Below are 85919 nucleotides of genomic sequence, written 5' to 3'. Positions count from 1 at the left end.
TTGGCACGCTGTTGAGTTCTCAAGGAACGGACGCTTCCTTTGTACTCACCCTCGCGGGCTTTCCTCCGGGCTTCCCTTCGGTATTTCGTGTTTCCGACTCTATCAGACTCTTTCGTGTCCGATTCCCCGTCGGAGCGGGGTTCGATTTGCTTTCCAGTTCCTCGCTTTCGCGATTCCCTTTCCGGCGGCTCCGACTTTATCAGAGATTCTCAGTCGGAATTTCCATCCCCTCCCGGTTGGCCCTATCGCGCACATGACTGTGCGGGCTTCCCGTTCAGGTGGAGCCGTAAACGTACTGGAGCGGGGCGCCCCGATGCAAATCGAGGGGCCCCGCTCCACGAACGAGCTGGTCGAGGTCAGACTTCGACGACGACCGGGAGGATCATCGGGCGCCTGCGATAGGTGTCCGAGACCCACTTGCCGACACTGCGGCGGATCAGCTGCTGGAGCTGGTGGGGCTCCACCACGCCGTCCTGGGCCGACTTGTTCAGGGCCTCCTCGACCTTCGGGACGACCGCGTTGAACGCCGAGTCCTCGATGCCGGAGCCGCGGGCGTGGATGTTCGGTCCGCCGACGATCTTGCCGGTGGTGGAGTCGACCACGACGAAGACCGAGATGATGCCCTCGTCCCCGAGGATGCGACGGTCCTTCAGGTGGACCTCGGTGACATCGCCGACCGAGAGGCCGTCGACGTACACATAGCCCGCCTGGACCTTGCCGACGATCCTGGCCTTGCCGTCGACCAGGTCGACGACGACGCCGTCCTCGGCGATGACGATGTGGTCCTTGGGGACACCCGTCAGCGCGCCGAGCTCGGCGTTGGCGCGCAGGTGGCGCCATTCGCCGTGGACCGGCATCAGGTTCTTCGGCCGGCAGATGTTGTAGAAGTACAGGAGCTCGCCGGCCGAGGCGTGGCCGGAGACGTGCACCTTGGCGTTGCCCTTGTGGACGACGTTGGCGCCCCAGCGGGACAGACCGTTGATCACGCGGTAGACCGCGTTCTCGTTGCCCGGGATGAGCGACGACGCCAGGATCACCGTGTCGCCCTGGACGATACGGATCTGGTGGTCGCGGTTGGCCATGCGCGACAGGGCCGCCATCGGTTCGCCCTGGGAGCCCGTGCAGACGAGGACGACCTCGTGGTCCGGCAGGTCGTCGAGGGTCTTGACGTCGACGACCAGGCCGGCCGGGACCCGCAGGTAACCCAGGTCGCGGGCGATGCCCATGTTGCGGACCATCGAGCGGCCGACGAAGGCGACCCGGCGGCCGTACTCGTGGGCGGCGTCGAGGATCTGCTGGATGCGGTGGACGTGGCTCGCGAAGCTGGCCACGATGATCCGCTTCTGGGCGTTCGCGAAGACCGTGCGCAGGACGTTGGAGATGTCCTTCTCCGGCGGGACGAAGCCCGGGACCTCGGCGTTCGTCGAGTCGGACAGCAGGAGGTCGATGCCCTCCTCGCTGAGCCGCGCGAAGGCGTGCAGGTCGGTGAGACGGCCGTCCAGCGGGAGCTGGTCCATCTTGAAGTCGCCGGTGTGGACGGCCATGCCCGCGGGGGTGCGGATGGCGACGGCCAGGGCGTCCGGGATGGAGTGGTTGACGGCGATGAACTCGCAGTCGAACGGGCCCAGGTTCTCCCGGTGCCCCTCGGCCACCTCGAGGGTGTAGGGGCGGATCCGGTGCTCCTGCAGCTTGGCCTCGATGAGGGCGAGCGTCAGCTTGGAGCCGATGAGGGGGATGTCCGGCTTCAGCCGGAGCAGGAACGGGACGCCGCCGATGTGGTCCTCGTGGCCGTGCGTGAGCACGATGCCGTCGATGTCGTCGAGGCGGTCCCGGATGGTGGTGAAGTCCGGCAGGATCAGGTCGACGCCCGGCTGCTCCTCCTCGGGGAAGAGGACGCCGCAGTCGACGATGAGCAGACGGCCGTCGTATTCGAAGACCGTCATGTTCCGGCCGATCTCACCGAGCCCGCCGAGCGGGGTGACGCGAAGGCCTCCCTTGGGCAGCTTCGGCGGGGCGCCGAGTTCAGGATGCGGATGACTCAAAAGACTCTCCTCACCACACGCGCCACGTACCGCCTGGGCACGTGGCGCGCATGACATTCGTGCACTTGCTGTTGTCTGTTGTCGATCTCGTCTTCAGATCGGATATTCAGTTGTGAAGTCTGTGGCTAGAGCTGTACCCCGCCTGCGGCGAGATCGAGCTTGAGCCGGGCGGTTTCTTCGGGCGAAAGCTCGACCATGGGCAGGCGCAGGGGGCCGCCCGGGAGGCCCTGGAGGGCGAGGGCGGCCTTGGTGGTCATGACGCCCTGGGTGCGGAACATGCCCGTGAAGACCGGGAGCAGTCGCTGGTGGATCTCGGTCGCCTTCTGGACGTCACCGGTGAGGTGGGCGTCGAGCAGGGCCCGCAGTTCCGGGGTGACGACATGGCCGACGACCGAGACGAAGCCGCAGGCTCCGACGGAGAGCAGCGGCAGGTTCAGCATGTCGTCGCCGGAGTACCAGGCGAGGCCGCTGCGGGCGATGGCCCAGCTGGCGCGGCCGAGGTCACCCTTGGCGTCCTTGTTGGCGACGATACGCGGGTGGTCGGCGAGGCGCACCAGGGTTTCGGTGTCGATCGGGACGCCGCTGCGGCCGGGGATGTCGTAGAGCATCACCGGGAGGCCGGTGGCGTCGGCGATGGCCGAGAAGTGCCGGAACAGGCCCTCCTGCGGGGGCTTGTTGTAGTACGGCGTGACGGCGAGGAGGCCGTGCGCGCCGGAGCGCTCCGCTGTGCGGGCCAGCTCGATGGAGTGGTGGGTGTCGTTGGTGCCGATGCCGGCGACGACGTGGGCTCGGTCGCCGACTGCCTCCAGGACCGCTCGTACGAGCTGGTCTTTCTCCGCGTCGCTGGTGGTCGGGGACTCTCCGGTGGTGCCGTTGATGATCAGGCCGTCGTTGCCTGCGTCCACCAGATGGGCGGCCAGTCGCTGGGCACCGTCGAGGTCGAGTGCGCCGTCCGCCGTGAAGGGCGTGACCATGGCGGTGAGGACCCGCCCGAAGGGGGTCTGCGGAGTGGAGATCGGAGCCATGGGTAACACGCTACTCGCTGCTCAGGGCCCGGTGCCCCCTCGGGGGGATGTCGAGAAGTGGATCCCGGCACTGCCTGCTCGGGGGTTCAAGCAGTGCCGGGTCCGTTTGATCAGCCTAGATGAACTTCACGAAACGCCGCAATACGGACACTTCGCTCCGCTCCTCCGTACATCTGTGCGCTACGGGGCCATACGACCGTTCTTGTTGAAGGCCGCATGGGTGAGCGGCATGAGCCGCGCCCAGTGCTGCTCCATCTTCTCGCCGACCATCTCGATCTCACGCTGTGGGAAGGACGGGACCTTCGCGAGCTCGTGCTGGGTGCGCAGTCCGAGGAAGTGCATCAGCGAGCGGGCGTTGCAGGTGGCGTACATCGAGGAGAAGAGACCGACCGGCAGGACGGCCCGGGCCACCTCGCGGGCGACGCCGGCGGCCAGCATCTCCCGGTAGGTGTCGTACGCCTGCCGGTAGGAGTCCTCCATGGCGCGGCCGACCAGCTCCTGCTGCGCCTCGGTGCCCTCGACGAAGACGTACTTCCCGGGACGGCCCTCCTGGACCAGCTTGCGGGAGGCGTCGGGGACGTAGAAGACCGGCTCCAGCTCCCTGTAGCGGCCGGACTCCTCGTTGTACGACCAGCCCACCCGGTGCCGCATGAACTCGCGGAAGACGAAGATCGGGGCGCTGATGAAGAAGGTCATCGAGTTGTGCTCGAAGGGGCTGCCGTGCCGGTCCCGCATCAGGAAGTTGATGAGCCCCTTGGAGCGCTCCGGGTCCTTCTGGAGCTCCTCCAGCGACTGCTCGCCGGCGGTGGAGACGCGAGCGGCCCACAGGACGTCGGAGTCGGCGGCGCTGTGCTTCACCAGCTCGACTGTCACGTCACTGCGGAAGCTGGGCTTGAGGTCTTCGGCGGGGGTGTCGCTCACCGGCGGGGTCCTTCCAATTGCGTCGCTCGGGCGCCGCCCACTCTACGGGGAGCCACCGACAGGGCCGTGCCGAGCGAGCCGGTGAGACGTTCTTTGGCCAATTCGGCGAAATGGGGCACCGAATCGTGGGTACGCACGTCTCTACCGGTAGCAGCGTCCAGTCACGAGGATCAAGGAGATTCCCCTCATGTTCAGCCGGCGAGAAGCCGTCCCGTTCGCATTCGTCGCCGAGGCGGACCGCTTCCGCAGTAACGTCACTCCGCCGCCGAGAGAGCGTCTCGGGGCATCGCAGCTCATGGGTCGTACGCTGATCGGGCTGACCGTCGTGGCCGGTCTGGTCGGATCGCTGCTCTTCGGGCTTCCGGCCCTGGAGACCGGCCAGTCCGCCACCCGTCACCAGCAGTCCGAGGCCGCCGAGGGCCGGTGACTCGGACGGACCCCCTGGGTAGCCGGGTGAGGGGCCGCTGGGTAGCCTCACCGGGCACAGTGCAATCGAGCGTGCTTGTGAGTGAGGATCAGTCGTGCCCCTGCCCTTTCTGACGGCCGACCGCGCTTTTGACGCGAACGATGACGTCGCCCTGCCGTTCGACGACCACGACCACTGGCGCCGGCCCTACCGGCCGGGCCCGTGGCGCGTGGGCGCGGCGGCGCTCGTCCTCCTGCTCGCCTCGTTCGTGCTCCTCGCGACGGTCATCATCGCCGCCGCGGGAGCGCTGCCGGCGGCAGGCGCCTGCTTCGGCGTGGCGGCCGTGCTGATCATCGGGGCCCTGCGGATGCTTCGCATCGGGACCTGGGTGAGCGCGCACGGGGTGCGCCGGGTCGGTTTCCTCTCGACCACGACGGTGCCGTGGGGCAGGGCGACGGCCGTACGGACCGTGCAGCAGCCGGTGCGCTGGCTGGGACTGCCCCGCACGGTGCAGGGGCAGGCGCTCGTCGTCGTACGGCAGGGTGGTGAGCAGCTCGCGCTGCTCACCGACCACAACGCGGACTTCCTGTCGAGGCCCGAGGCGTTCGACCGCGCGGCCGACGCGGTCGAGGCGTGGAGCGCCGAGTACGCGCCCGCCGCCCCCACCGCCGTCTGAGCGGCGTCAGGGGCGCTGGGCGCTGAGCGGCCGGTCCTCGTGGAGCGCGATGGCGCGCTGCATCGCCTTGCGGGCGCGGGGGGTGTCGCGGGCGTCCTGGTAGGCGATCGCGAGACGGAACCAGCAGCGCCAGTCGTCCGGTGAGTCCTCGGTCTCGGCCTTCCGCCGGGCGAACACCTCGTCGGCCGAGTCGCGGTCGATGCGGCCGGCGGGAGTGCGGACCAACTCGTCGACGGGCAGGCCGCCTTCGGCCTCCAGCTCGGCGGCGAGCCTGTTGGCCCTGGTGACGAACCGCGTGTTGGCCCAGAGGAACCAGACGCCGATCGCCGGGATCACCAGAGCGGCGGCGCCTATTCCGATGCCGAGCGCGGTGCCCAGCTGAATCAGCGCGACGGCACGGCCGCCGACCAGGACGAAGAAGACGACCAGGACGGCTGCCGTGACGAAGTACGTGATCTTGGCACGCATCAGTGGAGATCCAGGAAGTTTTCCAGGCCGAAGGTGAGGCCCGGGGTGGTGACCACGCGGCGGGCGCCGAGCAGGATGCCCGGCATGAAGCTGCTGTGGTGCAGAGAGTCATGACGGATCGTCAGGGTCTCCCCCTCGCCGCCGAGCAGTACCTCCTGGTGGGCGAGCAGGCCGCGCAGACGGACCGCGTGCACCGGCACTCCGTCGACGTTCGCGCCGCGGGCGCCGTCGAGGGCGGTGGCCGTGGCGTCGGGCTGCGGGGCGCAGCCTGCCTTCGACCGGGCCTCGGCGATCAGCTGTGCGGTGCGGGTGGCCGTCCCGGAGGGGGCGTCGACCTTGTTCGGGTGGTGCAGCTCGACGACCTCGACCGATTCGAAGTAACGGGCGGCCTGGGCCGCGAACTTCATGGTGAGGACGGCGCCGATGGAGAAGTTCGGCGCGATGAGCACACCGGTCCCGGGCGACGCGTCGAGCCAGCTGCCGAGCTGCGCGAGACGGTCCTCGGTCCAGCCGGTGGTGCCGACGACCGCGTGGATGCCGTGGCGCACGCAGAAGTCGAGGTTGCCCATCACCGAGGCGGGCGTGGTCAGCTCGACCGCGACCTGGGCGCCCGTCTCGGCGAGCGTCTCCAGCTTGTCGCCCCGGGACAGCGCCGCGACCAGTTCCATGTCCTCGGCGGCCTCCACGGCTCGTACCGCTTCGGAGCCGATGCGGCCCTTGGCTCCGAGGACCGCCACGCGCAGCTTGCTCATTGCTCTGACTCTCTCTTCAGACTTCAGGAGACGGATTCGTGCAGGCGGGCGGCCTGCTTGTCCTTGAGCGGGCCGATGACCGACAGCGAGGGACGCTGCCCGAGGATGTCGCGGGCGACCTGGCGGACCTCGTCGGGGGTGACCGCCGATATCTGCGCCAGCATGTCGTCGACGGACATCTGCTCGCCCCAGCAGAGCTCGCTCTTGCCGATGCGGTTCATCAGAGCGCCGGTGTCCTCCAGGCCGAGGACCGTGGATCCGGAGAGCTGGCCGATCGCGCGGCCGATCTCCTCGTCCGTGAGCCCGTCCGAGGCGACCTTGCCCAGTTCGTCCCGGCAGATCGCGAGCACGTCGTGGACCTGGTTCGGGCGGCAGCCGGCGTACACGCCGAAGAGGCCGCAGTCGGCGAAGCCGGAGGTGTACGAGTAGACGCTGTAGGCCAGGCCGCGCTTCTCCCGGACCTCCTGGAAGAGGCGGGAGGACATGCCGCCGCCGAGGGCCGTGTTCAGGACGCCCATGGCCCATCGGCGCTCGTCGGTCCGCGGCAGCCCCGGCATACCGAGGACCACATGGGCCTGCTCGGTCTTGCGGCCCAGGTGCTCGACGCGGCCGGCCGTGCGGATGGACCGCAGGCCCTCGCGGGGCGTGACCGGGACGGCGTCCGTACGGGTCAGGGCGCCGGCCTTCTCGAAAGCCCTGCGGACCTGGCGTACGACCGTGGCGTGGTCGACGTTGCCAGCGGCGGCGACGACCAGGTGGGTGGGGTCGTAGTGCTTCTTGTAGAAGCGGGCGATCTGGCCACGGGTCAGCGCGTTGATCGTGTCGACGGTGCCGAGGACCGGGCGGCCGAGGGGCGTGTCGCCGAGCATGGTGTGCGCGAAGAGGTCGTGCACGCAGTCGCCCGGGTCGTCCTCGGTCATGGCGATCTCCTCGAGGATGACGCCGCGCTCGGCGTCGATGTCCTCCTCGAGGATCAGTGAGCCCGTGAGCATGTCGCAGACGACGTCGATCGCCAGGGGCAGATCGGTGTCGAGCACACGGGCGTAGTAGCAGGTGTACTCCTTCGCCGTGAAGGCGTTCATCTCGCCGCCGACCGCGTCGAGGGCGGAGGAGATGTCGAGGGCGCTCCTGCGCTTGGTGCCCTTGAAGAGGAGGTGCTCGAGGTAGTGCGTCGCGCCGTTCAGGGCGGGCGTCTCGTCGCGGGATCCGACGTGGGCCCAGATGCCGAAGGTGGCGGAGCGTACGGAGGGCAGGGTCTCGGTGACGACCCGCAGGCCGCCGGGCAGGGTCGTACGCCGGACCGTGCCGATGCCGTCCTTGCCCTTGAGAAGCGTTTGGGTACGGGCGACGGCCCGCGCCTCCGAGGAGGTGCGGGCCGTCGTCACGGAACTACGGGACGTCACTTGTCGGTGTCGTCCTTGTCGCCCTCGGCGGCGTCCTCGTCCGCGATCACGGGGATCAGGGAGAGCTTGCCGCGGGAGTCGATCTCGGCGATCTCGACCTGGACCGTCGAGCCGACCGCGAGCACGTCCTCGACGTTCTCCACGCGCTTGCCACCGGCGAGCTTGCGGATCTGCGAGATGTGGAGCAGACCGTCCTTGCCGGGCATCAGGGAGACGAAGGCACCGAAGGTGGTGGTCTTGACGACCGTACCCAGGTAGCGCTCGCCGACCTCCGGCATGGTCGGGTTGGCGATGCCGTTGATCGTGGCGCGCGCGGCCTCGGCCTGCGAGCCCTGGGCGGCACCGATGTAGATGGTGCCGTCGTCCTCGATCGTGATGTCGGCGCCGGTGTCCTCCTGGATCTGGTTGATCATCTTGCCCTTGGGGCCGATGACCTCACCGATCTTGTCCACGGGGATCTTGACGGTGATGATCCGCGGGGCGTTGGGGGACATCTCGTCCGGGACGTCGATGGCCTCGTTCATCACATCGAGGATGTGGAGGCGGGCGTCGCGGGCCTGCTTCAGCGCGGCGGCCAGGACCGAGGCGGGGATGCCGTCGAGCTTGGTGTCGAGCTGGAGCGCGGTGACGAAGGTCTTCGTACCGGCGACCTTGAAGTCCATGTCGCCGAAGGCGTCCTCCGCACCGAGGATGTCGGTGAGGGCGACGTAGTGGGTCTTGCCGTCGATCTCCTCGGAGATCAGACCCATGGCGATACCGGCGACGGGGGCCTTGAGCGGCACACCGGCGTTCAGCAGCGACATGGTGGAGGCGCAGACCGAACCCATGGACGTCGAACCGTTGGAGCCGAGGGCCTCGGACACCTGACGGATCGCGTAGGGGAACTCCTCGCGCGTCGGCAGGACCGGCACGATGGCGCGCTCGGCGAGCGCGCCGTGGCCGATCTCGCGGCGCTTCGGCGAACCGACGCGGCCGGTCTCACCGACGGAGTACGGCGGGAAGTTGTAGTTGTGCATGTAGCGCTTGCGGGTCACCGGGGAGAGAGTGTCCAGCTGCTGCTCCATGCGGAGCATGTTGAGGGTGGTGACGCCCAGGATCTGGGTCTCGCCACGCTCGAACAGCGCCGAACCGTGCACGCGCGGGATGGCCTCGACCTCGGCGGCGAGCGTACGGATGTCCGTGACGCCACGGCCGTCGATGCGGACCTTGTCCTTGATGACCCGCTCGCGGACGAGCTTCTTGGTCAGCGCGCGGTACGCGGCGGAGATCTCCTTCTCACGGCCCTCGAAGGCCGGGAGAAGCTTCTCGGCGGCGATCTCCTTGACGCGGTCCAGCTCGGTCTCGCGCTCCTGCTTGCCGGCGATGGTCAGCGCCTGCGAGAGCTCGGACGTCACGGCGGCGGAGAGCGCCTCCAGGACGTCGTCCTGGTATTCGAGGAAGACCGGGAAGTCGCCGGTGGGCTTGGCGGCCTTGGCCGCGAGCTCCGACTGGGCCTTGCAGAGCACCTTGATGAAGGGCTTCGCGGCCTCGAGACCGGCGGCGACGACCTCCTCGGTGGGGGCCTCGGCGCCGTCCTTGACGAGCTGGATGGTCTTCTCGGTGGCCTCGGCCTCGACCATCATGATCGCGACGTCGCCGTCCTCGAGGACGCGACCGGCGACGACCATGTCGAAGACGGCGTCCTCGAGCTCGGTGTGCGTCGGGAACGCGACCCACTGGCCCTTGATCAGCGCGACACGGGTGCCGCCGATCGGACCGGAGAAGGGCAGGCCGGCCAGCTGCGTGGAGCAGGAGGCGGCGTTGATCGCGACCACGTCGTACAGGTGGTCGGGGTTGAGCGCCATGATCGTCTCGACGATCTGGATCTCGTTGCGCAGGCCCTTCTTGAAGGAGGGGCGCAGCGGGCGGTCGATCAGGCGGCAGGTGAGGACGGCGTCCTCGGAGGGCCGGCCCTCACGACGGAAGAAGGAGCCGGGGATCTTTCCGGCTGCGTACATCCGCTCCTCGACGTCCACCGTCAGGGGGAAGAAGTCGAGCTGGTCCTTGGGCTTCTTGGAAGCGGTGGTGGCCGACAGCACCATGGTGTCGTCGTCCAGGTACGCCACGGCGGAGCCGGCGGCCTGCTTGGCCAGGCGGCCCGTCTCGAAGCGGATGGTGCGGGTGCCGAAGGTGCCGTTGTCAATGACGGCCTCGGCGTAGTGGGTCTCGTTCTCCACTAGCGAATTCTCCGTTAACTAGTCTGCGTATCGTCTTTTGTCCCGGAACGCCCGTGTGGCGGGGGACGGGGTGGAGAAGCGCGCCTGGTGTGCGGGCCGGTCTTCGATCGAAGCACCCGGGGTGCCATGCTCCGGGGGCCACTACCGAGGACCGGCGGCGGCGAGGCCGCGCTCTCCTCGTTCGTTATGGCGTTGTGCGACCAGACTACTTAGCAGTCGGTCCATACCGCACGTACAGCAAAGGGAGCGGCCCCCTAAAAGTGGGAACCGCTCCCTTCACGGCGTCTTACTTGGCACCGCCGGCCGCACCACGGCGGATGCCGAGGCGGTCGACCAGCGCACGGAAGCGCTGGATGTCCTTCTTGGCCAGGTACTGCAGCAGGCGGCGACGCTGGCCGACCAGGATCAGCAGACCACGACGGGAGTGGTGGTCGTGCTTGTGCTGCTTGAGGTGCTCGGTCAGGTCCGAGATGCGGCGGGAGAGCATCGCGACCTGGACCTCGGGGGAGCCGGTGTCGCCCTCCTTGGTGCCGAACTCGGCCATGATCTGCTTCTTCGTAGCGGCGTCGAGAGACACTCGGTACTCCTCTTGATGTTCGATGCGCCCGCGAGTGCCCCTGGTCTGTGTCTCAGGGGAGCTTCCGTGACTCGGAGGCGAAGGCGCGATGGGCGCTGCTCCCAGACACTTCCGGGAGCGCGTACACAAACGGCCGTCACCCAGCGTACCAGCCCGTCGCCGGGCCCCTGACCGGGGGCCACCGACCGCTCGGCCGCCCGCTCAGCCGGTGAGGGACCTGGCCTTCTCGAAGACGTCGAGTACGGCGAGGCAGAGCGGGACGAGGGAGAGGAGTACGGCGCCCTCGGCGAGGTCGAGGAGTCGGCCCCAGAAGGGGGAGAGGCCCCTCTTCGGGATGACCAGGCCGATGGCGGTGATCAGCGCGGCGCCGGCGGCGACGGCGGCGGTGAGCCAGATCGTACGGATGTCCAGGCCTCCGCGGTCCCCGTACACGCGCAGGTCCTGGACCGGGCCGGGCGGCGGGTTCAGGCAGAGACCGACGACCAGCAGGGCGAGGGCGGCGAGGCCCGCGACCAGGAGGCAGGCGACCTGTGAGGTGTAGCGGAAGAGCCGGGCACGCAGCAGCGCCGCGAGGCCGGTGGCGAGGGCCAGGAGCTGCGCCCAGGGGTCTGCGCTGAAGCCGAGGACGGCGGCGGAGCCGGCGACGACCGCGGCGCAGCCGCCGGCCAGGCCGAGCAGCAGGTCGTGGCCGCGGCGGGCCTGGGTCGCGATGTGTTCGGCGTCGATCCTGACCGGGACCCGCTCCCCGTGGGGCGTCTCGTGGAGGTCGTCGAGGTCGTCGGTGGCGCCGCGCGGGGCGGCGTAGCCCACAGGGAGCCGGGCGAAGCGGACGGAGAGGCCGGGCAGGAACGCGACCAGGCCGATGGCGAGGGGGGCGCAGACCGCGGCGGCGCCGGTGGCGGACGCTCCGGTGAGGATCGCCGCGAAGGTGGCGAGGGTGCCGACGACGGACAGGAGGCCGGCGGCGACGAAGGGGGCGTCCGCGCCGGGGGTGAGGGCCGCCACGACGGCGGAGGCGACGAGGACGGTCACACATCCGAGGAGGAACTGCAGGCGGCCCGGCCCGGCCCCGGCGCTCGGGCCGATGATCCCCGAGCCGGCGACGAGAAGCAGCGGGAGGGCGCCGAGGCCGAGGGCGACGGCCGTGAGCCGGTCCTCGTACACCCGGGCCCGTACGCCGGCGAAGGCGGTCAGCAGCACACCGGCCGCGCCCGCGACGACGCCCGGCAGGCCGTGCGTGTCGTGGCGGACCGGGTCGGAGAACCAGAGGGCGAAGGCCATCAGGACGAACAGGAGGACGCCGCCGGCCGGGGCGGCGCCACGCAGCAGGTCGTCGCTCCACAGGTGCCGGTCGCGGGTGACGGCGGAGGCGATGGCGTCGGACACGTCGTCGAAGACGGCGGGCGGGAGGGACTGCGCGAAGGGGCGCAGCGAGAGCAGTTCGCCGTCGAGGACCCGCTGGGCGGCGAGGGTGCGGGCGCCGTCGAGCACCGAGCCGTCGCGGCGGACGAGGTGGTAGCCGGTCGGTGTGCCGGGGGGCTGTGTCCGGCCGGTGAGGCGGAGTATCTCGGGGTGGATGTCGGCGACCGGGAGGTCCTCCGGGAGGGCGACGTCGATGCGGCCGTCGGGCGCCACGACCGTGACCCGGCAGAAGCCGGTCCCTGTGGTCGTACTCACGTGTCTGGACCCCCTGATTCGCGGTTGCGCACCGTGCCCGCGCAACCCTACCGGGACGCTGTGTCACCGCCGCGGCATAGGATCGCCGTCGCGGGAGGGGATCCGCGAGCGGGGGCACCAACGGGGGCGCCGGTGCGGAGACTTCCCGTCCGCCGTCCGCCCGTACCGAGGGATTGATGTACCGGTGAGCCAGATCGTCGTCAAACGCCCGCCGAGGTCCCTCCCTCCCGAAGTCCCGGTCGGCGAACTGGTGCTGGCGCCTCCGCCGGAGCTGCCCCGGGGGCAGCGGGAGTCCCTGATGATGCAGCTCCTGCCCATGCTCGGGATGGGTTCGTCGGCGGTCTTCTTCTTCATGCCGGGCACGCATCCGTTCATGCGGATCATGGGCGTTCTGATGCTGGTCTCGACGGTGGCGATGGCCGGCGCCCAACTGGCCGGATTCCTCAGGGGTACGCAGGGGCGCATGGCCGAGCTGCGCCGTGACTACCTCGCGTATCTCGCGCGGACACGGCGCACGGTGCGCCGCACGGCCCGGGCACAGCGAGACGCACAGCTCTATCTGCATCCGTGTCCCGAGCAGTTGTGGGCGGTGGTGGCCGAGGGCTCGCGGGTGTGGGAACGGCGGGCCGGGGACCCGGACTTCGCGCAGGTGCGGATCGGTCTGGGTACCCAGCGGCTGTCCACGCCGCTGATCGCGCCCGACACCGCGCCGGTGGACGAGCTGGAGCCGCTGTGCGCGGGCGCGATGCAGCAGTTCCTCGCGGTGCACGGGTCGCTCGACGGACTGCCGGTGGCGGTCTCGATGCGCGCCTTCCCTCATGTCACCGTCCGCGGCGAGCCGGAGTCGGCGCGGGCCGCGGCGCGGGCGCTGGTCTGCCAGCTGGTCACCCTGCACTCCCCCGACGATCTGGTGGTCGCGGTGGTGGCGGCCGGGGGCGCGCAGCGGCGCTGGGACTGGACGAAGTGGCTGCCGCACACGCAGGTGGCCGGGGAGCTCGACGGGGCCGGTACGAGGCGGCTGTTCGGCGACGACCTCGGGGAGCTGGAGGAGCTGCTGCGCGGACGGCTCGAAGGACGGCCCCGGTTCAGCCGCGACAGTCCGCCGGTGCTCGACCAGCCGCACGTCGTCGTGGTCGTGGACGGGGGTCTTGTCCCGCCGGACGCGCTGTGCGCGACGCCGGAGGGTCTGCGCGGCGTGACGATCGTCGAGGTCGCCCCGGACGCCCCCGCCGAGCCGGTGCGTGGCCTCTCGGTGGTCGTGCGGCCCGGGCGTCTGCGCCTGGACTCCGGCGGCGGCGTCGCGTACGAGGGGGAGCCGGACGGGATCTCGCCGCAGGCGGCCGAGGCGCTGGCCCGGCAGCTGGCCCCGCTGCGGATGGGGGGTGGGGACGACGACGAACCGCTGCTCGCCGATCTCGACTTCACGGACCTGCTGAACCTGGGCGACGCGGCCGCGGTCGACGTGGCCCGCACCTGGCGGCCGCGGTCGGCCGCCGAGCGGCTGCGGGTGCCGATCGGGGTCGGCGAGGACGGACGGCCGGTCATGCTCGACCTCAAGGAGGCCGCGCAGGAGGGCATGGGGCCGCACGGGCTGTGTGTGGGTGCGACCGGTTCCGGCAAGTCGGAGCTGCTGCGCACGCTGGTTCTGGGGCTCGCGGTCACCCACTCGTCGGAGACGCTGAACTTCGTCCTCGCCGATTTCAAGGGCGGGGCCACGTTCGCCGGGATGTCACGGATGCCGCATGTCGCGGCCGTGATCACCAACCTCGCCGACGACCTCACCCTCGTCGACCGCATGGGCGACGCGATCCGGGGCGAGCTGCGGCGCCGGCAGGAGCTGCTGCGCTCGGCGGGCAACTACGCGAACATCCACGGCTACGAGAGGGCCCGGGCGGCCGGGGCGCCGCTGGAGCCGCTCGCCTCGCTCGTCCTCGTCATCGACGAGTTCTCCGAACTCCTCACCGCGAAGCCCGACTTCATCGACATGTTCATCCAGATCGGCCGGATCGGCCGCTCGCTCGGGGTGCATCTGCTGCTGGCCTCGCAGCGCCTGGAGGAGGGCAGGCTGCGGGGGCTGGACACCTATCTCTCGTACCGGATCGGTCTGCGGACGTTCTCGGCGGCCGAGTCGCGGACGGCGATCGGCGTTCCGGACGCCTATCACCTGCCGTCCGTACCGGGTTCCGGCTATCTCACCTTCGGTACGGACGCGATGATCCGCTTCAAGGCGGCGTACGTCTCGGGGGCGTACCGCGCGCGGGAGCCCCGCCCGGCGGCGGGGCAGGTGCCGGTGGAGCGCCGGCCGGCCGTGTTCACCGCGGCGCGCGTGCCGGTGGTGTACGCGGCGCCCGATCCGGCGGCGCCCGCGGCGGCGCACGAGGAGGACGCCGGGGACGAGGCGCTGTCCGACACCGTGCTCGATGTGATCGTGCGGCGGCTCGAGGGGCAGGGTGTGCCCGCGCACCAGGTGTGGCTGCCGCCGCTGGACCGCGCGCCGGCGCTGGACCAGCTGCTGCCGGGGATCGCGCCGAGCGCGGACCGGGGCCTGACCGCCACGGAGTACACCCGACCGGGCGGGCTGACCGTGCCCCTGGGGCTCGTCGACAAGCCGTTCGAGCAGCGCCGGGAGGTGCTGTACCGCGACTTCTCCGGCGCGGCGGGCCACATGCTGGTGGTCGGCGGCCCGCAGTCCGGCAAGTCGACACTGCTGCGGACGCTGATCTCGTCGTTCGCGCTCACCCACACCCCGCGCGAGGTCCAGTTCTACGTGCTGGACTTCGGCGGGGGCAGCATGTCGTCCCTGGCCGGTCTGCCGCATGTCGGCGGGGTCGCCTCCCGGCTCGACCCCGAGCGGGTGCGGCGCACGGTCGCGGAGGTCGCGGGCGTCCTCGACCGGCGCGAGGAGTTCTTCCGGGCCCACGGCATCGACTCCATGACCGCCTACCGGCGCAGGCGGGCCGCGGGCGCGGTGCCGCCGGGTGGGGCGCTCCCCGGCCCGGCGGATGCGGAGGAGGCGTGGGGCGACGTCTTCCTCGTCATCGACGGCTGGGGCGGGTTCAAGGGTGACTACGAGGCGCTGGAGCCGGTCGTCGCCGACATCGCGGCGCGCGGTCTCGGCTACGGCGTCCATGTGGTGCTCACCGCGTCCCGTTACATGGAGGTACGGGCCGCGCTGAAGGACCAGATGCCGGGCCGCCTCGAACTGCGGCTGGGCGATGTCATGGACTCCGAGTTCGACCGGAGGGTCGCGGCGAACGTCCCGCAGGGAATGCCGGGCCGGGGCCAGGTGCCGGAGAAGCTGCATTTCATGGGCGCGCTGCCGCGCGTCGACGGATCGAGCGCCGTGGAGGACCTGTCCGAGGGCACGGCGGCGTTCGTACGCGCGGCGAAGGACGCCTGGGCGGAACCCCCGGCGCCGGCGGTGCGGCTGCTGCCGCGCACCCTGCCGGCGGACCGACTGCCGAAGGGCTTCGAGTTCCCCCGGGACGGCATCGCGATCGGCATCGACGAGACCGGTCTCGAGCCTGTGTTCGTCGACTTCGAGAGCGACCCCTTCCTGCTCGTCTTCGGTGAGGGCGAGTCCGGCAAGACGAACCTGCTGCGGCTGATCGCCAAGCAGATCGCCGAGCGCTACTCCCCCGACGAGGCGAGGCTCGTCGTCGGGGACTACCGCCGCACGCTGCTCGGCTCGCTGCCGGAGAGCCATCTGCTGGAGTACGCGCCGATGGCCGACTCGATGCACACCCACATGGAGGCGCTGGCGGGCGTGTTCGAGCGGCGCAGGCCACCGGCGGACGTGACCGCGCACCAGCTGCGCGAGCGCAGCTGGTGGACGGGCCCGCAGGTCTTCGTCGTGGTGGACGACTACGACCTGGTCGCCACCGCCTCGGGCAATCCCCTGGCACCGCTAACGGAGTACCTCCCGTTCGCCCGCGACACGGGGATCCGCTTCGTCATCGCGCGCACCACGGCGGGCGCCTCCCGCGCGATGTACGAGGGGTTCATGCAGCGCGTGAAGGAGCTGGGCGCCCAGGGTGTGGTGCTCTCCGGCGATCCGAACGAGGGCGAACTCGTCGGGAACGTACGGCCGCGGCCGATGCCCGCGGGGCGCGGCTACTTCGTGTCACGTCGACGGGGGGCGGCGATGGTACAGGTGGGCAGGATGCCCGAGCGGTGAATCGGGCCGTTCCGTGCGCGCGGGGGCGGCCGGAGCCGATAATCGATCCGCGACCACGTTCCACGTTCCACGAAGGGGAAGCGCCTGATGGGCACTCAGCAGGAGAAGGACGAGCTGTATGCGCTCGACATCAGCGGGGTGGAGTGGCAGGGCGCCCCGGGCACCAGCCCCGACGAGGAGCGCGTGGAGATCGCATACCTGCCGGGCGGGGCCGTGGCGATGAGGTCCTCCCTCGACCCCCACACCGTGCTGCGCTACACCGAGGCCGAGTGGCGCGCCTTCGTCCTTGGCGCGAAGGACGGCGAGTTCGACCTGCGGTGAGGTGAGCCACCGGCAGTTGGCCACGGCACGGAAGGGGGCCGCTCCCGCGAGGAGCGGCCCCCTTGCGCTGATCGGCCGGTCCGCGTCAGTACGTCTCGGTGAAGAGGCGGGATGCCTTCAGGTCGGTCGAACGGTAGTTGTCCTTGCCCCGCTCGACGAGCCGGGCGACCTGTTCCAGGCGGTTCTTCATGTCCTCCGCCCGCTTCTTGTACTTGCCCTGGAGGGTCACGTACTCCTGGTGCGCCTCACCGTCCCACGTACCGGTGACGACCTTGAGGGCCGTGTCCATCTCTTCCAGGTCCTTGATGATGTTCTGCGAGACGACCCGCAGACGGTTGGCCATCTCCTGGACGCTCTCGTACCGGACCCTGGTGTGCTGGTCGATGCCGGTCATGTTCGTCTCCTCGCGCTCAGATGCCGTTGAGGGCCGATGTGTGGGCGGCCGCGAAGGCGCCGCGCACCTCGTCGTCGTTGGCGTTGCTGAGGTTCTTAGTCTCGCCGACGGCGTGGAGCAGGACGCCCAGCAGCCGGCGGATCGTGTCGTGGTCCTCGTTGAGGGAGGTCTGGGCCCGTTTGAAGCCCTCCGCGCCGCCGCCGGTCCAGCCCGCGCCGACCGTCGCGAGGATGTCGGCCATCTCGCGGGCCTGCCGGGACACCGCCTCGCCGGTTTCCATGATCTTGTTCTTCGCCTTGACCACGGGGTCGTCGGCGAGTCCGAAACCACCTGCCGGGTTCGTCATGTGGAGCTCCTTGTGCGCGGTGCGGGGATGTGGCCCGCGGTGCGGCGGACCACTGGTACCGACACGTCCAACTGCGCAGCCCTGCTGGGGACATGGGCTCAGCGGGCTCTTTTCCGGCGGCTGTCCCTGAGCACGGTCGCGGTGCCGGCGACCACGGCGAGCAGGACGGCGGCGCTCGCGAGCGCGTAGGTCGCGAGCCGTTGGTCGCGCCCCTGGGCGCTCTCCGTCATGGCCAGCGGGGCCGGTTCGGGCGCGGGCGGCGCGGGGGGCGCCGGGTCGGGGGTGGCGGCGTCCGGGGGGCCGGCGTCCCCGTCGAGGGCGCGCAGGGGGTCGACGACGCCCCAGCCGACGTGGTCGTCACGGCCGTTGACCGAGCGCTCGGCGGTCTGCTCGATCTGGGCGACGACCTGATGGGCCTTCCATCGGGGGTACTTGGCGCGCAGGAGCGCGGCGACCCCGGAGACGTACGGGGCGGAGAAGCTGGTGCCGCTGTCGGCGCACTGGCCGTTGCCGGGGACGGTGGAGACGACGTCCACGCCGGGTGCGGCGACACCGACGAACGCACCGGACTGGGAGAACGCGGCGCGTTCGTTGTTGCGGTCGGACGCGGCGACGGCGAGGACGCCGGGGAAGGCGGCGGGGTAGGTGTTCTTGGACCTGCCGTCCATGCCGTCGTTCCCCGCGGAGGCGACGACCACGACGTCGGCGGCGAGTGCGCGCGCGACGGCCCGGCCGAGGTCCGACCGGGCGGTGAGCGCCTGGGTGGTGTCCTGCGAGATGTTGATGACCCGGGCGCCCTTGGCGACGGCGTGGTCGATGGCGAGGGCCATCAGGTCCGAGGTGCCGTTGTTCTTCCCGCCGTTCTGCCGGATCGGGATGATCGTCGCCTCCGGGGCGAGCCCCACGAACCCGGTACCCGCGCGGGGGCGGGCGGCGATGATCCCGGCGACCTTGGTGCCGTGGCCGACCTCGTCGACCGTGCCGGCGGCCCTGCCGCCCCCCGCTCCGGCGGGGTCTCGGCGGCCGGCGGCTCCCGGGTCCCCGCCGGCCGGGACGAAGTCGGCCCCGGCCGTGGCGTCGACGGCGTTCCTCAGCTGCGGATTGGCGGTGTCGACACCGGTGTCGATGACCGCGACCCGCACCCCCTTCCCCCTGGTCTCCTGCCACAGCTCGTCGAGCAGGACGCGCTGGAGCGGCCAGGGGGTGCCCTCCATCTGCTTCCTCATCGGGAAGGCGCACGCACCGCTGCCGTCGGGGCGAGGCCCCTGGGCGTGGGCGGGCGCCGCCGTCGGCCCGAGGAGGGCGGCCGAGGAGACGATCAGAGCCGCGATGCGGTACGGCATGGCACCTTCCCCCTACGAACCCTGCGGCCGGCGCGCGCTGTTGCTGTCGAGCCGTGGCCCCTTGGACAGGAAGTCCGACCAGGCGAGCGGCACCAGGGCGGGGACGACGTTCTCGTACCCCAGACGGATCTGTGCCTGGCTCGGCTCCGGGCGGCCGTCCCGCTGCTCGCCTCCCCGGTCGCCGGTGCCGGTGCCGGTGCGGGCCGTGTCACTGTCGCCGTTCGCCTGAACGGCGTACCGCAGACCCGTGTCCGTCACCAGGAACAGTGAACCGTCGGGGTTCGTCTGCTCGCCCCGGACCTGGGTGTACAGCAGACCGCTGCCCGGCGTGACATAGGTTCCGGTGCCGCCTGCGGTGATGTCCGCCGGGTAGCCGGTGCCCGCCCAGGTGGAGAGGGTGGTCCGGCCCCGCTGGTCGACGCCGCGCAGCACGCTGCACACCGTGTCCCGGGCGCCGGCGCCGCCGGTGGCGTTGACCTGCCCGACCCGCTCGGCGGGCCAGCGGCGGTCGGCGCCGAAGGCCGCGGGGTCCGGGGTGAAGGAGGCCGCGTCGACGGTGGTCGCCCGGCCGTCCATGTCGAGCGTCTCGGTCTGCGGGGAGTTGATGAGCAGCCAGGCGGTGAAGTCGGAGACCGGCCGCACCTTCCCCGGCAGGACGACGTAGTGCTGGGGGCCGGACCCCGTCTGGGCCTTCAGCACCATGCCCACACGGTCCTCGGTGGGGCTGAGACCGCCGCCGGCACCGGCGTCGGCACCGGCCGTGCCGGGGAGTCGGGGGAAGTCGACGGGGCTGCCGGTGTGCAGGGTGTTCAGCCAGTCGTCGGTGACCTGCTGCGGCTCCCGGTCGAGGCCGACCAGCGCGGTGGTGAGGCCCGGCGTGTCCGCCTGCGTGCCGGGCACGGCGTACTTGGTGCCCCCGGCGTCCACGAGGAAGCGGGCGCCGGTCTGCCCCTTCACATAGAGCACCTGGCCTCCGGTCAACCGCTCCCCCTTGCGGTCGGTGCGTGAGGCGTCGCGGTCGGCGAGGACGAAGGTGGCCTTCTGCACGCTGGACCCCCTGCCTCCGCCGGGCTGTTCGCACACCGCCCAGCGCTTGGCCTTCGCGGCGTCGGCGGCGGTGGGCAGCCGGTCGGGGGCGTACGGGATGCCGAGGACCGGTCCACGCGGCGGGCGGCCGGCGTCCAGTACGGAGTCGTCCACCTGGACCACCTCGAACCGCTGGGGGTCGAGCAGCAACCGGGCCGATGCCAGATTGAGCACCGGGTGGAGAAGCGTCCGGCGGTCCTTGCCCTCGCCGGTGGTGAGGACGACATAGCGGGTGGTTGACTGCCTGCCCACCACCACCTTGGTGCCGGGGGTGTCCCAGCCCTTCGGAGCCACCGGCTTGAGCATTCCCCACGCGCCGAACCCGGCCACGAGGACCGCGGCGGCGATCAGCCCGGGGACGACCGCGCGCAGGGGGCGGGGCGCGCCCTCGTCGGTGCCGGAGGGCGAGGGCCGGAGGAAGGCGGCCACCGTGCGTTTCTTCGCAAAGGTGTACGCGTTGAGCTCGTCCCGCCGTGATGCCATGGGTCCCCCGTCTTCCACCGGCACAGCCTCCGCACGAGGGACCGGGGAGCATGGCACCCGGAGCCCGGCTGTCCGACCGGCCCCCTACTATGCCTGCTGTCCGGGGGTGCCCGTTTGGCGGGTAGGGTGATCCAGCTCCCCAACGCCCCGGCCGTCAGGGGCGATCGGGACGAATGGGGGACTCTCCGGATGGCTTCCGCGACGCAGACACGGCCCGCCGCAGCGGCGCCGGGCACGGCGGGGCACCGGCCGCCGTCCGGGCCGAGTGCGGCTCCGCGCGCGCGGAGCCGCCCCGGACACATCGGGCCGTTCCGATTGCAACAACTCGTACTCGTCGAGATCGCCGCGGCGCTGCTTCTCGTCGCCCGGGTGACCGAGCCGCTGCTGCTGGTTCCGGCGGGGCTGGTCGCGGCGCTGCTCGTCCTCCTGGCCGTGGCGCGGCGGCGCGGGCGTTCGCTGCCCGAGTGGCTCGCCACCGCGATCGCCCTGCGCGCACGGACACGCGCCGCCGCCTCGGCGGCCCTCCCTCCGGGTACGGCAGCCGGCCTCGGGCCCCTGCTCGAATGCGATCCGGCGCTGCGCGCCCACGCGTACACCGACGGCGAGCGCCGCCCGGTCGGGATGATCGGGGACGGCACGTTCCTGACCGCCGTACTGCGGATCGAATCGGACGGCACGGCGCTGCGCCCCGACCGGGAGGCGCGGCCCCTGCCCGTCGCTCTCGTCCATGACGCGCTGGAGGTCGACGGCATCCGGCTGGAGTCGGCGCAGATCGTCCAGCACACCCAGCCCGCGCCCGCGCCGGACCTGGCCGCGCAGTCGCTGATCGCGCGGAACTACCTGCCGTTGCCCGCGGGGACCGGCGCGCCGGCCGTGCGCGTCACCTGGGTCGCGCTGAAGCTCGATCCGGAGCTGTGCCCGGAGGCGGTGGCGGCGCGCGGTGGTGGTACGCGGGGCGCGCGGAAGTGTCTCGTGCGCGCGGCCGACCAGTTGGCGAGCCGGCTCGCCGGCGCCGGTTTCGGCGCGACGGTGCTGACCGAGCAGGAGCTGACCGCGGCGATCACCACGTCCCTGTGCGCCGATCCGCTCGCTGTCGTACGGGCGGGGCGGGAGGGGCCCGCCGGGCGGCGCACCGAGGAGACCGCGCGCACCTGGCGCTGCGACGGCCGGCCGCACACCACGTACTGGATCGGGCGCTGGCCCCGGCTGGGCGCCGGGGGTGTCTCGTTGCCGCAGCTCGTGGCGCGGCTGACCGCGGCTCCCGCACTGGCCACGACCTTCAGCCTGACCCTGGGCGGCGGTGACCGGCGGGAGGCGTCCGTGACCGGTTACGTACGGGTCGCCGCGCGCGGCGGCGAGGAGTTGGTCGCCGCGCGCCATGAACTGGAGCGGATCGCGCGGGAGGCGGGGGCGGGGCTGGTGCGGCTCGACCGCGAGCAACTGCCCGCCCTGCTCGCGACGCTCCCGCTCGGGGGTGCCCGCTGATGCCCCTCCTCCCGGTGCGTACCCGCGCGCTGTCGGCGGGCGGTCGCGGCCTGATCGGACCGCGGCGTGAGCCCCACACGCTTCCCGTGCAGGACCTGGACGCGCTGGCGTTGCCGGTCGGCGACGACGGTGTGGTGATCGGCGTCGACGCGGCGGGGCAGCCCGCCGTCCTCGGCGTCAACCGTCCCACTCCGTACGAGATCACGCTGATCGGCGGCGTGTGGACCGCGCAGGTGCTGGCGCTGAGGGCCGCCGCCACGGGCGCCCGGATCGCCGTGGAGACCGGCCGCGCGCAGGCGTGGACGGCGCTCGCCCGGGCGGTGGGCGCCGATCGGCCGTGCGTCACGCTGCACGACGTCGGTCGCGTGCCGCCGCAGGGCGCCTCGGTCGGGAGTCCGGCGCTCGTGGTCCGGGACTGCGGGATGCGGCCGCCGCGCGGGCGTGTGGTGTCCGCCCCCTGGCAGTCGGTGGTCACGCTGCTCCCCTACCTGAGCCCGGTGGCGCCGCGGCTGATGCGGAAGTCGGGCCTGGTCGGCGTGCAGCGGGTGTCTCCGGACGAGGCCGCGCGGATCGGCCGCATCATGAATCTGCCGCGCGGCGAGACCGAAGCCCTGTCCACGCTCGCCGACGGCGTGACGCTCTGGTGCACTCCGGGCGACCGCCGGTTCGTGATGACCCGGCCGACGGACGCCGAGACCGGATTGTTGGGCAGCGCGCGCCGGATGGACTGAGCGGCCCTCCCGGGAGGAACGCCTCCGACGGACGGACCGATTCCGAACGAGATAGCCCTATTTGACCGTGCGTCTCTGTCATGTTTCCGCACAGAGGCTTCACTTGTCAGTCCCATGCGGAGGGACACGTGACGAACGGGACAGGCGAGGGGACCGGCCGCCCTGACGTACGGCCGCCGTTGACGATTAGGGTGGGAAGAGCGCGGCGAGAACCTGTGAGCAGGATCGCGGCGTCACAAGGGGAGAGCCGGGCGGCTCGGACGACGGAACGGTCGCCCCGCCCACGACGGCACAAGGGTGCTCGACCACACCAGGAGGCAAAGTGAACGGCGATCGGGACGAGATCCGCGAGGGCTGGAACACGCCCGTCGATGATCAGTCCGACGCGGATCCCGCCGAGATGACGGGTGAGTTCACCATCGACTACACCCCGCCGGCCTGGTACACGCAGAACGCGTCGGGGGACGCCGCGGGGGCTGCGTCGCATGGTGCGGTGCCGCATGGCACGGGACCGAACGGCGCGGTACCGAACAGCGCGGTCCCGAACGGCACTGCGCCGGGGGCCGGTGGCGTGAATCCGCCGCCGCCGTCCGGGGCGCCCGTGGCTCTGCCGGGGCTTCCCGCGGGCAGCGGCTTCGAGCCCAACTGGACGCCGGGCGCGCAGGTGCCGCCGGCTCCTCCGGCGCCGGTGTCCCTGCCGGCGACCGTGCCCCCGCCCGCGCCCGCGCCGGACGCCGGGGTTTCGGCTCCGCCGCCGGCCGCCACGCAGTCGGCGGAGCCGTTCGGGGCCGGTGACGTGGAGAGCGGCGCGACCATGCGCTTCTCCCCCGCCGCCCTGAAGCGCGAAATGGCGGAGATCGCCGAGCGCGAGGCCGCCGAGGCCAAGGCTTCGGAGGCCGCCGAGGCCGCCCAGCAGCCGGAGACGGACGCGCCGGCGGCCGGTCCGGTGGGCGGCGCCGCCGAGGGTCCCGCCAAGGACGACGAGCCGGGTGAGGACTCCCCGGCCCCGTCCGACGAGGCCGCGGAGCCGGTCGACAGCACGCCGGAAATCCCCGTGGCCGGGGCTCCGGCGGCGACTGACGGCGAGTCCGACTCCGACTCCGACTCCGAGACCACGGACGGCGGTGCCGCCGAGGAGCCGGCCGACGCGCCGGAGGTGCCCGCGCACGACGCGCCCGAGGACGCCGTCGTGGACGTCCAGGACGCCGTACATGTCGCGGACGGCACGGACGAGGCCGATACGGATCCGAGTGACGCCGTGCCCACGGACGCTCCGACGGCCGAGGCGCCCCAGGACGCCCCTCCGGTCGCCGCCCTGCCGTGGTCTCCCCCGCCGGTACCGCAGGGCGGCGGTCTGCCGCCGCTGCCCCCCGCCTTCCAGCCGGCCGCGCCCACCAGCACGCCGCAGTGGCCCGCGCCCGCGCCCACGGCGGACCAGTCCGCCCCGCCGCCGGCCACCGCGCCCGCCCAGCAGGGTGGGTACGGCTTCCCGCAGCCGGCTCAGCCCCAGCAGCAGCCTGCGCCCCAGGGCAGCTACGGCTACCCGAACCCGGGACAGCCGGGACCGGCCCCGACGCCCGGCCTCCCCGCCACCGCCACGGGCAGTGACGGCCCGCAGGGGTACGGCTACCCGGGTCAGCCGCAGTCGGGGCCGGCCCCGACGCCGAACCTGCCCGCGCCGACCGCGAGCCCCGACGCCTCCCAGGGCTACGGCTATCCCAACCCGGGACAGCCGGGACCGGCTCCGACGCCGAACCTCCCCGCCCCCGTGCAGCAGGCCGCCCCGATGCCGCCGCAGGCAGCCGCGCCCCAGGCCGGTTACGGCTACCCGAACCCCGGTCAGCCGCAGCCCGGTCAGGGCGCGCCGGGTGTCCCGCCGCAGGCCGTCCCGACGCCGAACCTCCCCGCGCCGACCGCGAGCCCCGACGCCCCCCAGGGCTACGGCTACCCCAACCCCGGCCAGCCGGGACCGGCCCCGACGCCCAACCTCCCCGCCCCCACCACCGGCACGGACGCCCCGCAGGGCTACGGCTACCCCAACCCGGGCCGGCCCCAGCCGGGCCCCGCGCCCACGCCCAACCTCCCCGCGCCCGTGCAGCAGGCCGCCCCGATGCCGCCGCAGGCAGCGGCGCCGGACGCCGGTGCCCCGCAGGGCGGGTACGGGTTCCCGCAGGGCGGGCAGCCGCCGGCGAACGCGCACCCCGACCAGCCGCAGGCCTATCCGCCCGCGCCCGTCGACCCGCGCGCCGGGGCCGCCTGGCCCACTCCGGTCACGCACGACCAACGGGAGCGTTCCGTCCCGGGAGCGCCGCTCGGGTACACCGCCGCCGTGGAGCTGTCCTCGGACCGGCTGCTGCGCAACAACAAGCAGAAGCCCAAGTCCAGCCGGAACCCCGGCGCAGGCGCCCGCTTCAAGCTCGGCGGCAAGAAGGAGGAGGCCGAGCGGCAGCGCAAGCTCGACCTGATCCGGACGCCGGTGCTGTCCTGCTACCGGATAGCGGTCATCAGCCTCAAGGGCGGTGTCGGCAAGACCACGACGACCACCGCGCTCGGCGCGACCCTGGCCACCGAGCGGCAGGACAAGATCCTGGCGATCGATGCCAACCCGGACGCCGGTACGCTCGGCCGCCGGGTGCGCCGTGAGACCGGGGCCACGATCCGCGACCTGGTCCAGGCGATCCCGTACCTCAACTCGTACATGGACATCCGCCGCTTCACCTCGCAGGCGCCCTCCGGTCTGGAGATCATCGCCAACGACGTGGACCCGGCCGTCTCGACGACGTTCAACGACGAGGACTACCGACGCGCGATCGACGTGCTCGGCAAGCAGTACCCGATCATCCTGACCGACTCCGGCACGGGTCTGCTGTACAGCGCGATGCGCGGGGTGCTGGACCTCGCCGACCAGCTGATCATCATCTCGACGCCGTCGGTCGACGGCGCCTCCAGCGCCTCGACGACGCTGGACTGGCTGTCGGCGCACGGATACGCCGAGCTCGTACAGCGTTCGATCACCGTCATCTCGGGGGTCCGGGAGACCGGAAAGATGATCAAGGTCGACGACATCGTGCAGCACTTCCAGACCCGCTGCCGCGGTGTGGTCGTGGTGCCCTTCGACGAGCACCTCTCGGCCGGCGCCGAGGTGGACCTCGACATGATGCGGCCCAAGACCCGCGAGGCGTACTTCAACCTCTCGGCGATGGTGGCCGAGGACTTCTCGCGGGCGCAGCAGGCCCAGGGGCTGTGGACGGGTGACGGCCAGGGCGGTCTGCCCCCGCACATGGCGCCCCCGATGCCCGGCGGTGCCCAGCATGCCCCGGGCGGTCAGCAGGCGCCGGGCGGCGGTCCGGTCCCCGGGCAGCAGCCGTACCCGCCGCAGCAGCCCGGGCAGCAGCCGTACGCCCCGCAGCAGCCCGGACAGCCCGGTCAGCCGTACCCGCCGCAGCAGCCGTACGGAGCCCAGCCGGGACAGCCCGGACAGCCCGGCGGCCACCCCGGACAGCCTCCGCAGCAGCCGTACGCGCCCCAGCAGCCCGGTATGCCCCCGCAGGGCTGGCAGCAGCCTCCCGCACAGCCCGGCGCCCCGGGAGCACCCGCTCCGCAGCCCAGCCCGGCGGAGTTGCAGGGTCCGGTTCCTCCGGCCGGTTGGCCCCAGCAGCAGCCGCCCCAGGCCCCGCCGCAGGCGCCGCCAGCCCCTCAGCAGTAAGGCGTCAGAGGACTGGACCAATGAGGGCCCGCACCGTCACCACGGTGCGGGCCCTCCTTGTATTCCCGCAGCCCACAAGGGGTTTGAGGGGTCGTTGACTCCACTCGTCCAGCGCTGATAGACCTTCGCTTCACCAGTTGGCGCCCCAAGATCCATGACGCGAGGTCCGTCCTATGGTCACAAAGGTTCCGCCCCGCACCGTCCGGCAACGCCCCCTGATCCGACTGCTCCTCGCCGCCGGCGTCACCGCCTCCGCCGTGGTGGCCGTCCCCGCGCAGGCAGAGGCCCGGCCCGCCGCCGACGGGGACAAGGGCGGGAACAACGTCCTCACCGTCGCCATCGCGCAGAGCATCGACTCGCTCAGCCCCTTCCTGGCACAGCGGCTGACCTCCACCACCGTCCACCGGCTGGCCTACGAGTACCTGACGAACTACGACGTCAAGGACGGGCACACGATCCCCGGTCTGGCCACCGCGTGGAAGTCGTCGCCGGACAAGCTGACCTGGACGTACACGATCCGCGACAACTCGAAGTGGTCCGACGGCAGGCAGGCCACGGCCGAGGACGCGGCGTGGACCTTCACCAAGATGATGACGGACCCGAACGCGGCCACCGCGAACGGCAGCTTCACGGCGAACTTCAAGAAGGTCACCGCGCCCGACCCCCGCACCCTGGTCATCGAGCTGAAGAAGCCTCAGGCCACCATGACGGCACTCGACGTGCCGATCGTGCCCAAGCACGTCTGGGAGAAGGTCGGCGACTTCTCGAAGTTCAACAACGACCAGCAGTTCCCGATCGTCGGCAACGGGCCCTTCGTCATCACCGACTACAAGGTCGACCAGTACCTCAAGCTCAAGCCCAACAAGGGCTTCTGGCGCGGCGCGCCGAAGTTCGACGAGCTGGTGCTCAAGTACTACAAGGACAACGACGCAGCCGTCGCCGCCCTGCAGAAGGGTGAGGTGTCGTTCGTGCCGAATTTGACGCCCGCCCAGGCCGCGGCACTGAAGTCGCAGAAGAACATCAAGGTCAACGACGCGCCCGGCCGGCGTTTCTTCGCGCTCGCCACCAACCCCGGCGCCCGCGCGAAGGACGGCAAGACCTTCGGCAGCGGCCATCCGGCCCTGCTCGACCCGGCCGTCCGCAAGGCGCTCTTCCTCGCGGTCGACCGCAGGACGGTCGTCGACAAGGTGTTCCAGGGCCACGCCGTGGAGGGCGAGGGCTACATCCCGCCGCGCTTCGGCTCGTACTTCTGGAAGCCGCAGTCCACGCAGCGGCTGAGCTACGACCCGGCCAAGGCGGAGCAGATCCTCGACCAGGCCGGATACCGGAAGAACAGCGCCGGAAAGCGGGCCGGCAAGGACGGCAAGCCGTTGGACTTCCGGATCCTGTGCCACGCCACCGACCCGAACGACAAGGCCGTCGGCAAGTACCTCCAGGAGTGGTGGGGCAAGCTCGGTGTCGGGCTGAAGGTCGACTGTCTCGACAACGTCTCCGACCCGTGGGCCAAGGGTGACTACGATCTGGCGTTCGACGGCTGGTCGGTCAACCCGGACCCGGACTACGTCCTGTCCATCCACACCTGCGGCGCGCTCCCGGCCACGCCGAAGGACACCGGCGCCACGGACAACTTCATCTGCGACAAGCAGTTCGACGGGCTGTACGCGCAGCAGGCGGTGGAGTACGACGCCGCCAAGCGGGCGGACCTGGTCAAGCGGATGCAGTCCCGGCTGTACGACACGGGGTACATGAATGTCATGGTGTACCCGAACGCGGTCGAGGCGTACCGCACCGACCACATCAGGTCGATCACGACCATGCCCGAGGCCGCCGGCAATCTGTGGGGCCAGGACGGCTACTGGAGCTGGTGGTCCGCCGTACCGGCCGGGAGCGGCGGCGACGACACGGACAGCGGTTCCTCGGCCGGAGCGGTCGTCGGGATCGGCGCGGCCGTGCTGGCCGTCGTCGGGATCGGGCTCTTCCTCGTGATGCGCCGGCGTTCCACCGCCGACGACCGCGAGTAGTACATGACCACCGCGAGCACTTCCGCCGACGTGGCGCGGGCCCCCGGGGTCCGCGCCCCGGAGGGCGGCACCACCGGCAAGCGCACCCGCGATACCACCGCGTACCTCCGCCATGCGGCGGGCAAACTGGGCGGCGCGGCGGTCTCGCTGCTCGCCGTGCTCGTCACCAGCTTCTTCCTCTTCCGGATCATCCCCGGCGACCCGGTGAAGGCCATGACCCATGGCGTCCCGACGTCGGCCGAGCAACTGGCCACGCTGCGCAAGCAGTTCGGCCTCGACCTGCCGATGTGGCAGCAGTTCACGGACTACTGCGCCAAGGCGCTCACCGGCGATCTGGGCATGTCGTACCAGTTCCGCGCGCCGGTGGGCGAGCTGATCGTCCAGAAGCTCCCGGCGACGCTGCTGCTGACCGGGGTCGCCGTGGTGATCTACTCGGCGCTCGGACTGTGGCTCGGCACCCGCTCCGCCTGGCGCCACGGCAGTCCCGGCGACCGGCTCAACACGGGTGTCGCGCTCACCCTGTGGTCCGTGCCGTCGTTCTGGCTCGGCCTGCTGCTGATCATCGTCTTCTCGGTGGGCATGGGTCCCGTGCCCGGTCTCTTCCCCACCGGTGGCATGGAGTCCGGCGACACGGCCGGTTTCGCGTACGTCCTCGATGTGGCCCATCACATGGTGCTACCGGTGATCACCCTGGTCGCCGTCGGCTACGCCCAGACCCTGCTCGTCATGCGTTCCTCGCTGCTGGACGAGATGGGTGGCGACTATCTGACGACGGCCCGTGCCAAAGGGCTCAGGGACGACGCCGTGCGCCGCAGGCACGCCGTGCCCAACGCGCTGCTGCCGACCGTCACCATGGTCTTCATCAATCTGGGCCATGTGGCGGCCGGATCCATCCTCGTCGAGACGGTCTTCTCCTGGCCCGGCCTCGGCGGGCTCTTCTACCAGGCGCTGAGCGTGCCCGACCTGCCCCTGGTGCAAGGGCTCTTCGTGGTCTTCGCCGGCGCGATGATCCTGATGAACCTCCTCGCCGACCTGCTCTATCCGCTGCTCGACCCCCGGGTGGGCCGATGACGACCTCGCTGACCTGGGTACGCCGGAAGAACGCGACGGCCCGCTTCTGGCACCAGTACCGCACCCACCGCGCCGGGCTCTACGGCCTGGCCGGGCTCTGCCTCATCGCCCTGCTCGCGCTCGCCGCGCCGCTCGTCGTCGGCGCCGACGTCCAGAGCGTCACCGGCGCGCCCGGCACCGCGCTGGAACCGCCCAGCGGACGGTTCCCGCTCGGCACGGACCAGTTCGGCCGGTCCCTGCTCGGGCTGCTGATCTGGGGCGCCCGGATCTCGCTCGCCGTCGGGCTGCTCGCGGCCTCGCTCTCCGTCGCGATCGGCACCCTGGTCGGGATCATCGCCGGGCACTACGGCGGCTGGTTCTCGACCGTCCTCATGCGGATCACCGACTGGTTCCTGGTGATGCCCGCCCTGGTCCTGGCGATCGTGCTGGCGACCGTCATGTCCCGGTCGATGTGGACGGTGATCCTGGCGATCGGCATCACCAGCTGGCCCACCACCGCCCGGCTCGTACGCGCTCAGACGATCGCGGTCGAGTCCCGGCCGTACATCGAGCGCGCCCGGGCCCTCGGCGGCGGGCACGGCCACATCATGAGCCGCCATGTGCTGCCCAATGTGATGCCGCTGGTACTGGCGCAGACCACGCTGGGCATCTCCACCGCCATCCTCACCGAGGCGACCCTCGCCTTCCTCGGGCTCGGCGACCCGACCGTGGTCTCCTGGGGCGGCATGCTCCAGGACGCCAGGGAGGCGGGCGCGGTCTCCGCGGGCCACTGGTGGTACCTGGCCCCGCCCGGCATCGCCATCGCGCTGGTCGCTCTCGCGTTCACGCTGTGCGGCCGGGCCGTCGAGTCCGTGCTCAATCCGAAGCTGGGGGCCGGCCGGTGAACCTTCTGGAGATCCAGGACCTCCATGTCACCTACGGGGCCGGGGAGTCCGCCGTCCCGGCCGTGCGCGGGGTCGACCTGACCCTGGAGGCCGGCCGGAAACTGGGGGTCGCGGGCGAGTCCGGGTGCGGGAAGTCCACGCTAGCGCTCGCGCTGCTGCGGCTGCTGCCCACCTCGGCCCGGATCGGCGGCCGGATCCTGCTCGACGGCGAGGACGTCCTCACCATGAAGTGGGGCAGACTGCGGGCCGTCCGCTGGGCCGGCGCGTCGATCGTCTTCCAGGGCGCGATGCACTCGCTCAACCCGGTGCACCGGATCGGCGACCAGATCGCCGAGCCCGTCCTCGTCCACGGGCAGGCCACACCGGGCGCGGCACGCAAGCGGGTCGGCGCCCTCCTCGAACAGGTGGGGCTTCCCGCCGCCCGCGCGGAGGCCTATCCGCACGAGCTGTCCGGCGGGCAGCGCCAGCGGGTGATGATCGCGATGGCGCTCGCCTGCGATCCGCGGCTGATCGTCGCGGACGAACCGACCACCGCGCTCGATGTCATGATCCAGGCGCAGATCCTGCGGCTCATCGAGCAGCTCGTCGCCGACCAGTCCATCTCGCTGCTGATGATCAGCCATGACCTGGCGGTGCTCGCCGAGACCTGCGACCGGCTGGCGGTGATGTACGCGGGCCGGGTCGTCGAGGAGGGCCCGGCACGTGCGGTGTACGACGCGGCGGAGCATCCGTACGGGCGCGCCCTGTCCGCCGCCTTCCCCCGGATCGGGGACCCGCTGTCCCGCCGCGCCCCGCGCGGTCTGCCGGGCGATCCACCGGATCCGTCCGCCCTGCCGTCGGGCTGTACGTTCCACCCGCGCTGCGCGGTCGCGCTGGAGGGGTGCGGGGAGACGGACCAGGTGCTCCGGGAGGCGGGGGCCGGACACCGGGCGGCCTGTGTCCATGTCGGCACGGCCCTCTCGAGGACCCTGCCGGCCGAGCGGCTCCCGAGGGCCGCGCGGGCTTCGACGGGTCCGGCCGACCCGAGCGGGCCGGCACGTTCGGATGATCCGGCCGGCCCGGGCGATCCGGCACGTGCGGATGATCCGGCCGGCCCGGGCGATCCGGCACGTGCGGGTGATCCGGCCGGCCCGGCCGGCACGACGGTGAGGAACGACGTATGACGAGCACTCCGCTGCTGTCCGCCGCCGGACTGCGCGTGGCCTTCCCCGGCCGGCGCGGCGCGGCGACCGCCCGCGCGGTGGACGGTGTCGACCTCGACATCGGCGCCGGGGAGATCGTCGCCCTCGTCGGTGAGTCCGGCTGCGGCAAGACGACACTGGCCCGGACGCTGCTGGGCCTGGTGCGGCCGACGGCGGGCCGGGTCACGTTCGGCGGGACACCGCTCTCGTACACCTCACGGTCCCTCAAGGCGTACCGCAGGAGAGTGCAGCTGGTGCTGCAGGACCCGAGCGGTTCCCTCAACCCGCGCCACACCGTGTACGACGCGGTGGCGGAGGGGTTGAGGATCCACGGGTACGACGGCGACGAACGGGAGGCCGTCGCCGGAGCACTCTCCAGGGCCGGGCTGCGGCCCCCCGAGCGGTTCTTCCTGCGTTATCCGCACGAGCTGTCGGGCGGCCAGCGCCAGCGCGCCGTCATCGCCGGCGCGCTGGTCCTGAACCCCGAGTTGATCGTCGCCGATGAACCGGTGGCATCGCTGGACGCGTCCGTACGGGGCGAGATCCTGGCCCTCCTGCTGCGGCTGCGCGACGAACTGGGCCTGTCCGCGCTGGTGGTGACTCACGACCTGGGGCTCGCGTGGAACATCGCGGACCGGGTCGCGGTGATGTACCTGGGACGGATCGTGGAGACGGGCCCCGTGGAGTCGGTGCTCACCTCACCTCGGCACCCCTACACGCGGGCGCTGCTGTCGGTGCTTCCGGAGTCGTCGGAGCCGCCGGTGGTCCTGACGGGCGAACCGCCGGACCCCTCCCGCATCCCGGGCGGCTGCCGCTTCCACGTGCGGTGCCAGGTGCTGGCCTCCGGCCGGGCGACGGACGTGGCCGACCTGTGCCGCGGCGAGGAGCTGCCGGTGCTGTCGGGCGGGGCCGTGGGGCAGGTCGCCTGCCACTGGGCCGCGGCCCAGCAGGGGGTGAAGGGGCTCTCGGGATGACCCGGCACCGCTCCGGTGCCGGGTTCCGTGGAGGCGCGCCGCCGTCTCAGGCCCTCGGCAGCAGTTGGGGATCGCGCTCGGCGTAGCCGACCACCCGGCGCAGTTTCAGACCGGGCTCATGGGGCGCGGCGGCGGTGACCCACGAGCCCAGGCCCATCTCGGCGGTGATGCCGGGGCCGAAACCGGCGATGATGCCGCGCGCGCCGTCGGCGGTCTTCCCCTCGTCGAAGAGTCTTCGTACGGCGTCCAGCACCACGGCGCTGGCGATGTTGCCGTACTCCGTGAGCGTGGCCCGGCTGAACCGGAAGGCCTCGGGCGGGACTTCGAGGAAGTAGCTGAGGTCGTCCAGGATGCGCGGCCCGCCGGCGTGGATGATGTAGAAGTCGAGCCCGGCCGCGTCCCAGCCGTGCTCCCCGGCGATTTCCTTGAGGGCCGGGGCCAGCGGTTCCATCGTCTTCGGGACGCGCTTGTCGAGCAGGAAGTGGAAGCCGGTGGCGCGGACGCTGTAGGCGATCCAGTCCTCGGTGTCGGGGACGAGGTAGGAGTTGTTCCGCTCCAGGGAGATGCCGGTGCCGCCGTGGCCGCGGACGACAGCCGCGGCCACGGCGTCGCCGAAGAGGCCGTTGGACAGCAGCGAGCCGACTCCCAGATCGGTGGGCTGATAGCAGAGCGAGCAGAACTCGCACGCCACGATCAGTACGTTGGCGTCCGGGTAGGCCGTGCAGAAGTCGTGGGCACGGTTGATCGCGGCCCCTCCCGCGGCGCAGCCGAGCTGCGCGATGGGGAGCTGCCGGGTGTGGCTGGGGAAGCCCATCGTGTTGATCAGCCAGGCCGTCAGCGAGGGCATCATGAACCCGGTGCACGACACATAGACGATCATGTCGATGTCGGCGGGGCGCAGCTCGGCGTGGTGCAGGGCCTGCTTTACCACGTCGGGTACACGAGCCTTCGCCTCGGTCTCGTACAAGGCGTTCCGCTCCTGGAAGCCGGGGTGGAGCAAGGTCTCCTCGATAGGCTGAACAATGTGACGCTGAGTCACACCCGTGTTCTCGATGAGCCTGAGCGCCAGCGGGAGCTGAGGGTGATCGGCATGGAGCGACCGAGCGAGAGCGAGCGTCTCCTCCATCGTGATCACGTGCTCGGGAACCGACACGGCTGGCTTGCACAGAGTCGCCACGACGCTCTCTCCTTCGTTCGCGTTCGCTGTCAACTCCGGCCACCGTCATCCGCGCTGACGCACCCCGCAACCGGGAAGCGCCCCGTGGAACCGGGCGCCGGGTACGCCCGGCGGGCACCGGAAGTGCCGCTGGGCCGTGCGTTCACGCCTCGAGGACCGGCGCCACGGACCCGGCGGCGACCCCGGTGCGCGATCGGCCGTTCGGGGGCTGTGGCGCGTCGGCGCGTCAGGGTGACGGCGGATCGGGCAGGGATAGGGCGCGGACAGTCCGCACGGGGCGGCTCGGACACGGAGAGCGACCGCCGGGGCGCCATGACCCGACCACCGAGAGGTGAATCCATGACGTCCGAACCGACGACGGCGCAACGGCCCGTACACACCTGGACCGTCGAGGACCTGCCGGCCCTGGACTTCGATCCCCTCCTCACCGAGCTGTTGGCCGAGGAGCCGATCGCGCGGATCCGGCTGCCGTTCGGAGCCCAGCACGACGCGTGGCTGGTGACCCGCTACGAGGACGTGCGCGCGGTCACGTCGGACCCCCGGTTCAGCCGTACGGCGCTGCTGGAGAAGACGGTCACCGGTATGACGGGCCACATGGTCGCCTCCAAGGCGGCCCTGAACTACGCCGACCCGCCGTACCACACGCAGTTGCGCAAGGCGGTGACCAAGGCGTTCACCGGGCAGAACGCCAAGCGGCTGCGGCCGCTCGCGCAGCGGAAGACGGACGAACTGCTGGACGCGATGGAGCGGCAGGGCCGGCCGGCCGACCTCATGCGGCATCTGCACGGACCGCTGCCCCTGTCCGTGGTCTGCGACCTTCTCGGGATCCCCGAGGAGGACCGCGCCGAGCTGGCCTCCTGGCCCGACTTCATCCTGTCCTCGGGCCCGGGCCCGGAGAGCAGCAGGGCGGCGAAGGAGCAGATCCACACCTACATCTCGGCGCTGCTCGACAAGCGTCTGCGCGAGCCGCAGGACGACCTCGGCGGGGTGCTCGCCGAGTCGATGCGGGAGGAGCGGATCTCCATCGACGAGGCCGTCTCCCTCGCCATGGCGATCCTGATCAGCGGCGCGCACGCGGTCCGCAACAACAGCGCCAACATGGTCTACCTGCTGCTCACCCGGCCGGAGCTGATGCACCGGCTGCGCACCGAGCCGGAGGTGCTGCCGCAGGCGGTGGACGAGATGCTGCGGTACATCCCGCACCGCAACGGCGTCGGGCTGCCGCGCATCGCGACGGAGGACGTCGAGATCGGCGGGGTGGTGATCCGGGCGGGCGAGGCGGTGTACGCGTCGTACCTCGCGGCCAACCGTGACCCGGAGATGTTCGACGACCCGCACACCCTCGACATCGACCGGGCCGGGGTGGCCCATCTGGCCTTCGGGCACGGGCCGCATCACTGCATGGGCGCGATGCTCACCCGGATGGAGTCCGAGGTGATGCTCTCCACCCTGCTGCGCCGGTTCCCCGACCTGCGGCTCGCGGGGCCGGCCGAGGAGACGGTCTTTCAGTCGAAGGGGCTCATCCGGGGACCGAAGGAGCTGTTTGTCACCTGGTAGCCCCGGGCCGGTCATGAGCCGGGGCCGCGCCCGTCCTCACCCACCCGGCCCGGCCCTTCGTGGCGAGCCGCGCGGGGGGGGCGCCCGTCTTCACCCGGTGCGGCCCGTCCTGCCTGAGCCGCACGGGCCGAGCCCGTCGTCACCCGGTGAGCCCTTTACGGCGTCCCAACCGGGCGGGGCCGGGTCGGTCCGGCCCCGCCCGGCTCAGGCCAGGTCGTACGCCTCGGTCAGCTCGCGCGAGCGCTTCACGTCCGCCGCGATCGCCTCGAGCAGGGCCTCGATCGAGTCGAACTTCTCCTGGCCGCGTACGTACGCCAGGAAGTCCACGGCCACGTGCATCCCGTACAGGTCGAGGCCCACGCGGTCGATGGCGTAGGCCTCGACCGTCCGCTCCTTGCCGTCGAACTGCGGGTTGGTGCCCACGGAGATCGCGGCGGGCATCCGCTCGCCGTCGGCCGTCAGCCATCCCGCGTACACGCCGTCCGCCGGGATCGCGGTGTGCGGCAGCGTCTCGACGTTGGCGGTCGGATAGCCGAGCTCGCGGCCTCGCTGGGCGCCGCGGACGACCACGCCCTCGACGCGGTGCGGGCGGCCGAGGATCTCGGCCGCGCCCTGGACGTCGCCCTCGGCGACGAGCCGGCGGGTGAGGGTGGAGGAGAACGGCTCGCCGCCGCCCGCCTCGCCGCTCACCGAGAGGTCGATGACCTCGACCTCGTAGTCGTAGGTGGAGCCGAGCTCCGAGAGGAAGGCGACATCGCCGGCGGCGCGGTGGCCGAAGCGGAAGTTCGGGCCCTCGATGACCGCGCGGGCGTGCAGCTTGTCGACGAGGACCTTCACGATGAAGTCGGCCGGCGACAGTTGCGAGAACTCGGCGGTGAACGGCAGCACCAGCACCGCGTCGACCCCGAGGCCGGCCATCAGCTCCGCGCGGCGGTGGTGCGGAGCGAGCAGCGGGGGGTGGCTGCCGGGGCGGACGACCTCACTGGGGTGGGGGTCGAAGGTGACGACCACCGAGGGCACGCCGAGCTCGCGGGCCCGCTCCACGGTCCGCCCGATGATCAACTGGTGTCCGCGGTGCACACCGTCGTAGGAGCCGATGGTGACGACGCTGCGCCCCCAGTCCTGGGGGATGTCCTCCAAGCCACGCCAGCGCTGCACTGTGACCGCTCCTCGCCCGAACCTGTGTACGTCATTGCCGGTTACGCAGGTCTAAGACTGCCATGCCCGAGGCTCTCGGTACGCATCGGCATGGGACTGCCGAGCGTCATGACGGTCCGACGGGTGCTCGGACCGACGACCGTGGCCCAGTCCTGCTCTCGCGCGGCCAGCCATCCGGCGACGAGGGAGGCGAATCCGGGCACCTCGCGGGCGAGTTCCACCAGGCGCCGGTCGAAGCGGGTCGCGCCCTCCGGGGTGCGGACGAAGAGCAGACCGGTGCGGTGGACGAGTTCACGGGTCCGGGCCTCCGGACGCAGTGCGCAGCCGAGGGCGGCGGCCCGCAGCAGCGCGTCGAGGACGGCCGGATCGCGGGGCCCGCACGGCTCGGGCCGCGCGTGCTGCTCGTACTCGAGGAGTACGTCGAGGAGCTCGGCCCGCAGGGCCCTCGAGGCGCCGGAGCCGGGCGCGGCGAGGACGGGGGCCAGCGCGCGGCGGACCCGCGGGGGCTGGTCCCGCAGCAGCCCGGTGACCAGGGGGAAGAGGATCGCCCGGGCGGCGGGGCCGTGTTCCAGGCGCTGGTCGACGAAGGCGGCGGCGTGCGCGGCCCCCTCGGGGTGCCGGTCGACGTACTCGCGGACGAGGACGGCCGCGCGGCGGGCGAGCGCGGGGGTGGTGAGGGCGGCGAGCGCGTTCAGCACCTCTCCGGCGTCGTCGCCCGGCACCCGCAGCCGGGCCTGGAAGGCGGCGAACACGGGCTCGGGGTGGGTGGCGAGCGCGGCGGCGAGCGCCCGGACGGGCAGCCGGGGCTCCCCCACGCGGAAGGCGGCGAGGGCCCGGGGAAGGTACCGCGGGCGCATCCGCGGGTCGCGGATCAGCAGGCCGAGGGCGGGTCCGTGCAGGGCGAGGTCCCCCGGGCGGGCGAGAAGGGCCAGGGCGGCGTAGCGGAGCAGGTCGCGGTCGGCGTCGGTGGTGGCGTGCGGGGCGACGAGCGTGCCGTACGCGGCGGCGGCGACGCGGCGCTCGGGGCGGCCGTCGTCGTGCGCCCAGCGGTCCACCGCCCGGCAGAGCGCGGAGGGCTCGTCCTCGGCGAGCGCGGTGAGCAGTTCGTCGGCGCGCGGGTGGGCGGTGGCGACGAGCGCCTCGCAGAGATCGTCGACGGCGAGGTCCCGCCGGGCGTACAGCAGCGCCTGCGCGGCCGCCGCGACGGTCGCGTCCGGTGTGGCCGGCAGCGGGGTGTCGTCCCCGAACCACCGGCACAGCAGCGGCTGTACGCCCCTGGGCTCGGCGGCGAGCCGCTCGGCGACGGTGTCGAGGTATCGGGGGCCGCCCCGCCTCCCGGGCGGTCCGTCGGCGGTGACCAGCCGCCGCAGCAGATCGAGCCGGTCGTCCTCCCCGACCCGCACCCGCTCCCAGAACCAGGGCCCGAACTCCCCGAACCCCCCGTCCTCCACCCGCCGCTGCCCGACCCGGTCGGCGAGCCCCCGCAACACCCCGATCACCACCCGCCCGTCGGGCAGCGCGAGCAGCACGTCCCGCAACAGCCGCGCCGCCCACCAGACGGCGTCCTCGACACGGCAGCGGGGGTCCCAGGGGTCGGTGCAGCCGGGAGCCGGCGTTGTGGGGGCCGCTGCGGGGGCCAGGGCCGGGTCCTCGCCCCGGGCGCGCGGAGCCGCGCCCGGGCCCACGCCGCCCGGAGCGGAGACAGGTGCGGCCGGGACTCTCCCGGAGCCCTCGACGCGGGAGCGGGGATGCCCGACGCCGGGGGCACCCACCGCGCCCGCGCGGCCGGGCTCCCCGGAAACCTCGCCGGCGAACGTGGCAGGAGACACTGGCGCGGGGGGCGGGTCATCGCCGCCCGCGAAACCCGCGCCCCCGGCGCACGCGCGCGCGGCCGGCGTCTGCGCGAGCCGGTGGGGTAATCCGGACGCCCCTTCCCGCCCGCCGCGGGATTCCCGGCGTGGCGCCGGACTCTGGGCCGGAACCCGGGAGGCCGGGGCGCCGGGTTCGGCCGGGGCCGCGGGTGAGAGGCGGTCCAGCGCGTCGAGCAGGCCCTCGAGGCGGCGGGACAGGGCCTCCGGGCCCTGGTCGCGGTGGAGGCGCAGGAGGGACTGGAGAACCGGGCCGATGCGATGGCGGGGGATCGGGAGCGAGCGGGGGGACGGCGAAGGCGTGGCCGGGGGCTCGGGAGGGGACTCGTGCCAGCGGTGGACCAGGGAGTGCAGGGCGGCGTCCAGGTCGAGATGGGCCCCCTGCACCCAGTCGGCGAGCTCCTCGTGGGCGAAGCGGTACCCGCCGCCCGCCGGGACGAGCAGGCCCTCGGTGAGGACGGCCGACGCCCAGCCGGTGCGCCAGGGGAACACCTCCTCGAACGACTCCCGGTCCAGCTCCCCCTGTCCGGGGCCCAGACAGCGCCGGGCCGCCTCGTGGACCTGACCGGCGACCCGGGCGGCGAGGCGGCGGACGGCGGTCGCCCGGAGGACCGGCCCTGCCTGGGCCGCGATCCTCACGGCGACGCGCAGGCACATCAGGTCCAGGTGGGCGGCGAAGATCTCCTCCCGCCCCGGGCTGCCGGGCACGGGCGCGTCACCGGGCAGAGCCGCCCGGACCTCGGCGAGCAGCCGCAGGGCGAGCGGGTGCCCGGCGTCGCCCCTGGCGAGGGCGTCGCCCGGCAGCCCGTAGGCCTCCCTGGCGCGGGCGGCCTCCCGTTCGGGCAGATCGCCGATCCACAGCGCCGCGGGGAGCCGCTCGGTGGGCCGCGCGGGCCGGTGCAGCGAGCCGGGAGCGTAGAGCCGCCCGGCCTGCTCCCAGTGCTCGGGCCGGCAGCCGACGGCCATCCGCGCGCCGTGCGACCGCAGCCAGCGCTCCGTGCCGGCGGTCCAGTCGGCCAGCCGGTGGGCGAGGGCGGGCGGCATCTCCTCGGGCCCGTCGAGGATGAGGAGAAGGGGCCGGCCGGCCTCCCTGGCGAGGCGGGCGACGCGTTCGGGCGTGGTGTCGGCCATGTCCCCCCGCGCGCCGGACGCCGACGCGATCCGTCCGGCGCGGTGCAGCGCCCGGGCGGCCGCGTCGGCGACCGACGCGTCGTCGGCGCGCAGGTCGGCGCCGCGCAGCCAGATCGTGGGGGCGGGTTCGGCGCCGCCGCCGCGCCGGGTCCGCAGGGCGGAGAGTTCGGTGCTGCGGCCGGTCCCCGGCTCCCCGGTCAGCGCGAAGACCAGCGCGTCGGAGGCGGCGAAGAAGGTGAACTCCCGGGTGACCTCGGGCCGTTCGACCGGCTCGGGCCAGGCCCGGGGCCCGCCGCCCGTCCCCCCGGGCAGCCCGCCGGACATGGCGGTGAGCTCAAGCGCCCCGGCGAGGTTGAGGTCCCGCCCGTAGGCAGGGACGGTCGCGGTGTTGCGCCGCAGCAGCGCGTCGAGCGGCCCCCGCGGGCCCCGGGCGGCGGCGGTCGCCAGGGGCAGGGCGTATCCGGCCGCCGTGCGGGCGCCGCTCAGCGCGGTGCCGAGGACGGCCAGTACGGCACCGGAGGTGGCGTCCAGGACGGGCCCGCCGGCCGCTTCCCCGCCGAGCCGGAGCGCCTCGCTGCCGTCCCAGCCGATCGCCAGCTCGATGGCCTCGCCGAGCAGGTGGAACCGGTCGGTCGCGGTGTAGGTGACGGGTGACGCGCCGAGCACCCGCGCTTCTCGCCAGCCGTCCGCCCACAGGCGTACGTAGCTGCCGGTGCCGACGGCCGTCCGCGTGGCGACCGGCAGCGGCGCCACGCCGAGCCCCTCGGTCCGCACGAGCGCGAGTCCGACCTCGGGCAGGGCGGTGACGGCGTCGGCCTCCGCGAGCCAGGTGCGGTCCCCCTGCGCGTGTACGACGACCCGCACGAGCCCGTCGACGACCTCGTGCCCGGTCACGACCGTGCCGAGATCGTCCGCGACGAAGCCGGTCCCCCGCGGCCGTCCCGCCAGATCACAGATCCGTACCAGCGTCGCCCGGTCCCCGCGTCCCATGCAGCGACGGTAGGTCGGTGATGATCAGTGGGAGAAGGGCGCGTGCCCAAAGCGCCCCCGTCCGCCCCCGTCCTTCACTCCGAGCGCCTGGCCATTGGGGTGAATCCCGGCAGTGGAGCGGATAGACCCTGCGCGAGGGGGATCGTGGAGCGGGCAGAACATCCCCTGCCCGCTCCACGGTGGCCTGAGCACCGGCCGCGGTGACGTCCCGGCGTGAGCGCCAGGAGCCCGGCCTCAGCCGAAGACGGCGAGGCTCTTGGCCTTGCCCTTGTGCTCCTCGACGAGCGCGACGAAGGTTCCGTCGGGCGAGAAGACCGCCACGGGGCCCTCGCCGTACGCCGGCATGTCCAGCCGAACGCCGTTGAGCAGCAGCTTGGCGCGCTTCTCGTCCACGTCCCAGCGCGGGAACGCCGCGGCCGCCGCCTCGGCGACCGGCATCACCGTCAGCTCCTCCTGGAGCTGGTCGAGGGTGCGGGCCGAGTCGAGCTTGTACGGGCCGACCCGGGTGCGGCGCAGTGCCGTCAGGTGTCCGCCGACGCCGAGCCCGGCGCCGAGGTCCCGGGCGAGCGCCCGGATGTAGGTACCCGAGGAGCAGACGACCGAGACGACCAGGTCGACCACGGCCGTGCCGTCCTCGGCGACGGCCTCGCGGACGTCGTACACCGTGAACTGCGACACCGTCACCGGGCGGGCCGGGATCTCGAACTCCTCGCCGCCGCGCACCCGCGCGTACGACCGCTTGCCGTCGATCTTGATGGCGGAGACCTTGGACGGCACCTGCATGATCGCGCCGGTCAGCTCGGCCACGCCCGCGTCCATGCCCTCGCGGGTCACCTTGGACGCGTCGGTGGACGAGGTGATCTCGCCCTCGGCGTCGTCCGTGATCGTGTTCTGGCCGAGGCGGATCGTACCGAGGTACTCCTTCTCGGTCAGCGCGAGATGTCCGAGCAGCTTGGTCGCCCGCTCCACGCCGAGGACCAGGACACCGGTCGCCATGGGATCGAGCGTGCCGGCGTGGCCGACACGGCGGGTCCTGGCGATGCCGCGCATCTTGGCCACGACGTCGTGCGAAGTGAAGCCCGACGGCTTGTCGACGATGACAAGGCCGTCGGGCGTCACCGGCTGGTCCGGGCGGCCGGGCCTGTGGTGCTTGTTCTGCGTGCTCATTCGGCGGCGTCGCCAGCCTCGTCCTCGGCATCGGGCTTGCGGTACGGGTCGGCCTCGCCGGCGTACCGGGCGCCCGAGGAGGCCTCGCGCACCTTCGCGTCCAAGGCCCGCGCCTTGTCGAGGAGGTCCTCGATCGTCTTGGCGTTCTCGGGGAGCGCGTCCGCGACGAACGTCAGGGTGGGGGTGAACTTGGTCCCCGCCGCCGCGCCCACCGCCGAGCGCAGGATGCCCTTGGCGCTCTCCAGACCGGCTGCCGCGCTCGCCCGGTCCTCGTCGTCGCCGTAGACCGTGTAGAAGACCGTGGCCTCCCGCAGGTCACCGGTGACGCGGGTGTCCGTGATCGTCACGTGGGTACCCAGGCGCGGGTCCTTGATGCCGCGCTGCAGCTTCTCGGCGACCACCTCCCGGATGAGGTCTGCCAGCTTCTTCGCCCGCGCGTTGTCGGCCACTGGTCCTTCTCCTTTTTGCCTTGCACATTCAGTCTTCGTCAGTGTGGAGCCGGCGTCGCACCGACAGCAGCTCCACTTCGGGCCGGGCGGCGACGAGACGCTCGCACCGGTCCAGTACGTCTGTGAGGTGCCCCGTGTCCCCGGAGACCACGGCGAGGCCGATCTCGGCCCTGCGGTGGAGATCCTGGCCGCCGACCTCTGCCACGCTCACCGCGTACTTGCGCTGGAGCTCGGCGACGATCGGCCGGACGACGGAGCGTTTTTCCTTCAGCGACCGCACGTCGCCGAGGAGCAGATCAAAGGACAGTGTCCCCACATACATGTATGTCCGGATGTCCCGCCGGTACGGGTTCGAGGGCCCCGCCAAAGTCTTGGCAGGGACACAGGAACCGTACACGCAACGGCCGGGGCCGATCGACGGAAATAACTTCCGCCGACCGGCCCCGGATCAACGCTGGAGATCAGCCGCGGGGCTTCTCCCGCATCTCGTACGTCGCGATGACGTCGTCGACCTTGATGTCGTTGAAGTTTCCGAGGTTGATACCACCCTCGAAGCCTTCGCGGATCTCGGTGACGTCGTCCTTGAAGCGGCGCAGACCCTGGATGTTGAGGTCCTCCGCGATGACCTTGCCGTCGCGGACGAGGCGGGCCTTCGTGTTGCGCTTGACCTCGCCGGAACGGATGAGGACACCCGCGATGTTGCCCAGCTTGGACGAGCGGAAGACCTCGCGGATCTCCGCCGTACCGAGCTCGACCTCTTCGTACTCCGGCTTGAGCATGCCCTTGAGGGCCGCCTCGATCTCCTCGATGGCCTGGTAGATCACCGAGTAGTAGCGGACGTCGACGCCCTCGCGGTCCGCCATCTGCGCGGCGCGGCCGGCAGCACGGACGTTGAAGCCGATGACGATGGCGTCGGAGCCCATCGCCAGGTCGATGTCCGACTCGGTGACCGCACCCACACCGCGGTGCAGCACCCGGATGTCGACCTCTTCGCCGACGTCGAGCTGGAGCAGCGAGGACTCGAGAGCCTCCACCGAACCGGACGCGTCGCCCTTGATGATGAGGTTGAGCTCCTGTACCAGACCGGCCTTGAGGGCCTCGTCCAGATTCTCCAGGGAGAACCGGACACCCCGGCGGGCGAAGTTCGCGTTCCGCTCACGAGCGGCGCGCTTCTCGGCGATCTGGCGGGCCGTACGGTCCTCGTCGACGACGAGGAAGTTGTCGCCGGCGCCCGGGACGTTGGTGAGACCGAGGACGAGGACCGGGGTCGAGGGACCCGCCTCTTCCACGTTCTCGCCCTTGTCGTCGAGCATCGCGCGGACGCGGCCGTAGGCGTCGCCGACCACCATCGTGTCGCCGACCCGCAGGGTGCCTCGCTGGACCAGGACGGTCGCGACGGCGCCGCGGCCCTTGTCCAGGTGGGACTCGATCGCAATACCCTGCGCGTCCTGGTCCGGGTTGGCCCGGAGGTCGAGCGAGGCGTCGGCGGTGAGGACCACGGCCTCCAGCAGGGAGTCGATGTTCAGACCCTGCTTGGCGGAGATGTCGACGAACATGGTGTCGCCGCCGTACTCCTCGGCCACCAGACCGAACTCGGTCAGCTGACCGCGCACCTTCGTCGGGTCCGCGCCCTCGACGTCGATCTTGTTGACCGCGACCACGATCGGCACACCGGCCGCCTTGGCGTGGTTCAGCGCCTCGATCGTCTGGGGCATCACACCGTCGTTCGCCGCCACCACGAGGATCGCGATGTCGGTGGACTTGGCGCCACGGGCACGCATGGCGGTGAACGCCTCGTGACCCGGGGTGTCGATGAAGGTGATGCGACGCTCTTCGTCGTTGACCTCGGTGGAGACCTGGTACGCACCGATGTGCTGCGTGATACCGCCGGCCTCGCCCGCGACGACGTTCGTCTTGCGGATCGTGTCGAGCAGTCGGGTCTTACCGTGGTCGACGTGACCCATGACGGTCACGACCGGCGGACGGGACACGAGGTATTCCTCGCCGCCCTCGTCCTCGCCGAACTCCAGGTCGAAGGACTCGAGAAGCTCGCGGTCCTCCTCCTCCGGGCTGACGATCTCGAGGACGTAGTTCATCTCGTCCGCGAGAAGCCTCAGCGTCTCGTCGGAGACGGACTGCGTGGCAGTGACCATCTCGCCGAGGTTCATCATCACGGCGACGAGCGACGCCGGGTTGGCGTTGATCTTCTCCGCGAAGTCGGTGAGGGACGCACCGCGCGACAGACGGACGGACTGTCCGCCACCGCGAGGCAGCATCACACCGCCGACCGACGGGGCCTGCATGGCCTCGTACTCCTGGCGCCTCTGCCGCTTCGACTTGCGACCGCGACGCGCGGGACCACCGGGACGGCCGAAGGCGCCCTGTGTGCCACCACGGCCACCGGGACCACCGGGACGGCCACCGAAGCCGGGACGACCGCCGAAGCCGCCGCCACCGCCCGGAGCACCACCGGGACGGCCACCGCCGCCACCGCCACCGGGACGGCCGGCGAAGCCGCCGCCACCGCCACCGGGGCCGGCCGGACGACCCGCGAAGCCGCCGCCACCGGGACGACCGCCGCCGCCACCGCCCGGACGGCCACCGGGGCCACCGGGACCACGGCCACCGCCGCCGGGACCGCCACCAGGACGGGGACCGGCAGCCGGACGCTGCGGCATCATGCCGGGGTTCGGACGGTTACCACCGGGGGCACCGCCGGGACGCGGAGCGCCGCCCTGCGGGCGAGGCATGCCACCGGGAGTGGGACGGGCGCCGCCCGGGGCGCCGGGGCCGCCAGAGCGCTGTGCGCCGCCGGGACCACCCTGCGGACGCGGGGCGCCACCAGGGGCACCCGGACCGCCGGGACGCGGAGCACCGCCGCCGGGACGGGGCGCCTGGGGGCGCGCCATTCCGGTGGAGCCACCCGAGGTGAAGGGGTTGTTGCCGGGACGGGGACCCGCGGGGCGGGCACCGCCCGGACGCGGGGCACCCTGGCCCTGCGGACGCGGGGCACGGTCGCCACCGCGGCCGCCGTCGCGCTGACCGCCGGCCGGAGCCGGACGGCCGCCGGCGGGGCGGGGACCGGGCGTGGCGCCGGCCGGACGCGGCGCCTGGGGCGCTGCGGGCTGGGCCGGGGCCGGAGCCGAGAACTCGGCCGCGGGCACCGGAGTGGCCGGGGCCGGCTTGGCCGGCGCGGGCTTCGGGCCCGGACGCGGTCCGGCGGAGGGGGTGCTGCTCACCGGGGCGGCGGGAGCCGCGGGCTCGGCAGCGGCCGGCTTGGGGGCCGGTGCGCCGGGCTTGGGGGCAGCGGGACGTGCCGCAGCGGCCGGGGAGGGCGCTGCGGGCTTTGCGGGCGCGGCCTTGCGGGGCGCGCCGGGCTTGGCAGCGGACTTGCCGGCGTTGCCGCCGGGCCCCTGCAGTGCGTCAGTCAACTTGCGTACAACCGGCGCCTCGATCGTCGAGGATGCCGATCGGACGAATTCACCGAGTTCTTGGAGCTTGGCCATGACGACCTTGCTCTCCACCCCGAACTCCTTGGCGAGTTCGTATACCCGGACCTTAGCCACTTCGCTCCTTTTAGGTCCGGTTACCGCCGGACCGTCGCTACTTCATGGGCGTACTCATCGCGTACTCATCGAGTGCTCATCGCAATCTCGACCTACTTCCAACTCGCGAGGTACCTGACCGCACGGGGTCCCGTGCCGTTCTCTTTCTTACGACGCCGGCGTCTCGACGACCTGCCGCAGATCCGCGGTGTCGAGCGGTCCCTGGACCTTGAAGGCCCGTGGGAACGCACGGCGGCGGACCGCCAGGTCGAGACAGACCGATGCGGGATGCAGATACGCACCCCGGCCGGGCAGCGTACCGCGATGATCGGGGGCACAGACGCCCTCGACCGCCACGATGCGCAGCAGTTCGCTCTTGGCCGCTCGCTCCCGGCATCCCACACAGGTTCGCTCAGGGCATGCGCGGGCATGCGTCCGGCCAGACACGCTCAAGTCTACCTCCCCGTACCGACCCCACCCGGTTGGGGCAAGAATCGAACGGTTGTTGTCGTGATCCTGTCGTGGCAGAACGTAACCAGAACGGGATCTATTCCTCGCCGCCGTCCGGGTTCTGCTCGGTGTCGGGGCGGATGTCGATGCGCCAGCCGGTGAGGCGGGCGGCCAGACGGGCGTTCTGCCCCTCCTTGCCGATCGCCAGCGAAAGCTGGTAGTCGGGGACGGTCACCCGCGCGGAGCGGGTGGAGAGGTCCACGATCTCGACCTTGGAGACCCGTGCCGGGGACAGCGCGTTGGCCACCATCTCGGCCGGGTCGTCGGACCAGTCGACGATGTCGATCTTCTCGCCCAGCAGCTCGGCCATGACATTGCGCACACGGCTGCCCATCGGGCCGATGCAGGCGCCCTTGGGGTTGAGCCCGGAGCGGGTGGCCCGGACGGCGATCTTGGTGCGGTGTCCGGCCTCGCGGGCGATCGCCGCGATCTCGACGCTGCCGTCCGCGATCTCCGGAACCTCGAGCGCGAAGAGCTTCTTCACCAGATTGGGGTGGGTGCGCGAAAGGGTGACGGACGGGCCGCGGACACCCTTGGCGACGCGGACGACGTACGTACGCAGCCGCAGACCGTGCGTGTAGTCCTCGCCCGGCACCTGCTCCTGCACCGGCAGGATCGCTTCGAGCTTGTCGTCCAGACGGACCAGGACGTTCTTCGGATCCTTGCCCTGCTGCACCATGCCGGCGACGATGTCGCCCTCGCGGCGGGCGTACTCGCCGAAGGTGACGTCGTTCTCGGCGTCCCGCAGCCGCTGCTGGATGACCTGGCGGGCGGTGGTGGCGGCGATGCGGCCGAAGTCGGACGGGGTGTCGTCGAACTCCTTGGGCTCCTGGCCCTCTTCGAGGTCGGCGGCCTCTTCCTTCGCCCACACGGTCACATGGCCGGTCTGCCGGTCCAGTACGACCCGGGCGTGACGGCGCGCGCCCTCGGTGCGGTGGTACGCGATGAGGAGGGCCGACTCGATCGCCTCGACCAGCAGGTCGAAGGGGATCTCCTTCTCTTGTGCCAAGCCCTTCAGGAGCTTCACGTCGATGTCCACGGCTACGCCTCCTCTTCCTTCTTGTCCTTGCGGTTGAACTCGATCTCCACACGCGCCTTGGCGATCTCCGGGAACTCGACTCGGCGGGCGGTGGGCTTGCGCCCCTTCACGCCGGGCACTTCGAGATCGATTCCCTCGTCGTCGACGGTGAGGATGCGGGCCACCAGCTCTTCACCCGCGTGCAGCTGGAACTTGGCCAGGCGGCCGGTGGCGCGTACGTAGTGGCGGTGCTCGGTGAGCGGGCGGTCGGCGCCCGGGGAGCTGACTTCGAGGACGTACTCCTCGTCGCCCATCGCGTCCGTCTCGTCGAGCTTCTCGGAGAGGGAGCGGCTCAGCTCGGCACAGGCGTCCAGCTCCACGCCCTCGTCCGAGTCGACGACGATCCTCAGCACACGGCGCCTGCCTGCCCGGGACACCTCGATCTCTTCCAGATCCAGGTCCTTCGCGCTGACGAGCGGTTCCAGCAGTTCGCGCAGCCTGTCGCTCTGGGTGGTGCTCATCCGGGTGACTCCTCGGCCGCGTGTGCTGTTGTGGGTTCGTCGCGTGTCAGATCAAAGGGTATCCGGTCCCGAGGGGTGTTGCCGTCCACCCGGAACCGACCGCAGGTACGCTCGCCTGCGGTGATCTTCGTCCGAGGACGGACAGCACCGCGGGCCGGACCTGAGGAGGGACACGTGGGGCGCACGGGGACGACGCGCAGGCGTGCGCTGCTGGCGACGGGCGCGGTCGCCGCGTCCGGGCTGCTGGGGGGCTGTTCGTCGCAGGACGGCCCGGGCGGCACGGCGGGCCCGTCGGCGGCCGAACGGGCGGCCCTCGCGGAGGCCGCGCTGCGCCGCCGCGCGACGGCGGCCGGTGCGGCTCTGCTCGCCCGGTACGACGCGGTCGCCGCCCGGCACCCCTCGCTGGCCCCCCGGCTGACGGCGCTGCGCGCGTCGGTTGCGCTGCACGGGGCGGCGCTGGGCGAGGGCACCGGCGGCCCGGCGGTGTCCCCGAAGACCACGGCCCCGGCCACCCCCGCGCCCTCCGCCTCCTCCGTGGCCCCTGTGCCCCCCGTGCCGGGGGACCCGGCCGCCGCCCTCGATGCGCTCGCGACGGCCGCCCGGCGCACCGCGGACACCTATACGGACGCCCTCCTCACGGCCCCGCCCGAGTACGCCCGCCTGCTCGCCTCGATCGCCGCGGCCTGCGCGGCCCAGGCGTACCTGCTGGCCGAAGGCGGCCCCCAGTGATCGCCCGGGGCGCCGGCCCGGCGCCGACCGCGGGCGGGCACGCTCGCCACTCCACGCGGGCCACCGGCGGCGCGGCCCGCCCAAGCCGGGGAAGCCGGCCGGCCGCTGCGGTGACCGCCCCGTGCGGGCCCAGCCGTCGGCCCGTGCCCGTCACGGTCTCCGGCGGCGCCGCGCCCTCCGGCGGGACCAGCCGCCCCGCCACCGTGGCGACGGCCCCGTACACGCGCCGCACGTCCGCCCCCGTCACGGCGTCCGGCGGCGCCCCGCGCCTCCGCCACGGAGGCCGGCCCGTCGGAGGAGGGCCGCGATGAGTGTTCTCGAAGCCGTGCAGGCGGCCCTCGCGGCCGAGCACGCCGTCGTCTACGGGTACGGAGTCGTCGGCGGGCGGGTCGGGGAATCGCGGCGGGGGGAGGCCGTCGCCGCGTATGACGCGCACCGGGCGCGCCGGGACGTGCTGCGGCGGATCGTGCGGGACCTGGGGGGCGAGCCCGTCGCGGCCGCCGCCGGGTACGCGCTGCCCTTTCCCGTGCCGGACGCGGCCGCCGCCGTGGCGCTGGCCGCCGTGCTGGAGGACCGTGTCGCGGGCGTCTACTCCGATCTCGTACGGTCCGCTCGGGGCCCGCTGCGACGTGACGCCGCGGGGGCGCTGCGCGAGGCGGCGGTACGGTCCGTGCGGTGGCGCGGCAGCGGCGTAGCCTTTCCTGGGCTCGCCGAGCGACGGTGAGCCAGGGCTCCGGCACAGGCAGTGAAAGGGAACCACGCACGCATGGGTTTTGAACCGCCGCAGCGATTGGCGCGGGCGCTCGGCGAGACGTACGGGAAGACGGTCGCGGCCGAATGGCTCGGACGGCTGCCCGACATCGCCCGGAAGGCCCTCTCCCTGGGCTCGTTGGACGCCGAGCGGGTGATCGCGCCGGGCGGCCGCAGCAGCCTGGTCGTGCTCTCCCGCACGCCGGAGGGGGACCCCACCGCGCTGAAGGTCGCCCCGCCGTTCGCCGCCCCGGACCGGGAGCGGGACGCGCTGGCGCACTGGAACGGCTGGGGGGCGGTCCAGCTCCTGGACGCCCAGCACGTCACGGACTCGGGCGCGCTGCTCCTGGAGCGGCTGCACCCGGATGTGTCGCTGCGGTCGCTGCCGGAGGCGAAGGCGCTGCTGGAAGCAGCCGGTACGGTACGGCGGCTGTGGGTCGAGCCGCCGGCGGGCCACGCCTTCGAGTCGGTCGCGGAGCGCACGGCCCGCCAGGCGGCGGCGATGGAGCCGCACGCGGCGGACCCGGCCGCCGGCCCGCTGGTCGCGGCGGCTCTGGCGGTGCGCGACGAACTCACCGCGTACTCCCCCGAGACGCTTCTGCTGCACGGGTGCTTCCGGCAGGGCAAGGTGCTGGCCGCGGACCGGGCTCCCTGGCTGGCCGTGGGGCCCGAGCCGCTGGTGGGGGAACGGGCCTACGATCTCGCGCGGCTCGTCCGGGACCGGGTGGAGGATCTCGTCGCCTCGTCGGCGGGGGCTTCGTCGGCCCGGCGCCGGGTGAACCGGCTGGCGGACTCGCTGGAAGTGGACCGGGAGCGGCTGCGCGGCTGGACGCTGTTCCGGGCCGTCGAGTCGGGCACGCGGGCGCTGGCGGCCGGCCGCCGTCAGGACGGCGAGTTGCTGCTGGAGTTCGCGGGCTGGCTGTAGGTCCGTGGGGCCGGCCCAAAGGGCCGTTCGCGCCGCGGCCGCACTCGGGGCGCCCCGCAGGATCGACCGGGCGACATAGCGGGCATACCGTAGGTGTATCGCTCGGCTTGTGAGCTCAGGGGGCCGTGATGGTCGAGGAGCTGTTGTCAGCGGCGGCGGGCGTGGGAATCGCCGGTGCGGTGTATCTGGGAGCGGCCGCGCGCGTCGTCAGGCAGTACGAACGCGGCGTGGTCTTCCGCTTCGGCCGACTGGTCAAAGACGTGCGCAAACCGGGATTCACCTTGATCGTCCCGGTGATGGACCGGCTGCACAAGGTGAACATGCAGATCGTCACCATGCCGGTGCCCGCCCAGGACGGCATCACCCGGGACAACGTCACGGTCCGGGTCGACGCGGTGATCTACTTCAAGGTGGTCGACGCGGCTGAGGCGCTGGTGCGGGTGGAGGACTACAAGTTCGCCGTCTCGCAGATGGCCCAGACGTCGTTGCGCTCGATCATCGGCAAGAGCGACCTGGACGATCTGCTCTCCAACCGCGAGAAGCTCAACCAGGGGCTCGAACTCATGCTGGACTCGCCCGCCATCGGCTGGGGCGTGCAGATCGACCGCGTCGAGATCAAGGACGTGTCGCTGCCGGAGACGATGAAGCGGTCGATGGCCCGGCAGGCCGAGGCGGACCGGGAGCGCAGGGCCCGGGTCATCAACGCCGACGCGGAGCTGCAGGCGTCCAAGAAGCTGGCGGAGGCGGCGGCGCAGATGTCCGCCCAGCCGGCCGCGCTGCAGCTGCGGCTGCTGCAGACGGTGGTGGCGGTGGCGGCCGAGAAGAACTCGACGCTGGTGCTGCCGTTTCCCGTGGAACTCCTGCGGTTCCTGGAGCGGGCCGCACAGCAGCAGCCGAACCAGCCCCCTCCGGCGCCGGCCCCGCAGCAGCCGGTGGCCTCCGGCCAGGAGGCGCCGACGGTGCTGCCCGGCGAGCCCCAGGGCCCACTGCCCGGGGAGGCCCCGCTGGAACCGGACGACGCGCCCCTGCCGGACGTCCTGGGCCTGCCGGAGGTGCCGCTCATCACGGAATCGGCGCCCGCGTCCCCTGACGAGGAGGCCGACGCCGGTTCGGGACGGGATCGCTGACTAGGCGCTGAGGCGGGCGATCGCCTCGTCCACGGTCAGCTCCTCGCGCTCGCCCGTACGGCGGTCCTTGAGTTCCAGAACGCCCTCGGCCGAGCGGCGGCCCGCGACCAGGATCTTGGGCACGCCGATCAGTTCGGCGTCCGTGAACTTCACGCCCGGCGAGACTCCGGCGCGGTCGTCGACCAGCACGCGCAGCCCGGCCGTCTTCAGCTTCTCCGAGACGTCCAGGGCCAGCTCGGTCTGGAGCGCCTTGCCGGCGGCGACGACATGGACGTCGGCCGGGGCGATCTCACGCGGCCAGCACAGGCCCTGCTCGTCGGCGGTCTGCTCGGCCAGGGCCGCGACCGCGCGGGAGACGCCGATGCCGTAGGAGCCCATGGTGACGCGGACCGGCTTGCCGTTCTGGCCCAGCACGTCGAGCTGGAAGGCGTCCGCGTACTTGCGGCCGAGCTGGAAGATGTGGCCGATCTCGATGGCCCGGTCCAGCTTGAGGCCGGTGCCGCAGTTGGGGCACGGGTCGCCGTCCTCGACCACGACGACGTCGAGGTAGTCGTCGACCTCGAAGTCGCGGCCCGCGACGACGTTCTTCGCGTGGGTGTCGGGCTTGTTGGCGCCGGTGATCCAGGCGGTGCCGGCCGCGACGCGCGGGTCGGCGATGTAGCGGACCTTGTCGAGGCCCTGCGGGCCCACGTAGCCGCGCACCAGGTCGGTGCGGCCCTCGAAGTCCTCGGCGGTGACCATCTCGACCACGGCCGGTGCGAGGTGGTCCTCCAGCTTGCCCAGGTCGACCTCGCGGTCACCGGGCACGCCCACGGCGACGATCTCGCCGTCGACCTTGACCAGCAGGTTCTTCAGCGTGGCGGAGGCCGGTACGCCGAGGTGCTCGGCGAGCGACTCGATGGTCGGGGTGTCGGGGGTGTCCAGCTCCTCGACCGGCCCGTGCGCCGCACCGTCGGCCGGGGTGGCCTTGAAGGTCACGGCCTCGGTGTTGGCGGCGTAGTCGCAGCTCGGGCAGTAGACGAAGGTGTCCTCGCCGGCGGCGGCCGGGGCCAGGAACTCCTCGGAGGCCGAACCTCCCATGGCGCCGGAGATCGCCGAGACGATCTTGTGCTCCAGGCCGAGGCGACGGAAGATCCGGATGTACGCCTCGCGGTGCAGCGCGTACGACTCCGCCAGGCCCTCGTCGGTGGTGTCGAAGGAGTACGAGTCCTTCATCTGGAACTCGCGGCCGCGCAGGATGCCCGAGCGGGGACGCGCCTCGTCGCGGTACTTCGTCTGGATCTGGTAGAGGATCACCGGCAGGTCCTTGTAGGACGTGCACTGGTCCTTGACCAGCTGGGTGAAGATCTCCTCGTGGGTGGGGCCGAGGAGGTAGTCGCCGCCCTTGCGGTCCTGGAGGCGGAACAGCTCGGCGCCGTACTCCTCCCAGCGGCCGCTCGCCTCGTACGGCTCCTTGGGCAGCAGCGCGGGCAGGAGGACCTCCTGCGCGCCGATCTCGTCCATCTCCTCGCGCACCACGCGCGTGACGTTCTCCAGGACCTTCTTGCCGAGCGGCAGCCAGGACCAGATGCCCGCGGCGTTGCGGCGGACGTATCCGGCGCGGACGAGGAGCTTGTGGCTGAGCGTCTCGGCGTCCGCCGGGTCGTCGCGCAGTGTCTTGACCATCAGCTTGGACATGCGCTGGACCTGGGCCATGGGGAACTCTCCTGCGGTCAAAAGTGTGATGGCCCCGAGGTTAGCCGGGTGGCGCCCGCGGGCGGAAATCAGTTGTGCCGCCGCAGCGGCAGCGGCGCCCCCATCACGGCGTACGGCCTCGGCGCGCTGGGGAAGTGCACCTGGCGGGCCAGGTCGGTGTAGCCGAGGGAGCGGTAGAGGCCGCGGGCGGGGCTCTCGGTGTCGATGGCGGAGAGGATCGAGCGGGACTGGGCGGCCGTGTCGGTGATGGTGGTGATCAGCTCGCGGCCGAGGCCCCTGCCCTGGTGGTCGGGGTGGACATGGAGCTCGGTGACGACGAAGGCGTCGTCGAGCCACTCCTCGGTGCCGGTGGCCCGCAGATACGGCTCCACGACGCTGGACCACCAGTAGCCGCGCTCGTTGGGCATGCCGTAGACGAATCCGACGAGACCGCCCTCCGCGGTGGTCGCCCCGTACGCGCGGGCCCCGGGGCTCATCAGGTGCCGCAGAACGATGTGGCGCCGGATGAGGACCTCCTCCCCACTCAGCCCGAAGGCGAGGGCCTGCACCGCGAGGGCGTCGTCCACCCGAGCGGAGAGATCGACCGGACCGACCACGACGTCATCCATGCGCGCACCTTACGTTCGGCGGCTGTGCCGTCGGTAGTCGCTCAGAACAGCACGCTCATGAAGGCGCCCACTTCACGGAAGCCGACGCGGCGGTAGGCGGCTCTGGCGGGGGTGTTGTAGTCGTTCACGTACAGGCTGACGACGGGCGCGACATCGGCGAGGGCGAAGTCGAGCACCGCCGCCATGCCGGACTCGGACAGGCCGCGGCCCCGGTACTCGGGGGCGACCCAGACGCCCTGGATCTGGCAGGCCCGGTCGGTCGCCGCGCCGATCTCCGCCTTGAAGACGACCTTGCCGTCCTCGATGCGGGCGAACGAACGGCCGGTACCCACGAGTTCGGCCACCCGCGCCTGGTAGAGCAGTCCGCCGTCACCGGCCATCGGCGAGATGCCGACCTCCTCGGTGAACATCGCCACGCAGGCGGGCATGATCACGTCCATCTCGTCCTTGCGGACCCGGCGCACGAGGGGGTCGGGCGCCACGCCCGCCGACGGCTGCTCGGTGACCATCAGCGGCTGCTGGGCGCGTACGTCCCTGGCCGGGCCCCAGCTGGGCTCCAGGAGCCGCCAGAGCTGGGAGGTGGGGCCGGCGGGGCCCACGATCGACGAGCAGCGGCGGCCGGCTCTGCGGGCGCGGTCGGCGAACGCGCGTACGGCGTCGGGGGTGGCGCAGATGGGAACGAGATTGGCTCCCGAGTAGCACAGGGAGCGGAGCCGCCCGTCCGCGTACCATCCCCACATCTCGCCGCCGAGTCGCCACGGGTCGAGCCCGGCGACCTGGACGCGGGAGGTGACGAAGGCGTTCTCCACGGGGGCACTGTCCAGGATGGCGAGCGCGGCGCCGAGATCGCCGGGCTCGAGCACCCGGGTGGTGGTCTGCGTCAACACGAGGGGGCCTCACCATGCGGTCTGCTGATCTCCGCACTGTACCCGGCGTGTCCCGGAGGTGTCCGGCCGAGCGCGGGAAGCCCCGCCGCGTGACGCGACGGGGCTCGTGAAGCGCCTGAAATCAGCCGACCGTGACGACCTCGGGCTCGCCCGACATGACGCCGTCCTTCTCCATCTGCTCGGCGATCTTCATCGCCTCCTCGATCAGCGTCTCGACGATCTTCGACTCGGGGACGGTCTTGATGACCTCGCCCTTGACGAAGATCTGGCCCTTGCCGTTGCCGGAGGCGACGCCGAGGTCGGCCTCGCGGGCCTCACCGGGGCCGTTGACGACACAGCCCATGACGGCGACGCGCAGCGGCACCTCCATGCCCTCGAGGCCGGCGGTGACCTCCTCGGCGAGCTTGTAGACGTCGACCTGGGCCCGCCCGCAGGACGGGCAGGAGACGATCTCCAGACGGCGCTGGCGAAGGTTGAGGGACTCCAGGATCTGGATGCCGACCTTGATCTCCTCGGCCGGCGGGGCCGACAGGGAGACGCGGATCGTGTCGCCGATGCCCTCGGAGAGCAGCGCGCCGAAGGCCACGGCCGACTTGATCGTGCCCTGGAAGGCGGGGCCGGCCTCGGTGACGCCCAGGTGCAGCGGGTAGTCGCACTGGGCGGCGAGCTGACGGTAGGCGTTGACCATCACAACCGGGTCGTTGTGCTTGACCGAGATCTTGATGTCGCGGAAGCCGTGCTCCTCGAAGAGGGACGCCTCCCACAGGGCGGACTCGACGAGGGCCTCGGGGGTCGCCTTGCCGTACTTCTTCAGCAGCCGGGCGTCGAGCGAGCCGGCGTTGACGCCGATCCGGATGGGGGTGCCCGCGTCGGAGGCCGCCTTGGCGATCTCCTTGACCTTGTCGTCGAACTGCTTGATGTTGCCGGGGTTGACGCGGACGGCCGCACAGCCGGCGTCGATCGCCGCGAACACGTACTTCGGCTGGAAGTGGATGTCGGCGATGACCGGGATCTGCGACTTCCTCGCGATGGTGGCGAGGGCGTCGGCGTCGTCCTGCGTCGGGCAGGCGACCCGGACGATCTGACAGCCGGAGGCGGTCAGCTCGGCGATCTGCTGCAGCGTGGCGCCGATGTCCGAGGTACGGGTCGTCGTCATCGACTGCACCGAGACCGGCGCGTCGCCGCCGACGGCCACCGAGCCGACCTGGATCTTCCGGCTGACCCTGCGGTCGGCGAGCTTCGTCGGAACGGACGGGATACCGAGAGAAATCGCGGTCATCTGCTGTGCAACCCCAAGGTGTGGCCAAGATGCGGATCGAGGTCCCGTACATCGGCGGGCTCAGGTATTCGAGGTTACAGCCCCGGGGTGGAGCGGCCGGACACCAAGGGGTGTCCGGCCGCCGTGGCCACCGCGTTGCCACTCGTCCGGCTAGGAGATCTTCACCGGGTTGACGATGTCCGCCACCAGCACGAGCAGCGTGAAGCAGACGAATACCCCGGCCACCACATAGGCCACCGGCATCAGCTTCGCCACGTCGAACGGGCCCGGGTCGGGACGCCTGAGGACCCGGGCGACATTGCGGCGCACGGACTCCCACAGCGCTCCCGCGATGTGCCCGCCGTCCAGCGGCAGCAGCGGGAGCATGTTGAAGAGGAACAGGGAGACGTTGAACATCACCAGCAGCCCCAGGAACCAGGAGAGGATCCGCTCCGGCGGGGCGTCGACGTTCATCAGCTCGCCGCTGATCCGGGCGGCGCCGACGACGCCGACCGGGGAGTCGGCCTTGCGCTCGCCGTCGCTGAAGGCCGCGTTCCACAGGTCCGGGATCTTGCTGGGCAGTGCGATGACCGACTCCACGCCCGTCTGCATCAGGTCGCCCATGCGGTCCACGGACTGCCCGAAGGTGAGCGGGAGCACCTCGGGCTTCGCGGCGAAGCCCAGGTAGCCGGCGTCTACGTACTGCAGGGGCCGGACGACCTGTCCGTTCTCGTCCTTCTTCAGCACCTGGTTGCGCGCGAGGGTCGGGTGCAGGTCCAGCTCCTCGCCGCCGCGCTCGACGGTGATGGTGGCCGGGCCGATCGTCTCGCGGATGTGGTCCGAGAGGGTGTTCCAGTCGTCGACGCGCTTCCCGTTGAAGGCGACGATCCGGTCGCCCTCGCGCAGACCGGCGGCGAAGGCGGGCGAGACCGGGTCCTTCTTGTCGCAGGTCTCGCGCTTCTCGCTCTGGTCGATGACGCACTTCTGGACACCGGCGACCTTGGTCGTGTTGGTCTCGTAGCCGAAGTACATCGAGGTGCCGAAGAACAGCGCCGCGGCCAGGACCAGGTTCATGAACGGGCCGGCGAACATCACGATGACGCGCTTCCACGGCTTGCGCGTGTAGAACAGCCGCGTCTCGTCGCCGGGCTCGATCTCCTCGAAGGAGGCCTCGCGGGCGTCTTCTATCATGCTGCGCCACGGCGACGTGGACCGTGCCTCGATGCGCCCGTCCGGGCCCGGCGGGAACATCCCGATCATGCGGATGTAGCCGCCGGCCGGGATCGCCTTGATTCCGTACTCCGTCTCGCCCTTGCGCCGCGACCAGATGGTCGGGCCGAAGCCGACCATGTACTGCGGCACACGGATGCCGAAGAGCTTGGCCGTGGAGAGGTGACCGAGCTCGTGCCAGGCGATGGAGACGAGCAGTCCCACGGCGAACAGCGCTATGCCGAGGACCGTCAACAGAATCGTCATGCGTGCGCCTCCGCCGTTGTCTTCGCTGCCAGTTCACGGGCCCGGGCGCGTGCCCAGGTCTCCGCTTCCAGGACGTCCGCCACCGTGAGTGAGGTTCCCTGTCCGGGCACTCCGTGTTCGGTGACGACCGCAGTGACCGTATCCATGATTCCGTTGAACGGCAGCCGGCCGTCGAGGAAGGCGGTCACGCATTCCTCGTTCGCGGCATTGAACACCGCCGGCGCGGTACCGCCCAGCTCGCCGACGTGACGGGCGAGTCCGACGGACGGGAACGCCTCGTTGTCCAGCGGGAAGAACTCCCAGGTGGAGGCCTTGGACCAGTCGAAGGCGGGGGCCGCGTCCGGGACGCGCTCGGGCCAGCCGATGCCGAGGGCGATGGGGCCGCGCATGTCGGGCGGGGTGGCCTGGGCGAGCGTCGAGCCGTCGATGAACTCCACCATCGAGTGCACATACGACTGGGGGTGGACGACGACCTCGATGCGGTCGAACGGGATGTCGTAGAGCAGATGGGCCTCGATCACCTCCAGGCCCTTGTTGACCAGCGTGGCGCTGTTCACCGTGATGACCGGGCCCATGGCCCAGGTGGGGTGGGCCAGGGCGTCCTCGCGGGTGACACCGGACAGCTCGGCCCGCGTACGGCCGCGGAAGGGGCCGCCGGACGCGGTGACGACCAACTTGCGGACATCGGCGCGGGTGCCGGCGGCGAGGGCCTGGAACAGCGCGGCGTGCTCGGAGTCGACGGGGATGATCTGGCCGGGCTTGGCCAGCTCCTTCACCAGCGGGCCGCCGACGATCAGCGACTCCTTGTTGGCGAGGGCGAGCGTGCGGCCCGCCTCCAGGGCGGCGAGGGTGGGCGCGAGCCCGATGGAGCCGGTGATGCCGTTGAGCACGGTGTGGCAGTCGGACGCGGCGAGCTCGGTGGCCGCGCCGGGCCCCGCCAGCACCTCGGGCAGCGGCTCGGAGCCGTACTGCTCCTTCAGCGCCTCGTGGAGCGCGGGCACCATGTCCTCGCGGGCCACCGCGACCGTACGGACCCGGAGCCGGCGCGCCTGCTCGGCGAGCAGCGCGACCCGTCCGCCGGCGGCGGACAGGGCGGTGACGCGGAAGCGGTCGGGGTTGCGCAGGACCAGGTCGATCGCCTGGGTGCCGATGGACCCGGTGGAGCCGAGGACGACGATGTCCCGGCGGCTCGCGCCCTCATCGGGGGCGAAGACGATACGTGGGTCGGCGAGGGGTGATGGGCTGTCGCTCATGCCCCCCATTCTTGCGTGATTGCCGGCGCGTCAGGACAACGCTCCCCGGGATCACCCTCGGGGACGGTCGCGGGGGTGTTCCCGGAGGGTGTCAGGCGCCGTTCCTGGTGGCGTCCTGGAACTTCTTCCACTGCGCGGTGATGATCTCGGCCGGTACTCCGCCGACGTCCTTGGTGTCGGTGATCTCGGCACGGAAGGCGAGGGTCGAGGACCCGGAGCGGACGACCGTGAGGTACTCGTACAGCTTCTCCACACCCTTCACGTCGAGGATGGTGAAGCGGTACGCCTTCGCCTCGTCGCCGATCGCCGGCGGCTTCGCGGGCTCGACCTTCAGGTACTTCGCCCTGGCGACGGCCCGCTCCTCGGTGAAGCCGCCCGCGCACTGCGTGCCTGCGGCGGCGAGGTTCTTGAGGACGGTGGCGGCGCCGTCGCCCGCGTACGAGCGCAGCTGGACGCCGACGTTGATGCCGATCATCTCGTCGGGGACGTCGAGCTGGCGCTGGACCTCGGCCGCGGGGTCGGGGTCGGCGACCTCCTTGGCGAGGCTGACGAGGGGCTGGCAGACGGCGGGCGCGGCGGTGTAGCTCTCGCTGTGGGGCACTCCGAGGGCGTACTCGGACGCGGTGTACGCGCCGACCTTCTCCTCGTCGGCGAAGGCGGCGGCCTTCAGCTGTGCCTCGGTCAGGGGCGCCGGGCCGCCGCCGGGGGCCGGGGTGCTCGCGGAGGGCTTGGTGTCGGCCTTGCCTCCGGGCTCCTTGTCCTCGCCTGAGCATCCAGCGGCGCCCACGAGCACCGTGCCGACGAGCGCGACCGCGGCCGTACGCCGAAACCCTGCGAACATCGCTTCCCCCTGTGTGATGTCGATCTGTGTGGTGTCGAGGTGTTGATCGTGATCGAGGCTCGATTATGGCGCTCAGGCGGCGCCGCGACGAAACTCCTCGAACACATGATGGAAGTCGGGGAACGTCTTCCGTACGCAGCCGGGGTCGTCGAAGGTGATGCCGGGGGTGCGCAGAGAGGTCACGGCGAAGGACATCACGACGCGGTGGTCGCCGTGGGTGGCGATCTCGGCGGCTCGGGGCGCGCCGGGGTGGATCTCGATCCAGTCCGGGCCGGTGTCCACGGTGACGCCGAGGCGGCGGAGGTTCTCGGCGCAGGCGTCGAGACGGTCGCACTCCTTGACCCGCGTGTTGGCGACGTCCTCGATGCGCACGGGGCCGTCGGCGAACGGCGCGAGGGCCGCGAGGGTCGGCATCGTGTCGGAGATGTCGCGCATGTTCACGGTCAGGCCGCGCAGCCGGCCCGTTCCCCGGACGGTCGTCCCGGCCCGGGTGACGTCGACGTCGGCGCCCATGCGGCGCAGGACGTCGACGAAGGCGAGATCGCCCTGGAGCGCGCCGGTGCCGAGGCCGGGGACGGTGATCTCACGGCCGGTGAGGGCCGCCGCCGCGAAGAAATAGCTCGACGTCGACGCGTCGGGCTCGACGGCGTAGGTGGTGGCCGCGTAGCCGCCGGGCGGGACGGAGTAGGTCGCGCCCCCGGCCGTCGCCTCCCTGGTCACCTCCACGCCGAAGGAGCGCATCATGGCGCGGGTGAGCTCCACGTACGGCTCCGACACCAGATCGGTGACAGTGATCCGCAGGCCCTCGGCGGTGAGCGGGCCGAGCATCAGCAGCGCGGTGAGGTACTGGGACGACTGGCCGGCGTCCAAGGTGAGCGCGCCGCCCTTGATGCCGTGCGCCTCGATGGTGAGCGGGTGGTGGCCCTCGGCCTCCTCGTGGCGCAGGTCCACACCGAGGGCGCGCAGCGCCTCGGTCAGCGGCGCGAGCGGACGGCGGCGCATCTGGGGCGAGGCGTCGAAGCGGAAGGTGCCGTGGCCGGCGGCGGCGAGGGTGGGCAGGAACCGGGCGGTGGTGGCGCCGTCACGGCAGTACACGTCGGCGGTGACCTCGGCCGGCCCGGCCGGCCGCCCTTCGATCCGCCAGACGTCCCCGCCGCGCTCGACGCGGTAACCGAGCCGGATGAGCCCCTCGGCGAAGCCCTCGGTGTCGTCGGAGACGAGGGGCCGCTGGAGGGTCGTCGTGCCGTGCGCGGCGGCGGCGAGGAAGAGGGCGCGGGCGGTGACGGACTTGGAGCCGGGGATGTGGAGGAGGGTCACGCAGGCATGGTGCCGCGCGGGGCGCAGCGGCGCCGCGGTTGTCCGCACGGTGGACGGGCGGCACCATCGGGCACCCCGGTGCCGGCTGTGGCCGGCACCGGGTCCGCCCGTTCCGCCCCGGGCGGGGCGGAACGGGCGGGCACCGGTCCTGCCGGCGTTGCCGGTGCGCCGGCGCTCCTCCGGTGTCAGTCGATCTTGCGGTGGACGTTCTCGTGGATCGCCGGGCCCGGGGTCGCGTCCGCGATCCAGGGGCCGTCGCCGCTCGGGTCGACGATGCCCTCTTCCAGCCAGGTGTACGTACCGGCCAGGACCCCGTCCACCACCTTGCGGTCGAGGTCGTCCGTGTTGGCCCAGAGGCGGCCGAAGAGCTCCTCGACCCTCAGCCGGGACTGGCGGCAGAAGGCGTCCGCCAGCTGCTGGGCCTCCCTGCCGTGGTCCCCGTTCGCACGGAGCATTTCCGCCCGTACGCAGGCCGCGCTCATCGCGAAGAGTTCCGCGCCGATGTCGACGATCCGGCCGAGGAAGCCCTGCTTGGTCTCCATGCGGCCCTGCCAGCGCGACATCGCGTAGAACGTGGACCTGGCCAGCTTGCGCGAGGCCCGTTCGACATAGCGCAGATGCGCGGCGAGGTCGCCGAACTCAGCGTATGAGTTGGGGAGTTGACCGGGTCCGGCGACGAGCTTCGGCAGCCAGCGGGCGTAGAACCCACCCGCCTTCGCGCCTGCCTTCGCCTTGTCGGAGAGGGTCTTGTCCGGGTCGATGATGTCGCCGGCGACCGCCAGATGCGCGTCCACGGCCTCGCGGGCGATCAACAGATGCATGATCTCGGTGGAGCCCTCGAAGATCCGGTTGATGCGCAGGTCGCGCAGCATCTGCTCGGCGGGGACCGCGCGTTCGCCGCGGGCGGCCAGGGAGTCGGCGGTCTCGAAGCCGCGACCGCCCCGGATCTGGACCAGCTCGTCGGCCATCAGGCAGCCCATCTCGGAGCCGTACAGCTTGGCCAGGGCGGCTTCGATACGGATGTCGTTGCGGTCCTCGTCGGCCATCTGGGAGGCCAGGTCCACCACGGCTTCGAGGGCGAAGGTGGTCGCGGCGATGAAGGAGATCTTGGCGCCGACGGCCTCGTGGCGGGCGACCGGCTTGCCCCACTGCTCACGGACCGAGGACCATTCGCGGGCGATCTTCAGGCACCACTTGCCGGCCCCGACGCACATGGCGGGCAGGGAGAGACGCCCGGTGTTGAGCGTGGTGAGGGCGATCTTGAGGCCGGCACCCTCGGGGCCGATGCGGTTGGCGGCGGGGACCCGGACCCGGTGGAAGCGGGTGACGCCGTTCTCCAGGCCGCGCAGCCCCATGAAGGCGTTGCGGTGCTCCACGGTGATGCCCTCGGAGTCCGCTTCGACGACGAAGGCGGTGATGCCGCCCTTGTGTCCCTCGGAGCGCGGTACTCGGGCCATCACGACGAGGAGGTCGGCGACGACGCCGTTGGTGGTCCAGAGCTTGACCCCGTCGAGGACGTAGTCGTCGCCGTCCGGGACGGCGAGGGTCGCGAGCCGGGCCGGGTCGGAGCCCACATCGGGCTCGGTGAGCAGGAAGGCGGAGATGTCGGTACGGGCGAGGCGGGGCAGAAAGGTGTCCTTCTGCTCCTGGGTACCGAAAATCTTCAGCGGCTGCGGTACGCCGATCGACTGATGCGCGGAGAGCAGGGCGCCCAGGGAGGGGCTGGCGGAGCCCACCAGGGCCAGGGCCTTGTTGTAGTACACCTGGGTGAGGCCGAGACCGCCGTACTTCGGGTCGATCTTCATGCCGAGGGCGCCGAGTTCCTTCAGGCCCCTGACCGTCTCGTCGGGGATGCGGGCTTCGCGCTCGATGCGCGCGCCGTCGATCTCGTTCTCGCAGAAGACCCTCAGCCTGGCGAGGAACTCCTCGCCGCGGCGCGCGTCCTCGCCGGAGGGCATCGGATGGGGATGGATGAGGTCGAGGCGAAAGCGGCCGAGGAACAGTTCCTTGGCGAAGCTGGGCTTGCGCCAGTCCTGCTCCCGGGCGGCCTCGGCAACGCGCCGGGCCTCGCGTTCGGTGACCTTGGGCGCGCCCGGGGAGGCCGCGTGGGAGGGGGACGTGACGGCCTGTGGGACGTCCGCGTCGGGGGCTTCGGCCTTGGGCGGGTCGTGCGGAGTGGATGGGGCGGACATGAGGGCTCACCTCGCCGCGAGTCGGGGGACCGGACGGTTGTGTACCGAGCGGTGCTACTCGTCCGTACTACCCGATACCAGCGCGTACGGAAAGACGGCCGGAGCCCCCGCACACTGCGCTCCCCGCATGGCGACTGACCTGCGATCTTCCTCCCACCTGCACGAACGCCCGGTGGCTTCGGTCCCGCATCTTCACTCAACTGTCCCAATCTCCGCCCGTCCTCGATCGGCCGTGTCCCCGTGGAACACGGGCTGAACCCCGGCCGCGACCGCGACCGGCACACCGGGTCAGGTCCCCAGCCGGCTCCGGGCATCCCACTCCGCCAGTACGGCAGCGTGCTTGGCCCGGTCCAGCCCGACCGGGACCTGCCCCTGAAGGTACTTGGGCGCCGGATACCCGCCGCTTCGGAGCGCCTTCCAGGTGTCGGCGACGGTCTCGGCGACCGGGCGGCACCGCAGTCCCGCGGCCAGGGCCTTCCGCGACGACGCCTGCCAGGTGCCGGCCACCTCGGGTATGTCCGGGGCCCACAGGGGGAGCTCCGTCCACGGGGCGACGTCCCACTTGTGCAGGAACGATTCATCCGCCCACACCAGCTCGGTGTCGGCGCCTGTGATGCGAACACACTCCCCGAGGAGGTCTCCCATGGTGGTGTTGCCCGGGATCCCACTGGTCACATAGCGGCCGCTGCCCTGCTCGGTCAGCAGGTCGAACACGAACCGGGCAATGTCACGAGCGTCGATCAGCTGCATCCGCCGGTCCGGAGTGCCCGGCGCCAGCACGCGGCCGCCCCGGGCGATGGTCTCCAGCCACCACGGGAGCCGCCCGACGCTCTCCCCCGGACCGATGATGATCCCCGGATTGATGATCAGTGACCGCTGGGGGAAGCTCTCCTCCACAGCCCGTTCGCAACCGGCCTTCAGCGCGTTGTACGCCACGTCGTCCGGCCCCGCGCCCGGCGGGCATTCGTGCCTCGGGTGGCTTTCGTCCACACCCTTGGCCGGCCAGTCGGCGTAGGCGTGGAAGGACGAGACGAAGGCGTACGCCGACGCGTGCGCGGCGAGGATCCTCGCGGAGAGCCGTACGGTACGCGGTACGAATCCGCAGGTATCGATGACGGCGTCCCAGTGTCGGCCGCCGGCCAGCGCCCTCAGTGCGGCTTCGTCCTCGCGGTCCCCCTTGACGGCCTCGACATCAAGGGGGTTCGGGCCGGACACGCCCCGGTTGAACACGGTCACTTCGTGGCCGCGCGCGCGGGCCTCGCCCACGAGGGCGCGCCCCAGGAAAACGGTTCCACCAATGATCAAGATCTTCATGGCGGCGAGTGTTCCACGCGCCCCCTCTGGCGGGTCCTCGTTCGCCCAGCAGCGTAGGGGGGCCGACCGTACAGGCACCTTGGCTCCTGGTCCGGCGGGCGCCGCGCGGGGGACGGTGGCCCCGATCTGGGCCACCGTGCATGTCGGCGCCGGGCCGCACAGCCGGGAAGGTCACGGATGCCATGTCGGCGGGCGCGAGCCGCACGAGTCACGGCGGGAGTTCGTCGACGCGGCCGTCGCGACGGGAGCTCCTGACGCGGAGATGGTTGCCGGGGCCAGTGGCAGACACATGAAGACGGCCGGAGCCCCCGCACAGTGGGCTCCGGCCGTCGGTCTCGGGTACCGCGGGCGGTACTAGAGCGCCAGGCCGGTGAGGACCAGGACGCGCTCGTAGGTGTAGTCGTCCATGGCGTAGCGGACGCCCTCGCGGCCGACGCCGGACTGCTTGGCTCCGCCGTACGGCATCTGGTCGGCGCGGTAGGACGGGACGTCGCCCACGATCACGCCGCCGACCTCCAGCGCGCGGTGGGCGCGGAAGGCGGTCTGCAGGTCGTGGGTGAAGACACCGGCCTGGAGGCCGTACTTGGAGTCGTTGACCGCGGCGAACGCCTCGGCCTCGCCGTCGACCTTCCTGACGGTCAGGACCGGTCCGAAGACCTCCTCGCAGGCGAGGGTGACATCGGCGGGGACGTCGGCCAGCACGGTCGGGGCGTAGCTGGCGCCCTCGCGCTTGCCGCCGGAGAGCAGGCTCGCGCCGGCGGCGACGGCCTCGTCGACCCAGGCCTCGACGCGCTTGGCGGCGTCCTCGTTGACCAGCGGGCCGACGTCGGTGGCGGAGTCGGACGGGTCACCGGTGACCTGCGCCTCGACGGCCGCGACGATCTTCGGGAGCAGGCGGTCGTAGACGGAGGCGTCGGCGATCACGCGCTGCACGGAGATGCAGGACTGGCCGCCCTGGTAGTTGGAGAAGGTGGCGATACGGGTCGCCGCCCAGTCCAGGTCCGCCTCGGTGGCCCAGTCGGCGAGGACGACGGCCGCGGCGTTGCCGCCGAGTTCCAGGGTGCAGTGCTTGCGCGGCACCGAGTCCTGGATGGCGAAGCCGACCTTGTCGGAGCCGGTGAAGGAGATGACCGGGAGGCGCTCGTCCTGGACGAGGGCGGGCATCCGCTCGTTCGGGACGGTGAGGACCGACCAGGAACCGGCCGGCAGGTCGGTCTCGGCCAGCAGCTCGCCCAGGACGAGGGCGGAGATCGGCGTGGCGGGGGCCGGCTTGAGGATGATCGGGGCGCCGACCGCGATGGCCGGGGCGACCTTGTGGGCGCTCAGGTTCAGCGGGAAGTTGAACGGCGCGATGCCGAGGACGACGCCCTTGGGCATCCGGCGGGTGAGTGCGAGACGCCCGGTGCCGCCGGCGTCGGTGTCGAGGCGCTGGGCGTCGCCGCCGTTGAAGCGACGGGCCTCCTCGGCCGCGAAGCGGAACACGGAGACGGCACGGCCGACCTCGCCGCGCGCCCACTTGATCGGCTTGCCGTTCTCGGCGGAGATCAGCTCGGCGATCTCCTCGGTGCGCTCGACGAGCCGCTTCGACACGTGGTCGAGGGCGGCGGCGCGGACGTGGGCGGGGGTCGCGGCGAACTCGTCCACGACGGCGTGGGCGGCGGCCACGGCCTCTTCGACCTGAGCCTCGGAGGGCACGCTGACCTTGCCGACGAGACGGCCGTCCCAGGGGGAGGTGACGTCGAAGGTGCTCTCGCCGGTCGCCTCGCGGCCGGCGAGCCAGAAGCCGTGGGTGACAGTCATCGCGTGTCCCGGCCCTTTCCGCAGTGGTGGGGTTCTTCCTCTCACACGGTAGGGCCGAGGGGCCGGACCGTCGTTTGTCCGTGATGGAGAAGTCCGGGGCCGCGCCCCTCCGCTTTGGCGGATGCGCTCAGCGCCGGCGCTCGGTGGAGACGATGAGACAGACGCCGGCGACGACGACGGCGCCGCCGACCGCGATGGGCCAGGTCAGTGCCTCGTCGAGGACGAGGGCGCCCAGGAGGACGGCGACGACCGGGTTGACGTAGGCGTAGGTGGCGACCAGGGAGAGCGGGGCGGTCTGCAGCAGCCAGGCGTACGCGGTGAAGGCAAGGAGCGACCCGAAGAGCACCAGATAGGCGAGGGCGGTCCAGGAGCGGGCGGAGAAGGCGGTGACGTCGAGGCCGTGCTGCTCGCCGCGCAGGGACCCGACGGCCAGACAGCCGAGGCCGCCGGCGACCATCTCGTAGGCGCTGGCGGCGAAGGGGTTCTTGGGCATCGGGACCCTGGAGGGGGCGAAGGAGCCGACGGACCACAGGACGGTCGCCACGATCACGGTGAGAACGCCGCTGAGCCGCACCTCGCCACTGAGCCCCGGCAGGGTCAGCACGCCGAGCCCGGCGAGCCCCAGGAGCACCCCGCAGACGGCCCCGAGCCCGGGCCGCTCCCCGAACCCGGTCCGCAGCAGTACGACCCAGGCGGGCACGACGGCGATGAGCAGCGCGGCCAGCCCGGAGGGCACGGAGGTCTCCGCGAGCACGACGAGCCCGTTGCCGCCGAGGAGCAGCAGCAGCCCGACGACCGAGGTGGAGAGCAGCTGGGCGCGGGTCACCTTGAGCACCGCGATCCCGTGCCGCCAGGCGAGCAGCCCGGCGAGCAGCAGGCCGGCGACGACGAAGCGGGCGCCGGCGGAGAGGAAGGGGGGCATGGTCTCGACGACGACGCGGATGCCGAGGTAGGTGGATCCCCAGACGACGTAGACGATGAGGAGGGCGGCCCAGACGGCACCGGAGATCCGGCGGCGGCCGGGGGCGTGGGGGACGGAGTCCCGCCGGGTGTCGGATGCGGGATCGACGGCGCGACTTGTCATGCCCAGGAGATTAGGCAGAGCAAAGCCCCATCGCCAACAATTCTGCCCGAGTTCGGGCACGGAATCGGGTTTGGGGCGCGGCATGCGGCAGGGGGCGCGCGGCCTGGGGGCGAGGGCGCCGGGCTCGGCGCCGGCTCCCCGCAGCAGTCGACGGGTCGCGTTCCCCGGCACCGGGGCGTCGCGCTCTGCGCTGTGGAGCGACCGGGCCTTCCCTGATCGCCGACGCCGGCGCCGGGCGCGTGGGATGGTGGTCGGGTGACGTTGGAGGACCTGGTCCGGCTGCGCCGGGCACGTGACCGGATGGATCGCGACTACGCGATGCCGCTCGACGTTCCGGCGCTGGCGCGGACCGCCCTCATGTCGCCGGGCCACTTCTCCCGCAGCTTCCGCGCCGCCTTCGGGGAGACGCCGTACAGCTACCTGATGACGCGCCGGATCGAGCGGGCCAAGGCGCTGCTGCGGCGGGGCGACCTGTCGGTGACGGAGGTCTGCTTCGCGGTCGGCTCCACCTCGCTGGGGTCGTTCAGCTCGCGGTTCACCGAACTGGTCGGCGAGAGCCCGAGCGCGTACCGGGCCCGCAGCCATGACGAGGGCGCGGCCGTCCCGGCCTGCGTCGCCAAGGTTCACACGCGACCGGTCAGGAATGGAGAAGCCAAACCGGCGCCCCCGACCGTAGCGTGAAACGCATGGACATCAAGCTCTCACAGTGCTTCATCGCCGTCGACGACCATGACAAGGCGCTCGCCTTCTACCGCGATGTGCTCGGTCTCGAAGTGCGCAATGACGTCGGTTTCGAGGGGATGCGCTGGGTGACCGTCGGCTCGCCCTCACAGCCGGACGTGGAGATCGTTCTCGAGCCGCCGCTCGCGGACCCGAACGCCTCGGCCGCCGACAGGGAAGCCATGGAGGAACTGCTGGCGAAGGGCCTGCTGCGCGGCGTCATCTTCGGCACCGACGACTGCGACGCCACCTTCGAGCGCATCCGCGCCGCCGGTGGCGAGGTCCTGCAGGAGCCGATCGATCAGCCCTACGGCGTCCGCGACTGTGCCTTCCGCGACCCCTCCGGCAACATGCTGCGCTTCACCCAGCCCCGCGGTCGGTGAGCTCCGGTCCCGCCGGCCGGGCGCTGCCCCGCCGGTGGGACCCCGCGCCGCGTCGAGGCCCGACGCGAGTGAACGAGATGCCCGGCCGCGAGCTGATGCGCGACGCCGACGCCAGGCCGCGAACGCGGTCCCACCTCACAGATGGAGAGACGATGAGCAAGGCCGCGAGGACGGACCGGCAGTCGGCCGCGCCGCAGGGTGCCGACAGCCACGATCTGATCCGCGTGCACGGCGCGCGCGTGAACAACCTCAAGGACGTGAAGGTCGAGATCCCGAAGCGGCGGCTGACGGTGTTCACCGGCGTCTCCGGCTCGGGCAAGAGCTCGCTGGTGTTCGGCACGATCGCCGCGGAGTCGCAGCGGCTGATCAACGAGACCTACAGCGCGTTCGTGCAGGGCTTCATGCCGACCCTGGCGCGGCCCGAGGTCGACGTACTCGAAGGTCTGACGACCGCGATCATCGTCGACCAGCAGCGGATGGGCGCCGACCCCCGCTCCACGGTCGGCACGGTCACCGACGCCCACGCGATGCTGCGCATCCTCTTCAGCCGGCTGGGCGAGCCGCACATCGGCTCGCCGCAGGCGTTCTCCTTCAACGTCGCCTCGGTCCAGGCGAGCGGGGCCTTCAAGGTCGACCGCGGCGCCGACAAGACCAAGACCGTCAAGCGGACCTTCACCCGCACCGGCGGCATGTGTACGCGCTGCGAAGGCCGGGGCGCGGTCTCCGACATCGATCTCTCCCAGCTCTACGACGACTCCAAGTCGCTCGCCGAGGGCGCGTTCACCATCCCCGGCTGGAAGTCGGACAGCTTCTGGACCGTACGGGTCTACGCGGAGTCGGGCCTCCTCGACCCGGACAAGCCGATCCGCAAGTACACCAAGAAGGAGATGCAGGACTTCCTCTACCGGGAGCCGACCAAGGTGAAGGTCGAGGGCGTGAACCTCACCTATGAGGGGCTGATCCCCAAGATCCAGAAGTCGTTCCTCTCCAAGGACCGGGCGGCGATGCAGCCGCACATCCGTGAGTTCGTGGACCGGGCGGTCACCTTCAGCACCTGCCCGGAGTGCGACGGCACCCGGCTCAGCGAGGCCGCCCGGTCGTCACGGATCGGCAGGATCAACATCGCCGACGCGTGCGCGATGCAGATCAGCGACCTGGCCGAGTGGGTCCGCGGCCTCGACGAGCCGTCCGTCGCGCCACTGCTCGGCGCGCTGCGGCAGACGCTCGACTCGTTCGTGGAGATCGGCCTCGGCTATCTCTCCCTCGACCGGCCCTCGGGCACGCTGTCGGGCGGCGAGGCGCAGCGCGTCAAGATGATCCGCCACCTCGGCTCCTCCCTCACCGACGTCACCTACGTCTTCGACGAGCCCACCATCGGCCTGCACCCCCATGACATCCAGCGGATGAACGACCTGCTGCTGAGGCTGCGGGACAAGGGCAACACCGTGCTCGTCGTGGAGCACAAGCCGGAGACGATCGCGATCGCCGACCATGTCGTCGACCTCGGCCCCGGTGCCGGTACGGCGGGCGGCACCGTCTGCTTCGAGGGCACCGTCGAGGGGCTGCGGACCGGCGGCACCGTCACCGGCCGCCATTTCGACGACCGCGCTGCCGTCAAGGAGACGGTGCGCAAGCCCACCGGCACGCTGGAGATCCGCGGCGCGACGACACACAACCTGCGCGACGTCGACGTCGACATCCCGCTAGGGGTGCTCGTCGTCGTCACCGGCGTCGCCGGCTCCGGCAAGAGCTCGCTCGTTCACGGGTCGCTGGTCAACGGTTCGGGGGCCGCCGGCGCCGATGTGGTGTCGGTCGACCAGGGTGCGATCCGCGGCTCGCGACGGAGCAACCCGGCGACGTACACCGGGCTGCTCGACCCGATCCGCAAGGCGTTCGCGAAGGCCAACGGCGTGAAGCCGGCGCTGTTCAGCGCCAACTCGGAGGGCGCCTGCCCCACCTGCAACGGCGCCGGCGTCATCTACACCGACCTGGCGATGATGGCGGGCGTGGCCACCACGTGCGAGGAGTGCGAGGGGAAGCGGTTCGAGGCATCGGTCCTCGACCACCACCTCGGCGGCCGCGACATCAGCGAGGTGCTCGCGATGTCGGTGACCGAGGCCGAGGAGTTCTTCGGCACCGGCGAGGCGCGCACGCCCGCCGCGCACCGCATCCTCGGCCGGCTCGCCGACGTCGGGCTCGGCTACCTCACCCTCGGCCAGCCGCTGACCACGCTGTCCGGCGGCGAGCGGCAGCGGCTCAAGCTGGCCACCCACATGGCCGAGAAGGGTGGCGTCTACGTCCTGGACGAGCCGACCGCGGGCCTGCACCTCGCCGACGTCGAGCAACTGCTCGGCCTGCTCGACCGGCTCGTCGAGTCCGGCAAGTCGGTCATCGTCGTCGAGCACCACCAGGCGGTGATGGCGCACGCCGACTGGATCATCGACCTCGGCCCGGGCGCCGGCCACGACGGCGGCCGAATCGTCTTCGAGGGCACCCCCGCCGACCTCGTCGCCGCCCGCTCGACCCTGACGGGGGAGCACCTGGCGAAGTACGTGGGGAACTGACCGCACAGGGCAGCGGCGGGCGGGGCCGGTCGGGGCGCCAGCCGCGCGAGGTGCGGGCCGCGCGGGGCCGGGCGGGGCCGGGGGCGCATCGTACGAGGCCGCCCTACTCCCGCTCCCGCCCCTCCCCCGTCGCCTTCAGTGCCAGCCACAGCTCCATCCGGACGTCCGGGTCGTCCAGGGAGCGGCCCAGGATCTCCTCCACCCGGCGCATGCGGTAGCGCAGGGTGTGGCGGTGGACGCCGAGGTCGGCGGCCGCCGCGTCCCACTGGCCGTGGCGGGAGAGCCAGGCGCGCAGGGAGGCGACCAGGTCGCCGCGGCCCGTGGCGTCGTGTTCGTGGAGGGCGCGGAGCATCCCGTCCGCGAAGGCGCGGACAGCGTCGTCAGCGAGGAGGGGGAGGACCGATCCGGCGGCCAGTTCCTCGTGCTCGACCAGGGCGCGACCCCGGCGGCGGGCCACCGAGAGGGACTGTTCGGCCTGCTTGTAGGCGGCTGCGGTCGCGATGGGGCCGGCCGGTGCGGAGAGGCCGATCACCACGCCCGCCTCCTCCGCCTCCTGCTCGGCGTACGCGTCGCACGCGGTGACCACGGCTCCCCCGTCGCCCGCGAGGACGACGAAGCGTTCGTCGCCCTCCGGCACAGCCAGTACCGCTTCCCCGGCGCGCGCCGCCGCCGTCTCCAGGGACTCGGCCAGCGCCGGGAGGGGCGCCTCGGCCGACGGGTCGCGTTCCCCGGCGGCCTCGGCGATCAGCAGCCGGAACGGCGCGTCGAGCAGCTCGCCGTAGAGGTCGCCCGCCACCGCCCGGGCGTGGTCCGGCTGGCCGGAGAGCATCATCCGCAGGACCGCCGCGCCGAGCCGCTGTTCGGCCGCCTGAAGGGAGCGGGAGCGTTCCGTGGTGAGCGTGAGCAGCGCGATCGCGGAGTGCACGGCGTACCGCTCGGCCGTGCCCAGCGGCGCACCCGTGCCGACGGCCAGGGCGCCGCGCACCCGCCGCCCGGTGCCCAGGGACTGGAGCTCAACCCGGTCCTCCGTGCCGCCGACGACCGCGCTGGCCGGGGCGGGCCGCTCGCGCAGGCGTTCCACGTCGCTGGTGAGCCGGGCCGCCCGCCGCGCCGCCCATTCCGGTGATGCCGCGAGGACCGCGCCGGACGTGTCGTACAGCGCCGCCCAGCCGTCGACGTGCGCGGCCAGCCGGGCGACCACCGCGTCCGGCCCCTCCGCCAGCGCCGCCCGGGTCATTTCGCGCTGGGCCTCGAACCCGGCGGTCACCGCGCGGTACTGGTCGGCGGCGATCGCAGCCGACACGGCCTTGCTGATCGCCAGGAACGGTGTGCGCCGGGGCACCTCGAGCAGCGGCATGTCCTGCTCGCGCGCCGCGTCGACGAGGGCCTGCGGGATCGCGTCGTAGTTGACGCCGATGGCGAAGCCGATGCCGACGACCCCGGCACCGGCGAGCCGCCGGACGTAGCGGCGCATGGCCTCGGGGTCCTCGGCATGGAGTTTCATGGCCGTGACGAGGAGGAGCTCGCCGCCTTCCATGTACGGCGTGGGGTCCTCCAGCTCGCTCACATGCGCCCAGCGGACGGCGGTGCCGAGGCGGTCCTCACCGGCGCGCACGGTGAGTTTGAGCGCGGAGTGCTGGACGAGCGAGGCGAGCGTGGGCGGCATGGCACCGTCGGACCTTCGGCTGGGGATTTCGCCGTCCCGTATGAACGGCGTACCCCGATTCTGCCAGGGCGTACGGGTCGGTGGCGCGGCAGGCGCTCAGCCCCGCAGGTCCACCAGCAGCGGCGGGGTGTGCTCGCCCCGGACGTTCGTCAGCGACAGCACGGCGTGACCGGCGGGGACGTGGTGGGCCAGGTCGGAGGCCGACCAGCGCTGCCGCTCCACCTCCCGGACGGTGACGGCCTCCGCGGTCGCCGCCTTGCCGGTGACCAGGCGCCGCATGAAGTGCAGCGCCTTGGTGAGGGGCTCGTCGGAGATGATCTGCCGGTTGGTGACGTCCCGGGTCTGCACCCATTCGGTCCCCCAGGTCTCGGCGAACCGGCCGCCGTCCCACGGCGCGAGCCCGGCGAACGCCATCCGGCAGCCGACCGCGCCGAGCAGCGGCCCGCGCAGCGCCTCCGGTACGTCCTCCAGGCTGCGCAGGGCGAGGACGACCCCGGCGTGGACGGAGCGCAGACGCTGGAGGGCGCGTACGGAGTCGGCGGTGACGGTGTAGGTCGCGTCGTCCAGGACCAGGCAGGCGAAGAGGGACCGGTCGCCGCGGGTGAGTGCGGCCTCGGCGAACTGCGCGAGGAGGAGGCGGGAGACGATCCGGGACGCCTCGGCGTGACCGCGCTCGGGCAGGTCGATCCGGACCCGCAGCGGGTGGGAGATGGTGCGCAGCGAGAACTGGCCCTCGGGGGCGTCCGTGCGGAAGAACCGGGCGAAGGCGGGTCGGTCCAGGAAGGCGATGCGCTCGGCGAGCAGCACGCCGATGTCGTCGCCGCGGTCCGACTGCCGTGCTCGGGCGTCGAGTTCACGCAGCTGGGCCGGGTCGTCGGCGACGGCGGCGCGGAGCCGGGCGAGGGCGTCGGGCGACCCGCCGAGGAGCTCCCGCAGCTCGGGCACGGCCGGGAAGCGGCCGTGGGCGGCGCGGTGGGGGCCGATGAGCTGGGCGAGCGCGGTGGCGGCCCGGCGGCTGTCGGTGACGAGATCTCCCACGAGCGCCTCGGCGAGGATCCGGGCGGCCTCGTCGGGGTCGTCGGCGCCGCCGTACAGATCGAGGTCGTGGGTGGAGTCGGCGCGGCCGACGGACACGACGACGTCGAAGGCGGCGTCGGGGGCGAGGGCGGTGCCCTGCGCGGTGACGGCGATGACGGCGGCGCGGTTGGCGAGCGCCTGAAGGCAGAGCGATTCGACGACGGGCCGCACGAGCCGCACGGTCTTCCCGGACCCGGCGGGCCCGACGGCGAGCAACGAGGTTCCGAGAAGAGAGGGCTCGAGGGCGACGCCGGTGGTGCGGCGGGCGTAGGGGTTGCGTTCGCCTGCGGCAGCGGTGCCGATCTTCACTTGGTGGACGACCAGGTCATGGCGGGCCGTCCGTACGGGCAGGTCCCGTTCACCCGAGGGATGAGCGAAGGCGGCTGCGCCGTGACGCAGGGCCGCGTCGACGAACGGGCCCAGTCGGGAGGGGTTCGCTTGCACCGAGTGCCACGCACGACGGATCCGGGCGAAGTCGACATCGTTCATCCGGCCGGAGCGTGCTTCTTCGGCCAGCCGGTCGGCGACGGCCGACTGACCCGCCGCACGCAGTTCCGGCCACTCCGCGCGGTCGGTGGTCGAGCCGGCCTGAACGGAGGGCTCCGCCCGGGGTGGCTTGTGACCGGGGCGGCCGTAGCCGATCAGGGGTAGCAGGTACCTGCGGCCCACCTCCGTCCAGCGGCCGAGGCGGCCGAAGAAGACGAGAAGACCGACGACCATCAAGATGTCGACGATTCCGCCGATGATGCCCTTGCCGACCGCGCTGTCGGTGAGCATGACCAGCGCGCCCGCCCAGAAGTGCGGGTCCAGCCAGTACGGGATGTAGTAGTTGACGTAGAGCGACCAGAGCAGCCATGCGGCGAGGAACGAGATCAGCGCACCGCTCAGCAGCTGCCGCCCGGGCACTTGTTCTGGCTCCTCCACCGGTCGGGGCACGTACCCCTGACGCCAGGTGCCCGGCTCCGCCTCCGGCCGGGAGATGCGCAGCCAGTCCACGAGCGAGGCCCCGTGCGAGGGGGCCGGCGCATGGGTGGGCACAGGTGGCGCCGCAGGCGGTCCCGCAGGGCGCGGCACGGGATTGGCGCGCGTGCCATGCGATTCGTACATGCCGTCGGTGTCCATGAACCCCTGCCCCCTGACCTGCCGGGTCGCGCGTCTGTGCCTCGGTCAATCTAGTGCGGTTCCGCGTGCGGAGGCCCGATTTGCCGCCACACCCGGGGCCTGCGGCCCCACCCCGCACCCCCTCTATGTCCGCCGCGGACAACGACACACCCGCACCACTCCCGAACGGAGCATGCCCACCCCCCACCGCCGGACCTAACCTGCGAAAAGAATCCCTGAAAGCGTCCGGAAACACCCCCAGGAGCCCTCATGAGCGCAATTCCGCAGGAGCGCCGCGTCGTCACCGCCATTCCCGGCCCGAAGTCGCAGGAGCTTCAGGCCCGTCGTCTGTCCACGGTCGCGGGCGGCGTCGGCTCCGTGCTCCCCGTCTTCACGGCGCGCGCCGGCGGCGGCGTCATCGAGGACGTGGACGGCAACCGCCTCATCGACTTCGGCTCCGGCATCGCCGTGACCTCCGTGGGCGCCTCGGCCGAGGCCGTCGTGCGCCGGGCCTCCGCCCAGCTGCAGGACTTCACGCACACCTGTTTCATGGTCACGCCGTACGAGGGCTACGTCGAGGTCTGTGAGGCGCTCGCCGAGCTGACCCCGGGCGACCACGCCAAGAAGTCCGCGCTGTTCAACTCCGGCGCCGAGGCCGTCGAGAACGCGGTCAAGATCGCTCGTTCGTACACCAAGCGCCAGGCCGTCGTCGTCTTCGACCACGGCTACCACGGCCGTACGAACCTCACGATGGCTCTGACCTCGAAGAACATGCCGTACAAGCAGGGCTTCGGGCCGTTCGCGCCCGAGGTCTACCGCGTCCCGGTGGCGTACGGCTACCGCTGGCCCACTGGCGCCGACAACTGCGGCCCCGAGGCCGCCGCGCAGGCGATCGACAACATCACCAAGCAGATCGGCGCCGAGAACGTCGCCGCGATCATCATCGAGCCGGTCCTCGGCGAGGGCGGCTTCATCGAGCCGGCCAAGGGCTTCCTGCCGGCGATCGTGAAGTTCGCCAACGACAACGGCATCGTCTTCGTCGCGGACGAGATCCAGTCCGGCTTCTGCCGCACCGGCCAGTGGTTCGCGTGCGAGGACGAGGGCATCGTCCCGGACCTGATCACCACCGCCAAGGGCATCGCGGGCGGTCTGCCGCTCGCCGCCGTGACCGGCCGCGCCGAGATCATGGACTCCGTGCACGGTGGCGGCCTGGGCGGCACCTACGGCGGCAACCCGGTGGCGTGCGCCGGTGCGCTCGGCTCCATCGAGACGATGCGGGAGCTCGACCTCAACGGCAAGGCCAAGCGCATCGAGGAGGTCATGAAGGGCCGCCTCACGGAGATGCAGAAGAACCTGCCGAACGGTTCGATCATCGGTGACATCCGCGGCCGCGGCGCCATGGTCGCGATCGAGCTGGTGAAGGACCCGGCGACCAAGGAGCCGAACCCGGAGGCCGCCGGCGCGCTGGCGAAGGCCTGCCACGCCGAGGGCGTGCTGGTCCTGACCTGTGGCACCTACGGCAACGTGCTGCGCTTCCTTCCGCCGCTGGTCATCGGCGAGGACCTGCTGAACGAGGGCCTGGACGTCATCGAGAGCGCGTTCGCCACGATCTGACGCCCTGTGTGAAGAAGCTGTGGGGGGCCGATGGCGGGATGGAGATCCGGCTGTCGGTCCCCCTTTCTCTGCCGTACGGTTTTTGCAGATGAGAGAAACACCCCGCTCGCAGGAGACTGCGGGCGACCCCAGGCCGGAGCATCCCCAGCCTCGTCCTGACCGTGCCCTCGCGCACACCACCGGGGCCCTGGGCTCCGGAACTCCTCACCGATCGGATGGCCGCCCGCCCCACACCCCCCGGGGCGCGCGGCAAACCGGTCAAGCCGGCCGTCTCGGAACCTCCCCCCCTGTTCCGGGGCGGCCGGCTTACTTCCCGGTCCTTCTCGGCCTCTGCGCCGTCCTCTTCGCGCTCACGACCTGGCAGGTCGTCGTCGAGGGACCTCTCGCCCGGCTGGACGAACGCGCCGGTCACGCCCTCGTCGGCCGCGTCCCGCCCCGGCTCACCGAACTCGGCGCCGACCTCGGCAGTATGGCCGTCGCCCTTCCCGTGCTGACGGCCGCTCTCGGGTACGCGATGTGGCGCGGGCGCCGTCTCCAGGCGCTGTACGCGGCCCTCGCGATGGCCCTCGTCCCCGCCCTGGTCGTCCCCCTCAAGCTGCTGACCGACCGGCCGGGCCCGCTCACGGCCGAGACCGGCTATTACCCGTCCGGCCACACGGCCACCGCGATGGTGGCGTACGTCGGCGCGGCGCTGCTGGTCGACAGACGACTGATGCCCCTCGCCGCGTTCCTGACGGCGGCGACGGGCATCGGCCTGGTTCTGCGCGGCTACCACTGGCCGCTGGATGTGGTGGGGAGCCTGCTCCTGTTCGGGGCGGTCCTGCTGGTCAGCTCCAGGGGTATGCGTCGAAGTTCCCGGAGAACTCCCAGGCGTTGAACCGGTCCCAGTTGATGGACCAGGTCATCAGTCCGCGCAGCCCCGGCCAGGTGCCGTGCGTCTGGTACGAGCCGCAGTTCGTCTTCCTGGTCAGGCAGTCCAGCGCCTTGGTGACCTCGGCCGGGGCCGTGTGCCCGTTGCCCGCCTGGGTCGAGGCCGGCAGGCCGATCGCCACCTGGTCGGGGCGCAGGGCGGGGAAGACCCGGTCGGTGTTGCCGGCGACGGGGAAGCCGGTGAGCAGCATGTCCGTCATGGCGATGTGGAAGTCGGCGCCGCCCATGGAGTGGTACTGGTTGTCCAGTCCCATGATCGGGCCCGAGTTGTAGTCCTGGACGTGCAGCAGGGTGAGGTCGTCGCGCAGGGCGTGGATGACCGGGAGGTAGGCGCCGGCGCGCGGGTCCTGACCGCCCCAGGGGCCCGAGCCGTAGTACTGATGGCCGAGCTGGACGAAGAAGGTCTCGGGGGCCATGGTCAGCACGAAGCCGGGGCCGTACCTGGCTTTGAGCGTCTTCACCGCCGAGATCAGGTTGACGATCACCGGGCTGGTGGGGCTGCGGAAATCCGTGTCACCGGTGTTCAGGGACAGGGAGTGGCCCTCGAAGTCGATGTCGAGGCCGTCGAGACCGTACTCGTCGATGATCTTCGCGACGGACGAGACGAAGGTGTCGCGGGCGGCCGTGGTGGAGAGCTGGACCTGGCCGTTCTGGCCGCCGATGGAGATGAGGACCTTCTTGCCGGCGGCCTGCTTGGCCTTGATGGCGGCCTTGAAGTCGGCGGACGACTCGACGCCCGGGCATTCGGTGGCGGGGCAGAGGCGGAAGCGGATGTCCCCGGAGGTCACCGAGGTGGGCTCGCCGAAGGCGAGGTTGATGACGTCCCAGGAGTCGGGGACGTCGGCCATCCGGGTGTAGCCGGAGCCGTTGGCGAAGCTGGCGTGCAGATAGCCGACGAGCGCATGGGCGGGCAGACCGGGCGTCGGGGTGCCGCCGCTCCTGGTCGTGGCCGTGACGGCGGCGGACTTCGGGGATTCGCCGGCGCTGTTGGTGGCGGTGACCTGGAAGGCGTACGAGGTGGCGGGGGTCAGTCCGGTGACGGTCGCCGAGGTCCCGGTCACCGTCAGGGTCTTGGCGCCGCCCTTGTAGACGGTGTAGCCGGTGGCGCCGGGGACGGCCGACCAGGAGAGCGGGACGGATGTGGAGGTGGGGGTGCCCGCGGTCAGTCCGGCGGGGGCGGCCGGTATCTGGACGGGGTCGCCGCCCGGGCCCACCAGGGTGAGGTCGTCGGCGTGGTAGGCGGGGGTGCCGTACCAGCCGTGGGTGTAGATCGTCACCGAGGTCGTCGAGGCGCCCGTGGTGAAGGTGGTTGTCAGCCGCTGCCAGTCGGGGGCGGACTGGGTCCAGGTGGAGACGTCGGTGGTGCCGGTGCCGGAGGCCCCGAGGTGGACGTAGTCGCCGCGCACCCAACCGCTGAGCGTGTAGGCGGAGTTGGGCTTCACGGTGACGGTCTGCGAGCACCGGGCGTTGTCGCTGCCCGCCGGGGTCGCCCGGAGCGCCTTGGTCCCGCCGCGTACGGGTGTGGAGACGACGGCTCCGCTGCCCGCCGTACAACTCCAGCCGTCCAGGCCGGATTCGAAGCCGCCGTTGCGGGCCAGGTCGGTGTCAGCGGCGTGCGCGCCCTGGGTCGAGGCGACGAGTCCGCCCGCGGCGAGGACGGCCGCCGCGGCGACGGCGAGAGGTCTGGTGCGGTCCACAACTGCCTCCGGGAGTGGGGGAATCGGGGGAGCGCGCCACAGCATGGTCCAGACCAATCAGGTGGTCAATACCTCTGGTGGTTCACCTGCCTCCCTCTCCCCTTTCCTCACGGGCCAGTTGGCCCGCGGCCTCGTGCATCGCGAGCTCCAGCAGCGCGGCGTCGGTGAGGGTCCCGGTGCCGTCCGGCGGCACCAGCCAGCGCACTCCGCCGGTGGCCCGGCCGGGGTAGGGGACGACGATCCAGGTCCCCCGGCCGGCGCTGCGCACACCGGTGCCGAGCCAGCGCGCGGCCGTGCCCGGGGGAACGAAGAAGCCCATTCGGGCGTCGCCGAGGTCGGCGAGGACGGGGCCCGGCCGGTCGACGAGCCGGGCCAGTACGTCGAGCGTCGGACCCCCGAGCCCGCCCGGCAGGATGAGCACGTCCCAGCGCCGGCCGGCGGGCAGCAGCGCGACCCCGAGGGGGTTGCGCTCCCATTCCCACCGGCAGGCGTCGGGATCCGGTGCCACCGAGACGAGCCATTCCACTGCGGTCTTGGCCCCCGGACCAGTCATTGCCAACGGCCTCCATTCCATGTGCGGACGGATGCGTCCACACGGGGAGAGCGGGGTTGGCGTCGATCATTACGCGGGTTGGGGCCACGCGTTGGGGGTGAACCGGGTCATATCAAGATCAGCGGGTGTACGCCCCCGGCGCACACCCGGCTCGACCGGCCCGGCCATGCCTGCCCAGGGCCTGTCTTTCGGATCCTGCCGGGCTCGCGTGCCCTGATCCGAAAGGCGAACCCCAGTGCTGTGACCGGGAACCTTGCCGGGTTGCTCGTTGTGCTGGGTGCCATGGAGGCGTTCGACACGGGGCGGCGGTTAGCCGATCCCTGGAAGCTGAAAGGGGTTGCCCTCTTCCCCCGCGATACGGTGCTGCGATGTCTCGATCAGTCGAAACCGGATCAGTGTTGTCTCCCGTCACCGCGGACGACGTCGACCTTGCCGTGCGGCTCGCCGTAGGCACCCTTCGGGACGCACCCGCGGAGGGGTGGGGCGGTAAGGCCGGTTCGCTGGAGTGGGACTGCTGGGAGACCGCCGAGCACCTCGCCAACGACCTGTTCTACTACGCCGTGCAGCTGGGGCCGCAGAGCCCGCCGCTGGACACCCATGTGCCTTTCGCGTTGAGCCGGAAGAGGCCGGACGGACCCGCGGTCTTCCTCTTCGCGGACCGTGATGCGGGTCCGTCCGGCCTGGTGCAGGTGCTGGAGGCGTGCGGCGCGCTGCTGGTCGCCATGGTGCGTACCACGCCGCCCCGGGTCCGCGCCCACCACGCCGCCGGGGTGTCGGACCCCGAAGGCTTCGCGGCGCTGGGGCTGCAAGAGACGCTGGTACACATGCACGATCTGGCGGAAGGCTTCGGGCTTGCCTGGACCCCGCCCTCCGCTCTCTGCTCGCGGGTGCTCGCCCGTCTGTTTCCCGAGGCTCCGGGCGGCGCGGATCCCTGGCTCACCCTGTTGTGGGCCACCGGCCGCGCCGAACTGCCGGGGCACCCTCGTCTCACCACGTGGCGCTCGGACAGCACACCGCGGTCATAGGAGCGGACCGGCCTCAGCCGCGGCCAGGCTGATGATCGTGCCCCTACCGCGGCGAGAGCACACCGGGCCACCCGTCCCAACCGGCAACCCGGGGAACCTGTGCGGTCACGGCACTAGCTGTCGAACCCGAGACCGAAACGGTCCATCGTCCGCAGCCAGAGATTGCGCCGGCCGCCCCGCTCGTCGGCGCGGGCCAGCGACCACTTGGTGAGCCCGATCCCGGCCCAGGCGATCGGCTCGGGCGGGAACGGCAGCGGCTTGGAGCGGACCATCTCAAGGGACGTACGCTCCGTCCGCTCCCCCGACAGCAGATCGAGCATCACATCGGCGCCGAAGCGGGTCGCGCCGACGCCCAGGCCCGTGAAGCCCGCGGCGTACGCCACCTTCCCCGCGTGCGCCGTCCCGAAGAAGGCGGAGAAGCGGGAGCAGGTGTCGATCGCGCCGCCCCAGGCGTGGCTGAAGCGGAGGCCCTCCAGCTGCGGGAAGCAGCGGAAGAAGTGCTCGGCGAGCTTCAGATACGTCTCCGGGCGGTGGTCGAGCTCCGCGCTGAGGCGGCCGCCGAAGGGATAGATCGCGTCGTAGCCGCCCCACAGGATGCGGTGGTCGGCGGTGATGCGGAAGTAGTGGAACTGGTTGGCGCTGTCGCCGAGGCCCTGACGGTTCTTCCAGCCGATCGACGCGAGCTGCCCCGGGCTGAGGGGCTCGGTCATGAGCGCGTAGTCGTAGACCGGGACGGTGTACGCACGCACCCGCTTGACCAGCGACGGGAAGACGTTCGTGCCGAGCGCGACCCGGCGGGCGAGCACCCGGCCGTAGGGGGTGCGCACGGCCATTCCCGAGCCGTTCGCCACGAGGTCGAGGCCGCGGGTGTTCTCGTAGATCCGTACGCCGAGGCCGAGACACGCCCGCTTCAGGCCCCACGCCAGCTTCGCCGGGTCGACCATGGCCACGCCCCGGCGGTCCCACAGGCCCCCGAGGAACGTCGGGGAGTCGACCTCGGCGCGTACGGCCGCGGCGTCCAGGAGCTCCAGGCCGTCCGCGAGACCGAGGCGCTCGGCCTCCTCGTACATCTCGCGGAGCTCGTCGGCCTGGTGCGGTTCGGTGGCGACGTCGATCTCGCCGGTCCGCTCGAAGCCGCAGTCGATGCCGTAGGAAGCGACCGCCGCCTCGATGGCGTCGAGGTTGCGCGCGCCGAGCTCCTCCAGCTTCGCGAGTTCGCCCGGCCAGCGGGCCAGCCCGTTGCCGAAGCCGTGGGTGAGGGACGCGGCACAGAAGCCGCCGTTGCGGCCCGAGGCGGCCCAGCCCACCTCGCGCCCCTCGATCAGTACGACATCCCTCGCGGGGTCGCGCTCCTTGGCGAGGAGCGCGGTCCACAGTCCGCTGTAGCCGCCACCGACGACCAGCAGGTCGCAGCGCTCGGTGGTGGTCAGTGCGGGCAGGGCGCCCGGCTTGCCCGGGTCCTCCAGCCAGAAGGGGACGGGCTGGGCGTCGGAGAGCGATTGTGCAGCAGTACGCATGGCAGCTGGGGCCATGGTTTCCAACTCCTTCAGAACCTACTCAGGGTGTCGCTGTCTTCTTGCGCCGGTTGCCGGCCAGCTGGCCGACGACCACCACCAGTACCGCGATGACGAACATCGCCGTACCGATGACGTTGATCTGCACGGGTGTACCGCGCTGCGCCGATCCCCACACGAACATGGGGAAGGTCACGGTCGAGCCCGCGTTGAAGTTGGTGATGATGAAGTCGTCGAACGAGAGCGCGAAGGCGAGCAGCGCACCTGCGGCGATGCCGGGCGCGGCGATGGGCAGGGTGACCCGCAGGAAGGTCTGCGCCGGCCCCGCGTAGAGATCCCGCGCGGCCTCCTCCAGACGAGGGTCCATGGACATCACCCGCGCCTTGACGGCGGTGACGACGAAACTCAGGCAGAACATGATGTGGGCGATCAGGACCGTCCAGAACCCCAGCTCGGCACCCATGTTGAGGAAGAGCGTCAGCAGTGAGGCGGCCATGACGACCTCGGGCATCGCCATCGGCAGGAAGATGAGCGAGTTGATCGCGCCGCGCGCCCGGAAGCGGTAGCGGACCAGCGCGAAGGCGATCATCGTGCCGAGGAGGGTCGCGCCGACCGTCGCCCATGCGGCGATCTGGAGCGACAGGGTGAGCGAGCCGCACATGTCGGCGACGCCGCAGGGGTCCTTCCAGGCGTCCAGGGAGAACTCCTGCCACGCGTAGTTGAAGCGTCCCTTCGGCTTGTTGAAGGAGAACACCATCACGACGACGTTCGGCACGATCATGTACGCGAGCGTCAGCAGGCCCGCGATGACGACCAGGTTCTTTCGCAGCCAGGGCATCAGACCAGGTCCTCCGTTCCCGCTCGGCGGATGTAGACGGTGACCATGAGCAGCACGATCGCCATGAGGATGAAGGACAGCGCGGCGGCGGTCGGGTAGTCCAGGACCCGCAGGAACTGCGACTGGATGACGTTGCCGACCATCTTGGTGTCGGTGGAGCCGAGGAGCTCGGCGTTGACGTAGTCGCCGCTCGCCGGGATGAAGGTGAGCAGCGTGCCCGAGACGACGCCCGGCATGGACAGCGGGAACGTCACCTTGCGGAAGGTGGTCGCGGGCGACGCGTAGAGGTCGCGCGCGGCCTCGTGCAGCCGTCCGTCGATCCGCTCCAGAGAGGTGTAGAGCGGCAGGATCATGAACGGCAGGAAGTTGTACGTCAGACCGCAGACGACCGCCATGGGGGTGGCGAGCACCCGGCTGCCCTCGGTCCAGCCCAGCCAGTTGGTGATGTCCAGGATGTGGAGCGTGTCGAGGACGCCGACGACGGCGCCGCCGTCGGCGAGGATCGTCTTCCACGCCAGCGTGCGGATCAGGAAGCTGGTGAAGAACGGCGCGATGACCAGTACCAGGACCAGATTGCGCCAGCGGCCCGCCTTGAAGGCGATCATGTACGCCAGCGGGTAGCCGAGGAGCAGACACAGCAGGGTGGCGGTGCCGGCGTACAGCAGGGACCGGATGAACTGCGGGTAGTACTCCTGGAAGGCGTCCCAGTACGTCTGGAAGTGCCAGGTGACCGCGAAGCCCTTCTCCAGGGAGCCGGTCTGCACGGAGGTCGAGGCCTGGTAGATCATCGGCAGCGCGAAGAAGACCAGCAGCCACAGGATGCCGGGGAGCAGCAGCCAGTACGGCACGAGCCGCTTGCGGGTGGGCGCCTTGCGCACCACGGGGGCCGCCGCCTCGGGGGGTGTCTCGGTGATCGTCACGCGCCGTCCTCCACCTTTTCCACGCCCGCGTCGATGGCCTGGGCCGCGTCCAGGCCGAAGGTGTGCGTGGGGTTCCAGTGGAGGACCACTTCGGCGCCGGGGGTGAGCCGCGTGTCGCGCTCGATGTTCTGCTCGTACACCTGCAGCCCGCTGCCCGCGGGGCTGTCGACGACGTACTGCGTGGACACCCCGATGAAGGAGGAGTCGACGATCCGGCCGGTGACCCGGTTGCGTCCGTCGGGGATCGCGCTCGCGTCGTCGGCGTGAGCGAGCGAGATCTTCTCCGGGCGGACGCCCACCAGCAGCTTTCCGCCGCTGCGGGTGTCGCTGACCGACGCGCATCGCTCGGCGGGCATCCGCAGCTTGCCACCGCCCGCCGACACGACGATGTCGGCCCCGGCCTCGACGACCTCGGCCTCGATGAGGTTCGAGGTGCCGAGGAAGTTGGCGACGAAGGTGGTCTTCGGGTTCTCGTACAGGTCGGCGGGGGCGCCGAGCTGTTCGACACGGCCGCCGTTCATCACCGCGACCGTGTCGGCCATGGTCATGGCCTCCTCCTGGTCGTGGGTGACGTGGACGAAGGTGATGCCGACCTCGGTCTGGATGCGCTTGAGCTCCAGCTGCATCTGGCGGCGCAGCTTGAGGTCGAGGGCGCCGAGCGGCTCGTCGAGGAGGAGCACCTGGGGGTGGTTGATCAGCGCGCGGGCGACGGCGACGCGCTGCTGCTGGCCGCCGGAGAGCTGGTGCGGCTTGTTCTTGGCCTTGTCGCCGAGCTGGACGAGGTCGAGCATGTCGCCGACCTGCTTCTGCACCGACTTGACGCCGCGCCGGCGCAGGCCGAACGCGATGTTCTCGTAGATGTCGAGGTGCGGGAAGAGCGCGTACGACTGGAAGACCGTGTTGACCGGGCGCTTGTACGGGGGGAGGTTCGTGACGTCGCGGTCGCCCAGGAAGACGGTGCCGGTCGTCGGCTCCTCCAGGCCCGCGATCATGCGCAGCGTGGTGGTCTTGCCGCAGCCGGAGGCGCCGAGCAGCGCGAAGAAGGAACCCTGCGGAACGGTCAGGTCGAGCGGGTGTACGGCGGTGAAGGCGCCGTACGTCTTGCTGATCCCGGTGAGACGGACATCGCCGCCGGTGTTCGTGTCAGTCATGGGTGGTGATCCCAGATTCTTGGAGGGGCTGGCTGGAAGACGGGGGCACCGCCCGCGCGGCTCGCCGCCGCGGGGAGGCTCAGGCGCCGATGAGCTTGGCGAACTTCTCCTCGTATGCCGTCTCTTCGGCGCTGCTCAGCGAGCGGAAGGCACGGGACTTCGCGGCCATCGCCTTGTCGGGGAGGATCAGCGTGTTGTTCGCGAGTTCGGGATCGATCTTCGCGAGTTCGTCCTTCACGCCGTCCACCGGACAGACGTAGTTGATGTAGGCGGCCAGCTGCGCGGCGACCGGGAGCTCGTAGTAGTAGTCGATGAGCTTCTCCGCGTTGGCCTTGTGGCGGGCCTTGGCGGGGACCAGCAGGTTGTCGCTGGAGGTGATGTAACCGGCCGCGGGGATCGCGTACTTGATGTCCGGGTTGTCGGCCTGCAGCTGGATGACGTCACCGGCCCAGGCGAGACAGGCGGCGAGGTCGCCCTTGTCCAGGTCGGACGTGTAGTCGTTGCCGGTGAAGCGCCGGATCTGCTTCTTGTCGACGCCCTTCTGGAGCCGGCCGAGTGCCGCGTCGAAGTCGGCGTCCGTGAAGGAGCCCGGGTCCTTGCCCATGTCGATCAGCGTCATGCCGACCGAGTCGCGCATCTCGGTCAGGAAGCCGACCCGGCCCTTGAGGGTGGGGTCGTCCAGGAGCTGGCTGACGGAGTCGACCTTCTTGCCGCCGGTCGCCTTGACGTTGTAGGCGATGACCGTGGAGATACCGGTCCAGGGGTAGGAGTAGGAACGGCCCGGGTCCCAGTCGGGACGGCGGAACTGGGAGGACAGGTTGGCGTAGGCGTGCGGAAGGTTCGACGGGTCGAGCTTCTGCGCCCAGCCGAGCCTGATCAGGCGGGCGGCCAGCCAGTCCGTGACACAGATGAGGTCGCGTCCGGTGTCCTGGCCGGCCGCGAGCTGAGGCTTGATCTTGCCGAAGAACTCGACGTTGTCGTTGATGTCCTCGGTGTACTTGACCTTGATCCCGGTGCGTTTGGTGAACGCCTCCAGGGTGGGGCGGGACTTCTCGTCCTCGCTGACATCCATGTACTCGGTCCAGTTGGAGAAGCTGAGCTGCTTCTCCTTGGCCGAGAAGTCCGTCGAGGAGGGAGACTCGCCCTCCCGCTTCGCGGGTGGGATGCCGCAGGCGCTCAGCCCGGCGAGAGAGCCGAGGGTGAGCGCGCCGACGCCGCCGGCACGCAGCACCGAACGGCGGCTGAGGGCGCCCCGGCCGCTCGTCAGGCTGCGCCGCATCGCGGCCAGTTGGGCCGCGGAGAGGCTGTCGGACTCGTACTGCTCCATGCGCTGTGCCCTTTCGGGATGGTTCGCCGCGTGGTCGGACGGCAGGTGGCTATCGGTCCCCGAAGATCGTGCGGTGCCAGTCCTTGCGGATCACCGCGGTGTTGTCGTACATCACATGCTTGACCT

68 protein-coding genes (1 of these 68 only partly in view) are annotated in these 85919 nt (G+C 71.7%); 23 read left to right on the top strand and 45 right to left on the bottom strand.

What is annotated here, in order from left to right; genetic code table 11:
- Positions 1 to 356: 356 nt before the first annotated feature.
- From ACZ5VC_RS10070 to thyX, 3 genes are all read right to left on the bottom strand, one after another.
- Positions 357 to 2042: a ribonuclease J gene (locus ACZ5VC_RS10070; RefSeq protein ID WP_469119574.1), complete on the bottom strand. Its 1686-nt coding sequence runs from the start codon at positions 2040 to 2042 to the stop codon at positions 357 to 359.
- Positions 2043 to 2167: 125 nt separating this feature from the next.
- Positions 2168 to 3067: a 4-hydroxy-tetrahydrodipicolinate synthase gene (dapA, locus tag ACZ5VC_RS10065; RefSeq protein WP_469119573.1), complete on the bottom strand. Its 900-nt coding sequence runs from the start codon at positions 3065 to 3067 to the stop codon at positions 2168 to 2170.
- A 180-nt stretch (positions 3068 to 3247) separates the two neighbouring features.
- Entirely contained in the window at positions 3248 to 3988 is a 741-nt protein-coding gene (gene thyX / locus ACZ5VC_RS10060; RefSeq protein WP_469119572.1) for an FAD-dependent thymidylate synthase, read from the bottom strand.
- Positions 3989 to 4175: 187 nt separating this feature from the next.
- On the opposite strand from thyX, the gene ACZ5VC_RS10055 reads away from it, so the two are divergent.
- Positions 4176 to 4415, top strand: a complete 240-nt coding sequence (locus ACZ5VC_RS10055; protein WP_469119571.1) for a hypothetical protein — start codon at positions 4176 to 4178, stop codon at positions 4413 to 4415.
- Between the two features lie 94 nt (positions 4416 to 4509).
- The gene (locus tag ACZ5VC_RS10050; protein WP_469119570.1) at positions 4510 to 5070 is read left to right on the top strand and encodes a hypothetical protein; all 561 of its coding nucleotides are present in this window, start codon (positions 4510 to 4512) and stop codon (positions 5068 to 5070) included.
- Between the two features lie 6 nt (positions 5071 to 5076).
- On the opposite strand, the gene ACZ5VC_RS10045 is transcribed toward ACZ5VC_RS10050, so the two are convergent.
- The 6 genes from ACZ5VC_RS10045 to eccD all read right to left on the bottom strand — a co-directional run bounded on the left by ACZ5VC_RS10045 (position 5077) and on the right by eccD (position 12163).
- Positions 5077 to 5538: a hypothetical protein gene (locus tag ACZ5VC_RS10045; protein ID WP_469119569.1), complete on the bottom strand. Its 462-nt coding sequence runs from the start codon at positions 5536 to 5538 to the stop codon at positions 5077 to 5079.
- A complete protein-coding gene (gene dapB / locus ACZ5VC_RS10040) occupies positions 5538 to 6290 on the bottom strand; it encodes a 4-hydroxy-tetrahydrodipicolinate reductase (protein ID WP_468706301.1) in 753 nt (250 codons plus the stop codon). Before dapB ends, ACZ5VC_RS10045 begins: the two co-directional genes overlap by 1 nt.
- 23 nt (positions 6291 to 6313) lie before the next feature.
- Positions 6314 to 7693: a M16 family metallopeptidase gene (locus tag ACZ5VC_RS10035; RefSeq protein ID WP_469119568.1), complete on the bottom strand. Its 1380-nt coding sequence runs from the start codon at positions 7691 to 7693 to the stop codon at positions 6314 to 6316.
- Entirely contained in the window at positions 7690 to 9909 is a 2220-nt protein-coding gene (locus ACZ5VC_RS10030; protein WP_469119567.1) for a polyribonucleotide nucleotidyltransferase, read from the bottom strand. Before ACZ5VC_RS10030 ends, ACZ5VC_RS10035 begins: the two co-directional genes overlap by 4 nt.
- Before the next feature lie 286 nt (positions 9910 to 10195).
- The gene (gene rpsO / locus ACZ5VC_RS10025) at positions 10196 to 10486 is read right to left on the bottom strand and encodes a 30S ribosomal protein S15 (protein WP_158991116.1); all 291 of its coding nucleotides are present in this window, start codon (positions 10484 to 10486) and stop codon (positions 10196 to 10198) included.
- A 201-nt stretch (positions 10487 to 10687) separates the two neighbouring features.
- On the bottom strand, positions 10688 to 12163 hold the full coding sequence (gene eccD, locus ACZ5VC_RS10020; protein WP_469119566.1) for a type VII secretion integral membrane protein EccD: 1476 nt from the start codon (positions 12161 to 12163) through the stop codon (positions 10688 to 10690).
- A 184-nt stretch (positions 12164 to 12347) separates the two neighbouring features.
- On the opposite strand from eccD, the gene eccCa reads away from it, so the two are divergent.
- Complete coding sequence (gene eccCa, locus ACZ5VC_RS10015; RefSeq protein WP_469119565.1) at positions 12348 to 16340, top strand: type VII secretion protein EccCa; 3993 nt, start codon at positions 12348 to 12350, stop codon at positions 16338 to 16340.
- Between the two features lie 87 nt (positions 16341 to 16427).
- Positions 16428 to 16661, top strand: coding sequence for a DUF397 domain-containing protein (locus ACZ5VC_RS10010; protein ID WP_469119564.1), 234 nt, complete (start codon positions 16428 to 16430; stop codon positions 16659 to 16661).
- An 85-nt stretch (positions 16662 to 16746) separates the two neighbouring features.
- On the opposite strand, the gene ACZ5VC_RS10005 is transcribed toward ACZ5VC_RS10010, so the two are convergent.
- From ACZ5VC_RS10005 to eccB, 4 genes are all read right to left on the bottom strand, one after another.
- Positions 16747 to 17055 carry a WXG100 family type VII secretion target gene (locus ACZ5VC_RS10005; RefSeq protein ID WP_469119563.1) on the bottom strand — a complete coding sequence of 103 codons (309 nt, stop codon included), beginning with the start codon at positions 17053 to 17055 and terminating at the stop codon, positions 16747 to 16749.
- Between the two features lie 16 nt (positions 17056 to 17071).
- Positions 17072 to 17401 carry a hypothetical protein gene (locus ACZ5VC_RS10000; RefSeq protein WP_469119562.1) on the bottom strand — a complete coding sequence of 110 codons (330 nt, stop codon included), beginning with the start codon at positions 17399 to 17401 and terminating at the stop codon, positions 17072 to 17074.
- 98 nt (positions 17402 to 17499) lie between these two features.
- Positions 17500 to 18744 (bottom strand): type VII secretion-associated serine protease mycosin, encoded by a 1245-nt coding sequence (mycP, locus tag ACZ5VC_RS09995; RefSeq protein WP_469119561.1) that lies wholly within the window; start codon positions 18742 to 18744, stop codon positions 17500 to 17502.
- Positions 18745 to 18756: 12 nt separating this feature from the next.
- A complete protein-coding gene (gene eccB, locus ACZ5VC_RS09990; protein WP_469119560.1) occupies positions 18757 to 20313 on the bottom strand; it encodes a type VII secretion protein EccB in 1557 nt (518 codons plus the stop codon).
- A 189-nt stretch (positions 20314 to 20502) separates the two neighbouring features.
- Here eccB and eccE point away from each other — a divergent pair, with 189 nt between their 5' ends.
- The 8 genes from eccE to ACZ5VC_RS09950 all read left to right on the top strand — a co-directional run bounded on the left by eccE (position 20503) and on the right by ACZ5VC_RS09950 (position 32366).
- Positions 20503 to 21798: a type VII secretion protein EccE gene (gene eccE / locus ACZ5VC_RS09985; RefSeq protein ID WP_469119559.1), complete on the top strand. Its 1296-nt coding sequence runs from the start codon at positions 20503 to 20505 to the stop codon at positions 21796 to 21798.
- On the top strand, positions 21798 to 22529 hold the full coding sequence (locus ACZ5VC_RS09980; RefSeq protein ID WP_469119558.1) for a hypothetical protein: 732 nt from the start codon (positions 21798 to 21800) through the stop codon (positions 22527 to 22529). The genes eccE and ACZ5VC_RS09980 overlap by 1 nt, the downstream gene beginning before the upstream one ends.
- Positions 22530 to 22851: 322 nt before the next feature.
- Positions 22852 to 26235: an SCO5717 family growth-regulating ATPase gene (locus tag ACZ5VC_RS09975; RefSeq protein ID WP_469119557.1), complete on the top strand. Its 3384-nt coding sequence runs from the start codon at positions 22852 to 22854 to the stop codon at positions 26233 to 26235.
- A 173-nt stretch (positions 26236 to 26408) separates the two neighbouring features.
- Complete coding sequence (locus ACZ5VC_RS09970) at positions 26409 to 28256, top strand: ABC transporter substrate-binding protein (protein WP_469119556.1); 1848 nt, start codon at positions 26409 to 26411, stop codon at positions 28254 to 28256.
- A 3-nt stretch (positions 28257 to 28259) separates the two neighbouring features.
- Complete coding sequence (locus tag ACZ5VC_RS09965; RefSeq protein WP_469119555.1) at positions 28260 to 29327, top strand: ABC transporter permease; 1068 nt, start codon at positions 28260 to 28262, stop codon at positions 29325 to 29327.
- Positions 29324 to 30211: an ABC transporter permease gene (locus ACZ5VC_RS09960; RefSeq protein ID WP_469119554.1), complete on the top strand. Its 888-nt coding sequence runs from the start codon at positions 29324 to 29326 to the stop codon at positions 30209 to 30211. Before ACZ5VC_RS09965 ends, ACZ5VC_RS09960 begins: the two co-directional genes overlap by 4 nt.
- A complete protein-coding gene (locus ACZ5VC_RS09955; RefSeq protein WP_469119553.1) occupies positions 30208 to 31374 on the top strand; it encodes an ABC transporter ATP-binding protein in 1167 nt (388 codons plus the stop codon). The genes ACZ5VC_RS09960 and ACZ5VC_RS09955 overlap by 4 nt, the downstream gene beginning before the upstream one ends.
- Positions 31371 to 32366: an oligopeptide/dipeptide ABC transporter ATP-binding protein gene (locus ACZ5VC_RS09950; protein ID WP_469119552.1), complete on the top strand. Its 996-nt coding sequence runs from the start codon at positions 31371 to 31373 to the stop codon at positions 32364 to 32366. The genes ACZ5VC_RS09955 and ACZ5VC_RS09950 overlap by 4 nt, the downstream gene beginning before the upstream one ends.
- Positions 32367 to 32412: 46 nt before the next feature.
- Here ACZ5VC_RS09950 and ACZ5VC_RS09945 read toward each other — a convergent pair whose 3' ends face one another.
- The gene (locus ACZ5VC_RS09945) at positions 32413 to 33576 is read right to left on the bottom strand and encodes a type III polyketide synthase (RefSeq protein WP_469119551.1); all 1164 of its coding nucleotides are present in this window, start codon (positions 33574 to 33576) and stop codon (positions 32413 to 32415) included.
- A 306-nt stretch (positions 33577 to 33882) separates the two neighbouring features.
- On the opposite strand from ACZ5VC_RS09945, the gene ACZ5VC_RS09940 reads away from it, so the two are divergent.
- Positions 33883 to 35100 (top strand): cytochrome P450, encoded by a 1218-nt coding sequence (locus tag ACZ5VC_RS09940; RefSeq protein ID WP_469119550.1) that lies wholly within the window; start codon positions 33883 to 33885, stop codon positions 35098 to 35100.
- Positions 35101 to 35304: 204 nt separating this feature from the next.
- Here the strand turns inward: ACZ5VC_RS09940 and ACZ5VC_RS09935 are convergent, their stop codons facing one another.
- The 9 genes from ACZ5VC_RS09935 to rimP form a co-directional block, all read right to left on the bottom strand.
- Positions 35305 to 36258, bottom strand: a complete 954-nt coding sequence (locus ACZ5VC_RS09935; protein WP_469119549.1) for a bifunctional riboflavin kinase/FAD synthetase — start codon at positions 36256 to 36258, stop codon at positions 35305 to 35307.
- A gap of 41 nt (positions 36259 to 36299) precedes the next feature.
- The gene (locus ACZ5VC_RS09930; RefSeq protein WP_469119548.1) at positions 36300 to 40247 is read right to left on the bottom strand and encodes a serine protease; all 3948 of its coding nucleotides are present in this window, start codon (positions 40245 to 40247) and stop codon (positions 36300 to 36302) included.
- Positions 40248 to 40481: 234 nt separating this feature from the next.
- Positions 40482 to 41414, bottom strand: coding sequence for a tRNA pseudouridine(55) synthase TruB (gene truB, locus ACZ5VC_RS09925; protein WP_469119547.1), 933 nt, complete (start codon positions 41412 to 41414; stop codon positions 40482 to 40484).
- On the bottom strand, positions 41411 to 41863 hold the full coding sequence (rbfA, locus tag ACZ5VC_RS09920; protein ID WP_468706350.1) for a 30S ribosome-binding factor RbfA: 453 nt from the start codon (positions 41861 to 41863) through the stop codon (positions 41411 to 41413). Before rbfA ends, truB begins: the two co-directional genes overlap by 4 nt.
- Before the next feature lie 28 nt (positions 41864 to 41891).
- Entirely contained in the window at positions 41892 to 42185 is a 294-nt protein-coding gene (locus tag ACZ5VC_RS09915) for a DUF503 domain-containing protein (RefSeq protein ID WP_468706352.1), read from the bottom strand.
- Positions 42186 to 42324: 139 nt separating this feature from the next.
- Positions 42325 to 45429 (bottom strand): translation initiation factor IF-2, encoded by a 3105-nt coding sequence (gene infB, locus ACZ5VC_RS09910; RefSeq protein WP_469119546.1) that lies wholly within the window; start codon positions 45427 to 45429, stop codon positions 42325 to 42327.
- 147 nt (positions 45430 to 45576) lie between these two features.
- Positions 45577 to 45855, bottom strand: coding sequence for a YlxR family protein (locus ACZ5VC_RS09905; RefSeq protein WP_469119602.1), 279 nt, complete (start codon positions 45853 to 45855; stop codon positions 45577 to 45579).
- Positions 45856 to 45955: 100 nt separating this feature from the next.
- On the bottom strand, positions 45956 to 46957 hold the full coding sequence (nusA, locus tag ACZ5VC_RS09900) for a transcription termination factor NusA (RefSeq protein WP_469119545.1): 1002 nt from the start codon (positions 46955 to 46957) through the stop codon (positions 45956 to 45958).
- Positions 46958 to 46959: 2 nt separating this feature from the next.
- Complete coding sequence (gene rimP / locus ACZ5VC_RS09895) at positions 46960 to 47457, bottom strand: ribosome maturation factor RimP (RefSeq protein WP_469119544.1); 498 nt, start codon at positions 47455 to 47457, stop codon at positions 46960 to 46962.
- Positions 47458 to 47631: 174 nt separating this feature from the next.
- Between rimP and ACZ5VC_RS09890 the strand changes: the two genes are divergently transcribed.
- The 4 genes from ACZ5VC_RS09890 (at position 47632) to ACZ5VC_RS09875 (ending at position 50988) form a co-directional block, all read left to right on the top strand.
- Positions 47632 to 48186: a hypothetical protein gene (locus tag ACZ5VC_RS09890; RefSeq protein WP_469119543.1), complete on the top strand. Its 555-nt coding sequence runs from the start codon at positions 47632 to 47634 to the stop codon at positions 48184 to 48186.
- Positions 48187 to 48493: 307 nt separating this feature from the next.
- The gene (locus tag ACZ5VC_RS09885; protein WP_469119542.1) at positions 48494 to 48910 is read left to right on the top strand and encodes a ferritin-like domain-containing protein; all 417 of its coding nucleotides are present in this window, start codon (positions 48494 to 48496) and stop codon (positions 48908 to 48910) included.
- A gap of 42 nt (positions 48911 to 48952) precedes the next feature.
- Positions 48953 to 49861, top strand: a complete 909-nt coding sequence (locus tag ACZ5VC_RS09880) for an aminoglycoside phosphotransferase family protein (RefSeq protein ID WP_469119541.1) — start codon at positions 48953 to 48955, stop codon at positions 49859 to 49861.
- A 128-nt stretch (positions 49862 to 49989) separates the two neighbouring features.
- Entirely contained in the window at positions 49990 to 50988 is a 999-nt protein-coding gene (locus ACZ5VC_RS09875; RefSeq protein ID WP_469119540.1) for a slipin family protein, read from the top strand.
- On the opposite strand, the gene ACZ5VC_RS09870 is transcribed toward ACZ5VC_RS09875, so the two are convergent.
- The 12 genes from ACZ5VC_RS09870 to ACZ5VC_RS09815 all read right to left on the bottom strand — a co-directional run bounded on the left by ACZ5VC_RS09870 (position 50989) and on the right by ACZ5VC_RS09815 (position 66713).
- Positions 50989 to 52683 carry a proline--tRNA ligase gene (locus ACZ5VC_RS09870; protein WP_469119539.1) on the bottom strand — a complete coding sequence of 565 codons (1695 nt, stop codon included), beginning with the start codon at positions 52681 to 52683 and terminating at the stop codon, positions 50989 to 50991.
- A gap of 68 nt (positions 52684 to 52751) precedes the next feature.
- The gene (locus ACZ5VC_RS09865; RefSeq protein WP_469119538.1) at positions 52752 to 53291 is read right to left on the bottom strand and encodes a GNAT family N-acetyltransferase; all 540 of its coding nucleotides are present in this window, start codon (positions 53289 to 53291) and stop codon (positions 52752 to 52754) included.
- Positions 53292 to 53332: 41 nt separating this feature from the next.
- Positions 53333 to 54178: a GNAT family N-acetyltransferase gene (locus tag ACZ5VC_RS09860; RefSeq protein WP_469119537.1), complete on the bottom strand. Its 846-nt coding sequence runs from the start codon at positions 54176 to 54178 to the stop codon at positions 53333 to 53335.
- Between the two features lie 121 nt (positions 54179 to 54299).
- Positions 54300 to 55457 carry a flavodoxin-dependent (E)-4-hydroxy-3-methylbut-2-enyl-diphosphate synthase gene (gene ispG, locus ACZ5VC_RS09855; RefSeq protein WP_468706375.1) on the bottom strand — a complete coding sequence of 386 codons (1158 nt, stop codon included), beginning with the start codon at positions 55455 to 55457 and terminating at the stop codon, positions 54300 to 54302.
- A 150-nt stretch (positions 55458 to 55607) separates the two neighbouring features.
- Positions 55608 to 56912, bottom strand: coding sequence for a M50 family metallopeptidase (locus ACZ5VC_RS09850; RefSeq protein WP_469119536.1), 1305 nt, complete (start codon positions 56910 to 56912; stop codon positions 55608 to 55610).
- Positions 56909 to 58165, bottom strand: coding sequence for a 1-deoxy-D-xylulose-5-phosphate reductoisomerase (dxr, locus tag ACZ5VC_RS09845; RefSeq protein WP_468706379.1), 1257 nt, complete (start codon positions 58163 to 58165; stop codon positions 56909 to 56911). Before dxr ends, ACZ5VC_RS09850 begins: the two co-directional genes overlap by 4 nt.
- A gap of 91 nt (positions 58166 to 58256) precedes the next feature.
- Complete coding sequence (locus ACZ5VC_RS09840; RefSeq protein WP_469119535.1) at positions 58257 to 59006, bottom strand: hypothetical protein; 750 nt, start codon at positions 59004 to 59006, stop codon at positions 58257 to 58259.
- A gap of 72 nt (positions 59007 to 59078) precedes the next feature.
- Entirely contained in the window at positions 59079 to 60323 is a 1245-nt protein-coding gene (aroA, locus tag ACZ5VC_RS09835; RefSeq protein WP_469119534.1) for a 3-phosphoshikimate 1-carboxyvinyltransferase, read from the bottom strand.
- Positions 60324 to 60508: 185 nt separating this feature from the next.
- Positions 60509 to 62515 carry an acyl-CoA dehydrogenase family protein gene (locus ACZ5VC_RS09830; protein WP_469119533.1) on the bottom strand — a complete coding sequence of 669 codons (2007 nt, stop codon included), beginning with the start codon at positions 62513 to 62515 and terminating at the stop codon, positions 60509 to 60511.
- Between the two features lie 288 nt (positions 62516 to 62803).
- A complete protein-coding gene (locus tag ACZ5VC_RS09825) occupies positions 62804 to 63829 on the bottom strand; it encodes an NAD-dependent epimerase/dehydratase family protein (protein WP_469119532.1) in 1026 nt (341 codons plus the stop codon).
- A 354-nt stretch (positions 63830 to 64183) separates the two neighbouring features.
- Positions 64184 to 65629, bottom strand: a complete 1446-nt coding sequence (locus ACZ5VC_RS09820) for an aldehyde dehydrogenase family protein (RefSeq protein WP_469119531.1) — start codon at positions 65627 to 65629, stop codon at positions 64184 to 64186.
- A 127-nt stretch (positions 65630 to 65756) separates the two neighbouring features.
- The gene (locus ACZ5VC_RS09815; RefSeq protein WP_469119530.1) at positions 65757 to 66713 is read right to left on the bottom strand and encodes an EamA family transporter; all 957 of its coding nucleotides are present in this window, start codon (positions 66711 to 66713) and stop codon (positions 65757 to 65759) included.
- Between the two features lie 255 nt (positions 66714 to 66968).
- On the opposite strand from ACZ5VC_RS09815, the gene ACZ5VC_RS09810 reads away from it, so the two are divergent.
- The 3 genes from ACZ5VC_RS09810 (at position 66969) to ACZ5VC_RS09800 (ending at position 70380) form a co-directional block, all read left to right on the top strand.
- Complete coding sequence (locus ACZ5VC_RS09810; protein WP_469119529.1) at positions 66969 to 67394, top strand: helix-turn-helix transcriptional regulator; 426 nt, start codon at positions 66969 to 66971, stop codon at positions 67392 to 67394.
- Positions 67395 to 67399: 5 nt separating this feature from the next.
- Positions 67400 to 67816 (top strand): VOC family protein, encoded by a 417-nt coding sequence (locus tag ACZ5VC_RS09805; protein WP_469119528.1) that lies wholly within the window; start codon positions 67400 to 67402, stop codon positions 67814 to 67816.
- Positions 67817 to 67968: 152 nt separating this feature from the next.
- Positions 67969 to 70380 (top strand): ATP-binding cassette domain-containing protein, encoded by a 2412-nt coding sequence (locus ACZ5VC_RS09800; RefSeq protein WP_469119527.1) that lies wholly within the window; start codon positions 67969 to 67971, stop codon positions 70378 to 70380.
- Between the two features lie 103 nt (positions 70381 to 70483).
- On the opposite strand, the gene ACZ5VC_RS09795 is transcribed toward ACZ5VC_RS09800, so the two are convergent.
- The gene (locus ACZ5VC_RS09795) at positions 70484 to 72046 is read right to left on the bottom strand and encodes a PucR family transcriptional regulator (RefSeq protein ID WP_469119526.1); all 1563 of its coding nucleotides are present in this window, start codon (positions 72044 to 72046) and stop codon (positions 70484 to 70486) included.
- 96 nt (positions 72047 to 72142) lie between these two features.
- Positions 72143 to 74245, bottom strand: a complete 2103-nt coding sequence (locus ACZ5VC_RS09790) for a type IV secretory system conjugative DNA transfer family protein (protein ID WP_469119525.1) — start codon at positions 74243 to 74245, stop codon at positions 72143 to 72145.
- Between the two features lie 249 nt (positions 74246 to 74494).
- Here ACZ5VC_RS09790 and gabT point away from each other — a divergent pair, with 249 nt between their 5' ends.
- A complete protein-coding gene (gabT, locus tag ACZ5VC_RS09785) occupies positions 74495 to 75838 on the top strand; it encodes a 4-aminobutyrate--2-oxoglutarate transaminase (protein WP_469119524.1) in 1344 nt (447 codons plus the stop codon).
- An 88-nt stretch (positions 75839 to 75926) separates the two neighbouring features.
- Positions 75927 to 76715, top strand: coding sequence for a phosphatase PAP2 family protein (locus tag ACZ5VC_RS09780; RefSeq protein ID WP_469119523.1), 789 nt, complete (start codon positions 75927 to 75929; stop codon positions 76713 to 76715).
- On the opposite strand, the gene ACZ5VC_RS09775 is transcribed toward ACZ5VC_RS09780, so the two are convergent.
- Together ACZ5VC_RS09775 and ACZ5VC_RS09770 are read right to left on the bottom strand one after the other, a co-directional pair.
- The gene (locus ACZ5VC_RS09775; RefSeq protein WP_469119601.1) at positions 76666 to 78510 is read right to left on the bottom strand and encodes a chitinase; all 1845 of its coding nucleotides are present in this window, start codon (positions 78508 to 78510) and stop codon (positions 76666 to 76668) included. The genes ACZ5VC_RS09780 and ACZ5VC_RS09775 overlap by 50 nt on opposite strands.
- Positions 78511 to 78547: 37 nt before the next feature.
- Positions 78548 to 79018, bottom strand: coding sequence for a hypothetical protein (locus ACZ5VC_RS09770; RefSeq protein ID WP_469119522.1), 471 nt, complete (start codon positions 79016 to 79018; stop codon positions 78548 to 78550).
- A gap of 368 nt (positions 79019 to 79386) precedes the next feature.
- On the opposite strand from ACZ5VC_RS09770, the gene ACZ5VC_RS09765 reads away from it, so the two are divergent.
- Complete coding sequence (locus ACZ5VC_RS09765) at positions 79387 to 80043, top strand: hypothetical protein (protein ID WP_469119521.1); 657 nt, start codon at positions 79387 to 79389, stop codon at positions 80041 to 80043.
- Positions 80044 to 80156: 113 nt separating this feature from the next.
- Here the strand turns inward: ACZ5VC_RS09765 and ACZ5VC_RS09760 are convergent, their stop codons facing one another.
- The 6 genes from ACZ5VC_RS09760 to ACZ5VC_RS09735 all read right to left on the bottom strand — a co-directional run.
- A complete protein-coding gene (locus ACZ5VC_RS09760) occupies positions 80157 to 81575 on the bottom strand; it encodes an NAD(P)/FAD-dependent oxidoreductase (protein WP_469119520.1) in 1419 nt (472 codons plus the stop codon).
- Positions 81576 to 81600: 25 nt separating this feature from the next.
- Entirely contained in the window at positions 81601 to 82395 is a 795-nt protein-coding gene (locus ACZ5VC_RS09755; RefSeq protein ID WP_469119519.1) for an ABC transporter permease, read from the bottom strand.
- Positions 82395 to 83315: an ABC transporter permease gene (locus ACZ5VC_RS09750; RefSeq protein ID WP_469119518.1), complete on the bottom strand. Its 921-nt coding sequence runs from the start codon at positions 83313 to 83315 to the stop codon at positions 82395 to 82397. Before ACZ5VC_RS09750 ends, ACZ5VC_RS09755 begins: the two co-directional genes overlap by 1 nt.
- Complete coding sequence (locus ACZ5VC_RS09745) at positions 83312 to 84466, bottom strand: ABC transporter ATP-binding protein (RefSeq protein ID WP_469119517.1); 1155 nt, start codon at positions 84464 to 84466, stop codon at positions 83312 to 83314. Before ACZ5VC_RS09745 ends, ACZ5VC_RS09750 begins: the two co-directional genes overlap by 4 nt.
- A 79-nt stretch (positions 84467 to 84545) precedes the next feature.
- Positions 84546 to 85793: an ABC transporter substrate-binding protein gene (locus ACZ5VC_RS09740; RefSeq protein ID WP_469119516.1), complete on the bottom strand. Its 1248-nt coding sequence runs from the start codon at positions 85791 to 85793 to the stop codon at positions 84546 to 84548.
- Between the two features lie 49 nt (positions 85794 to 85842).
- Positions 85843 to 85919, bottom strand: the 3' portion of a protein-coding gene (locus tag ACZ5VC_RS09735; protein ID WP_469119515.1) for a gamma-aminobutyraldehyde dehydrogenase. It continues 1438 nt past the right edge of the window; only the last 77 of its 1515 coding nucleotides appear in the window; its start codon lies beyond the right edge, outside the window — the gene reads right to left on this strand; the stop codon is at positions 85843 to 85845.

It is taken from the genome of Streptomyces sp. NPDC033174 (assembly GCF_055577795.1).
This window is presented reverse-complemented; position numbering and strand designations above follow the sequence as displayed.

Bases quoted from the DNA above. Each gene is read 5' to 3' on its own strand.
- ACZ5VC_RS09930 (WP_469119548.1), bottom strand. From the start codon at position 40,247: ATGGGACGCGGGGACCGGGCGACGCTGGTACGGATCTGTGATCTGGCG.
- ACZ5VC_RS09775 (WP_469119601.1), bottom strand. From the start codon at position 78,510: ATGCTGTGGCGCGCTCCCCCGATTCCCCCACTCCCGGAGGCAGTTGTG.
- eccB (WP_469119560.1), bottom strand. From the start codon at position 20,313: ATGGCATCACGGCGGGACGAGCTCAACGCGTACACCTTTGCGAAGAAA.
- ACZ5VC_RS09795 (WP_469119526.1), bottom strand. From the start codon at position 72,046: ATGCCGCCCACGCTCGCCTCGCTCGTCCAGCACTCCGCGCTCAAACTC.
- ACZ5VC_RS09790 (WP_469119525.1), bottom strand. From the start codon at position 74,245: ATGGACACCGACGGCATGTACGAATCGCATGGCACGCGCGCCAATCCC.
- ACZ5VC_RS09950 (WP_469119552.1), top strand. From the start codon at position 31,371: ATGACGAGCACTCCGCTGCTGTCCGCCGCCGGACTGCGCGTGGCCTTC.
- dapB (WP_468706301.1), bottom strand. From the start codon at position 6,290: ATGAGCAAGCTGCGCGTGGCGGTCCTCGGAGCCAAGGGCCGCATCGGC.
- ACZ5VC_RS09840 (WP_469119535.1), bottom strand. From the start codon at position 59,006: ATGTTCGCAGGGTTTCGGCGTACGGCCGCGGTCGCGCTCGTCGGCACG.
- ACZ5VC_RS09815 (WP_469119530.1), bottom strand. From the start codon at position 66,713: ATGACAAGTCGCGCCGTCGATCCCGCATCCGACACCCGGCGGGACTCC.
- ACZ5VC_RS09800 (WP_469119527.1), top strand. From the start codon at position 67,969: ATGAGCAAGGCCGCGAGGACGGACCGGCAGTCGGCCGCGCCGCAGGGT.
- ACZ5VC_RS09740 (WP_469119516.1), bottom strand. From the start codon at position 85,793: ATGGAGCAGTACGAGTCCGACAGCCTCTCCGCGGCCCAACTGGCCGCG.
- ACZ5VC_RS09880 (WP_469119541.1), top strand. From the start codon at position 48,953: ATGGGTTTTGAACCGCCGCAGCGATTGGCGCGGGCGCTCGGCGAGACG.
- dxr (WP_468706379.1), bottom strand. From the start codon at position 58,165: ATGAGCGACAGCCCATCACCCCTCGCCGACCCACGTATCGTCTTCGCC.
- ACZ5VC_RS09825 (WP_469119532.1), bottom strand. From the start codon at position 63,829: ATGAAGATCTTGATCATTGGTGGAACCGTTTTCCTGGGGCGCGCCCTC.
- ACZ5VC_RS10000 (WP_469119562.1), bottom strand. From the start codon at position 17,401: ATGACGAACCCGGCAGGTGGTTTCGGACTCGCCGACGACCCCGTGGTC.
- ACZ5VC_RS10055 (WP_469119571.1), top strand. From the start codon at position 4,176: ATGTTCAGCCGGCGAGAAGCCGTCCCGTTCGCATTCGTCGCCGAGGCG.
- ispG (WP_468706375.1), bottom strand. From the start codon at position 55,457: ATGACCGCGATTTCTCTCGGTATCCCGTCCGTTCCGACGAAGCTCGCC.
- ACZ5VC_RS09960 (WP_469119554.1), top strand. From the start codon at position 29,324: ATGACGACCTCGCTGACCTGGGTACGCCGGAAGAACGCGACGGCCCGC.
- ACZ5VC_RS10010 (WP_469119564.1), top strand. From the start codon at position 16,428: ATGGGCACTCAGCAGGAGAAGGACGAGCTGTATGCGCTCGACATCAGC.
- ACZ5VC_RS09820 (WP_469119531.1), bottom strand. From the start codon at position 65,629: ATGACTGTCACCCACGGCTTCTGGCTCGCCGGCCGCGAGGCGACCGGC.
- ACZ5VC_RS09765 (WP_469119521.1), top strand. From the start codon at position 79,387: ATGTCTCGATCAGTCGAAACCGGATCAGTGTTGTCTCCCGTCACCGCG.
- ACZ5VC_RS09780 (WP_469119523.1), top strand. From the start codon at position 75,927: ATGAGAGAAACACCCCGCTCGCAGGAGACTGCGGGCGACCCCAGGCCG.
- ACZ5VC_RS09865 (WP_469119538.1), bottom strand. From the start codon at position 53,291: ATGGATGACGTCGTGGTCGGTCCGGTCGATCTCTCCGCTCGGGTGGAC.
- ACZ5VC_RS09805 (WP_469119528.1), top strand. From the start codon at position 67,400: ATGGACATCAAGCTCTCACAGTGCTTCATCGCCGTCGACGACCATGAC.
- gabT (WP_469119524.1), top strand. From the start codon at position 74,495: ATGAGCGCAATTCCGCAGGAGCGCCGCGTCGTCACCGCCATTCCCGGC.
- ACZ5VC_RS09875 (WP_469119540.1), top strand. From the start codon at position 49,990: ATGGTCGAGGAGCTGTTGTCAGCGGCGGCGGGCGTGGGAATCGCCGGT.
- ACZ5VC_RS09770 (WP_469119522.1), bottom strand. From the start codon at position 79,018: ATGACTGGTCCGGGGGCCAAGACCGCAGTGGAATGGCTCGTCTCGGTG.
- mycP (WP_469119561.1), bottom strand. From the start codon at position 18,744: ATGCCGTACCGCATCGCGGCTCTGATCGTCTCCTCGGCCGCCCTCCTC.
- ACZ5VC_RS09970 (WP_469119556.1), top strand. From the start codon at position 26,409: ATGGTCACAAAGGTTCCGCCCCGCACCGTCCGGCAACGCCCCCTGATC.
- dapA (WP_469119573.1), bottom strand. From the start codon at position 3,067: ATGGCTCCGATCTCCACTCCGCAGACCCCCTTCGGGCGGGTCCTCACC.
- ACZ5VC_RS09850 (WP_469119536.1), bottom strand. From the start codon at position 56,912: ATGACGATTCTGTTGACGGTCCTCGGCATAGCGCTGTTCGCCGTGGGA.
- ACZ5VC_RS09755 (WP_469119519.1), bottom strand. From the start codon at position 82,395: ATGCCCTGGCTGCGAAAGAACCTGGTCGTCATCGCGGGCCTGCTGACG.
- ACZ5VC_RS10005 (WP_469119563.1), bottom strand. From the start codon at position 17,055: ATGACCGGCATCGACCAGCACACCAGGGTCCGGTACGAGAGCGTCCAG.
- ACZ5VC_RS09760 (WP_469119520.1), bottom strand. From the start codon at position 81,575: ATGGCCCCAGCTGCCATGCGTACTGCTGCACAATCGCTCTCCGACGCC.
- eccE (WP_469119559.1), top strand. From the start codon at position 20,503: ATGGCTTCCGCGACGCAGACACGGCCCGCCGCAGCGGCGCCGGGCACG.
- ACZ5VC_RS09830 (WP_469119533.1), bottom strand. From the start codon at position 62,515: ATGTCCGCCCCATCCACTCCGCACGACCCGCCCAAGGCCGAAGCCCCC.
- ACZ5VC_RS09885 (WP_469119542.1), top strand. From the start codon at position 48,494: ATGAGTGTTCTCGAAGCCGTGCAGGCGGCCCTCGCGGCCGAGCACGCC.
- ACZ5VC_RS09940 (WP_469119550.1), top strand. From the start codon at position 33,883: ATGACGTCCGAACCGACGACGGCGCAACGGCCCGTACACACCTGGACC.
- ACZ5VC_RS09870 (WP_469119539.1), bottom strand. From the start codon at position 52,683: ATGGCCCAGGTCCAGCGCATGTCCAAGCTGATGGTCAAGACACTGCGC.
- ACZ5VC_RS10045 (WP_469119569.1), bottom strand. From the start codon at position 5,538: ATGCGTGCCAAGATCACGTACTTCGTCACGGCAGCCGTCCTGGTCGTC.
- ACZ5VC_RS09980 (WP_469119558.1), top strand. From the start codon at position 21,798: ATGCCCCTCCTCCCGGTGCGTACCCGCGCGCTGTCGGCGGGCGGTCGC.
- truB (WP_469119547.1), bottom strand. From the start codon at position 41,414: ATGAGCACGCAGAACAAGCACCACAGGCCCGGCCGCCCGGACCAGCCG.
- rimP (WP_469119544.1), bottom strand. From the start codon at position 47,457: ATGAGCACCACCCAGAGCGACAGGCTGCGCGAACTGCTGGAACCGCTC.
- ACZ5VC_RS09965 (WP_469119555.1), top strand. From the start codon at position 28,260: ATGACCACCGCGAGCACTTCCGCCGACGTGGCGCGGGCCCCCGGGGTC.
- ACZ5VC_RS09745 (WP_469119517.1), bottom strand. From the start codon at position 84,466: ATGACTGACACGAACACCGGCGGCGATGTCCGTCTCACCGGGATCAGC.
- ACZ5VC_RS09915 (WP_468706352.1), bottom strand. From the start codon at position 42,185: ATGTATGTGGGGACACTGTCCTTTGATCTGCTCCTCGGCGACGTGCGG.